This is a genomic window from Streptomyces sp. NPDC086989 (assembly GCF_044745505.1).
In the GTDB taxonomy this organism is placed as follows: domain Bacteria; phylum Actinomycetota; class Actinomycetes; order Streptomycetales; family Streptomycetaceae; genus Streptomyces.
Genome location: NZ_JBIVAL010000007.1, coordinates 1 through 113,009, shown reverse-complemented (window position 1 = coordinate 113,009; position 113,009 = coordinate 1). Strand labels below are relative to the sequence as shown.

Genomic DNA, 113,009 nt, shown 5'->3' with positions numbered 1-113,009 from the left:
ACCGCCCGCCAGCCGCACCTGCACCGTGGCCATCGCTTCGCCGGTGGTGACGGCCGTGACCGTGCCGGGGATCTGGTTGCGGATGCTCAGGCTCATGGAAAACGCCTCACAGGAAAATCGTCCGGAACCGCAGACCCTGTTGTGGCCTGGGCTTTTCCGACACTACGACACACTCTTCGTCCCCTTGTGCAGGCGCATCGCATGCGCCAACCGAGTGGGCGGTATCGGGTCGTGGATCCGAACCGCACGCCCTTTGGACGATCCACTGCCTGGGGGCACGTCTCACAGTCAGGATTCCGTGTCCGGATCCAGTCGTCGCCCGGGACGGCTGTTGATCGACTGCACAGACACCGGACGCCAGCCCAGTGGAGCGGCTCCCCCTGCGACGCAGGCGGCCGGTACGGGAGCCACTGCGCGTCGCTCGCGGTGTTCGAAGATTCCCTTTCGGGATCGACCTCACCCCGGCGATGCTCACGGCTGCCGGCCGCCACGGCCGTACCCGCTACGGCAATCTGCTCGCCGCAGGCCCCTCGGGCACGCCCCAGCGGCGATGTCCGAACAAGCCGGCGCGGTCCGGGGGCTCTACGCCCCGGACCGCGCCGACGTTCACCGCAGCCTGCCCGTCTGGATCAACGGCACTGGCCGAAGCGGGGACCCTGCACGGTGACGCCCGGCAGCTGGGGGGCGGGCGTGTTGCCCTCGCACCGCAAGGGTCCGGTGATGGTGGTGCCGGACACGGTGGTGCCGCCCGCGTTGGATTCGAGGGTGACCGCGCCGGTGACCGTACTGCCGTCGCACACGCTGACCGGACCGACCGTCTCCCGCACGGTCAGGGGACCGTCGACGTGCACACCGCAGAGCGACACGGCGAGGGCACGGTCGGCGGAGAACCGCCCGGTGAACGACGCGCCGGAAGCCGCCAGGGCACCATCGGGCTCGATCCGTACCGGACCGACCTGCTGGGCTCCGGCGCCGAGGCAGACCGACTCCCCCGCCGCCACCGTCAAGGGACCCTCGTGCAGCGCCGTCACACAGGGACGGCTGAAACCGACGGTGACCGACAGCGGTTCAGGACTGCTGCTCGGCCGGTGCAGAGAGTCGCCCTCGTACCGCGCTGTGAACCCGTGGGTGCCCGGGCGCATCACGGGGGTGTGGAAGACCACCCGCCCATCCGTCAGCGGCACGGTGCCGAGCGGCTCGTCACCGTCGAAGAGGGCGACGCTGCCGGCCGGGGCGCCTGCGGCGGGAGAGGTGACCTCCGCGGTGAGGGCCGTCGAGTGCCCGTACAGCAGGTCGGTGCTCTCTGCCGTGAGGGTGAGGGTGGTGTCGTACCGCCAGGAGATGACGGCGCGGCCGTTGCCCCGGTTGACGCCTGGGGTCAGGCTGACCTCGGTGGCGAGGGGAGCGGCGTGGCTGCTGCCGCCGCCTCCGCCGGCGCCGGGGAGGTTGTCGGGGTTGCCGCCGCCGGAGCCTCCGCCGCCGCCGAACCAGCCGCCGCCACCGCCTCCGCCGCCGTTTCCGCCGCGCCCGCCGTTGCCTCCGGGGCCGCCGCTGCCCTGGTTGGGCAGGCCGGTGTTGGGGTCCGTGTCACCGCCGGGGATGCCGGGGCCGCCCAGCGCGGAGTTGGGGCTGCCGGTGCCGTGGGCGGTCTGGGTCGCGCCCCCGCCGGCGATACCGGAGCCCTGGGGCCCGTCGGCCTGTCCGCCGGGCTCGCCGGTCAGGCCGCCGCCGTCACCGCCGTGCAGCTGGGGGCCGCCGTTTCCGGCGCCGCCGCCTGCGCCAGCGACCAGGATCCGCTCGGCCGGGCCGAACGCTCCGGTCCGCAGATCCGAGGCCCCGCCGCCGGAGCCGCCGCCGCCGTGCGCACCGCCGCCGCCCGCTCCGTGGCCGTATCCGCCGGGCCGGGCGTACTCCCCGTGTCGGGAACTGCCGGGTATGCCGGCGGCGCCGACGGTGAGCTGGAGGGGCTGGCCCGGGGTGACGGCCAGGGTGGCGCGGGCGTGGCCGCCGAGACCGCCGGGGGCCCCGGCGTTGGGCGGGTTGGGGGCGACGTACCCGGCAGCGCTGCCGCCCTCGGCCCCGTACAGGTCCACGGTCAGGGAGCTGACTCCGGCCGGGACGGTGAAGGTGTCGGTGCCGGGCGCGGTCCAGGCGCAGCTGGCTTCGGTGCCGGTGGCGGGGACGCCCGTCGTCCCGCAGACGGTCGGGGTGTCGGCCGCTGCGACGGCGGGCGGGGAGAGCGCAGCGGCGAGCAGCAGGGCGGTGCCGGCCAGGGCCAGCGCAGGGGTCCGCACGGGGCGGGATGTGTTCATGTGTCAGTTCTTCTGCCGTCTCGGGGGGAAGGGTGGCCGTGCCGGCTCAGATGCCGTCGTCGGCGCACAGCGCCCAGGCGTCGGTGTAGGTGTTCGGGGAGCTGCCGCCGCCGGTGTGCGCGTCGGCGGTCCAGTACGCCGCCGTGGTGGTGCCGTCGCCGAAGGGGCTGCCGCCGGAGGTGCTGGGGAAGCTGCCGTTGAGGTGGTCACCAACAGAGCCGGGGCCGGTGAAGTTGGTGGTGGTGAGGCTGCCGCCGCTGACTGCGGCGCCGCCGCTGACCAGCTTGCCGTCGCCACCGCCGCAGCCGACGGTGGCCGTCTGGCCGGTGGTGGCGGCGGTCGGGCCGCTCACCGAGGTGTGCCGAACCGTAACCGTGACACCGCTGACGTTGATGTTGTTGCCGCTGCAGATGGCGTACGCGTAGGTGGTGTTGCCGCTGTTGCCGCCGCCCCCGTTCCAGCCGACCGCGGACCAGGAGTCCGGGTTGGTCTCACCATTGGCCGCGGCCTTCTGCCCGAAGCCGTGAGCAGAGTCGTTGAAGGTGGGGAAGCTCGCGATCGGCTTGAGGCTGCCGACGCTCGCGGGCGTGATGCGCGCGCCGCCACCCAGCAGGCGGGTGTTGGCGGGGCAGGTGGCCGTGACGAGGCCGAAGGTACCGCTGGTCGTGGGCCCGGCGAGCTTGTTCATCACGACCTGGGTGTGGTTGACGAGGCTGCTGCTGAAGCACATGGCGTACGGGGTGCTGGAGAAGGAGGCGTTGACGGCGCCACCGCTGCCGCCGATGCCGAGCCAGTGGGTGACGTCGGTGCCGACCACCCCGGTGGAGCCGAGGTACTCGGTGCTGCCGTCGGGGCTGGGCACCGTGCCGTTGATCTTGTTGCCGTTGGAGGAGGCGCCGGTGCCGATGGCCTGGCTGATGCCGCCGCCCGAGATCAGGCCGCTGGCACAGGCGGCGTCCGTGGTGATCTCGGCAAAGGTGCCGGCCGGCCCGGCGGTGGCGCCGGGGGTGCGGACGGTGACGCCGACGGAATTGGCGTAGGCGGTGAGCGGGACGGTCACGGCAAGGGCTGCGCCGGCCACGAGGGCGAGGGCCCGGCCCGTCGAACGAGAGCGGTGGTGGAAGGTGAGGTTCATGGGATCCATCTCCTTGGATCTCCGCAGGGATGCGCCCGGTGCGGCGGGCAGCAGCTGCGTACCGTAGCAGCAGAATTCTTCGGCATCTACAGGGTGTTTGACCGGTGAGACCTGGCACATGCAAGGTTGAACAGAGCTCTTCTTTCCGCGGCCGCACGAGGCATCGACTGGCCGAGAGTCCCGACGACCCGGCGGGTCACCCTTGCGGCCGGGGGTGCAGAGCGAAAATCAGGCGCGGCGCCTAGACCCAGGCGCAGGAGGGCAAGTGAGGCCACTCAACAACGACTTGCCAGTTGCTCCGCGCGCGACGCCACTCGTCCGCCTGGGCACAGCTGCCGCGCTGCCTGGAGGCGAAGAAACTACGCCTGCGGATCCCGCCCCGAAGACCAGGCCGAGCCGCGACTGGGTCGCCATCTCACCGCGCGTCGCCACCGCCCTCCGGCACCACGCACGCACAACACCCCGCAGGCGGGGCGATCCTGACGATCCGTTCGCAGGCCTCGTTTTCTGCCGACCCGACGGGCGACCGCTCGGCCCGCACCATGTCCTCGGCCGACTGCATCAGCTGTCCGAGGAAGTCGGCGTCCCGCGGATCACGGTCCACGACCTGCGCCACCTCGCCGCCACCATCACCATCCCCGCCGGCGTGCCGCTCACCGTGGTGTCCAAGACGCTGCCGCACTCCACCCTGTCGACCACCGCCAACATCTACGGCCACCTCACCCGCCAGGCCGCCCGCGAAGCCGTCGACACCATCGACCGCACCCTCACCGGCGCCCAGAACACCAGCTCCGCACCGCACCGGTCGGCGTGGCTGCGACCACCACGCGACCACGTCCGCCAACTCCGCGAGGCCCTCGGCGCACTCCGCTCCCCCGCGCCGCCGGCCTTCTGCGCGGCAGCGGACCGGCCACAGGCTGGACGTGCGGTCACATGGCGACCACCGTGGCCCCGGACGCACGAAAGGCCGTCCTCTCGTGGATGAGAGAACGGCCTCCGACCTGCCAAAAGCATGGTCGGGACGACAGGATTTGAACCTGCGACCCCTTGACCCCCAGTCAAGTGCGCTACCAAGCTGCGCCACGTCCCGTTGTGCCGTTGATCTGGGGTTTCCCCCGGCCCGGCGGCACATGCAGAACATTACCCCACGTAGAGGGGTGCGCATGCACCGGTTTCCGGTGGCGGGGAGGATGGCGGGGTGAACGCACGGGATCGGGACGGTGAGGGGCGGGCGCGCAGTGCGCGGCCGCGGGACGGGCTGGGGCGACCGCTGGCCTACGGGGAGCCGGGGGTGGAGCGGCAGCCCGAGGGGGTCGTGCGGACGCCCGCGCAGACGGTGGCCGAGGCGCAGCGGCTGCTGGACGCCGGGATGCCGTTCCACGCGCACGAGGTGTTCGAGGACGCATGGAAGTCCGGGCCGCCGGCCGAGGCCCCGCTGTGGCGGGCCCTTGCGCAGCTGGCCGTCGGGCTCACGCACGCCGCACGCGGGAACGCCGTCGGCGGGGCCCGCCTGCTGCGCCGGGGGGCCGATGCCCTGGCCTTGGCCGGGCCGGAGGGGGCTCATGGGATCGACCTGGCGGGTCTGGTCCGCTGGGCCCGGGAGTTGGCCTTGCGGGTGGAAGCCGGGGCGGCGGTCGACGCGGCGGCCGAGGCGCCGCGGCTCGTCTCCCCGCCGGACCGGCCGGCCCCCGCCTGATCGTGGACGGCCCCGGCCCCGGCCCCGGTCGGGGCCGGGCCGCCCGCAGCCGTCGCGGCCCCGACGGGACACCCGCACCAGCGCCTCCGCGGCCCGCGCGGGCGGCGAGCCCGTCGAGCGGGTCCGGGCCGGCCCGTCGCGCGGGTCCAGGCGGGGCCGTCGAGCGGGTCCCCGGGCAAGGGGCTACGCGGGTTCCAGGAGGTCCCAGCGGTTGCCGTAGAGGTCCTCGAAGACCGCCACCGAGCCGTACGCCTCGTGGCGCGGTTCCTCCAGGAAGCGGACGCCCTCGGCGGTCATCCGGGTGTGGTCGCGGGCGAAGTCGTCGGTGTACAGGAAGAAGCCGACCCGGCCGCCCGTCTGGTCCCCGACCCGGGAGCGCTGGGCGTCGTCCTTGGCACGGGCGAGCAGCAGCGCGGCCTCGGTGGCGCCGTCCGGGCGGACCACGACCCAGCGGGAGCCGTCCGGGCGCGGGGTGTCCTCGACGAGGGTGAAGCCGAGGGCTCGGGTGTAGAAGTCGATGGCCTCGTCGTAGTCGCGGACGACGAGGGCGGTGAGGGCGATGTAGGCGGGCATGGCACTCATTGTGCTGGTCCGCTCATCAGGATCACCTCCAGGGTGCGCGGACCGTGCACGCCCTCCACCCGGTCGAGCTCGATGTCGCTGGTGGCGGAGGGGCCGGAGATCCAGGTCAGCGGCCGCGTCGGGGTCAGCAGGGGCAGGGCCTGCGGGACCGAGTCCACCACCTGGTCCGGTACCCGGACCACGCAGACGTGGTGGTCGGGGATCAGGGTGATGCGGCGCCGGCCCTGGCCGGGGCCGCCGTCGAGGACGATCGTGCCGGTCTCGGCGATCGCCAGGGCGCAGCCGGTCACCACGCTGTCCACCGCGTCGAGTTCGTACGGGGTGGAGTCCGCCCGGTCCGGCACCGCCTGCGCCCGCGACCCGCGGAGCCAGTGCGGGGGCAGGCCGGCCGGGACGAGGACCGTCTGCGCGCCCCGCTCGGCGAGGAGCCGGGCCAGGAGCGGCGCGAGGCCGCCCTCGTCGGTGCGGTGGACCTTCGCCCGGTACTCCGCGAGGTTCGCGGCGAGGAGGTCGGCCGTCCCGGCCGGGGTGCGGGCGCCGTGGACGCGGAGGTAGTCCCGTGGGACGGCGGCGTCCAAAGCGAGGTCGGCGGCGAGGTCGGCGGCCAAGTCTGCGGCCGGGCCGGCAGCCGCGTCCGCCGTCGCGCGACGGATCCGGCCCAGGATGCGGTCCCTGCTGCTCATGCCCGTTCTCCCCGCTCCCGCGCCCACCAATGGCGAAACGACTCGGCCGGGAGTTCCGGCAGCTCCCGGCTGTCCGTCCAGGCCCGCCCGGCCCCCGGCAGCCGGCGCGGCCGCAGCCGCCGGGCCCGGGCCAGCAGCCGCTCCCCCGCGCGCAGCGCACCCGGGTGGTCCAGGAGCAGCCGCGCCGCCCGCATCGCGGCCCGTTCGGCGGCGTGCCCCCTCGCCGGGCGGATGCGGACGCGGATGCCCTCGCGGGTCACCGGTCCGCCCTGGGCCACGCGTTCACGCAGGTGGAGCAGGATCTCCGGGATGTCGATGGCGACCGGGCAGACTTCATAGCAGGCCCCGCACAGGGTCGAGGCGTACGGCAGCGAGGCGTCGATCGCGCTGCCGGTTCCCCGTAGTTGGGGGCTCAGGACGGCGCCGATCGGGCCGGGGTAGACGGAGCCGTACGCGTGGCCGCCGGCGCGTTCGTACACCGGGCAGACGTTGAGGCAGGCGGAGCAGCGGATGCAGCGCAGGGCCTGGCGGCCGACGGGGTCGGCGAGGGTGTCGGTGCGGCCGTTGTCGAGCAGGACGAGGTGGAAGGCGGAGGGGCCGTCGCCGTCGGCCCCTCTCGAGGGCCCCAGTCCGGTCCACATCGTCGTGTACGGGTTCATCCGCTCGGCAGTGGAGGAGCGGGGCAGGGTCTGGAGGAAGATCTCCAGGTCCCGGAAGGTGGGGACGACCTTCTCGATGCCCACCACCGAGATCAGGGTCTCGGGCAGCGTCAGGCACATGCGGCCGTTGCCCTCGGACTCGAAGACGACCATCGTGCCCGTCTCGGCGACCATGAAGTTGGCCCCGGACACGCCGACCCTGGCGCGCAGGAACTTCTCGCGCAGGTGGAGGCGGGCGGCCTCGGCGAGCTCGCGCGGGTCGTCGCCGAGCCCCTCGGGGGCGGGGCGGCCCCAGTGGCCCATCTCCGCCACGAAGAGGTCCCGGATCTCGGCCCGGTTGCGGTGGATCGCCGGGACCAGGATGTGGGAGGGCCGGTCGTGTCCGAGCTGGACGATGAGCTCGGCGAGGTCCGTCTCGTAGGCGGCGATCCCGGCGGCTTCGAGGGCCTCGTTGAGGCCGATCTCCTGGGTGGCCATGGACTTGACCTTGACCACTTCCCGCTCGCCCGTGGCCAGGACCAGCGCGGTGACGATCCGGTTGGCCTCGTCCGCGTCGGCGGCCCAGTGGACGGTGCCGCCGGCGGCCGTCACCGCCTCCTCCAGCTGGAGCAGGTAGCGGTCGAGGTGGCGCAGGGTGTGGTCCTTGACCGCCTTGCCCGCCGCGCGCAGCCGGTCCCAGTCGGCCATCTCGGCCACGGCCCGGGCCCGTTTGTCGCGGATGGTGTGGGTGGCGTGCCGGAGGTTGGCGCGCAGCACCCGGTCGCCGACGGCCTCGCGCGCCGCGTCGGGGAACGCCGGCATCCCCATGAACGTGCCCGTCATCCGGAGCTCCTGCCCGTCATCTCAGCGGCTCCTCCTCCGTCGAGGTCCCCGTCGAGGCCTCCGTCGACGCCCCACCGAAGGCCGAGGCTTCCGTCGAGGCCAGGATCTCGGCGATGTGCAGGGCGCGCATCGCCCCTCCCCGGCGGCGCAGGATCCCGCCGAGGTGGGCCAGGCAGGAGTTGTCGGCCCCGCAGAGCACCTCCGCCCCGGTCCCGGCGGCGCTGTCCACCTTGTCGGTGCCCATGGCCGCGGACACGTCCGGGTTCTTCACCGCGAAGGTGCCGCCGAAACCGCAGCACTCCTCGGCGCCGGGCAGTTCGACGAGGTCCAGGCCCTTGACGGCGGCGAGCAGCCGTCGCGGGCGGTCCCCCAGGCCGAGCCCGCGCAGACCATGACAGGAGGGGTGATAGGTGACGGTGTGCGGGAAGTACGCGCCCACGTCGGTCACCCCGAGGACGTCGACCACGAACTCGGTCAGCTCGTACACGCGCGGTACGAGGTCATCAACCTGCGCCACCAGCCCGGGGCTCCGCCTCTCCCGCTCCGCCAGGCGGGCGATGCGCGGGTAGTGGCTGCGGACCATCGCGGCGCAGGAACCCGACGGGGTGACCACGTACGGGTGGCCCGCGAAGGCCTCGGCGGTGCGCCGCAGCAGGGGTTCGCTCTCGCGCCGGTAGCCGGTGTTGTACTGCGGCTGGCCGCAGCAGGTCTGGGCCGCGGGGAAGTCCACGCCGACGCCGAGCCGCTCCAGCAGGCGTACGACGGCGATCCCGGTCCGGGGGTACAGCGCGTCGTTGACGCAGGTGACGAACAGGGCGGCACGCATGATGGGCACAATAGCCCGGTGAAGAAGTTCTCAGTGATCGGCATAGGCGCGGGCGACCCGGACCATCTGACCCTCCAGGCGGTCAGGGCGATCGGCGCGGCGGACGCATTCCTCATCCTGGAGAAGGGCGAGGAGAAGGCGGATCTGACCGGGCTGCGGCGCGCGATGCTCGATGCGCACGCCCGCCCCGGCCACCGGCTCGTGGAGGGCCGGGATCCGGACCGGGACCGGACCCCGGCCGACTACGCCCCGACCGTCGACGGCTGGCGCAGTGCACGCGCCGCGATCTTCGAGCGGTTCATCGCCGAGGACCTGGCGGAGGGCGAGACCGGCGCGTTCCTGGTGTGGGGCGACCCCTCCCTGTACGACTCCACCCTCGCCATCCTCGACGAGGTGCTGGAACGCGGCCGGGTGGCGTTCGAGCACGAGGTCGTGCCGGGCATCAGCAGCATCTCCGCGCTGCTGGCCCGGCACCGGACCAACCTGAACCGGGTGGGCCGGCCGGTCCAGATCACCACCGGGCGGCGCCTCGCCGAGGGCTGGCCGCAGGACGTGGACGACGTGGTGGTGATGCTGGACGCCCGGCACGCCTTCACCGCCCACCTCGACCAGGACCTGTTCATCTACTGGGGGGCCTACGTCGGCACCCCGGACGAGATCCTGGTCTCGGGGAAGCTGGCGGAGGTCGCCGGCCGGATCGAGGAGCTCCGGACCGAGGCCCGCGCCCGCAAGGGCTGGATCATGGACACGTACCTGCTGCGGCGCGGCTGAGCCGCGTCGGCGCGGGAGGTCAGCTCAGGTAGGCCGGCAGCCCGGCGGCGAGGCGTTCGTACTCCTCGGGCCGGTTGTAGATCTGCCCGCAGACCCGGATGCCGCCGCCGCCCGGCCACGGCCAGATCAGCACCCGGATGCCCAGCTCCGCCGCGATCCGCTCGCGCAGGACGCGGGCGTCCTCCTGGGTCTCGGCGGTGCCCGGCGGCAGCCGCAGGGCGCGCATCGCGAGCCCTGCGGTGTACGGCAGCGGGGTGACCCCGGGGATCTCCGCGAGCAGGGCCGCGCCGTGGGCGGCGAGGGCGCTGTTGTGGGCCCGCACCTTCGCGGCGTCCAGCCGGTCGAGGAGGTCCAGGCCTTCGGGGGCGGCGAGCCAGCCGGTGTAGTCGGCGGTTGCGCGGTTCTCGACGGACCGGGGGAAACCGTGCTCGTCCTCCCAGGAGGGCACGAGGGCGCGGACCCGGGCGCGGTGTGCGGGGGCGACGGCGAGGACGGCGCTGCCGGAGGGCGCGTACCCCCATTTGTGCAGGTTGCCGAACCAGAAGTCGGCGCCGCCGGCGAGCGGGTCCGCGATCATGCCCGGGGCGTGGGCCGCGTCGACGAGCGTGGTGATGCCGCGGGCGGCCAGGTCGGCGAGCAGCCCGGGCGAGGCGATGAGCCGGGCGGTGGGCGAGCTGATGTGGTCGAGCACGGCCACCTTGGTACGGGGTGTCAGCCCGGCCAGCACGGTCTCCCGAACGGCGTCCTCGTCGGGCAGGTCCGGGGCGAGGGCGACGGTGGTGATCCGGGCGCGGCGGGCGGCGGCCGCGACGACGGTGCCGTAGCCGTGGTCGGTGACCAGGATCTCGTCGCCGTCGGCGAGCGGGACGGCGTCGAGGGCCAGGTTGGCGCCCTCGGTGGCGTTGGCGATGAAGGCCGTGCCGTCGGGGTCGGCGCCGAGCCGGCGGGCGACGCGGGTCCGGGCGGCGGCGATCCGGTCGGCCGCGCCGATGAAGAAGGCGTCGGGGTCGGCGTGCGCCTCCTCGCGCAGGGCGGCCTGGGCGTCCTGCACGGGGATCGGCACGGCGCCGAACGATCCGTGGTTCAGGTGGGAGACGGCGGGATCTAGGCGGAACAGGGCCCGCCCGCCGGGGAATTCGGCGGGCGGGGTCGGCATCTGCCGGGTCATCGGACCTCCGGGGTTGCGGCGCGGGTGTCGCCCGCATCATCGCTCCCGCCGCGGCCCCGGCACAGGGCGGGTCCCTAAGGGCTCATTTCGAACGTGGGGGGCTTGAGACCCTTGAGGCAGGCGGTGTTCGGCTTCGTCGGGGTGTCGAAGAAGGAGACGGCGATCTGCTGGGCGCACTTCGAGGTGGCGAACACCACGTGCGGCTCGTAGGGGACCGTGACGACGGTCGCGTGGGGCAGCGTGCGGGCGACGTAGGGGCCGTTGTCCGCCCCGGTCTGGGAGTCGAACCCGCCCGACAGGGCGAGGGTGGGGATGTCGCTGCGCGTGACGTCACGGATCGAGGGCGCCGCCGCGGGGACGTTCCAGACCTTGCAGTCGGGACGCAGGAACGCCAGCTGCGGGGCCTGGGCCTGGACCGAGCGCGGGAACGTCGGGAAGGCGTCCTGCCCGCCCTTGAGCGCCTGGGCCTGGGTTTCGTACGGGGTCCACTCGCTGCAGAAGATGCCGTAGACGAGTCCGTGCGCGACCCTGCCGATGGCCTGGGGGCTGAGCTTGCCGCCGGCCCACTGCCGAGCGATCCGCTGCGGTTTGCCGTGTGCCAGCTCGTCGAGGGCGAGGGGGACCTGGGGCGCCACGTGGGTGGCGGAGGTCATCCAGTTCACCAGGGCTCCGCCGTCCAGGACGACCTTCACCGGCTTCGGGTGGCCGGGGAGGGTGACGGTGGTGGTGACCGGCTTGGCTTCGAGCTGCCGGACGAGCCGGTCGAAGGTGGCCGGCAGGTTCGGATAGCGGCGGTTGCAGGCCGGCTGGTCCGCGCAGGCCTTGAACAGGCCGTCGAAGCCCTGCCTGGCGGCGCTCCAGGTCAGGGCGGACCCGGCCGTGGACGGCGGCAGGATGCCGTCGATGCCGACCGACCGGAGGCCCTGCGGGTGCTGGCGCATGTAGACCAGCGCGAGGTGGGTGCCGTAGGAGATGCCGTACAGGTTCCACTGCCCCAGCCCCAGTGCGGCGCGCAGGTCCTCGTAGTCGGCGGCGCTCTCGGTGTCGTTGTACGCGCCGAGATCGGCCCCGGTCGCCGCCAGTCTCTCGCGGCAGGCCCGCGTCGCCTCGACGTGCAGCCGCCCGGTGGACGGCGCGTCGTAGACGAGGCCGAGCGAGCGGGCGTTGAACTCGTCGATGTTGGGGCAGGTGAACACCGGGTCGGCCGAGTACGTGCCGCGCTGGGACATGAAGATGACGTCGCGGTCGCGGTTCAGGCCGCCGTCGATCGCCATCTTCGCCTCCCCGACCGCGTCGTCACCGGGTCCGCCGGCCAGCCACACGATCGGGTCGGGCTTCGGTTCGGCGGACGCCGCCCTCACGATCGCGACACCGAGCTTGATCTTCCGGCCGTCCGGCTTGCCGCGGTCCTCGGGGACGGTGAGCGTGCCGCAGCGGGCTCCCTCCAGTGCGGCGACCGGCTCGGGGGTCTTCGGGCAGGGTCCGGGCTCGAAGCGGGCGTCGCCCACCGTCCGGGCCACCGTTCCGACCGGCGCTCCGGGGCTGGGACTCGTCCCCGTACCGTGCCCTGCGTGGACGGGTGTGGCGAGCAGGCCCGTGATGAGGATCCCGGTGGCCACCGCGGCCGACCTGGCGTGCAGCCGTCGCACGGCGGGGCGACGACGGGGCGCGTGGGTGAGAGCCATCTGCCCTCCCAGTCACTTCGGGACGATGGTGAACGGTTTCGGCTTCACGTCGGCCGCGCAACCGGTGTCGGGCGCGGTCGGACGGGCGAGGAACGAGGCCAGCACCTGCTGCGCGCAGGGCGACTGCGGGACGACCCAGTGGCCGATCCCGGGGATCACCACGGACGTCGAGCGGGACAGGGTCCGGGCGGCGTCCTTCGCCATGCTCGCCCCGGTCTTCGTGTCGAACGTGCCGGAGACGATGAGCGTCGGCACCGCGCTCCGGGTGGCGACCCGCTGGACGGCGGCGCGGTCCGGAACGTTCCAGGTGCGGCACACCGCGTACTGGAAGGGGAGCTGCGGGGCTTGGGCGAGGACCGTGTCGGGCCATCCGGGGAAGGCCTTGCGCCCCGCGTTCAGCAGGTCGGACTCCGAGGAGCCCGGCACCCATTCGCCGCACGCCACCGACTCCGTCAGACCGTGGCCCCAGACACCGACGCTCCCCGCCGAGTCGGCCGCGCGGGCCTGCGCGAAGCGCTGCGGGCGGCCGCGGCTCAGTTCGTCGAGCGCCGCCGGGACATCGACGGGCTTGACGCCGCCCGCGACGAGCACGTTCAGCAGGGCACCGCCGTCGAGGTCGACCTTGACGGGGTCTCCCCCGCCCGGCGGCCGGGCGTTCGTCACCAGCGGGTGCGCCTCCAGCTTGCGCACCTGCTCGGTCAGCGTGCGGTCGAGGTCGGGGTAGCGGCTCTTGCAACGGGGCTCGGCGGCGCACGCGTCGAGGACGGCGTCGATGCCCTGCCGGGCGCTGCTCCAGGTCACGGGCAGGACGGTGAGCGCCGGAGGGGAGAGGGAGTCGATCGCGACGGCGCGGATGCCCTGGGGGTGCTCGCGCAGATAGGTGAGGGCCAGGTCGGTGCCGTAGGAATAGCCGTAGACGTTCCACTGCTTGATGCCGAGCGCGGTGCGCAGGTCGGCGAAGTCGGCTGCGTTCTCAGTGGTGTTGTAGGCGCTCAGGTCGATACCGTCGGCCGCCAGGCGGTCGCGGCACTTGCCCACGGCGTCCAGCAGGGCCCGCTTCGATGCCGCCGAGTCGTAACGCAGGCCCACGGCCTGCCTGTTGTACCGGTCGATCTCCGGGCAGGCGAGGTGTGGCCGGGTGTACAGGTCTCCGCGCTGGGCCATGATGATCAGGTCGCGGTCGCGGTTGAGACCGGAGTCGACGAGGAAGGGAATGTCGTCGAACGTGTCGGCTCCCGGGCCGCCGGACATGAACACGACGGGTTCCGCGGCGGGTTTCGCCGCCTTGGCCGGGATGACCGCCACCGGCAGCTCGATGGTCCGCCCGCCGGGCCGGGCGCGGTTCTCGGGGACCTTCAGGAGGCCGCAGCGCGCGCCGGCGAGCGCTGCGATCGGCTCGGGCGGCTTGGGGCAGGGGCCGGGCACGAACCGCGGCGCAGGGGCTGTCGGGCCGGGCCCGGCGGCGGGCGCGGGGGCGAGTGACGGGGCGGCGCCGGCGGATGCCGTGCCGAACGTCGCCAGACAGACCACGGCGGCCGCGGCCGCCGCGTTGATCCCGTGCTTGGCCATGTGTTCCCGTTCCTGTGCCGTCATCCGCGGCCGCCCGGCCGGGCCGTGCCGCCGCGGGATGGTGGAACGCACCTCTTCGACGGTACCGGCCGGCACGGAACCGCGCATACGGTGGCACATCAGCGCGGACTGTGACCCCTCCGGTGGAGCCGGGCGAGCCGCGGCGGGGCGGGGCGGGGCCGTAGTGGACCGGGACAGCCCTCAGTCGCGCCCGCTGGTGACGGCGTAGTACTGCAAGTCCTGGACCTGCACCGTGCGGTCCGCCGCGTAGGGCAGTTTCGCCTCCGCGCCGGGCCTGCCGTCGCGGACCACCACGGCGGAACTGGTGCCGGGCCGCAGCGGGAGCAGCTCGGAGTGGACGCCGGCCGGGGCCTCGTGTGCGTTCCGGGCCGTGCCCACGGCCGTACGGATGCTCGCCGGGGCCGTCAGGAAGCTGAGGACCTCCACGGTGTCGCGGGGCGCCGCGCTGCCCTTGCGCGGGGACATCAGCAGTGACTGGGTGCCGGCCGGGTCCGCGGCGGCGAACTGGGTGCGGGCGCAGACGTACAGCGTGTCCCGGACGATCCTCGGCCAGCTGCCCGTCTTGAACTTGGTCAGGTAGTAGGAGGTCAGGTCGAGGTAGGCGTACCCGTTGTGCAGGGAGGGCGCGAACTGGCTCCCCTCGGAGTAGTCGTTCCAGGTGGTGAGCTGCACCCAGTCGGCGCCGTCGTCGATGGCGTGGGTCCAGGTGGAGCGCAGGGTGGCGGTGTTGCCGGCCTCGTCGTAGATGCCCTGGTTGGGGCGGGCGTCCTGGACCGACACGGGCTGCATCCAGATCTTGCCCGCGCCGTGGGCCCGCTGCACGTCGCGGGTGGCGCTCTCCTGGCCGACGTAACTGCGGCTGCCCCACTCGGAGAAGCCGTGGCTGATGGGCGCGAACCGGGCGCTGTTGCCGTCGAAGTCGAGGAACGTCGGGACGAATGCGGTGCGGATCCCGTGCCGGGTCTTCAGGAGGTCGAGGACCTGCGTCCACCAGGCGACGCTCTTGGCCTCCGCCTTGAAGGGGGACACGACGAGCCGGCCGTCGCCGAGGCGGTGTGCGGCGGGGGTCTTGCCGAGGGCCGCGACGGCGTCGGCGAGCAGGCCGGGGTCGTCGGTGTCCAGTGAGGTCATGTCCGGCATCAGCATGATCTTGAACCCGGGGTCGACGGCATGGGCGGCCCGCATCAGCAGGCCGGCGCGGTCCCGGTTGGGTCCGGAGAGGGAGAGCAGGTCGAGGGTGAACCCGTCGAGGCCCGCGGCGCGGGCGGTGCGCACCTCCTGTTCGAGGTTGGCGAGTTCCCAGTCGCCGGCCTTGGGTGCGACGGGCAGCGGCCTGTCGCGCAGCAGGCCGCCGTACCGCTCGTGTTTGCCGTTCTCCCCGGCCGGGTTCAGGTAGTTGCGGGTGTAGTAGTCGGCGTCGGCGCTCGCGTTGTCCAGCGAGAGCGGGTACGGGGTGAAGTAGTGCGCGAACACGAGCTTCCCGCCCGCGCTGCCGGTCCGCAGGGCGGCCACTGGGGGAAGGTCGAACGGCAGTGCCCCGGCGGGCCGCCCGGCAGCGGTGTCCCCCGCTCCGTCGTCGCCGCCCTGCCCGGTGCCGTCCGGGCTCGGGCCGGACGCGGTCGGGCCGGGGGCGGGGACGCTCGCCCCGGACGCGGGGTCCTCGCCGGTTGCGCCGGGGCCGCCCGGCCAGGGGGTGGCGGTCACGGGTGCGGAGACCTCCCGGCGCGCATCACCGGTGAACGGGTCCCAGGCGATGCCGGTGGCGGCGAAGACGCCGAACAGCAGGAAGACGGCGGCCGACAGGGTCAGCAGCGACCGGCCCCGGAAGCCCGGACGGCGGCGGTGCGAACTCATCGTGGGTGCCCTCCCCTGCACGAGCCCCGAGTACGGGACTGCACAGCAGTAGAGCCGATCCGCGGCCGCCGGACAACCGTGGGGAGCGGGCGGCCGCCGCAGACCGCTGGGGCCGTGCGATCCGGTGTGCAGGGCCCGTTCGTCCTCGGCGGGGCACGCGCGGGCCGTTCCCGCTCGCCGCCCTGCCCCCCACCTGGCTGAATGGACAAAAGCACGTCCCGTGTACAAGTTATCCGGAATCCGGCATTCCCCTGGCCTTCCGGCAGAACTGGCGCATAATCGTCGCTACGCGGCCCGAAAGTACCCTTGGCCGCGCATGGGACACGCATGCAATGGGGGGCATCGTGCCGATGAGGGATCCAGTCCGGACCGGCACGCTGCCGGCGACGTCCGACGAGCTGTCCCGGCTGCTGACGGCCGTGCGACGCGGACGGGTGCTGACGGTCACCGGGCGGTTCCGGGAGCCGCGGAGCCTGCTGGTGCGGGAGATCGCCGAGCGGCTCTCGTCCAACTTCTGCGACGGCGTGGCCGTCATCACGGTGGAGCGGCCCTTCGGCCCGCGCGAGCTGACGGCCGCGCTGGGCCGTGTCGCGGGCGTGCCCTCCCTGCCGTGCGCAGCACCCGACGCCGTCTCGTGGCTCGCGGAGCGGGACATGCTCCTCGTCCTGGACGGCACCGACCACCTCGCGCCCGAGACGCTCACCTGGCTGCGGAACCTGCTCACGGCGGCCCCCGGCCTGCGCATCCTGGGCGCGGGCCGGTGCCCGCTGGCCTTCGACGGGGAACGCGTCCACCGCCTCTGACTGCGGCCGGTCCCCGACGTGCGACGGACCGGCCACGGCCCCGTCAGCCGCGGTGCGAGCGCAGGATCCGCTGCAGCAACGGGGGGACCGGTGCCCGCGGCACGGGCGCGGACCCGGGACCCGCGGGCAGCCGGTCGCGCAGCTGGGTCCAGACCGCGTCCGGGCACGGGCCCTGGGGCCGGGACTTCAGGAACCTGCGGTACGGCACGATCCGCGGCTCGCGGCCGATCTCCACCCAGTGGGGACGGCCCGAGACCTCGTCCCAGCCGTGGTTGGGGATCCGGATGTGGTCGCGCCGGCCGTCCTTGTCCTTGCTGGTGATCTGGGCGACCTGCGCGCGGCCGGACCCGGTCGTCAGGACCACGCAGTAGTGCCGCAGCTGCCGCTCCGGATCCTCCCGCAGCGGGACCATGGCCAGCCAGACCTCGCCCGGCCGCGGGCGGGCACCGATCGCCTTGTCCCACCGGCGCACGCCCAGGAAGACGAGGAGCGCCGCACACCCGGCGGCACACGCCGCAACACCCGCCCGGACGTTCCAGGGCGCTCCGGCCAGCCCGTCCTCGGTGGAGGCGGCCGCCGCGGCGCCGGCGGCGAGCAGCACCGTCACGCGGACGAGGAACATCCACCACGCGACGCGCCCGCCCCGGCCCGCCACCGCGACGAGGACGCAGGCCACCACGACCGGGATCCCGTGGACGACGGCCCACGGGCCGGCGCCCTCCACCGCGACCGGCGGGGTCTGCCGGGCCAGCAGGTCGGGCAGCAGCACGGGCGACGCGAGCAGGACCCCGACGAGCCCCACGCCGGCGAGCAGCAGGTAACCCGCGCAGCCGATGCCCGCACGGGAGGTGTTCTCGCGACGCGCCACCCGTTCTCCCCCCAGAGCCCCGGCGGCACGCTAACGCACCCGCAACGGGCTCGCCAGGGGCCCCCGGCGGTCACGGGCGCACTTCGGCCGCCCGTCGCCACCGCGCCCGGGAAACGGGTCCGCCCCGGACGGCTGCTGCCGTCCGGGGCGGAACCCACGGGATCCTGCGGGTCTTACGCGAGGCTCGCGATCGCCTGGTTGAAGGTCGCGGACGGCCGCATGACCGCCGAGGCCTTGGCGGCGTCGGGCTGGTAGTACCCGCCGATGTCGGCCGGGGAGCCCTGGACGGCGATCAGCTCGCCGACGATGGTCTCCTCCTGCTCGCCCAGCGTCTTGGCGAGCGGCTCGAACGCACCGGCGAGCGCGGCGTCGTCGGTCTGCTTGGCCAGCTCCTGCGCCCAGTACAGGGCGAGGTAGAAGTGGCTGCCGCGGTTGTCGATGCCGCCCAGCTTGCGGCTCGGCGACTTGTCCTCGTTGAGGAAGGTACCGGTCGCGCGGTCCAGGGTGTCGGCCAGCACCTGGGCGCGGGCGTTGCCGGTGGTGGTCGCGAGGTGCTCGAAGGAGACGGCCAGCGCGAGGAACTCACCGAGGGAGTCCCAGCGCAGGTAGTTCTCCTTGACCAGCTGCTGGACGTGCTTCGGGGCGGAGCCGCCGGCGCCGGTCTCGAAGAGGCCGCCGCCGTTCATCAGCGGGACGACCGACAGCATCTTGGCGCTGGTGCCCAGCTCCAGGATCGGGAAGAGGTCGGTCAGGTAGTCGCGCAGCACGTTGCCGGTCACCGAGATGGTGTCCTCGCCGCGGCGGATGCGCTCCAGGGAGTACGCGGTGGCCTTGACCGGCGACAGGATCTCGATGGTCAGACCGTCGGTGTCGTGGTCGGCGAGGTACGTCTTGACCTTGGCGATCAGCTGCGCGTCGTGCGCGCGGTCCTCGTCCAGCCAGAAGACGGCCGGGACGCCGGTGGCGCGGGCGCGGGTGACGGCCAGCTTGACCCAGTCCTGGATGGGCGCGTCCTTGGTCTGGCAGGCGCGGAAGATGTCGCCCTGCGCGACCTGCTGCTCCAGGACGGTGTTGCCCGCGGCGTCGACGACGCGGACGGTGCCCGCGGCCGCGATCTCGAAGGTCTTGTCGTGGCTGCCGTACTCCTCGGCCTTCTGGGCCATGAGGCCGACGTTCGGCACCGAGCCCATGGTGGACGGGTCGAAGGCGCCGTGCGCGCGGCAGTCGTCGATGACGACCTGGTAGACGCCCGCGTAGCTGCTGTCCGGGAGGACCGCGAGGGTGTCGGCCTCGTTGCCGTCCGGGCCCCACATGTGGCCGGAGGTGCGGATCATGGCCGGCATGGAGGCGTCGACGATGACGTCGGACGGGACGTGCAGGTTGGTGATGCCCTTGTCCGAGTCGACCATCGCGAGGGCCGGGCCCTCGGCGATCTCGGCGTCGAAGGAGGCCTTGATCGCGTCGGCGTCGGGCAGCGCGCCCAGGCCGTTCAGGATGGTGCCGAGGCCGTCGTTCGGGGAGAGACCGGCGGCGGCCAGGGTCTCGCCGTAGCGGGCGAAGGTCTTCGGGAAGAAGGCGCGGACCACGTGGCCGAAGATGATCGGGTCGGAGACCTTCATCATCGTGGCCTTGAGGTGCACGGAGAACAGGACGCCCTCGGCCTTGGCACGCTCGATCTGGTCGTTCAGGAAGGTGCGCAGCGCGTCGACGTGCAGGACGGAGGCGTCCACGACCTCACCGGCGAGGACCGGTACGGACTCGCGCAGGACGGTGGTGGCGCCGTCGGCGGCGACGTGCTCGATGCGGAGCGTGCCGGCCTCGGCGATCACGGCGGACTTCTCGGTCGAGCGGAAGTCGTTCTCGCCCATGGTCGCGACGTTCGTCTTCGACTCGGAGGTCCAGGCGCCCATGCGGTGCGGGTGGGCCTTGGCGTAGTTCTTGACCGAGGCGGGGGCGCGGCGGTCGGAGTTGCCCTCACGCAGGACCGGGTTGACGGCGCTGCCCTTGACCTTGTCGTAGCGGGCGCGGATCTCGCGCTCCTCGTCGGTCTTCGGGTCGTCCGGGTAGTCCGGGAGCGCGTAGCCCTGGCCCTGGAGCTCGGCGACCGCGGCCTTCAGCTGCGGGATCGAGGCCGAGATGTTGGGCAGCTTGATGATGTTCGCTTCCGGCGTCTTCGCCAGCTCGCCGAGCTCGGCGAGGGCGTCGGCGATCCGCTGCCCCTCCTCGAGGTACTCGGGGAAGCTGGCGATGATCCGACCGGCCAGGGAGATGTCACGGGTCTCGACATTCACACCGGCCGTCGACGCGTAGGCCTGGATCACAGGCAGGAAGGAATACGTCGCGAGGGCCGGGGCCTCGTCAGTGTGCGTGTAGATGATGGTCGAGTCAGTCACCGGATGCTCCGCTCCACAGTCTGCGTCTCTCGTCTGCAACATTGCTCGACATCAAGATATCTCGTGATCGGGCCGCTCAGGACAGCCCCCTGCCCGAGTCCCGGGGAGACGCGCGTCACCCCCGGGCCCGCAGGGACCCGCGTGGGCCCGCACGGACCCGCTAAACGGCGAGAACGCCGCCACCGGCTGTTTCCCAGCCGGGGACGGCGTTCAGGCGTTCAGGCGTACGGGCCTGCTCAGGCCTGGACGGCCTTCGGGTTCGGGCCGTACTCGTTCGGCTGCGGCTGGCCCTCGGTCGCCATGAGGACGAGGAGCCAGATGCCGCCGATCAGCGGGACGAGGGCGATCAGCAGCCACCAGCCGGACTTGCCGGTGTCGTGCAGGCGGCGGACGCCGACGGCCAGGCCCGGGAGGAAGACGGCGAGCGCGTAGATCGCGTAGAGGAGCGGGTAGGTGCCGATCGCGTTGTCGAGGACGGCAACGATGATCAGGGCGATCAGGTTGAAGAGGGTGAACATCCAGTACTCCTGCCGGCGGGCGCGGCCGGAGAAGACGGTGTACTTCTTCAGAACGTCGGTGTAGTAGTGCATGGTCCCCCCAGAGGACGGTTCTTCGGCCCGTCCTGCTGGAGCAAGCCGAGGCAGAACTTATGCCCCGCTTATGTGGCGGTCAAGCCACTTCACAAGATGCCAAAAGAGCCGCTTTTGCAGGGTTCGGGGGGCAAAATCACCGGCCACGCAGGCCACTTGGAACCCACCGGCCGCACCACGTCACAGGGGGTGACGAAAACGGGGCGGTAGAAGCCGATTCGTGATGCCGGAGGGCCTCGCGAGTCGCTCCGCGTAGGTGCGCGCACCGCCCGTTCCCCGGCGGAACACGCCCCTCCGCGTCCACATCGTTACGGCTCCGCGACATCCGCCACCGCTCGCACGGCCGTCCCGCACCTGACACCGGAGGCCGGAGGCCGGAGGCCGGAGCGGGACGCCGTGAACGTGCGGGCCGGTTCAGCCGATGTGGAAGGAGTCCCCGTAGACCTTCCAGTCGAGGGGGGTGTTGAGGTTCAGGTTCCCCTTCTTGAGGAAGACCCGCTGTGCGGTGTCGACACGGCTGGTGTCGCTGTGCGCCTCCTCCTGCTTCATCGCCCAGACCCGGGCGTCGAGGAAGGCGTTCAGCCAGGTGGTCTCGTTGCCGCCCTGGGCCGGGGGCTTGGCCTTGGACAGGGCCCGCTTGCGGATGTTGCGGAAGCTCGTGGAGTCGCCGCCGTCTCCGTGCATGACGATGGCGTCGTAGTAGATGAACTGGCCGAGCGTGCCGACGCCGTCCGACTTGCCCTGGCCGACCGCGGGGTTGAAGTAGACCCGGTCGCGCTCGTGGTCCTGGGCCTTCCTGAACTCGCCGTCCTGGGCCGCCTTCGCCCAGTCCTTGGTGAAGTTCGGGTCGAGGCCGGCGTGCGAGTCGCTGCCGTCGACCTTGCGCAGGGCGGGCAGGTACTTGGCGAGCACGTTGCCGGGCTTGACCTGTGTGTAGTACTCGACGAGGTCGAGCATGTCGCCGGTGCCGGAACAGAAGCCGATGATGCCGGCCGTGTAGCCGCGGCCGTCGTCTATGTCCTCTATGTACTTGTACTGCGCCTTCCAGTTCAGCGAGGAGTTCTCCGCGCTGGAGACGATCTGCATGGCGATGTCCTTCTTCGCCGGATCGTCGAGCCCGGTGGCCGCGGCCGCCGCCACGGAGGCGGGAACGGACGCGGATGCGGGTGCGGGTGCGGATGCGGGTGCCGCGGTCGTCGCATGGGCGGCGACCGGTACGGCGAGCAGCGCGCTGCCGAGCAGGGCGCCGAGGGCCATCCTCTTGCGGTGGGGGGTGAACACAAGACCTCCATGGGGGAGTTGAGGCTTACCCGACTTCGTTAGGAAACTTTACTACCAGACTTCGGGACAGCTCAATACCCGTGCGGTCGGCGGGAGTTCACCCGGGGGTCAGATCCAGCCGTTGCGGCGGAAGCCCCGGTGGATGACGAAGCAGGCGAGGGCCATGACCCCGACGACGATCGGGTAGCCGTACGTCCAGTGCAGCTCGGGCATGTTGTCGAAGTTCATGCCGTAGACGCCGCAGACCATGGTCGGCACGGCGACGATGGCCGCCCAGGCCGTGATCTTGCGCATGTCCTCGTTCTGCGCGACGGTCACCTGCGCGAGGTGCGCCTGGAGGATGGAGTCGAGCAGCGCGTCGTACGCGCCGATCTGGTCGGTCGCCCGGGTCAGGTGGTCGGCGACGTCCCGGAAGTACGCGCGGGCCTCCGCCGGGATCACCGGTATCGGCTGTGTGGCCAGGTGGTGCAGCGGCCGGCCCAGCGGGGCCACCGCCCGGCGCAGCTCCAGCAGTTCGCGCTTGAGCTGGTAGATGCGGCCCGCGTCGCCGCGACCGCCGTACTCGCTGAACACCGCGGTCTCGACTGCGTCGATGTCGTTCTGCACCGCGTCGGTGACGGCCACGTAGTCGTCGACGACGTGGTCGGCGATCGCGTGCAGGACCGAGGCGGGCCCCTTGGCCAGTTGCTCCGGCGCGGCCTCCAGGCTCTCGCGGACCGGGCCGAGCGTGCCGCGGCCACCGTGCCGGATGGTGATGACGAAGTCGTCGCCGGTGAACGCCATCAGCTCGCCGGTCTCCACCACCTCGCTGGTGGCGGTGAGTTCCTCGTGTTCCACGTAGCGCACGGTCTTGAAGACGGAGAACAGTATGTCGTCGTACCGCTCGACCTTGGGGCGCTGGTGGGCGTTGACGGCGTCGTCGACGGCGAGGGGGTGCAGGCCGAACAGCTCGGCGAGCCCGGCGAGCTCCTCCCTCGACGGCTCGTGCAGGCCGATCCAGACGAACCCGTCGCCCGTCTTGCGGACCCGCCGCAGCGCCTCCTCCACCTCGGCGCAGCCGTCCTGCCGCGTGCCGTCCACGTAGACCACGCAGTTGACCACCGCGCTGCCGAGCGGGGAGCGGGCCGGGTGGCTGAGGTCGACGGCCCGCCGGTATCCACGGCGTACGGCCCGGCGCAGGTTGCTGAACATGGACAACGGGGTACTTCCCTTCGGCGGATCAGCGGCCAGTCTGCCACCGGCGCCGAACCGGCCGCGCACCGCGCGCGGCTCAGACCCGGTCGATGAACACGCTCGTCGACTTGACGCGGGCCACGGCCCGGGCGCCCACCTCCAGGCCGAGCTCCTCCACCGCCTCCCGGGTCAGCAGCGACACGATGCGGTGCGGCCCGGCCTGGATCTCGACCTGGGCGTCGACGGTGCCGAGCTTCACGGCGGTGACGATGCCCGGGAAGGCGTTGCGCGCCGAGGTGTACGGGGCGTCCTCGCCATCGGCGGCGTCCTGGGCGGCCTCCACGCAGAACGCGGCCAGGTCCGGCCCGTCCACCATGCGCCGCGTGCCCTCCCGGCGGGTGGGGAACCGATCGGCGTCCGCCCAGCGCCGCGCCGTGTCGACGCTCACGCCGAGCAGCCGGGCGGCCTGGCCGATCGTGTAGGACTCCATGGCCGCAGCTTACGGGTGCCGGACGGGGCCCTGGCGCAAGGCCCCGGCCGCCGCGGCCGCGATGACCTCGGCGACCGTCGACAGCGCCGGGGAGTCGAGTTTCCACTGCTGCCAGTACAGCGGCACGTCCAACGGCCGCCCCGGCACCAGCAGGACCAGTCCGCCGTCCCGCAGCAGGGGCTCGGCCTGCGGCTCGGGCACCAGTCCCCAGCCGAGACCGGCCGCCACCGCGCCGCAGAACCCCTCCGAGGTCGGCACCTGGTGGCGCAGCGGGCCCGCCCCGGCCTCCTGATCACCGGTCAGCGACCGTACGAACCCGTCCTGGAGGACGTCCCGCCGGTCGAACACGATCACCGGTGCCTCCCGCAGCCCCTGTTCGAGGCTCCCGGCCAGGTGCCGCGCGGCGAACGCGGGGCTCGCCACCGGCAGGTACCGCGCCTGCCCGAGCCCGCGCACCGTGCACCCCGCCACCGGGTCCGGCGAGGAGGTGACCGCGGCCATCACCTGGCCCTCCCGCAGCAGCGCCGTCGTATGGGACTCGTCCTCCCGGTGCAGTTCGAAGAAGACGGGCGGGTCCTGCGGGACGCGCGTGAGCGCCGGCAGGAACCAGGTCGCGAGCGAGTCCGCGTTGACGGCGATCGGCAGCCGCACCGGTCCCCCCGACTCCTGCGCCATCCCGAGCTCGGCGCGCGCGTCGCGCTCCAGACGGGCCAGCTGCCGGGCGAAGCGGACCACCACCTGTCCGGACTCGGTCGCCCGCACCGGTTTCGTCCGCATCAGCAGCACCCGGCCGGTCCGCTGCTCCAGCGCCTTGACCCGCTGGCTCACGGCGGAGGGGGTCACGTGCAGGGCTGCGGCCGCCGCGTCGAAGGTGCCCTCGTCCACCACGGCGAGGAGGGTCCGTACCTGGTCCAGGGGAAGCTCGTCCATCACAACTGCTAAGGGTACGTAAAAATCTTTAGCTGTACTGAAACCGCACCGCTGCCTACGGTCGACGGCATGACACACGGCATCATCGCGGCGGCACTCGCCGGCTTCGGCACAGGACTCTCCCTCATCGTCGCCATCGGCGCGCAGAACGCCTTCGTCCTGCGGCAGGGGGTCCGTCGGCACGCCGTCCTCGCCGTGGTCGCGATCTGCGCCGTCTCCGACGCGGTCCTCATCACCCTCGGCGTCGCCGGTGTGGGGGCCTTCGTCACCGCCTGGCCGGCCGCACTGACCGCCGTCGCCATCGCCGGCGGCACCTTCCTGATCTGCTACGGGTTCCTCGCGGCCCGCCGGGTGCTGCGGCCCACCCCCGGCGCCGCCCTGGACACCGCGGGGGACTCCGCCGGGTCCCGCCGCCGGGCCGTGCTGGCCTGCCTGGCCATGACCTGGCTCAACCCGCACGTCTACCTGGACACCGTCCTGCTGGTCGGCTCCCTCGCCGCCGACCGCGGTGACCTGCGCTGGGCCTTCGGCATCGGGGCCGCAGCGGCCAGCCTCGTCTGGTTCGCCACCCTGGGCTACGGGGCCCGGCTGCTCAGCGGCGTCCTCGCGCGCCCCTCGGCCTGGCGCGTGCTGGACGGGCTCGTCGCGGCGACCATGGTCACGATGGGCGGGATGCTCCTGGCCCGGGCCTGACCGCCGAGCGCGGCCGGCCCGCGCGGGGTGCGGAACCGCCGCGCAGCGCCGCCCGACCCCAGGAGTCCGCAGTGCCCGACCGACCGGCAGACCGCCCAGCCGACGGCCCGTCCCCCGGCGGGGGCCCCGGACCGGCAGACCGCCCGGCCGACGCCCCGTCGTCCCCCGGCGGGGGCCCCGACCCGCACACCGACCGGGCCGGCCGGCCCGGCGCACGCCCCTCCCCCGGCGACGCCCGGTCCGCCGCCCGGACGGCTCCGCTCGTCGCCGCCACCGGGATCGTGCTGGACTCCGGCGGGCGGGTCCTCGTCGTGACCCCCTCGTACGGGGCGGACCCGGCACTGCCGGGCGCCGCGGTCGAGGGCACCGAGACCCCGGAGGAGGCGCTGGCCCGCGAGCTGCGGGAGGAACTGGGCCTGGCCGTTGCCGTCGGGCGGCTCCTCGCCGTGGACTCCCGTCGGCCCGGCTCCCTCGGCCGCTCCGTCATCGCCCACGTCCACCTCGTCGGGCCGCTCCCGCCGGGGCAGACCGCCGCGCTCTCCTTCCCGGACGGCGAGGCCGCCGCGGCCCGGTGGCTCGCGCCGGAGGAGGCCTGCGCGGTGCTGCCCGACCGGGTCGCGCCCCGCCTGCGCGCCGGCCTGGCCGCCCTGTACGCCGGCTCCCTCGCGCACCTCGTCGACGGCGTGCCCCAGCCGGGCTCCCCTGCCGGTCTGGACCCGCGGCGGCGCACGGCCCTCGAACACGCCGGTTCCTTCGACGCCGCCAGCCACCGGGCGGCCCGGCCGAAGGCCATCACCGCGGCGAGCGTGCTGTTCACCGACGCCGCCGGCCGGATCCTGCTGGTGGAGCCCGCGTACGGCAGGCCAGGCCGCTGGAACCTGCCGGGTGGCGGGATCGACAGCGACCTGGGCGAGACCCCGCGCGCCGCCGCCCGCCGCGAGGTCCGCGAGGAGATCGGACTCGACCTCGAACCGGGCCGGCTGCTCGGCGTCAACTGGGCCCACAAGCCCGGCTACCCCGCCCGCATCCGCTTCCTCTACGACGGCGGCGTCCTGGACGCCGCCGCCCTCGAGCGGATCCGGCTGGCCCCCTTCGAGCTGATCCGCTGGCGGGCGGTGCCCGCCGCGGAGCTGCGCGCCCTGGTCAAGCCGTCCCTGCGCCGGCAGATCGAGGCCTGTCTGCGGGCGCGCACCGAGGGCACGGGCCCCCTGGAGCTCCACGCGGGCCGCCCCGCCGCCGGCGCGCGGAGGCGGAAGAAGAGGGAAAAGGGGGACGGCAACCGGGAACGGTAGGAGAAACGATCGGTGCACTGGTCCATCCGGACGGCGTCGTGGCGTGGCGCGCGGGCGACGGGGCCGGCTCACGCATCTTCGAACCAGACAGTCACACGCGCACGCCTCTCGCCAGCGAGAACGAGCGGAAACCATGGAGTACCACCATGTCCGCAGAGCCGACCCGCCCCGGAACCAGCACCACTCCAGCCCTCCCCGGCGCCGCAGCGCCGCCTGATCCGCGCCGGTGGTGGATCCTCGCCGTCATCGGCCTGGCCCAGCTCATGGTCGTCCTCGACGCCACCATCGTGAACATCGCCCTGCCCTCCGCCCAGGCCGACCTCGGGTTCTCCGACGACCAGCGGCAGTGGGTGGTGACCGCGTACGCGATCACCTTCGGCAGTCTGCTCCTGCTCGGCGGCCGGCTGGCCGACCTGTTCGGGCGGCGGCGGGCCTTCCTCATCGGTCAGATCGGCTTCGCGGCGGCCTCCGCGCTCGGCGGCGCCGCGGCCGGCTTCGGGGTCCTCGTCACGGCCCGGGCCCTGCAGGGCGTGTTCGCTGCGCTGCTGGCCCCGGCGGCGCTCTCGCTGTTGACCACCACGTTCTCCGCCCCCGCGGAACGCGCCAAGGCCTTCGGCGTGTTCGGGGCGCTCGCCGCGTCCGGGGGCGCCGTGGGGCTGCTGCTGGGCGGATTCCTCACCGAGCACCTGAGCTGGCGCTCGACCATGTACGTGAACCTGCTCTTCGCCACCGTCGCCGTCATCGGCGGTGTGCTGCTGCTCCGCCGGCCCGCGCAGGCCACCCCGCCCCGGCTGGACCTGCCGGGTACGGTGCTGGCTTCGTCCGGGCTGTTCTGCCTGGTCTACGGCCTCGCCAAGTCCGGCCCCGACGGCTGGCCGCCCCTGCGGGTCCTGGGCTGCCTGGTCGCCGGCGCCGTCCTGCTCGCCGCGTTCGTGTGGTGGCAGCGCCTCAGCGCCCACCCGCTGCTGCCGCTGCGGATCGTGCTCGACCGGGTCCGGGGCACGGCACTGACGTCCGTGTTCATCACGGGGGTCGGCATGTTCGGGGTGTTCCTGTTCCTCACGTACTACTTCCAGCACGCCCGCGGATACAGCCCGGCCCAGACCGGGCTGGCCTTCATGCCGATGTCCGGCTGCACCATGATCGGCGCGATCGGCAGCAACACGGGGCTGCTGGGCAGGATCGGCGGGCGCCCGCGGATCGTCACCGGCATGGTGCTGTCGGCGTGCGGCATGGTCTGGCTGGCGAACGTGACGGCGACCGGCCCGTACGTCCTCGACGTGCTGCCGGGCCAGGTGGCCACGGGCCTGGGCATGGGCCTGATCACGGCGGCCGCCATGAACCTCGGCACGGCGGGCATCGACCCCCGGGACGCGGGAGTCGGCTCAGCGACGGTCAACGCCATGCGGCAGACCGGCGGCTCCGTCGGCACGGCGCTCATGAGCGCCCTGGGCGCCGGAGCCGTCGCCCGCTCCCTGGCGGGCCGGCAGCCCACGCCGGAACTGCTGGCGCGGGCTGCCCTGGAGGGTTACCACACGGTCTTCACGGCATCGGCGGTGCTCTTCGCCGCCGGCGCGGTGCTGACCCTGTTCCTGCTTCCCGGCGGCCTGTCCGTGGAGCGCACGCACGGCGCTCCGGGCGGCCGCCGGCCGTCAGCGCGGTGAGTGGGCGGAGGAGGTGGGCGCCGCCGGCTTGGCCGGGGTGGCGGACGTGGCCGGCTTGGCGGGGGCCGCCGGGGTGGCCGGTCCCGCCTCGGTGTTCGCGCAGTTCGCCAGCGAGCTGCGGACCCGGTCGCCGGTCGAGAAGTGCCTCACCCGGCAGGAGTTGGTGCCGATCCCGCCGTCGACCTGGCCGTAGCCCGGTCCGATCGTCAGGACGGTGTCGTTCAGGCCGCGGACCGTGTCGTTGCCGGGACCGCCCTGGACGATGCCGGCGGACTCCGCACCCACCGACTTGGGCTCGATGATGTCGTTCTCGCTGCCGCCGAGGACCCGGCCGCCGAGGTCGACGTTGCCCGTGCGGATCAGGTCGCTGCCGTCGTTGCCGAAGACCTGGCCGCCACCGCGCTCGTACTCGCCGGGCTGGCCCATGACGCTGCCCGTGGTGATCTTGTCGTCGCCGTGGTCGCCGTAGACGCTGGCGCCGTGGTCGGCGGTGCCCACGACGAGCGCGGTGATGATGGTGTCGTTGCCGAGGCCGCCGCGCACCGACGAGTTGCCGCTCTTCGGGTAGAGGTTGTTGACCTGGAGCGTGTCGGCGCCCTCGCCGCCGAGTACCTGGGCGTCGATGAGCATGCCCTTGACGCGGATGTTGTCGTCGCCGTTCCCGCCGTCGATGATGACGTTCTCGACGTCGTTCTCGCACAGGATCGTGTCGGGGCCCGCCGTGCCCCGCACCACCTTCTGGCCGGACGGGACCTCGACACCGTTGAGGTAGCACCAGTAGGACGGCAGGGGTTCGGCGGCTCTGGCCGGGCCCGCCGCCAGCGCGGCGGCGGCGACCGTGCCGGCGAGGGCGTACGTGGCGGTGCGGAGTTTGCGGCGGCGCAGCATCAATTCTCCCGAGCGTGGTGTGTGAGGGGTGTTGCGGTGCTGGTCAGGACAGCTCGTGGCGCAACGGCGTGAGCTGTTCGATGTCGTAGCGCATCCGGAGCTCGCGGATCGCGGCGGGATCCGGGGTGGCGCTCGTGTCGAGCAGTTCGAGGAGTTCCTCGAAGTACCGCTCGTGATCGGGCGGCGGAGAGGCCTGGAAGAACATCCGGGCCGGTTCGCCGGTGGGGTTGGCGAAGGCGTGCGGACAGCCGGGTGGAACCACGATGACGGTTCCGGGCGTGGCACGGACGACCTGGCGGCCGTCGAGCGCTTCCCAGTGTCGCCAATCGTCGCCGGAACGGACGCGCGGCTCGAAGGCCATGACGTCGAGTTCACCCTCCAGGACGTAGAAGAGCTCCTCGCTGCGGGTGTGCAGGTGGGCCCCGACGTCGAAGCCGGGCGGGACGACGACCTCGAAGCTGGAGGCCACCGAGGAGTGCTCCCCGGTGACCTTGAACGTGACCTGTTGGGCTTCGGTGTGCAGCTTGCGGCCGTGACCCGGTGGCACGAGCAGCCCGTCGCGGGCGACGTGCGCGGTCATGACCAGGTCACGGGCAGACCTTCGGGCCCGCGGATGAGGGCCCCGGGCCGCCAGCGCAGTTCGCTCGGCGGGACGCTGAAGCGCAGGTCCGCGAAGCGGTCCAGCAGGGCGTCCACGAGCAGTTCGGATTCGAGGCGGGCCAGCATGTTCCCGGGACAGAAGTGGGGTCCGTACCCGAAGGAGACGTGCGGGTTGGGGCTGCGGTCCAGGTGCAGCTCGTCGGGGTCGGGGAAGACGTCCGGGTCGCGGTTGGCCGCGAGGTACGAGACGTAGATCGCCTCGCCCGCCCGGATGAGCTGGCCGGCCACGGTGACGTCCTCGAGGGCGATCCGGGAGAGCCCGACCGCGTTGCGGTGCGGGATGTAGCGCAGCAGCTCGTTGATCGCCGAGGGCCGCAGGCCCGGGTCCCTGCGCATCCGGTCCATCAGGTCCGGACGGGTGAGCAGGATGTAGACCATGTTGCCCACGTTGTTGGTGACGGCCTCGCCCCCGATCTGGATCAGGAGGGCGAGGCCGGTGGCCTCTTCGGCCGTGACCTCGCCGGCCTCGACGGCCTTGACGAGGAGCCCGATGACGCTGTCACCGCCCGCCACCTCGCCGTCGCGCATGCGTCCGCCGAGGTAGGCGCACATGTCGTTCTTCGCCTGCTCGCTGCGCTCGGCGCCCTGGGCCGAGGACAGGATCAGGGTGGTCCATTCGTGGACCATGGGCCGGTCGTCCTCCGGCACGCCCATCAGCTCGCACACGACGGCGAGCGGGAAGGGTGCGAGCAGGCGCTCGGTCAGGTCCACGGGCGGGCCGTCGCGCAGGATGTCGTCGACGAGGGCGTCGAGCATCTCCTTGGCGCGCGTGCGCAGTGCCTCCACCCCGCTGGTCGTGAAGGCCGCGGCGACGGTGCGCCGCAGCCTGGTGTGGTCGGGCGGGTCCTCGAAGCCGACCGCACCGGGCGCGGGGATGAAGTGGGGGGCCAGCCGGGTGACGTCGTGTTCGGCGACCAGCTTGCGGCTGAACCGGGGATCGTTGGCCACCATGCGCACGTCTTCGTAGCGGCAGACGAGCCAGGCCCACCCGCTTCCGTTGGGCATGCGGATCCGGGTGATCGGACCCGCCCGCATCAGCTCGGCGAGGACGGGGTCGAAGTCGACCCCGTCCAGGGCCGGGGTGGGCCAGTGCGTGATGGGTGGCCTTGAGGTAGCGGGGCCGTCCTTCAGCATTCTTCGGATTCCTCCCTACACCCGGACCCTCATTGCGAGGTCCAGCTGCCCAGCGAGATCTCTGCGGTGATGCCCGGGCCGAAACCGGCCAGCAGGCCACGGGCGGCGTCGGCCGTGCCGTTCTCGTCGAAGAGTCGGCGCAGTGCGTCCAGGACGACGGCGCTGGCGATGTTGCCGTACTCGGTCAGTGTGGCCCGACTGAAGCGGAATGCTTCGGGTGCCACACCGAGGTACTTGCTGAGGTCGTCCAGGATGCGGGGTCCGCCGGCGTGGATGATGTAGAAATCCAGCGCCGCGGCGTCCCACCCATGGGCCTTGGCCAGCTCCTTGAGGGACGGCGCGAGCGGCTCCATGGTCCCGGGCACCCGCCGGTCGAGCTTGAAGTGGAACCCGGTGGACTTGACGTCGTACATGATCCAGTCCTCCGTCTGGGGGATGATGTACGAGCTGTTGCGGTGGAGCTGCATGCCGGTTCCACCGCGGCCGCGGACGACGGCGGCACCGACGCCGTCGCCGAACAGGCCGTTGGAGAGCAGGTTGCCGACCTCCAGGTCGCTGGGCTGGTAGCAGAGCGAGCAGAGTTCGCAGGACACGATCAGCGCGTTCGCCTCGGGGTAGGCGGTGCAGAAGTCGTGGGCCCGGTTGACGGCCGCACCGCCCGCCGCGCAGCCCAGCTGGGCGATGGGCAGCTGCCGGCAGTCCGTCCGGAAGCCCAGTGCGTTGATCATCCAGGCGGTCAGCGAGGGCATCATGAAGCCCGTGCACGACACGTAGATGATCATGTCGATGTCCTTGGGCCGGAGCTGGGCGTCCTCCAGCGCCTGCCGCACCACCGCCGGGACGCGCGCCTTGGCCTCGGCCTCGTACACGGCGTTGCGCGATTCGAAGCCGGGGTGCTTGAGCGTCTCCTCGATCGGTTGCACGATGTGCCGCTTCGCGACGCCGGTGTTGCGGATCAGGCGCAGCGCCAGGTCGAGCTGCGGATGGTCCGCGTGCACGGACCGGCACAGATCCAGGGTCTGCTCCATCGTGATCACGTGCTCGGGCACGCACACCGTTGGCCTGCACAGAGTCGCCATGGGTGGCTCTCCTTTCGTGTCTGACACAGCCTCATCGACCTGCGGCGGATGCGCGCGCGGGACTACGGCGTTGGTGACATGAGCCAATCCGGTGACGCTGCGCCGGGAAGGCAGCGGAGCGCGTGACGGGCGGGAAGGGATGGCTGTGCCGATTTCCCCGCGGAATCGCGCCTTGGGGGGTGACATCCACGCAGGGAGATGAACCATGACCTCAGACCCGCAAACGGCCCTCAGGCCGGAGACGCCGGACCCGGACATGCCGGAGACGGACCCGGCCACGGGCGAGCCGGTGCACTGCTGGAACCTGGACGACTTCGAGGCGCTGGACTTCGACCCGTTCCTGCACGACCGCCTGCGGGACAAACGGGCCACCCGGATCCGGCTGCCGTTCGGCCAGGGCACCGCCTGGCTGATGGCGCGCTACGCCGATGTGAAGGCGGCCACCACCGACCCGCGTTTCAGCAGGCGGGAACTGGTCGGCCGGACCATCACGGCCTCCTCCCCGCACGCGATCGCCTCGCAGCAGGCGTCGATGAACTACGCCGACCCGCCACGCCTCAACGACATGCGCCGGGTGGTCGCCCGGGCCTTCACCGGCAAGAGCATGCAGAAGCTGCGGCCGACCGTTCAGCAGACCGCCGACAGCCTGCTGGACGCCATGGAGCGGCACGGCTCGCCGGCGGACCTGGTCGAGCACCTGCACGGCCCGTTCCCGCTCGCGGCGGTCGCCGACCTGCTGGGGATGCCGCAGGACATGCGCAAGGACATGACCTCCTGGGCGAACGTGATCATGACGCCCGGTCCGGCCCCCGACAAGAGCACGGACGCGCTGAAGACGGTGCGCGAGTGCGTGGTGGCCCTGCTCGCCCTGCGCCGGCAGAAGCAGAGCGACGACCTGGCCGGAGTCCTCGCCGGGGCCGCGGACGCCGGTGAGATCACCGAGCCGGAGGCCGTCTCCATCGCCACCGCGATCCTCGTGAGCGGTGCGCACGCCGTCCGCAACAACAGCGCGAACATGATCTACGCCCTGCTCACCCATCCGGAGCACCTCGAACGGCTGCGCCGGGAGCCGGAGATGATCCCCCAGGCCGTCGACGAGCTGTTGCGCTTCATCCCGCACCGCAGTGGCGTGGGTCTGCCGCGGATCGCCACGCGGGACGTGGACATCGCCGGCGTCACGATCAAGGCCGGGGAGACGGTGTACTCCTCGTACCTCGCGGCCAACCGCGACCCCGAGGTCTTCCCCGACCCCGACAAGCTGGACTTCGACCGCGGTCCGATCGCCCACATGGCCTTCGGGAACGGGCCCCACCACTGCGTCGGCTCGATGCTGGCCCGGATGGAGTCCGAGATCATCGTCACCACGCTGCTCGACCGCTATCCGCGCCTCGCCCTGGCCGTACCGCCCGAGCAGATCGAATGGCAGGCGGGGGCGCTGATCCGCGGACCCAAGACCCTGCCGGTGACCTGGTGATACGCCGGCCCCGGATCCGGGTGGTCAGGGGCACCCCGGACCACATAGAACTGGCGGCCCTCACGGCCGCCCTGCTCATGCTGGCGCGGGCGGCCGACGCGCCGCGCGCGCCCCGCCGCGCCCGGCACCGGCGGGCGCACTGGGACCGCAACCTGCGCTCGGTGGTGCACCATCCCGCGCAGTCCTGGCGCGCCCGCCCGCACTCCCCCTTCCTCTAGGACCGGCCGAGCCGGCCCCGTCGGCGTCTGCGTCAGGCGGGGCCCGGCTTCGGCGTGGCCGTGGCGGCCGGGGCCGCCGAGGCGGTCTGGGGCGCGGTGGCGGCCGGGGACGGCGAGGCCTGCGGGTCGCAGGTGACCTCGTCGCGCGGGGTGTAGTGCGTACGGTAGGACTCGCGCTTGACCTCCTTGCCGCCCTGGATGAAGACCCGGCCGACGTTGACGTCGAAGCCCTCCAGCGGGGTCTGCACCTCGCAGGTGGGGCCGGAGCCCGTGCGCTTGCCCGGCGGGGTGATGTTCTCCCGCGGGCCCTGGGTCGCGCGTATCTCGTCGTACTTCTTGGTGCCGAGCAGGCTGATGGTCACCGAGGTGTCGGAGGAGTCGGCCTTGACGTAGATCGCATGGCCGGAGTCGTTCTTCCAGCGCAGGTCGAGGGTGCCCCAGGCGACGGTGGCCTCGCGGCCCTCGGGGTAGCGCTCGATGTAGAAGGAGTGGGCGCCGTGCTCCAGCGGGTGGACGCCCGCGAAGAACATCGCGTTGTACATGGTCGTCGCGACCGCCGACACGCCGCCGCCGGGGGACTTCACGAACTGGCCGTCGTTGATCATGATGCCGTCGACGAAGCCGTTCTCCTTGGTCCGCTCGCCGACCGTCTTGTTGAAGCTCCACGTCTCGCCGGGCATGACGACGGAGCCGTTGATCAGCTCCACGGCCCGCCCGATGTTGGTGGTGCGGTACGGCGCGGCCGGGAACTTGACGGTGAAGGAGGACACCTGCTCCTTGATGCCGAGGCGCTCCGCGTTCGCGGCGGTCAGGCGCGGGTGGACCGTCTGCACGGCGACCACCCCGGTACGGGCGGCGCCGGTGCGCGTCAGCAGGGGCACGACCGCGTCGGCGAACGCCTTCTCGGTGACCTGCACCCCCGAGCGCCCGTCCTGGGCGACGACCGCCCGGCCGGCGGAGTCGACGCGGAAGGTCGCGCCCCGGGAGGGGCTGGTGGCCGCGGCCACCTGCCGGGCGACCGCGGGGTCGGCGAGCAGTCCCTTGGAGTCCAGCTTCGGGGCCAGCCGGCCGTGGGCGTCGGGTTCGGCCGTCAGGTACTTGCCGAGCACCGCGGGGGTGAGGGTGACGGGCTTTCCGGCGACGGTGAGGGTGATCGGGCCGGACATCGCGGGTTCGGCGAACTCCTTCAGGGCCCGGGCGGTCTCCGCCTGTCCGACGGCGGGTGCCTTCCGGTCCACCGGGAGCGCGACCGGACCGCCCTGGGGGCGCAGGTAGACGGCGCGTACGGTGTCGGCCGCCTGGCCGGCGCGCACGGCGACGCCGGTGACGGGCGCGGTGGCCCGGGCCGTGCCGGCCTCGAAGGTGATGGCGCCGTCGCGGGCCTCGCGCCCGGCGGCGGTGATCCGGTCGATCTCGGCCTTGTCCGTGGGACCGTCCGTCCGGATCACCGGCTCGACCTCCCGCCTCTCGGCCGGGGTGAGCAGGCGCCCGATCACGGTGAACGGGTCCGATCCGGTCTGCGCGGCGCGGTCGACGGTGGCGGCGGTGTCCAGGGACAGGCCGAAGGCGGCGGGGGTCGCGTGCTCGGTGCGGTCGCCGACCCGCAGCGCGATCGGGGTGGCGGCGGCGGGGCCGAGCGCGTGGTCGAGGGCGGACGCGGCCTCCGGACGGCTCATGCCGCCGAGGTCGACACCGCGTACGTGGGTGCCGTCGGCGATGGCGTCACCCGCCACGGCCAGACCGGTGAGGTAGAGGCCTCCGAAGCCCAGGACGGCGGCTCCGCCGACCAGGGGCAGGGCCGTCCGCCGGTTGATCGTCGGGCGGTGTACGCGTCGCATGTCTCTCGTCTCTCCCGGTGCCGTTGGCGCAGGTACGTCGGTCTGGGTCGCAACCCAGCATTCACCAATTCGGACCAAACGTGACGAAAATGTGCCTGTTCTCACGAAGGGGCGAGGCTCCGCGACACACCGGAAAGCGGTCCGCAGAAATAAGGCCACTTAGCTCGGATTGGCCCTGTTGGACCATCCGGGGGATGCCAGACCGTGGGATCGCTCGGCTTTTGGCTCCCCGGAAGGATCCACCGGTGTCCCTCACCCCCGCCCGCCCCGCGCGGCGTCTTCCCCGTCGGCTGCTCCAGCTCTACGCCGGCCTCGCGCTGTACGGCGCGAGCTCGGCGTTCCTGGTCCGCGCGGGCCTGGGGCTGGACCCGTGGGACGTGTTCCACCAGGGGATCGCCGAACGCACGGGGTGGAGCATCGGCACGGTGTCGGTGGCGGTCGGGGCGCTGGTCCTGCTGCTGTGGGTGCCGCTGCGGCAGCGGCCCGGGCTGGGCACGCTCTCCAACGTCCTCGCCGTCGGCCTGACCATGGACGCCACCCTCGCGGTGGTGCCGGACGTGCACGGCGCGCTCGCGCAGGCCGCCCTGCTGGCCGCGGGCATCGTCCTCAACGGTGTGGCGACCGGTCTCTACATCGCCGCGTGCTTCGGCGCGGGGCCGCGCGACGGCCTCATGACCGGGCTGCACCGTCGGACCGGGCGGTCGTTGCGGCTGGTGCGCACCGGCATCGAGCTGACGGTCCTGCTGGCCGGTGTCCTGCTGGGCGGCACGGCCGGCGTCGGCACCGTGGCGTACGCCCTGGCCATCGGGCCGCTCTCGCAGCTCTTCCTCCGCGTGTTCGCCCTCCCGGCGCAGCCCGCCGCCCCGGCGCACCCCCCGGCCCCGGCCCTCCCCCCGGCCCCGGCCCCGGCCCCCGGGCCCGTCCCGGCCTGCTCCCCTTAGGTTCCGACCTGGCGGCGGACCAGTTCGCGGAACGGGCCCGCCGTATCGGCGAGCAGCTCGGCGGGCGTCCCCTGCTGGGCGATCCGTCCGTCCGCCATCACGATCACCCGGTCGGCGCCCAGGACCGTGGACAGCCGGTGGGCGATCACGATGCGGGTGGCGCGCAGGGCGCGGGTGGACTCGATGACCACGCGCTGGGCTTCGTTGTCCAGCGCACTGGTGGCCTCGTCGAGGAACAGGATGCGCGGCTTGCCGATGAGGGCCTGGGCGATCATCAGCCGTTGGCGCTGGCCGCCCGAGACGGTCCCGCCCCCGTCGGACAGCACGGTGTGCATGCCCATCGGCATGGCCTTGATGTCCTCGGCGAGGCCCGCCAGCGCGGCCGCCTCCCCCGCCTCTTCGAGGGAGTACGTGCCGGACCCGCGGATGCAGTCGTAGATCGACCCGGAGAACGGCTGCGCGTTCTGGAGGACGACCCCGCACTGGCGGCGCACGGCCGCCTGGTCGAGGGCCGCCAGGTCCTGGCCGTCGTACAGGACGCTGCCGGAGGTGGGGCGGTCGAAGCCGATGAGCATGCGCAGCAGGGTCGACTTGCCGCAGCCACTGGACCCGACGACCGCGACGAACTCGCCCGGCCGTACTCGCAGCGACACGTCGTCCAGGACGAGCGGGCCGTCGTCGGTGTACCGGTACGAGAGGTCCTTCACCTCGATGGCCCCGCTGAGCCGCCCCGGCCGGATGCCGCCGGCGCGCACCTCGGGGGTCGCCTCCAGGAGCGGTTCGACCTGCTCGAACATGGGCTGCACGGCGGCAGCCGAGAGGAGGGCGCCGGTCAGCTGGGTCGCCGAGGACAGCATCATCGTCACGGCGGTGCTGAACGTGAGGAACCCGGCGGCGGACATGCTGCCCCGTGCCGGCCCGGCCAGCAGCATGAACATCACGAGCGTGCACAGCGGCAGGTAGACCGCGTTGAGCACGGTGACCACGTTCTTGATCCGCCCGATGCGCTGCTGCAGCCCGCGGGTACGGGCGAACTCCCGCGCCCAGGCGGCGTACGCGAAGCTCTCGGCCGCGGCCACCCGCAGTTTGGGCAGTCCGCGCAGGGTCTGGAACGCCTGGTTGTCGAGCTTGTTGCCGATCCGGATCAGCTGCCGCTGGTAGCGCAGCTGCCACAGCCCCAGGCCCAGGAACACGACGGCGACGACGAGCAGCAGGGCGAGCGCCGCCAGCGCCAGCGGCACGCTGTAGACGAGCAGCACCACGAGGTTGACCGTGCCGACGGTGCCCGCCTGGAGGGACACGGGGACGATGCCGGACAGCGCACGGCGGATGGAGCTGATGCCCATGGCCGCGCCGGCCAGTTCGCCGGTGGAGCGGCCGGCGAAGAAGGTCACCGGCAGCCGCAGCAGCCGGTCCCACACGGCGGGCTGGAGGGTGGCCTCGATGCGGCCCTCCATGCGCAGGACCGAGGTGTTCTGGAGCAGCATGAACGCGGCCGAGACCACGCTGGTCGCGATCAGCGCCAGGGCGGTCTGCACGATCAGGCTGTCCTCGGCGTGCGGTACGTACGTGCCGAGCACCCGGCCGGTGGCCACGGGGACGAACGCGCCCAGGCCGACCGCGCCCAGCCCGCCCACGACGAGGCTGCGCAGGTCCCGGCCGCTGCCGCGCACGCTGAAGCGGACCAGGTGCAGCAGGCTCGGCTTCCGGTCGGGCAGCGGGCGGTAGAACATGACGGCGTGCGGGGCGAAGCCGGCCGCGTTGCCCTGGTGGACGCGCCGGCTGCGCCGGCCCCGCTCCCGTGCGCCGGGGACGGGGCCGGGGTCGACGGCCTCGTACCGGCCGCGCCGCCACAGCAGCGCGACCGGTGCGCCGTCGTCCGCGCGCCGGCCCACCAGGGGGCCGCTGTCCTGCCGCCACCAGTGCCCGCCGAGCCGGACGGGGCGGGTGCGGATCCGGGAGGCGAGCGCGATGCGTTCGATGGGGTCCGTCCGCCCGGAGGCCTCACCGGTGCCCGTCGGCTCGGTCAGGGTGATGCCCGCTTCGGCGGCGACCAGGCGGCAGACGGCGAAGGTCGCGTCGTCACCCGCGGCGCGGCCGGATCCGCCGCGCGAGCGGCCGATCGAGGCGAGCAGGGTCCGGTCCGCCTGGGTGCGGGCCGCCTCTCCGGCCTCGATGCCGGCCGCCGTACGGTCCTCGTGGGCGCGCTCGTCCTGCTCGATCCAGCGGTCGAGTGCGGACAGCAGCCGGTACTGCTGGTCCACCATCGCCTGCCACACGGCTTCGTCGACCAGGAGCGTGCCGGCGGCGGCGACCGGGCCGGCCGCGGCCTCGTACGGCTCGTACACGGCTCCGTACTGCACGCTGCCCGGCGGGATCTGCATCCACACGATGTCCTCGTCGGCCCCGTCGGCGCCCGCGGTGGCCCGGCTCCCCTGCGGCGCCTGGTACAGCACGCGCAGGCCGCGGCCGATGCCGCGGGCGAAGGCGTCCTCCAGCGGGCTGGGCGCCCCGTCGGGGAATCCGTGCTGCCACGGCTCGGCGTGCCACCCCCAGGATCCGTCGGCGGGGGCGCCCGGGGCTCCGTAGCCGGGGCGGTACAGCTCGTGCAGGTCGATGCGGCGCAGGACGCAGCCCTGGAGCGGGCGCCCGGTCAGCGTGTGGGCGGGGCCGTCGGCCGGGCCCAGGAGCAGGGTGCCGGGCTCCAGCCTGCCGAGGAAGTGCCAGTGGCCCGCCTGTGCGGCATCGACGGCGAACAGGTCCAGTTCGCCCTGGACGACGAGCCACAGGACGAGCGGACCCTCCAGGGACAGGCTGCGCAGGCCCGTGCAGTCGACCGCCGTGCCGAGGGTGCCCAGGGCCGCGACGACCGGATCGGGCGCGAACCGGCCTGGGTGGTTCCCTTGGTGAGGGTGGGTCTGGTGGCCGGTCTGCTGGCCCGTCCGGTGGTCGGTCTGGTGGTGTGTCTGGTGGGGGGTTGCCACCTCAGTGCTCCTTGACGAGTTCGGCGTACGCGCCGCGCGCGGCGATGAGCTGCTCGTGCCGTCCGCGCTCCACGACCGTGCCGCGGTCGAGTACGACGATCTCGTCGCTGTCCCGTACGGTGCTGAGCCGGTGGGCGATCACCACGCAGGCGCAGCCGCGGCGCCGCAGGTTGTCGATGACGATCTGCTCGGTCGCCGCGTCCAGGGCGCTGGTGACCTCGTCCAGGATCATGACGCTGGGCCGGCGGACCAGGGCGCGGGCGATCTCCAGGCGCTGGCGCTGGCCGCCCGAGAAGTTGCGGCCGTCCTGCTCGACGCGGCTGTGGATGCCGCCCGCGCGGCGCGCGACCACGTCGTACACGGCGGCGTCCTGGAGGGCGGTGACGACGGCCTCGTCCGGGATGGAGGGGTCCCACAGCGCGACGTTGTCGCGGACGGTGCCCTCGAAGAGGAAGACGTCCTGGTCCACGAAGGAGACGGAGGCGGCCAGCGCACCGCGCGGGATGTCCTCCAGCCGCATCCCGTCGATGCGGATCGTCCCCTCCCAGGGGGTGTAGAGGCCGGATATCAGCCGGGAGACGGTGGATTTGCCGCTGCCGGAGCCGCCGACGAGCGCGACCTGCCGGCCGGGGCCGACCGCGAGCGAGACGTTCTTGAGCAGCGGTGCGTCGAGCGGGCTGTAGCCGAAGGTGATGCCGTCGAGCTCCACGTGGCCCTTGAGGCGGCGGGTGGCGGCGGGGGCCCCGCCGCGCATGTGCCGGGAGTCCCGCAGGTAGACCGGGTCGACGGGGAAGTTCTCGACGTCCTTGAGCCGGGCGACGTCGGCGGCGAAGTCCTGGATCCGCCCGGCCACCCCGCCCAGGCGGGTGATCGGCGCGGTGAAGCTGGTCACGAGGGCCTGGAAGGCGACGAGCAGGCCGACGGAGAGGTGCCCCTCCACCGCCCGCAGGCCGCCGATCATCAGGATCAGCGCACTGTTGAGCGCGGCGAGGGTCGGCGCGACGACGGCCAGCCAGCTGCTGGGGACGCCGAGGCGCTGCTGTACGTCGAGGGTGACGGCGTGCTGGCCGGCCCAGCGGCGGAAGAAGGCGTTCTCCCCTCCGGTGGCCTTCATCGTCTCGATCAGCTGGAGGCCGCTGTACGAGGTGTTGGTGAGCCTGGCGTTCTCGGCGCGCAGCTTCTGGGTGCCGGTGGCCCGCACCCGCATCACGATCCGCACGGCCGCGACGTTGAGCAGGGCGATGAGCACCCCGACGGCGGTGAGCTGCGGGTCGTACGTCCACAGCAGGACCGCGTAGAGCACGACCACCGCGGCGTCCACGCCCGCGGCGGCCAGGTCACGGGCGAGGGTTTCGGCGACGGCGTCGTTGGACCGCAGGCGTTGGACCAGGTCGGCCGGATTGCGCTGGGCGAAGAAGGAGACGGGGAGCCGGAGCAGGTGCCGCAGGAATCGGGCGCTGCCGAGCGTCGAGGAGATGATCCGGCCGCGCAGCAGGTTGGCCTGCTGGAGCGAGGTGAGGACCGCGGTGAGCAGCAGGGCCGCGGCCATCGACGGGAAGAGCACGCCCAGCAGGGACGTCTGCCCGCCGATGAGGAACGTGTCGATGTACGTACGGCTCAGCGCGGGCACGGTCGCGCCGACGGCCACCAGCAGGAGGCTGGCCAGCACGGCGGCGAGCATCGTGCCCGAAGTGCCGCGCAGCCGGGCCGGCATGGCGCCCAGCACTCCCTGCCTGCGACCGCTGCGGCGGAATCCGGGGCCGGGCTCGAACACGAGCGCGATGCCGGTGTAGGCGGTGTCGAACTCCTCCATGGGGACGAACCGCCGCCCCTTGGCGGGGTCGTTGACGTACACGCCCCGACGGCCGAAGCGGCGTCCCATGCCGTCGTAGACGACGTAGTGGTTGAACTCCCAGAAGAGGACCGCCGGGGGGCTCACGCCGGCGAGCGCGGCCAGGTCCATCTGCATGCCCTTGGCGGTCAGCCCGTAGCCGCGGGCGGCCTTGAGGAGGTTGCCGGCGCGCGATCCGTCGCGGGAGACCCCGCAGGCGATGCGCAGCTCTTCCAGCGGTACGAAGCGGCCGTACCGTCCGAGGACCATGGCCAGCGCGGCGGCCCCGCATTCCACCGCCTCCATCTGGAGCACCGTGGGCGTGCGGACGGGGCGGGGCGTGCGCCCCCGGGGAACCGGCGGGCGCCGGCGCCGGCGGCCGCCGGAGGGGACGCGGGTCGTCTGCGGCGCGGCGGTCACGGGAGGAGCCAATCGACGGGGTGCTGTGCGGGGAGGCGGACGGCTCCGGTGACATGGGTCGTGGAGTCGAGGGCGTACGGGGGCCCGTCCGCGGAGGACCACCGGTAGCCGGACCGGGTCGTCGGGGAACGGTCGAGCTGGACGAGCACCGCGACCGGGTCGCCCTGCCGCGCGAACTGTGCGGCCAGGCGGGTGTCGCCGAGGAAGCCGGAGAGCTGCGCCTGGGTCTGCGGGGCGCGGCCGACTTCCTTGACGTGGCCGCGCAGCACGCCGAACCGCTGCCGGGGAGCGGACTGGACGTCCAGGTCGACGGGGGTGCCGGCGCGGATCCCGGCGCCGCTCGCTGCGGGCACGTAGAGCACGGCCACCAGCGGCTCGTCCGCACTCTTCGCGCGTTCGACGGTCGCGACGTCGGCGCCGGTCGTGAGGACCGCGCCCGTCTTGGCGACCAGGGTGGTCACCCGCCCGCCGGCCACCACGCGTACGGTCCGCTCACCCTGCTCCGTGGCGACCTGGAGCAGCGGCGCGCCCGGGGCGAGCAGCCGGCCGTCTTCGGCGAGTACGGCCGTGACCTGTCCGGAGTACGGGCTCTGGAGCAGGTAACTGCCTCCGGCGCGCGTGAGGATGCCGGGCGCGCTCAGTTTGGAGGAAACGGATCCGGTGAATGCCCAGAATCCCGCGACGGCCATGACGAGAACCGTGACGGCGAGAACGAATCGGCCTTGCGGGCGCGCGAAACGTACGGGCAGATCGAGTTCTTCGGGCGATTGCAGCTTGGAGAGCGCCTTTTGACGGAACTGCACGACCTGTCCTTCGACTGCATTTCATGGAACGGGCACCCGTGAACCCCGGAACGATGACGTCCCGGGGTTCACGCGCACTGATATCCGGTTCGGCTCAGAGGCCGGCGACACCGGCGCGGACGCCGACGATGCCCTCGACCTGGCCGGGGAGGGACAGCGCGCCGTGGACCGTCTGGAGCGAGGTGACCTCGTTCACCACGTGGAAGACGTCGCCGGTCACGCCGCCGAGCAGGCCACCGGAAATGCTGACACCGCCGGAAACCGCGTCCAGTTCGTCGTCGGCGATCTCACGGGTCTCGATGTCGTTACGCATGATGTGCGCACCCTTCAGTCGTCTGATTGTTTCTCAAATGCCGTGGACGGCCCGCGACAAGGCGGTCCGACCGCGTCCGAGCATTGCTGCGGTGGCCAGATGTAAGCACGCGAACGGGCGACCGGGCGAACCGTGTTGACGTCCCCGGTCACGCTTGATGACGGTTCCCACGGAGGTCTCCCCATTGATGCGGGGGATCGCCACCGGTTCTCCACAAGATCGAGTAACAAAGTCCGGAGCCCGATCGGCCCCTGGCGCCAAACCCACCCAAACCGCCACCGATGTCAGGGGGGAATGTAACGGGAGGCATCCCCTCCACTTTCACCTCGTGAAGATTTCCGGCAGCGACACGGGGCGACGCGCCGATCACGCTCCGCACGGATCGGACGCGGCGTGGGTACGGTCGGCCCATGGAGCGGGTTCACAGCCGGGTGGTCGTCCACGGCGTGGTGCAGGGTGTCTTCTTCCGCGACACCTGCCGTCGGACCGCACTCGGCCACGACGTGGCCGGCTGGGTGCGGAACCTGCCCGACGGGACGGTCGAGGCGGCGTTCGAGGGGGCCGAGGACGCGGTCGCGGCGATGGTCGACTGGGCCCACCACGGCCCGGACGGGGCGAGCGTGACGCGCGTCGAGCTCCGACGGGAGCCGCCCGAGGGACTCGAAGGCTTCGAGATCCGCACCTGAACGGCACGAACCGACGCCAGCCACACTCCACCACGACACCCCGATGCCCCCGGCGGCACCCGGGGCACCCGGGGCGGACGCGGTGGCACGGCGGAGCCCCCGGCACCCGGCGGCCCCGCGGCACCGGTGACCCCCGGTGGACCCGCGGCGCCCGGTGGGCCAGGCGCCACCTGGTGGACCCCGCGGCACCCCGGCCGCCTCCCCGCGGGCCCAGCGGCCCCCGGTAGCTCCACCGGTGGCACCGGCGGAGCTACCGGCACCCGGTGGCCCCCCGTGGAGGCGGCCGGCGGACCCGGTGGGCCCCGGCGGCTCTCCGTGGACCCGGCGGCACTGGATCCGGTGACACCCGGTGGCGCCGGTGGAACCCCCGGCACCCGGTGGACCCCGCGGCGCCAGGCGGCATCCCCGCGCATGCGGCGGCACCCGGCGGGCGTGGAGCGTGGCTCCCCGTGGACCTGGTGGCACCCGGTGGAGCCCGCACCCGCGCACCCGGGACCAGGTGCCGCCTGGCGGGCCCGTGGCACCTGGTGGACCGCGGCGGCACCCCGCAGGGGCGGCGGCACCGTGGACCCGGTGGCGCCCGGCGGCACCGGTGGAGACCGTGGCACCCGGTGGCACCGGTGGAGGCCGCAGCCCCCCGGTGAACCCTGGGGCAGCCGGTCGGCCAGGTGCCACTTGGTGGCCCCGTGGCACTTGGTGGACCCCGTGGACCCCGTGGCACCTCGAGTGGCACCCCGCAGGACCGGCGGGGTGGCACCGGTGGCACCGGTGGCACCGGTAGAGACCGTGGGACCGATGAAGACCGTGGCACCCGGTGGCACCGGTGGAGGCCGCAGCCCCCGGTGGACCCCGCGGCAACCCGGTCCGCCAGGTGCCACCTGGTGGCCCCGTGGCACTTGGTGGACCCCGTGGCACCCCGGCGGCACCCCGCGGGCCCGGCGGCAGCCCGCGGGCCCGGTGGCGCCCGGTGGCAGCCCGTGGGGCCCAGTGGCGCCCGGTGGTGCCATTGCGCTGCATCATGGCGTCAAAAGGGACTTGCCATGGCGCCACTGTGGCGCCACTATGGCTCGCATGGACCTGACCCCCTACGTCGATCACCTCCGCCACGAGCTCGCCGTAGCCGCGAACGCCGGCGGGGACGAGGCCCGCGCCCTGGCCGAGCGGCTGACCGCGCCCCTGGAGTCCGCCGCCCGGCTGACCCTGCTGAACGCCCTTTCCGCCGCCTCGGACGAGATCACCCGCGAGCTCGCCCCCGGTTCGGTGGACGTACGGCTGCGGGGGCTCGACCCCGAGTTCGTGGTGACGGCGCCGCCCGCCCCGGAGACCTCCGCGGAATCCGGCCCGGTGGCGCCACCCGTGGCGCCACCGGCGCCGCTCGCGGTGGAAGGTGACGAAGGAGCCACCGCCCGCATCAACTTCCGGCTCCCGGCACCCCTCAAGTCCCGCGTGGAGGACGCGGCGGGCCAGGAGGGCCTGTCCGTCAACGCCTGGCTCGTGCGGGCCGTGTCCACCGCCCTGGAACCGGGCGGCGGCGCGGGCCGCCCCACCGCTCGCGCCCCGCGCCACGGCCAGGGGTACCAGGGCTGGGTCCGCTAGCCCCGGTCCCACTCCCCCGCACCGCACCCGCACCACCGCCCACCTGCGTCAACACACTTCAGAGTCAAGAGGACGGGACAGCCATGCCTTCTTACGAAACCGCCGGACCCATCACCGCGATCCTCGAGTTCGAGATCGGCGACGTCCGGATCGTCGCGGGCAAGCGCCGGGACGCCGTCGTCGAGGTGCTGCCGAGCAACGGCGCCGTCGACATCGACGTACGGGCGGCGCAGGAGACCAAGGTCGGTTACGCCAACGGCACCCTGACGGTCAAGGGCCCCAAGAAGCGCTCCCTGTTCGGCAAGCTCGGCTCGATCGACGTGACCGTCGAACTGCCCGCCGGCTCGCAGGTCCGCGGCACCTCCCCCATGGGGGACTACGTCTGCGAGGGACCGCTCGGCGAGTGCCGCATCAAGACCTCGCTCGGCGACATCCGGCTGGACGAGGCGGCCGTGGTGAACCTCCGGACCGACCACGGCGACATCCACGTCGACCGGGCGGTCGGCGACGCCGAGATCCACGGGTCCGGCCGCGTGGACGTCGGCGAGATCACGGGAGCGGCGACCGTCAAGAACGGGAACGGCGAGACGGCGATCGGCGAGGTCACCGGCCCGCTCAAGGCCAACGCCGCCAACGGCCGCATCACGGTCGGCGTCGCCCACGCCTCCGTGGAGGCCAAGTCCGCCAACGGTGCCATCAGCGTCCACCAGGTGGCGCGCGGCACGGTCAACCTCCAGACCGCCGTCGGTGACGTGGAGGTCGGCATCCGCGAGTCCACCGCGGCCTGGCTGGACGTCCACTCCAAGTTCGGAACGGTCCGCAACGCCCTCGGCGCGGCCGAAGGCCCCGGCGCCTCCGACGAGACCGTCGAGATCCACGCCCGCACCAACGTCGGCGACATCGTGATCCGTCGCGCCTGACGCCGCCCCCGCCCGACACGACGAAAGGAAGAGCCGGACCCATGACCGCGATACCCACCGCCCGGACCACGGCCACCGCCGAAGCCACCGCCGCGCCCGCCATCTCCGCCGTCGGCCTGCACAAGTCGTACGGCGACAAGGTGGTCCTGGGCGGCATCGACCTCAGCATCCCGGAGGGCACGGTCTTCGCCCTCCTCGGCCCCAACGGAGCCGGCAAGACCACCACCGTCGAGATCCTGTCGACACTCATCACCGCCGACGCCGGGCAGGCCCACGTGGCGGGGCACGACGTGGCCGCCCGGCCCGACGGCGTCCGGGCCGCCATCGGCGTCACCGGCCAGTTCGCCGCCGTCGACAGCCTCCTCACCGCGGAGGAGAACCTGCACCTGATGGCGGACCTGCGGCACCTGCCCCGCCGTGAGGGCCGCCGCCGCTCGGCCGAACTGCTGGAGCGCTTCGAACTCACCGAGGCCGCCCGCAAGCCGGTCTCCACCCTCTCCGGCGGTATGCGCCGCAAGCTCGACCTGGCGATGACCCTGGTCGGCGATCCGCGGATCATCTTCCTCGACGAACCGACCACGGGCCTCGACCCCCGCAGCCGCCGCACCATGTGGGAGATCATCCGCAGGCTCGTCGCCGACGACGGCGTCACCATCTTCCTGACCACGCAGTACCTGGAGGAGGCCGACCAGCTCGCGGACCGCATCGCCGTCCTGGACCGGGGCCGGCTGGTCGCCGAGGGCACCGCGGACGAGCTCAAGCGCCTCATCCCCGGCGGGCACGTCCGGCTGCGCTTCCCCGATGCCGCCGAACTCGACGCCGCGGCGCGGCACTTCGGTGCCGGCACCGCCGATCCCGAGGAACTCACCCTCCGGATCCCCGGCGACGGCGGCATCCCGACCCTGCGGGCCGTGCTCGACGTCCTGGACGGCGCGTCGCTGCGGGCCGAATCGCTGACCGTGCACACACCCGACCTCGACGACGTCTTCCTGACCCTCACCGGTCACGGCGCGTCCGACACCACCACGGAGACGGCCCGATGAGCACTCTCGCGTACGCCGCCGGCGATTCCCTGACGATGCTGCGGCGCAACCTCAAGCACGCGCTGCGCTACCCCGCGATGACGGTGTCCGTCGTCATCATGCCGGTGATGATGCTGCTGTTGTTCAACTACGCCTTCGGCGGTGCGCTCGGCGCCGGGATCTCCGCCGCCCCCACCGGCGGCGGCGAGTACATCGACTACGTCGCGCCCGGCATCATCCTGATGGCCGCGACCGCCGGGGCCGTCATGACGGCCGTCGGTGTCTGCGTCGACATGACCGAGGGCATCGTCAACCGCTTCCGCACGATGTCCATCTCTCGGGCCGCGTTCCTGACCGGGCACGTCGTCGGCAGTGTCATCCAGACGCTGATCGCCGTCGCGCTGGTCGTCGGCGTCGCGCTGGCCATCGGTTTCCGCCCCAACGCCACCCCGGGGGAGTGGATCGCCGCGATCGGCCTGCTCACCCTGCTGATCCTGGCGCTGACGTGGCTGTCGGCCGGCCTGGGCCTGGTGGCCAAGACGCCGGAGTCGGCGAGCAACGCACCGCTGCCGCTGACGTTCCTGCCCTTCCTGGGCAGCGCCATCGTGCCGACCGACTCGATGCCGACCGGGCTGCGCTGGTTCGCCGAGTACCAGCCGTTCACCCCGGTCATCGAGACCCTGCGCGGCCTGCTGATGGGCACCGGGATCGGCACCAGCGGATATGTGGCGGTCGCCTGGTGCACCGGCCTCACCCTCGTCGGCTACCTCTGGGCCCGCGCGGCGTTCGCCCGCCCCGCCAAGCGCTGAACACCCCGCCCGCCGCGGGGCGCGACCTTCCTGGTCGCGCCCCGCGGCGAGACCAGGGGCGGGGTGCCGGCCGGCACCCCGCCCCGCCGGTTTACGACCCACCCGCCGAGCATGTCCGGATCTGACAGAACATGGTCATTGCGGCCCTGACGGCGGGGCGACATGATCGAGCCATGCTCCCCCCGCACCGGGTCGTCGTCGCCGCTTTCCCCGGCGTCGAACTGCTCAACGTCACAGGTCCGGCCGAGGTGTTCTCGGTCGCCACCCGGGTCGCCGGCACCGGCCGCCCCGGGTACACCGTCCGCATCGCGACCGCCGGCGCGGAGCCGGTGGCCACGGCCGGCGGGATCCGGCTGATGGCCGACCTGGCGCTGGACGAGGTGCACGGCGACGTGGACACCCTCCTCGTGTCGGGTGCGGTCCGGGTGGACGACCACGGGGTGGAGCCGGTGCTCGACGGCGGGATCATCGACTGGCTGCGGGCGGCAGCCGCCAGCACCCACCGCGTGGCCTCCGTCTGCTCGGGCGCTCATCTGCTCGCGGCGGCGGGCCTGCTGGACGGGCTCTGCGCCACGACCCACTGGCGCACGTCCGCGCGGCTGGCCGCCGACCACCCGCGCGTCACCGTCGATCCGGACCCGATCTTCATCCGGCAAGGCCGCCTGTGGACCTGCGCCGGCATCGCCTCCGGGATGGACATGGCGCTCGCCATGGTCACCGAGGACCACGGCCCCGACCTCGCCCTGGCCACCGCCCGCACGATGGTCATGTACGTGAAACGAGCCGGTGGCCAGAGCCAGTTCAGCGTCCCGCTGGCGCTCCCGGCCGACCCCGGCGACCGGATCGACGACCTGCGCGTGTGGATCGGCGAACACCTCACCGAGGACCTGTCCGCCGACGCCCTGGCCGCGCGGCTGCACCTGAGCGTGCGCCACTTCGCCCGGCTGTTCCAGCGGCGCACCGGCATCACCCCCGCCGCGTACGTGGAGTCCGTCCGGCTGGAGGCCGCCCGTCGGCTGCTCCAGGACACCGGCCACGGCCTGCCCGAGATCGCCGCCCTGAGCGGCCTCGGCTCCGTGGAGAGCCTGCACCGGGCCTTCCGACGGCGCCTCGGCACCACCCCCGCCGAATACCGGCGCCGCTTCCGCTGAGCCCGACACCCCCGCCCCCCGACCGCCCGCGAACCACCGCGCGGCGGAAGACAGCCATGCCCCAGGAGGCAACCGTGTCCCGAACCAAGGTCGTCCCGATCCCCGTCATGGGCCGGCACAACATCAACGCGTACCTGCTGCTCGGCCGCCGACCCGTCATCGTCGACGCGGGAACGCCCGGCAGCGGCCGGCGGATCCACGACCAGGTCGCCGCCCACGGCGTGGACCCCGCCGACGTGTCGCTGATCATCGTCACGCACGGCCACATCGACCACTTCGGCTCCGCCGCCGAACTCCACCGCCTCACCGGCGCACCGGTGGCGGGCCACATCGCCGACCTCGGCCCGTTCCGCACCGGCCGGGTCCGCGAACCGTACCTGCCGACCGGTCCCATGGGCCGCCTCATGGCCAGGAACAAGAACCTGCACATGCGGGTCGAACCGTTCGAACCCGACGTGATCCTGACCGGCGAGACCGACCTGGAGGACTTCGGGATCACGGCACGCATCATGCCCACCCCCGGACACACCGCGGGATCGGTCTCCGTCCTCACCGGGCAGGGCGACCTCGTCGCGGGCGACCTGGTCGCCAACTCCTTCTTCGGCCTCGTCCGCGGTCGGCCGGCCAACCCGCCCTTCCACGACGACCCGCTGCGCAACCTCGACAGCCTGCGGACGATGCTCGACCTGAACCCCACCAGGCTTCACGTCGGCCACGGCACGCCGCTCGAGCCCGACCGCGTCCGACGCTGGGCCGCCCGCGAACACCGGCGACTGTCCCGACTCGAAGCAGCCGGCCGACTGCGCGCCCGTACGGCAGACGAAACGGCCTGACCGGCCTCCACCACCTCGCCCACGCGAACCTCGCGCCCACGCGAGCCTCGCGGCCATGCGCGATGCGCCGCCCGCGAGCGGGCCGGCCCGCGAAGCCGTCGCAGGCCGGTGGCGAAACGTGCCGCCCGGCGTGGCTGCGACCACCACGCGACCGGGCACCTGCACGTCGGATGCTGTCACGCGTTCTTCATGCTCCGTGCATGGTCCTGGTGCGGCTCCCCCGCGCACGATCAACAGACGCCGGGCCCGACCCAGCCCGGTGGTACCCACACCCGCACGCGCACCCGAGGAGCAGTCCGCCATGCCCAGCCGCCGTACCTTCCTGGCCGCTTCGACCGCTACGCTCGGTCTGACCGCCGTCACCGCCACCGCCGCCGGGTCGGCGCAGGCGGTGTCCGCGGTGACGGTCCCGGACACGGCGGACGGCTCCGGCGCCCGGCTGCCGAACATCGTCCTCGTCCTCGCCGACGACCTCGGCTACGGCGAACTCGGCGCCTACGGCCAGAAGCTGATCACCACCCCCCGCCTGGACCGGCTCGCCACCGAGGGGCTCCGCTTCACCGACGCCTACTCCACCGCGGCCGTCTGCGCACCCTCCCGCTGCTCCCTGCTGACCGGACTGCACACCGGCCACGCCACGGTCCGCGCCAACCCTTCCTCCGGCGGCCAGGGCTCGCTCACCGCCACCGACACCACCTTCGCGCAGGTGCTGCGGGCGCACGGCTACCGGACCGCCGTGATCGGCAAGTGGGGCTTCGGACCGGAGGCAGCCGGCCAGGACAGCCATCCGGCCGCCCGCGGCTTCGAGGAGTTCTACGGCTACATCGACCACACCCACGCCCACGAGTACTACCCCGAGTACCTCTGGCACAACGCGGTCAAAGAGCCCATCCCCGCCAACGTCGGCGGCGCCAAAGCCGTATACGCCCCCGACCTCCTCGAACAGCACGCCCTGGAGTTCATCGACGCCCACGCCGCCGAGCCGTTCCTCCTCCTGCTCACCCCGAACGTCCCGCACGCGCCCAGCGACGTCCCCGACACCAGCGCGTACGCCGACCGGAGCTGGACGGCCGCGAACAAGGGGCACGCGGCCCAGGTGTCCTACTTCGACTCACTGGTCGGCAAGGTGGTCGACCGGCTGCGCTCCCTCGGCCTGGAGCAGGACACCGTCGTCCTCGTCACCAGCGACAACGGCCCCCACGAGGAGGGCGGGGTCAACCCCGACCTGTTCGACGCCAACGGTCCGCTGCGCGGCTACAAGCGCAACCTCTACGAAGGCGGCGTACGCGTCCCCCTCATCGCCTGGGGCCCCGGCCGGGTCCGGCAGGGCACCAGCGACCGCCCGACCCCCCTGACCGATGTCCTGCCCACCCTCGCCGAGCTCGGCGGTGCCCCCGCCCCCACCGACGTGGACGGGCTCTCCGCCGCTCCCCTGCTCACCGGCAGCCCCGACTCCGCGCGCCACGGACACCTGTACTGGTTCCGCGACGAGCTGGGGGTCACCAGCCGGGCCAATGCCCAGGACGACAAGCGCGCCACCTGGCTCGCCGAGGCGGTGCGCAGGGAGAACTGGAAGGCCGTGCGCTTCGCCCCCGAGCGCGACCACAACCTCCCCGACGACAAGTGGCAGGTGGAGCTGTACGACCTGGCGGCCGACCTCGGCGAGACCCGCAACGTCCTCGACAAGAACCCCTCCAAGGCCGCGGAACTGGTGGCGCTGATGCGCTCCTCCTGGAAGGACACCTATCCGCGCACCCCCTTCGGGACCCGCCTGACGCTGCCCCGCCTGGCCGTCCCCGGCCAGGCGTTCACCGTGACCGCCACCCTGGACAACGGTTCCGCACGGCCCTGGACCACCGCGGCGCTCGGCCTGCGCGCCCCTGCCGGATGGACCGTGATCGCCGCCTCCCCGACCACGGCGGAAGAGCTCGCCGCCGGCGCCCGGCTCACCGCCTCCTGGCAGGTCACCCCGCCCGCGGGCGCCGCCCCCGCTACCCCGTGGGAGCTCACCGCGGAGGGCACCGCCCTCACTGCGGCCGGCCCGGTCCGCTACCCGGCGACGGGCACCGTCCCGACCCCGCCCCCCGCCCCCACGCGCGACTCCTACCTTTCCGACCTCACCTGGATCAGCGCCACCAACGGCTGGGGACCGGTGGAACTCGACACCTCCAACGGCAAGAACGCCGCAGGTGACGGCCCGCTGATCTCCTTCGGCGGTACGGCGTACCCCAAGGGTCTGGGCGTCCACGCGCCCAGCGACATCGCCTACCACCTCGGCGGCGGCGCCGTCCGCTTCACCTCCCTGGTCGGCATCGACGACTTCTCCGCCAAGCAGAGCACCCTCGGCGCCACCCGCGCCAAGGTCTACGGCGACGACCGCCTGATCCTCACCACCCCCACCCTCACGGCGGCCACCGGCCCGGTCGCGGTCGACGTGGACGTACGGGGCGTCCGCGTCCTGCGTCTGGTGGTCGAGGACGCCAACAACCGCACGTCCTTCGACCACACCTCCTGGGCCCTGGCCCGGGTCACCGTGTCCTGACCTCCGGCGCCCGCAATGCCAGAGGCCGTTGAGGCCGTTTCGGAGCACTCGAAACGGCCTCTTCGGCGGTTGACGGCGGGTATGCGGACGACGGGCCGTATTACGCGAGGTCGGCGGCCACACGGAACCCGATGTTGCCGGTCGAGCTGTCGGGCGTGTTCGAGCTGCGGGCCGCGACGCGGTAGCGGTTGCAGTAGGAGTCGTGGCAGAGGTAGGAGCCTCCGCGCATGGCGCGGGACGTCTCCGCTCCGGGGGTGAACCAGTCCGCGCACCACTCCCAGACGTTGCCGACCGCGTTGTAGAGGCCGAAGCCGTTGGGCCGGAAGGAGTTCACGGGGGCGGTGGAGACGTAGCCGTCGGCACCGGTGTTGAGTACGGGGAACTCGCCCTGCCAGATATTGCACATGTGACGGCCCTCGGGCGTGAGCTCGTCGCCCCATGGGTATCGGCGCTGCTCCAGGCCGCCGCGGGCCGCGTACTCCCACTCGGCCTCGGTGGGCAGGCGGGTGCCGGACCAGGCGCAGTACGCCTGGGCGTCGTTCCATGACACATGGACGACGGGGTGGTCCTGCCGGTCGGTGACCTGCGAACCGGGCCCTTCGGGGTGGCGCCAGGAGGCGCCCTCCACCGCCCGCCACCACGGGACGGCCGCCACGGGCGCGGAGACCGCGGCGACCTCGTCGGTGAGGAAGGCACCGAAGGTGAACGAGAAGCCGAAGCGTTCGGCCTCCGTCGTATAGCCGGTGGCCTTGGCGAAGGTGGCGAACTGGGCATTGGTCACGGCCGTGGCCGCGATCCGGAAGGGCTCCACGGCCACCTCGCGGACCGGCCCCTCGGCGTCCGCCGGGAAGCCCTCCGGGTCGTCGGTGCCCATGAGGAAGCTGCCACCGGGCAGGGTGAGCAGCTGCCGGGCCAATCGGGAGGCCGGGGGCGCGGTGGGCGGTGGCGCGAGGGTGAGCGTCGGGGCATGGGCGCGGCCGGGGGTGCAGCAGTCAGACATGGCGGCTCCGTCGGGACGGTGGGCGGCCGGGCCCCGTACCTCGCGGTGGGGGCGCCCGGCCGGCGGTTCGGTGGTGCGGATCAGGCCACGCGGTCGGCGGCGAGCCGAGTGGCCAGGGCGGGGATGCCGAGAGCCTGCTCGTCGGCCGGAGTCGCCTGGTGGAGCGTGTTGGTCAGCTGGTGCGGGTCGTTCACCAGGTCGTGCCATACGCCCTTGGTCGACGTGGCGGCCCGCAGTGAGGATTCCTGCTGCCATGGCGACGAGAGTAGGTGAAGCGGAACCGCCGTTGCGTGTACGGCAGATGAAAATGGGGGCGCCCTGATGTCCCACTGCGGCCGCGGCCTCACCTACCGCCGGTGTGGCTGCAGGGACAACCAAGATCGCCCGCTCACCGCACCACCCTCTGCGCCGCACGCGCCGGCACGGGACGCACCTTGACTGGGTCAAGGCGCACAAAACGATCAAAGGCCGTTTCGGATTGCTCCAAAACGGCCTCTGACCTGCGACTCTTTCGAGTCGGGACGACAGGATTTGAACCTGCGACCCCTTGACCCCCAGTCAAGTGCGCTACCAAGCTGCGCCACGTCCCGATGCCCGCTGACCTGGGGTTTCCCCTGGTTGAACGCGCACGAGAACAATACCGCACTTCGCGGGGTGGTCGCGCGCGCCTTTCCGGGGCCGGGTTCCGCCCGGGGGACGCTTGACCTCAAGTCCACTTGAGGTAGCACGATCGGTGCATGACACAGACAACCGCGGACACCGGGTTCCGCCACGAGGACCTGGGCCGGTTCATGGCGCTCATGACCGGCGCCGAGAAGCACGGCCCCGCATCCACCTCCACGCTCGACGTGCTGTGGGTGCTCTACGACCGGGTCCTGCGGGTGACACCGGCCACCGCCGAAGAGCCGGGGCGGGACCGGTTCCTGCTCTCCAAGGGGCACGGGCCGATGGCGTACTACGCCGTACTCGCCGCGAAGGGATTCTTCCCCGTCGACTGGCTGAGCGGGTTCGGCTCCTACGCGTCACCCCTCGGACACCACCCGGACCGGACCCTGATCCCCGGGGTGGAGATCGGCAGCGGCTCGCTGGGCCACGGGCTGCCGCTCGCCGTCGGCAGTGCGCTCGGACTGCGGGCGCAGGGGCTGGACGACCCGGCGGTGTGGGTGCTGATCGGGGACGCGGAGCTCGACGAGGGCAGCAACCACGAGGCCCTCGCGTACGCCGGTGCGGCCGGCCTGGAGCGGCTGCACACGGTGGTGATCGACAACGACTCCGCGACCCACGGCTGGCACGGCGGGATCGCCTCCCGCTTCGAGGCCGCCGGCTGGTCCGCGGTGACCGTGGACGGCCGGGACCACGCGGCCCTGCACGCCGCGTTCACCGCACCGCATCCGGGCCGGCCGCACGCCGTCGTCGCCCGCGTCGAGAAGAAGCAGTAGTCGAGAAGCAGTAGTAGAGAAGAAGCAGTAGGAGAGGTCGGGAAGAACCGTGGACACCATGCGGGAACGCTTCATCTCGGTCACGTCGAGGGAACTGGACGATGACCCGCGGCTGGCCCTGGTGCTCGCCGAGATCACCATGGACGGGTTCCGGCCCGCGCAGCAGCGGCATCCGGACCGGGTGATCAACGTCGGGATCAGGGAACAGCTGCTCGTCGGGGTCGGCGGAGGGCTCGCCCTCACCGGGCTCCGGCCGATCGTGCACACCTTCGCCAGCTTCCTCGTGGAGCGGCCGTTCGAGCAGGTCAAGCTGGACTTCGGGCACCAGGGCACGGGCGGGGTCCTGGTCAGCGCGAGCGCCAGCTACGACTGGCCGGCCGGCGGGTTCACGCACATGGCGCCGGGCGACGTCGCGCTGATGGACACCCTCGACGGCTGGACGGTCCATGTGCCCGGGCACCCGGACGAGGCCGAGGCGCTGCTGCGCCACGCGTACGCCGCCGGGGACGAGAAGGTGTACGTGCGTCTGTCGCAGCAGTCGAACGCCGCCCCGCGCCCGGTGGACGGCCTGCGCATGGAGACCGTACGGGGGTCGGTCTCCGGCGCCGGTGTCGTCGTCGCCGTCGGCCCGCTGCTCGACAACGTCCTTGCCGCGACGGAGGGGCTGGACGTGAGCGTGCTGTACGCCACGACGGTGCGGCCCTTCGACGGGGCCGCCCTGCGCAGGGCCGTCGGCGGTGGCACGGCCGACGTCGTCCTCGTCGAGCCGTACCTGGCGGGCACCTCCACGGCGGCAGCCGCCGAGGCCCTCGCGGACGTGCCCCACCGCGTCCTCGGCCTCGGCGTCGGCCGCGCCGAGCTCCGCCGCTACGGCACCATGGAAGAGCACACCGCGGCGCACGGCCTGGACCCGCGCTCCCTCCGCGAGCGGATCAGCGGCTTCCTCCGCTGAGGTGGCCCTTCACCGCCCCGCCGGTTCCGGACGGGCCGCGGCCAGGCGCCCCGGGGCCGCCTGGAGCCAGGAGTCGATCAGGATCGCGCGCAGCTCGGCGACGCCGTCGAGCGCCGCCGGGCGGACCCGGAACCGCGCGTGGTCGCGGGTCCCGATGCCCTCGACCACAGCGCCCGGCACCGACGGCCGCCCCCGGGCGGCCGTCAGCCGGCGCGCGGCGCGTCCTCCCGGGCGTGGATGGTCTCCAGCAGCTCCGCCGCCAGGGACTTGGCCCTCGCCAGCCCCTGCATCCCCCACCTGCGCGGCTCCAGGTCCACCGCGCACACGGTGCCCAGGACGATCCCGGTCCGGTCGGTCAGCGGTGCGCCCACGTACGACCGGACCCCGCTCTCGTCGACCACCGCGTTGCCGGCGAAGCGCGCGAAGTCCCGTACGTCCTCGAGCACCAGCCCCCGGCGCCGCACCACCACGTGCGGGCAGTAGCCGTGGTCCCGGGGCAGCACCCGCGCCGGGTACCCGCTCGCGGGGGCGTCCGGCGCGTGGTGCAGTCCGGCGAAGAACTGCCGTTCCTCGCCGATGAAGTTGACCCCGGCGTACGGGGCCGCCAGCGCGTCCGCGACCTGCCGGGCGAAGGCGTCGAGTTCCGTGTCCGACCTCTCCCCCAGGCCCAGTTCGCGCAGCCGGACGGCGCGCGCGGGCGCCTCCCGGTCCACCGGTGTGAGCAGCAGGTGTCCGGTCGACTCGTAGTACGTCATCGCGGTGTCCCCCCATCCCCGTTCCAAGGCCCCGCCGCGTTGGCCGGGCCGGCCGATCCGTCCGTCGGTCTCTCTGTCGGTCTGTCTGTCGCCGCCGTGAAGAGCAGGTGCTGGACCAGCGCGGCGAGGGTCCCGGTCCCGGAGCTGGTCAGCCGCGCGTCGCACCGTACGACGGGTACGTCGGGCCCGAGTCCCACCGCCTCCCGGACCTCGTCGGCCGTGTAGCGGTGGCCGCCGTCGAACTCGTTGACGGCGACGATGAAGCCGATGCCGCGCCGCTCGAAGAAGTCCACGGCCGGGAAGCAGTCGGCGAGCCGGCGGGTGTCGGCGAGCACCACCGCACCGAGCGCGCCCGCGCACAGCTCCTCCCACAGGAACCAGAAGCGCTGCTGCCCGGGCGTGCCGAAGAGGTACAGGACGTGCCGCTCGTCCAGGGTGAGGCGGCCGAAGTCGAGCGCCACGGTCGTGCACGTCTTCGTCTCGACGCCGTCCAGCGGATCGGGGCCCTCGCCGAGCCCGCTGAGCAGTTCCTCCGTGCACAGCGGCTCGATCTCGCTCACCGCGCCGACGAAGGTCGTCTTGCCCGCCCCGAACCCGCCCGCGACCAGGATCTTCAAGGTCGCGGGCAGGACGGCGGCGGGGCGGGTGTCACAGCCGTCTGCGTAAGCCATCGAGCACCGCCCGGAGCAGGGTCTGGTCGTCGGCGGCGACGTACCCGCCGCCCGGGAACCGCGGCGCCTGCGCCGTGACGGCCCCGTGTTCCATCAGGTCGGACAGCAGCACCTTCACCACCACCGCCGGGAGCCGCAGCTGCCCGGCCACCTCGGCGACGGTGACGGCCGCCGAGCCCGCGCACAGGCGCAGCGCCAGGGCGTGCTCCGCGCCGAGGGCGCCGCGCGGACGCGTTCCCGTCGCGGTCACCAGGGAGAGCAGGTCGAGCGCGACGGCGCAGCGGGTCCGGCCGCCGCTGGCCGTGTACGGGCGCATCACCCGGCCCGCCGAGTCGTCGAGCCAGGGCGTGTCGCGCGGGGCCCCCATGCCGCACGCGGCGCGGGCGCGCATCACTCCGGGTCGCCGGCGGGCCGTCGCGGCGGGGCCGCCAGGTACGGTCGGACGCTCTTGACCAGCATCGCCATCTCGTAGCCGAGTACGCCCGCGTCGGCCTCCCGGTCGGCGAGGACCGCCAGGCAGGTGCCCACGCCGGCGGCCGACACGAAGACGAGGGCGGTGTCGAGCTCGACCACCACCTGGCGGACCTCCGCCCCGTCCCCGAACCGGGATCCGGCGCTCCGGCCGAGCGAGTACAGCCCGGACGCCAGCGCCGCGAGGTGGTCGGCGCTGTCGCTGTCGAGGCCGTGGACGCACGTGACGAGGCCGTCGGCCGTGAGGAGGACTGCACTGCGCGTGTAGGGGACCCGCTGGACCAGGCCGCTGAGCAGCCAGTCGAGGTCCGAGAGCCGGCTGGTCTTCGTCGCCGCTTCGCCGCCCATGGGGGTGCGCTCCTTGCCGAGATGTGAGGTCGGGGTCATGGCTGGTTCTCCGACTGGGCGAGGCCGAAGCCCCGTTGGAAGGCGGCCATCAGGCCCGGGTCGTGCACGGGTTGTTCGGGTGCGTCGGCCCGCCGCGGGGCGGGGGCGTCCCGCAGCTGCGGGGCGAGGTGGTGCTGGGCCCGGCGGCGGGGCAGCGATGGCCGGTCCGGATCGGTCCGGGCGGCCGGTACGGACACCGCCGGGTGAGCGGGCGCGGTCGCACGGACCGGGGCGGGCGCCGGGGGTGCGGGCTCGCGCCCGGCGTGCCCCGGGGGCGGGGGCGACGGCGTGAACGGGCCCGGACCCGCACCCGGCCCCGTAGTCGCACCCGGCCCCGTACCCGGAACCGGCCCGGGACCCGGCCCGGGGTCCAGGCCGAGGTCCAGGGTGGTCTCCACGAGCGGCGCCTCCCCCGGCTCCCAGGGCTCGGGCGCCTGCCGCAGCGCCCCCGGCCGCGTACGCGCGTCCGGGTGGGGCGGGGGAGGCGAGGGGGGCGCTGCCCAGGTCGCGCGGGCCGGCGCCCCGGCCACCGGCTCCGGCTCCCGTTCCGGTCGCTCCGGCTGGGGCTGCGGTTCCGGCCGGGGGTACAACTCCCGCTTGGGTACGGCCACCCGTACGGGCTCCAGCGGGGGCATGGCCGCGCCGGCCTCCCCGGTCCCCCACGAGGTGGCCCGGGAGCCCCCGAGCGCGTCGGCGGCGCTCGGCGCCTCCGCCCCCAGGAGTTCCTTCGGCAGGACGAGGACCGCGAGCACGCCGCCGTAGATGTTGGACTTGAGCTCGACGGCGATCCCGTGCCGGCGGGCCAGCGCCGAGACCACGAACAGGCCGATGCGGCCGTCCGCCAGCAGGTGCCGGACGCTGATCTGGTCGGGGTCGACGAGCAGGGCGTTCATCCGGTGCTGCTCGGCGGCCGGCATGCCCAGCCCGCGGTCCTCCACCTCGATGGCGATGCCCGCCGTGACCCGCTCGGCGCGCAGCACCACGTCGGTGTCGGGCGCCGAGAACACCGTGGCGTTCTCGACCAGTTCGGCCAGCAGGTGCACTACGTCGGCGACGGCGTGGCCGCGTACGGTGCCGCCCGCCGGGGGCACCACCTTGACCCGCGTGTACTGCTCGACCTCCGCGACGGAGGAGCGCAGCACCTCGCTCAGGTCGATGGGCCGGGTCCACTGGCGCCGGGAGGCGGCGCCGCCGAGGACGGCCAGGTTCTCGGCGTGGCGGCGGATCCGGGTGGCGAGGTGGTCGACGTGGAAGAGCTCCTTGAGGAGGTCGGGGTCCTCGACCGTGTCCTCCAGCTCGTCGAGCAGGGAGATCTCCCGGTGCACGAGGGACTGGAGCCGGCGCGCGAGGTTGACGAAGACCTCGACCTTGCGGTCGCTGTCGGACGGCGCGGCCGGTCCGGCCAGCCGTACGAGGGTGGCGTGCGCGTGTTCGCGGGCGCCGCGCAACTCCTGGGAGAGCAGCCAGAACTCGTCCACGCACGCCGGGTCGCCGCCGGGCGGGGGCGCCGCCGGGCCGCCGCGGACGGCGCGGGCCGGCGGCTCGCCGCGTTCCAGCCGCTCCGCGGCGGCCCGCAGTTCCTGGCGTCCGCGCACGCTGGAGCGGCGCAGGGCCTCGCAGCGGTCCCGGACGGCCTTGGCGGAGCGCTGGGCACCGAGCAGGGCGGCGGCCAGCGCGCCGACGACGAGCAGCGCGCAGCCGGCCAGGACGGGCCACAGCCGGGCGTCCCGCTGCCCCGCGCCCCCGCCGAGCTGGAGCGTGAAGATCACCGCGGCGGCTCCGCTGAGCGCCGCGGCGAGCGTGGGCAGCAGGGCGGCGCGCACCAGCTGGGGCCGTATCTGCCGGCCGGGACCGGTGACGGCGTGTCTCGACGGGGCGTGGCGGGCGGCGCGGAGTCCGGACATCGGCGTCCTCTACGTGGGGCCCGGGCCCCCAGCGGTTCCGGGGCCCGGTGTTGATCACCGGATACCCACGCTAGACCGCACGATCCCGCCCCTGACAGCCAGTTGGGGAAGTTCGCGGGGGTGCTTCCCGCTCCCGGCGGAGCGCTCGCACGACAGCCCGAATCCGCCGGGGGCGCACGTTCGCAGCGGCCGTGTGCGACGTGCGACCCCCGGTCGGCGGATGCCCCGGGCCGGCGCCTACGAGCCGACGGCCTCCGGTTCCTCGTGCGCCACGGCCGGCGGACGCGTGGCCGTGACCGGGCGGGACTTCGGCGCGGCTGCGGGCGGGGCCGACGCCACGAACGGGCGCCACCACGGCTCCCTCGGGGCGTCCGCGGCGCCCGGCTCGAACGGCTGGCCGGGGATCGGCAGCGCGATCGCCGAGCCGGTGGTCTCGGCGGCGGCCACGGTGCCCTCGCCGGGCTCGTCCCACGGGTGCGGGGCCAGGTTGAAGGTGCCCCAGTGGATCGGCAGCATCGTGCCGTGCGGGACGCCGCCCTGCAGGTCGAGGTGGGCGCGCATGCCCTCCTCGGGGGTCATGTGGATGTCGGGCCAGTACTCCGAGTACGCACCGATCTGGATCATCGTGGCGTCGAAGGGGCCGTGCTCGGCGCCGATCTCCCCGAAGCCGGGGAAGTAACCGGTGTCGCCGCTGTGGAAGATCCGGTGTTCGTCGCCCGCGACGACCCACGAGGCCCACAGGGTGTTCTGGGTGTTGCGCAGGCCGCGCCCGCAGAAGTGGCGCGCCGGGGTGGCCGTCAGCGAGAGCCCCGCGATCTTGGTGCCCTCGTTCCAGTCGAGCTCGCGCAGCCGGTCCGGGGCGACGCCCCACCGCTCCAGGTGGGCGCCGACGCCGAGCGGGACGGCGAAGACGGTGTCCGTGCCGGCCAGCTGCTTGATGGTCGGCAGGTCGAGGTGGTCGTAGTGGTCGTGCGAGATCACCACGGCGTCGACCGGGCCCAGCGAGGCCAGCGGTACGGGGACGGGGTGCAGCCGCTTGGGTCCGGCGAACGGGAAGGGCGAGCACCGCTCGCCCCATACGGGATCGAACAGCACGCGCCGCCCGTCCATCTCCGCGAGTACGCCGGAGTGCCCCATCCAGGTCAGGCGCAGCCCACTGGCCGGCGGTTTCGCCAGCTCCGCGAGCGTGGTCGGGTACACCGGGATCGGCGCGCCCGGGTTGCGCCGGATCCGCTGCTCCTTGTGGAAGTAGATCTTGGCGAACTCCAGCATGGAGCCGGAGGGCCGGGTCCTGGCCCCGACGGGGTTCTGGAAGACGCCGTCGGCGAAGTTCGGCGAGCGCAGGATCCGCTCCAGGCGCGCGCCGGAGGGGTCCGCGCCGAAGGCTTCGGGCCGCAGGGCGCGCAGCCGTGGACGCAGGGGACGGGAGCCGGTCAAGGCGCCTCCTGGGAGGGTGGGGCGGATGGTCGTGATGCCGTACGGAACACCGGTTCTATCACCATGCCAACGCGCACCGGCCCCGAAGGATTCCGCCGCGCGCCACGGGCCTCGCGCCCCGCCTCGGCTCCCGTCCTCTCCCCTCCTACGCCCCTCCCCGGCTCTTCTCCCTCCCCCGGCTCCTCCCGAGCCCCTCCCGCACCCGTCTGCGCCGGTCTACAGCGGCAGCAGGTCCGGACGCTTCGCCTCCACGTGGTCCCCGGAGGACTCGCCGCGCAGCCGGCGCCCGATCCACGGCACCAGGTGCTCCCGCGCCCACTGGATGTTGTCCCGGGTCACGTCCACCGAGCCGCGCGGCTGTTGCGGCGGCCACGGCTGGTCGGGGTCGGCCGGCACCTCCAGCCCCAGCACCTGGGCGGCGCGCAGCGCGACCCGGGTGTGCCCCTCGGGCGAGAGGTGCAGCCGGTCGAAGTCCCAGGCACGGCGGTCCTGTACGGACTTCAGCGACCAGAGGTCGAGCACCGGGCAGTCGTAGCGGTCGGCGATGGCGCGCACGTGCGCGCTGTACGTCGCCACCTTGCCCCGGAGGTGCTTGAGGACCGGTACGCCACGGGTGTCGAAGCCCGTGGTGATCATGACCTGTCCGACGGCCCCGGTCAGGTCGGCGACGGCGGCCTCGAACCGCTCCGCCACGTCGTCCGGGTCGCTGCCGGGCCGGATGATGTCGTTGCCGCCCGCACAGAAGCTCACCAGGTCGGGTGCGAGCTCCTTGGCCCGGGGGACCTGTTCGGCCACGATCTGGTCGAGGAGGCGTCCCCGCACGGCCAGGTTCGCGTACCGGAAGTCGTGTTCCTCGCGCTGATCGGCCAGGAGCACGGCCAGCCGGTCCGCCCAGCCGAGAAAGGTCTCGCCGGGCCCCGGGTCCCCCACACCCTCGGTGAAGCTGTCCCCGATCGCCGCGTACGAGCCGATGTTCTTGAGTGTCGTCTTCGTCGCTGCCACGAGACCACATCCTTCACCCCGGCACGTGACCTACGCCACCGTAGGAAGGGGTTGACGGGCCGTGATCTATACCACCCGTCCAGTGCGGAATAACAGCGCGTGAGGCCGGGACCCCCCTCGGGTCCCGGCCTCACGCGTCCGGCTGCCCCTCCGACGGCGGGAGCCGTCAGATGCTCACGCCCTTGGAGCGGAGGTAGGCCAGCGGGTCGATGTCCGAGCCGTAGGACGGCCCGGTGCGGATCTCGAAGTGCAGGTGCGGGCCGGTCGAGTTGCCGGTGGAACCGGACAGGCCGATCGTCTGGCCGGCGGTGACGCTCTGGCCGGCCGAGACGGAGAGCTGGGACAGGTGGCCGTACTGGGAGTACTTGCCGTCCGCGTGCCGGATGACGACCTCGTTGCCGTACGCGCCGCCCCAGCCGGCGGAGACCACGGTGCCGGCTCCGACGGCGCGGACGGTGGTGCCGGAGCTCGCGACGAAGTCGACACCGGTGTGGTAGCCGCTGGACCACATGGCACCGGGGGTCTTGTACTGGGTGGAGATCCCCGTGCTGCCGACGGGGGCGACGAAGCCGGCGGCGCCGACCGTGCCGGCTGCGGACTTGACGGTGGCGCTCTTCCGGGCGGCCGCGGCCGCAGCGGCGGCGGGAGCCGGGGCCGCGGGAGCCGGGGCCGAGTCCGCGGACCGCTTCTCGGAGGACCGTTCCGCCGGAGCCTGGGCGGGCTTCTCGGCGGGGACCCCCGTGCCCTGCGCACCGAGGGTCAGCTTGAGCCCGGGGTGGATCAGCGAGGGGTCCGCGCCGACGGCCTCGCGGTTGTCTGCGTACAGCTGCTGCCAGCCGCCGGAGAGGTGGCGGTCCTGGGCGATCTTGGAGAGGTAGTCGCCGGGTACGACGGTGTAGACGGCCGGCGCGGCCTGCACGGCGGTGGCCGGGGCGGCAGCCCGGAGCGCCGCGGGGGCCTGTGCCGCCTGCACGGGGGCCGCGGCGGGTGCGGCGGCCGGGGCGCCGGCGGCGTGGGCGCCGGCGGCACCCAGCAGCGGCAGCGCGAGGGCCGCACCGCCGGTGCCCGCGACGGCGAAGCCGCGCGCCACGGAACGGGACTTGGGACGGCGGTGCTTACCCTTTGCAGGCATGGCGAATTCCTCTCCGTCGCCTGCGAGGTGAGCTGTCGGGTTCGGACTGGAGATGTCCGGCCGCACATGAGGGGACCATGTACGACTTCACCCCGAGCTGCGCCGATACGGAGATCGGAAACAGCGGCTTACCTGGTTCCCCCGCTCCTGCCGCGCGCGTCAATAGTCGGGTGCGGTATCCGGACGGCGGCAGGATTCGGCGGTCCATCCGGATCGATCGCGAAGGTAATCGAGTTCGGCCGCACGGAACAAGCCACGAATTTCCTGACGCATTCGCGGGAGGGGGAATCCGACGGAATTCCGGTCACCCTGCGTCCATTCCCCGCCGCCAACGGCCGCCCCGGCCGGGCCATTCGACTTCGACGATCAGGCACGCACGGTCACCGTATGATCTGGCTCACGGGGCTGCGCCCGATCTCGCCTCCAGTAATGGCAAGTTGGCCGCAACCAGTGTAATTCGGACACACACGACGACGCGGAGGAGTTCCCGTGACCCAGCAGATACCCCGGCCCCCGCGGACGGAGCCCGTACCGGAGCCGGAGCTGGCAGGAGTGCGCAACTTCCGTGACGTGGGCGGCCTGCCGACCGCCGACGGACGGAGGGTCAAGCCGGGAAAACTATTCCGTAGCGGACATCTGGCACATGCCACCGAAACCGACGCAGAATTTCTCGCGTCGCTCGGCCTGCACACCGTCTTCGACTTCCGCAACGGCGCGGACCACGCCCTGGAGGGGCCCGACGTCGAGCTCCCCGGCGTGCGGAACGTGAACATCCCGCTGTCGGATCCTGCCGACGGCAGGGAGTTCTGGAAGGTGGTCCGCGAGGGCGGCGTCGAGCAGCTCCGCGCACTCCTCGGCGACGGGAAGGCCGCCGAGCGGATGGCCGCCTCGTACCGCTCGATGGTCGAGCACCGCACCGCCGAGCACAGCCGGGTCGTGCACGCCCTCGCCGAGGACAGCATTCCGGCACTCATGCACTGCGCGGCCGGAAAGGACCGGGCCGGCCTGTCGATCGCCGTCACCCTGCTCGCGCTGGGCGTGGAGCGCGAGGCGATCGTGGCGGACTACCTGGAGTCCAACGCCCCGCACCGCCGCTACCGGGTGCGCCGCGGAAGCGATGCCCCCGAGGCCCGTTCCGCCGAGGTGATGGAGCTGCTCGCGCCGCTCTTCGACGCCCGCGCCGAGTACCTCACCGCGGCCTTCGAGACGATCGACGGGCACTGGGGCGGGGTCGACCGGTACCTCTCCGAGGGCCTCGGACTCGCGCCCGAGACCCTCGAACGACTGCGGGACCGGCTCCTCGACCGCTAGGTCGTTCCTTCCGGATCAGGCCGGGCGGGAGCCGGGCGGGCCGTCAGCCGCCGCCGACGGCCTGCTTCACCAGCGTCCTGCCGAAGTCCCACATCAGCGAGCCCCCGCCGTGGGCCTCGTCCATCACCTCGCGGAAGGCCGTGACGAACCGGTCGACGTCCGCCTCGTCGACGATCAGCGGCGGGATGAGCTTGATGACCTCCAGACGGTCTCCCGACACCTGGGTCAGGATCCGGTGCCTCTGCAGCAGCGGCACCACGACCATCTGCGCGAAGAGCCCCTTGCGGGCCGCCTGGAGCATCGTCCACCGGCTGCGCAGCCCCAGCGAGGACGGCCGGCCGAACTCGATGCCGATCATCAGGCCCCGCCCCCGTACCTCGTGGAGCAGCTCATACTCGTCCACGAGCGCCGCGAGCCGGCCGCGCAGCAGGTCGCCCGTGACACGCGCCTTCGCGACCACCGACTCGTCCTCCATGACCGAGAGCACCGCCAGCCCGGCCGCCATCGCCTGCGCGTTGGATCCGAAGCTGGCGGAGTGCACCAGCACCCGGTCCATGGACGAGTAGACCTTCTTGAAGATCCAGTCCTTGCCGAGGGTCGCACCGACCGGCACGTAGCCGCCCGACAGGGCCTTGGCCACGCAGACCAGGTCCGGTTCCACGCCCGGCTCGTGCTGGTACGCGTAGAAGTCGCCGGTCCGGCCGAGGCCGGTCTGCACCTCGTCCGCGATCAGCAGCGCCTTGTGCCGGTGCAGCAGCTCCTGCGCCGCGCGAAGGAATCCGGGCGGGGCCTCCAGCACGCCCTTGCCCTGGATCGGCTCGACGACGAAGGCGGCGACGTCGCCCCGCGCCAGTTCCCGTTCCAGGGCGCCCAGGTCACCGAGGGGGATCTTCGTATCGGGCAGCAGCGGCGCGAAGCCGTCCCGGAAGCCGCCCTCCCCGTTGACGGAGAGGGAGCCCGTGGTCAGCCCGTGGAAGGCGTGGTCGCAGTAGAGGACCCTGGGCCGCCCGGTGGCGTACCGGGCGAACTTCAGGGCGGTCTCCACGGCCTCGGTGCCGCTGTTGCCGAAGAAGACACGGTCCAGGTGCGGACTGTGCGCGAGCAGCCGCTCCGCGAGCAGCCCGGGCAGGGGCTGGCAGTCGAAGCGGGTCAGATCGGCGAGCTGTGCGTCCAGGACGTCGTGCAGGGCCTTGCGGACCACGGGGTGGTGCCGGCCCAGGCCCATCACGCCGAACCCGGCCAGCATGTCCAGGTAGTCGTTGCCCTCCGCGTCCCAGAAGTGCGCGCCCTCGGCCCGTACGTAGACCTTGTCGAACCCGATCGTGTGCAGCATCCGCGGCAGCTGGTGGTTGAGGTGCCGCGCGTGCAGCTCGTACCGTTCCCCGCCCCGCTCGTCCAGCAGGGCGCGGAGGTCGAAGCCGGTCACTGCTTCTCCCGGTTCCCCGAGACCGTCTCGCGGGCGGCGCGCAGCGACTCCTTGAGGGAGCCCATGGTGGCGAGGACGGCGGTGGGCTCGTAGCCGCAGTGCGCCATGCAGTTGGCGCAGCGCGGGTCCCTTCCGCGGCCGTACTTGCTCCAGTCGGTGTCCTCGATCAGTTCCCGGTACGTCGGAACGTACCCGTCGCTCATCAGATAGCAGGGGCGCTGCCAGCCGAAGAGGGAGTAATTCGGAATCGCCCAGGCGGTGCAGGGGAAATCCACCTTTCCTTCCAGGAAGTCGAGGAAGAGCGGCGAGTGGTTGAGCCGCCAGCGCCGCCGGTTTCCGCCCGCGAAGGCCTTCTTGAAGAGTTCCCTGGTCTGCTCGACGCCGAGGAAGTGCTCCTGGTCGGGGGCCTTTTCGTAGGCGTATGCGGGCGAGATCATCATTTCGTCGACCTTGAGGTCGTCGTTGAGGTAGTTGAGCACCTCGATGATCGTCTGCGGGGTGTCGGTGTTGAAGAAGGTCGAGTTGGTGGTGACCCGGAATCCGCGCCTCTTCGCCTCCTTGATGGCGGCGACCGCCTCGTCGAAGACGCCTTCCTTGGCCACCGACTCGTCGTGCCGTTCGCGCAGCCCGTCGATGTGCACGGCGAAGGCGAAGTAGGGGGACGGGGTGAACTTCTCGATCTTCTTGCGCAGCAGCATCGCGTTGGTGCAGAGGAAGACGTACTTCCGCCGGGCCACCAACTGCCGCACGATCTCGTCGATCTGCGGGTGCATCAGCGGCTCGCCGCCCGCGATGGACACCATCGGCGCGCCGGATTCCAGGACGGCGCCGACGGCCTGGGCGACCGGCATGCGCTGCTTGAGCACTCCGGCCGGGTGCTGGATCTTCCCGCACCCCTCACAGGCCAGATTGCAGGCGTAGAGCGGCTCCAGCTCGACGATCAGCGGGAACTTCTCACGCTTGCGGAGCTTCTGTTCGAGAAGATACGTCCCGACCCTGATGGACTGTCGCAGTGGCATGGCCATCTGGCTCACCTCCTGGGGAGCAGCAAAGAACGGTGCCAGTCATAAAACGCGGGCAGTACGGCACGCAATACGCGGAAGGCCGATATTCCACCGCGGACCGTGCCGATGCGGACGAGCTCGTGCTCCGGAGCGTCCACGATCACCCGGACGGCCGCAACCGGGCGACGCCGGCCGCCCCGGGCGGCCCCGGTGGCCGTCCACAGAGTGGCCGCGGACTCCATGTCGACGGCGATGGCGCCGGTGGCGCGCAGCCGGGCGCGCTCCTGGCCGCGGACGACGTGGTCTGATCCGGTCAGTGCGCCGGTGTGCACGGTCCGGCCGGGAGCGGCCCGGGCCAGTGCCTCGGCGAGCAGGGCGGTGCCCTCGCACATCACCGTGCCCCGCGGATCGCGGGTCTCCTCGGCGACGACGAGGTCTCCGGGGCTCATGCCGGGGACCAGCCCGGCGCAGAACCCGGTGGCGAGGACGGGGGCCCCGCGCAGTTCCGGTTCGGCGAGCGCCCGGCCGACGGCCCGTTCGGCGGCGCGCGGGCCCATGCCGGTGCGCAGCACGGTGCAGCCGGGTCCGGGGCGCGCGGATCCCCGGCCGCCGCCGCTGCGCAGGGCCGCCTGTTCGATGCGCAGGGCGCAGGCGACGAGCAGCGGAGCGGGTGGTTCGGGCCCGGCGGCGGCCCGGTCACGGGTCATCGGGCCCCCCCGGGTGCGAAGGGCTCCCCGTACAGGTAGCGGCCGAGGGCGGTGAGCGGGAACACCTGCCGGTACAGGTGGTAGTTGATGGAGAAGTCCCAGGGGAAGCCGGTGCCGGTGAAGTACGGCTCGTCCCAGGAGCCGTCCTCCTGCTGGGCGGCGACCAGGTATGCGATGCCGCGCTCGACGGCCTTGCCGTCCCGTTCCCCTGCGGAGAGCAGGGCCATCAGCGCCCACGCGGTCTGGGAGGGGGTCGAGGCCCCCTTCCCGGCCCAGGCCGGGTCCTTGTACGAGCGCTGGTCCTCGCCCCACCCGCCGTCCTCGTTCTGTACGGATTCCAGCCAGCGCACGGCGCGCCGGATCGCGGGATGCGCCGTGTCGAAGCCCGCGGCGGTCAGGGCCGGGACCACCGACCCCGTCCCGTACACGTAGTTGGTGCCCCAGCGGCCGAACCAGGCGCCGGTGGGCTCCTGTTCGGCGAGCAGCCAGGCGATGCCGCGCCGGGTGCGCGGGTCAGCCGCCTTGCCCTCGACCGCGAGCATCTCCACCACGTGGGCGGTGACGTCGGCGGACGGCGGGTCGATGACCTCGCCGAAGTCGCAGAACGGCAACCGGTTCGGGAACGGACTGGTGTTGTCGGCGTCGAAGGCGCCCCAGGCGCCGTTCCCGGACTGCATGCCGAGGTTCCAGGAGACCCCGCGGGCGATGGCCGCCTCGACCCTGGCCGGGTCGGGGTGGCGGATGCGGCGCAGGGCGAGCACCACCTCGGCGGTGTCGTCGATGTCGGGGTAGGTGTCGTTGTGGAACTCGAACGCCCACCCTCCGGGGGCGAGTCCGGGCCGCCGCACCGCCCAGTCACCGGTGCGGACGATCTCCTCGCCGAGCATCCAGTCGGCGGCCCTCACCAGCGCCGGATGGTCGGGGGGCAGCCCCGCGTCGGCCAGGGCGATGGCGGCGAGGCAGGTGTCCCAGACCGGGGACTGGCAGGCCTCGATCATCCGGACGGGGCCGTCCGGCCGGCCGTCGGGGCCGGGGGGGCCGTCCTCGCGCCACACCGCGAACCGGTCCAGGGACTCCAGGCCGGCCCGCATCACCGGGTGCCCGAGGTCGTACCCGAGCAGGTGCAGGGCGATGACGGAGTACACGGCGGGGGGCTGGATCCCGCCCCAGCAGCCGTCGTTCTCCTGGCGTTCGATGATCCAGCGGGCCGCCGTGTTCATCGCGGCCTTCCGCAGCCGGCGCGGTGCGAACCGGCGGTAGACGTGCAGGGCCTTGTCCATCCGCTGGAAGACTCCGTCCCAGCTGGCCAGCGGGGCGGGACGGACGGCGGGGTAAGGGTTTCGCGCGTCGGTGTGCAGCTCGTCGAGGGCGAACGGGGCGGGACGGACGGGCCGCTTCGCGGAGACCACGGTCAGCGGGACGATGGTCTGGCGGGCCCAGCAGCCGAAGTCGTAGATGTTCAGCGGCACCCACGGCGGCAGGAACACCAGCTCGGGCGGGAGTTCGGGCAGCTGGTCCCAGCTCCACCAGCCGAAGAGGGCCAGCCAGATCCGGGTGAAGACGCGGGCGGCGGCGATCCCCCCGTGGGCCCGGATCCAGGCCGAGGCGCGGGCCATGTGCGGGGCGTCGGGCGCATCCCCGGCGAGCCGCAGGGCGACGTACGCCTCGACGGTGGCGGAGAGTTCGGGCGGGCCGCCGTGGAAGGTGGCCCAGGTGCCGTCCGCGGCCTGCTCGCCCCGGATGAAGCGGGCGGCGGCCTGCGTGGTGGCCTCGTCCCGGATCCCGAGGAACTGCCGCAGCAGCAGGTCCTCGGCGTCCATGGTGACGTTGGTCTCCAGGTCGCCCTTCCACCATCCGGCCGCGTCCTGGCGGGCCAGCAGGTGCCGGGTCGCCCGCGCGACGGCCTCCTGTGCGCCCGGCACGCCCCGTACGGCGGCCGGCGGCCCGTCGGCCTCCGCGGCCGCCGGCCGCGGCGGCGCCGCACCCGCGGGCTCGGCCGGGTGGATCCGGACGGCACCCCACACTCCGGGGCCGCCGGGCCCCGGGGCGGGCGTGTGGTCATCCGGTTCGGCTCCGGGGGTACCGGCGCCGTCGGTCGTCGCTGTCATGGCTTCCCCTTACGTGGCAGTCGTCCTCTGCTGTGCTGGGGTATGCCGTCGGCCGGGCGCTCCTGTCAGACCGCGCCGGCCGGCGACTCGCGAGTCATATCCGAGCTCGGGTGGCGATCACCTCTTGCGCACGACGACGAAGTCGGCCAGGGCGACGAGCTGTTCGCGCACCGTCTGCGGCATGTCCACGTCGTCCAGCGCGCGGACGGCGACGGCGTGCTGGCGGCGGGCCTCCTCGGCGGTCCACTCGCGGCCGCCCGCGGCCTCGATCAGCGCGGCGCGGTGCGCGAACTCCTCCTCCGAGAAGTTCTCGAAGTCGTTGCTCTTGGCGTCGGCGGCGAGCAGCTGCGCGAGTTCCTCGCAGGCGGGTCCGCCCGCGGCGAGGGCGGCGACGACCGGCAGGGACTTCTTGCGCTGGCGCAGGTCGCTCCAGGTCTGCTTGCCGGTGGACTCCGGGTCGCCCCAGATGCCGAGGAGGTCGTCGACGGCCTGGAAGGCGAGGCCCAGGTGGTACCCGTACTCCTCCAGCTTGTCGGCCGTACGGTCGTCCGCGCCGCCGAGGACGGCGCCGATGGAGACCGCGCAGGCGAGCAGGGCGCCGGTCTTGTTGCCCTCCATCTCCAGGCACTCCTCGACGCTGACGCGCTCGCGGTGCTCGTAGGAGATGTCCTGGGCCTGGCCGTCGATGAGCTTGCGGCTGGCGGTGGTGAGCCGGCGTGCGGCGCGGCCCGCCTCGACGGTGCCGAGTTCCAGCAGGACCTCGTTGGCGAGGGCGAACAGCGCGTCCCCGACCAGGATCGCGAGGGCCGGGCCGTGCACCTTCCACACGGTGTCGCGGTGGCGGCGCTGCTCGTCGCCGTCCATCAGGTCGTCGTGCAGCAGCGAGAAGTTGTGGACGAGCTCGACGGCGACCGCACCGGGGACGCCGACCTCGGCCGCGGCTCCCGCGGCCTCGGCCGACAGCAGAGCCAGCGCCGGGCGCACGGCCTTGCCGCCGTCACCGTCCGCCGCGTTGCCCTGGGCGTCGATCCAGCCGAAGTGGTAGGCGGCGACGGTGTCCATGGGCGCCGCGAGGCGGTCGACGGCGGCGCGGAGCGCGGGGGTCGACAGCGTGCGGCCACGCTCCAGCAGGGCTACCGTGTCCGCCTTCTCCACGCCCCCTCCGGCTGCGCCGTTGCCGGCGTCCGTGTTCTCGACAGCCGGATTCCCCGGGTTCACTGGCACTCCTCTGTGTCCTGTACGTGCTGTTCCGGTCGTGCTGGTGGTCGTCATGCCGCCTCCTGCAGGGGGTGCTCGCGATGGCGGCCGAGGGCGGCGAGCGCGGCGTGCGCCGCGCTCAGTCCGCTGCGCACGGCACCCTCCATGGTCGCGGGCCAACCGGTGGCGGTCCACGCACCGGCGAGGTAGAGGCCCGGCGTGTCGGTCCGCGCCCCGGGGCGCAGCCGGCCGACGCCGGGGGTGGGGGCGAACGTGGCCGTGCGCTCCCGGGTGACGAAGAAGTCCCGTACCTTGGCGCCCCGCGCGGCCGGCAGCAGCCGTTCCAGTTCGGGCAGGTACTTCGCGCGCAGAACCGAGACGGGCTCGTCGATGTCCTCCTGCGCGGCCGACTGGGACAGCGCCAGGTACTGGCCGCCGTCGGGCAGCCCCGAGGCGTCCGTACGGTCGAACACCCACTGGACCGGGGAGCCGAGGGCGGCGAAGAAGGGCTGCTTGAGCACCTTGCGGTCGTAGACCACGTGCACGTTGAGGATGGGCGCGGTGCCGATGTCGAGGAGCTTGTCGGGGTCGGCCAGGGCTCCGGGCGGCAGCAGTCCGTGCGCCTCGCGCTGCGGGACGGCGAGGACGACCGTGCCCGCGCCGAAGGACTCGCCCTCGGTGTCGACCTGCCAGTTCCCGTCCTGCGTGCGGGAGACGGAGGTGACGCGGGTGCGCAGTTCGGTGCGCACCCCGGCGGCGTCCAGCTGCCTGCGGGCGAGGGTGTCGTGCAGGTCGCCGAGCGGGACGGAGGCCCAGCCGATGTCGGCGGCGCCGTTCTCGGAGAGCAGGCCGGTCTTGAAGACCATGGCGGCCAGGCCCAGTGAGGACTGGGCGGCCGTGGCGTTGAGGGTGGCGATGCCGACGAGGTCCCACAGGGCCTCGACGGTGCGCGGGCTCTGGCCGTACCGGGCGAGCCAGGTCGCGAAGTCCAGGCCGTCCAGCGCCGGATCGGCGGGGTCGAGCCGGCGCAGCGCGAGGGCGGCGCGGCCGACGCTCACGCGTTCGGCGGGCGAGAGGTGCGGGTAGCGGGCCAGGGAGCCCGCCAGGTGCAGGGGGACGGGCAGCGCGCTGCGGCGCAGCCGGCCCAGGCGCGGCCCGCCGGGGTGGGCGACGTCGAGCACGGGTACGTCGAGCCGGTCCTGGAGCGGGGCGAGGGCGGTGCCGTCGACGCGGTCGAGGAACCACCGGTAGGCGGTGCAGCAGCGCAGGTAGACGTGCTGGCCGTTGTCCACGGTGAGGTCGCCGCGCTTGAAGGAGAAGGCGAGTCCGCCGAGCCTCGGGCGGCCTTCGAGCAGGGTGACTCGCAGTCCCGCGTCGGCGAGTTCGAGGGCGGCCGTCACGCCGGCGAGGCCGCCGCCGATGACGACGGCTCGGTTGTCGCTGCCGCTCATGCAGTCTCCCCCGTCGTACGGCTGCCGCCCGCCGGGGCGGCCGTACGGGCGGAGCCCGCACGGTGAGACGCGGCGGCCCGCGCCGTGGTTGCCTGCGGGCCGGCGGGAGTACGCGCCGGCCGGGGCGTGGGGATCGTCACGGACGCCTCCGCGTGCTCTGGCGCGAGATGGTGCGCGCGTCGAGGCCGGACAGGCCGCGCACGGCGACGTACGCCTTCTCGTGCGGGGGGAGCGAGACGCGGCCGCGGAGCACGGCCTCGGGCTCGCGCTCGATGCGGTCGAGGAGGCGGCGGTAGATGCCGGCCATGGCGGCGACGCAGGCGCCGCTGCGCCGGTCGAGCATGGGCAGGAGCCGGTAGCCCTCGACGAACAGGGCGCGGGCGCGCCGAACTTCGTGGTGGACGAGCCCGGCGAAGTCGGCGCCGGCGGGCATCCGGTCGCTCGTGAAGCCGTCGCCGCAGCCGAATTTGGCGAGGTCCTCGGCGGGCAGGTAGGTGCGTCCGTTGGCGGCGTCCTCGCGGACGTCGCGCAGGATGTTGGTGAGCTGGAGGGCGAGGCCGAGGGTGTCGGCGTACTCGCCGGCGCGCTCGGCCTCAAAGGCGCCGAGGCCGCCGGTGTTCACCGTGCCGAACACGCCGAGGGAGAGCCGCCCGATGGCTCCGGCGACGCAGCGGCAGTAGGCCTTGAGGTCGTCCCAGGTCTCGTAGGTCTCGCCGCGGACGTCCATCAGGACGCCGTCGATGAGTTCGTCGAGGCCGCCGAGCGGGATCGGGAAGCGGCGGGCGGCGTGGGCGAGGGCGACGGCGACCGGGTCGGTGTCGTCCTCGTCGATCTCCTCGGCCCGGATCCGGCCGAGGAGGGCGCGGGTGTCCTCGAGCCGGGCCAGCTTGGCGTCGGGGGCCAGCGTGCCGTCGCCGATGTCGTCGACCCGCCGGGAGAACGCGTACAGCGCGGACATCGCCTGCCGCTTGTCCGAGGGCAGCAGCCGGATGCCGTACGCGAAGTTGCGCGCCTGCGAGCCGGTGACGGCCTCGCAGTAGCTGTAGGCCGCCAGGACCGCTGCGGACGGCGCGGACGCCGGGGACGTGTGTGCGGAACCCTCCACGGTCGGGCTCACCCCTTTCTCGGCGCTGTGCGCAGGACGGCGGCCACCTCGCGGAGCAGGCCGCTCTTGGTGGGCTTGGGCGGGCCGGGGAGTACGTCGAAGCCGGCGGCGGTGACGGCTCGCAGGGCGGCGCGCCCTCCTCCCACGAAGCCCGCGAGCAGCAGCCGGAGCCTGCCGTGCACGCTACCCACGAGCGGGGTGCCTTCATTCAGCAGGTCACGGGCGCGTTCGGCCTCGAACGCAACCAGGGAGCGCACGGAGGCGCCGGCGTGGCGGGCCTTGAGGTCGGCCTCGCCCACGCGGAAACGGTGCATGTCCTCTGCCGGGAGGTAGATGCGGTCGCGGACGAGGTCCTCCGCGACGTCCTGTACGTGTTCGACGATCTGCAGGGCGGTGCAGACGGCGTCGGACCGGCGGATCCGCTCGGGGGTGCTGGTGCCGGTGAGGGACAGCACGAGGCGGCCGACGGGGTTGGCGGAGAGCTCGCAGTACGCGAGGAGGTCGCCGTACGTCGCGTAGCGGGTGACGCGCTGGTCCAGGCGGTTGGCCTCGATGAGCCCGAGGAAGGGCTCGGGGGTGAGGTCGTGGGCGCGGACCACCGGCCGGAGCGCCTGCAGGAGGGGGTGGCGGGGCGGGCCGCCGGGGCCCCCGAAGACGCGGTGCAGGTCGGCCTCGAGGGCGTCGAGCATCGTGAGCGGGTCGTCGGCCGCGGCGGGGTCCAGGCCGAGGAGGACGGCGTCGTGCCCGCCGGGGGCGAGGTCGCCGTCGCCGATGTCGTCGACCAGGCGGGCGTACCCGTACACCGCCATCAGGCCGTCGCGCCAGGCGCGCGGGAGGAAGGACGGGGCGACGGGGAAGTTCTCCGTCCGCGCCTTGCCGAGGGTGGCGTGCGCGTGGGCGTCGGGGTCTGTGGGGGCCGCGTCGCGCCGGGGCCGGATACCGTGCCCGGGGGTCACCGCCCGCCGCCCGCGCGGGGGACGGCCGTAATGCCTGGGGGCCGGAGAAATCCCGTAGCCATTGCCGTCACGTCTCCCGTTCTACACTGCCGACCCAATACATCCTATTTCGGACACGCCGCCGGACTTTCCCCGGGGTACCCCAGGCCGTTCACCTGCGGGGAATCGTCCCCTCTGGCGTGATTCAGGACTGCTCCAGCTTACGCTGTACAACGCCGCGGCAGCCTCTGGGGTATTCGCTCCGCTACTGAATGTCGGCGCCGGATGCGCCGGACATGCCGAGGCCCCCGCCGCGCTCGGGCGACGGGGGCCGGCGAGGACCGCGGTCAGGCGCTGGTGGCCTTCTCGTAGGCCGAGACGACTTCCTCGGTGGGCCCGTCCATCAGCAGCTCACCCTTCTCCAGCCACAGCACGCGGCTGCAGGTGTCGCGGATGGACTTGTTGTTGTGGCTCACCAGGAAAACGGTTCCGGCGTGCTTGCGCAGTTCCCGGATGCGGTCCTCGGAACGCACCTGGAACTTCCGGTCACCGGTGGCCAGGGCCTCGTCGATCATCAGAACGTCGTGGTCCTTGGCCGCGGCAATGGAAAAGCGCAGGCGCGCGGCCATACCGGAGGAGTACGTACGCATCGGCAGGGAGATGAAATCGCCCTTCTCGTTGATGCCCGAGAAGTCGACGATGTCGTCGTAGCGCTCCCTGATCTGCTCGCGGCTCATTCCCATGGCGAGCCCGCCGAGGACGACGTTGCGCTCACCGGTGAGGTCGTTCATCAGTGCGGCGTTGACACCCAGCAGCGAGGGCTGGCCGTCGGTGTAGACCTTGCCGGACTCGCAGGGCAGCAGGCCGGCGATGGCGCGCAGCAGGGTGGACTTGCCGGAGCCGTTGGATCCGATGACGCCGATGGCCTCGCCGCGGTACGCCGTGAAGGAGACGCCGCGCACGGCGTGGACCCGGCGGACTCCCGGCGCATCGCCCTTGCCCCGGCGCATTATCTTGCTCAGCGCGGCGGTGGCGCTGCCCTTGCCGGAGCTGCCGGTGTTGACGCGGTAGACGATGTGCACGTCGTCGGCGATGACGGTGGGGACGTTGCCCCGGTTGTTCTCAGCCACGGCCGTAACGCTCCTCAGCCTTCCAGAAGTACACGAAACCGCCCAGGCCGATCACGACGGCCCAGCCGACGGCGAAGGCCCAGACGTGCGGCGGCAGGTTGTGCCGGCCGTATTCGTCGATCAGTGCGTAGCGGACCAGGTCCATGTAGATCGCGGCCGGGTTCCACTGGAGCACGTCCGTGACCCACGAGGGCACGTGCCGGTCCTTGAGCGCCCCGCTGATCGAGAACATGACGCCCGAGGCGTACATCCACGTGCGGGTGATGAACGGCATCAGCTGCGCGAGGTCGGGGGTCTTGGAGCCCATCCGCCCGAAGATCAGCGCGAGGCCGGTGTTGAAGACGAACTGGAGCGCCAGCGTCGGGATGACCAGCAGCCAGGACGGCCGGGGGTAGTTGCCGAAGGAGACCGTGACGATCACCACGACGATCATCGAGTACAGGAGCTGCTGGAGCTGCTGCATCGAGAAGGAGATCGGCAGGGAGGCGCGCGGGAAGTGCAGGGCGCGGACCAGGCCGAGGTTGCCGGGAATGGCCCGGACTCCCGCCATGAGCGAGCTCTGGGTGAAGGTGAAGACGAAGATGCCCGTCACCAGGAAGGGGATGTAGACCCCCTTCTCCATGCCCCGGCCCGCGTTCATGATCAGACCGAAGATCAGGTAGTAGACCAGCGCGTTGAGCAGCGGGGTGGCCACCTGCCAGATCTGACCCAGCTTCGCCTCGCTGTACTGGGCGACCAGCTTGGCCCGGGAGAACGCCATGATGAAGTGGCGCCGGTCCCAGAGCTGGCGCACGTATTCGGCCAGGGTCGGCCGGGCGCCGCTGACGGACAGGCCGTACTTCGCGGCGAGCTCCGCCGGGGACAGTCCCGCGTCTTCGGACGGCGCCTTGCTCGTGGCGAGGGCGCCATCCTGGGTTGTGTCACTCACAAGATGAAACTTTCCGTCTTCAAGATGCGGCAGAAGGTGGCATCGGGCCTGGGGCGCTCGGCCCGTGATCGCGTCATGTTCTCAGACGCGGGCGTGTCAGATGACAGGCGGTCGGCCCAGCCGGGTCAGCCGCCAGACCGTGCGCCACTTCATGGGGCGCCGGGGACCGCAGGGAGTGGTCCATCCCTCCTTGAACCCACCGAACCAGGCCTTGAGCGCCGGTACCGACGGTCTGCGCAGGAGCGTCAGCAGGAGCCAGACGCCCAGGTAGACCGGGACCAGCGGGGCGGGCAGGTTCCGGCGGGCGAGCCACACCCGGTTACGGGCCACCATACGGTGGTAGACCGCGTGCCGGGAGGGGGCGGTCGTCGGATGCAGGAGCACCATGTCCGCCCGGTAGTCGATCAGCCACCCCGCGTCGAGCGCGCGCCAGGCCAGGTCGGTCTCCTCGTGCGCGTAGAAGAACTCTGCGGGCAGCGCTCCGACCTGCTCGAACACCCTCGTGCGGACGGCATTGGCGCCGCCCAGGAAGGTCGTGACGCGGGAGGAGCGCATCGGGTCCGAGGCGCGCAGCCGGGGCACGTGCCGGCGCTGGGTCTCGCCGGTCTCCGGATCGGCGATCCGGAAGCTGACGATCCCGAGCTCCGGGTCCTCGGTGAAGGCCTGCCGGCACAGTTCGGCGGTGTCGGTGCGCTCCAGGAGCCCGTCGTCGTCGAGGAAGAGCAGGGCGTCGACCTCGCTGCCGCCGGGGCCGAAGGCCTCGATGCCGACGTTGCGGCCGCCGGGGATGCCCAGGTTCTCGGGCAGGTCCACGGTGCGCACCCCCGCGGGGAGGCCGGTGACCTTGACGCCCTGGCCCACGACGACGACCTCGACCGGGTCGCCCTCCTGGCGGGCCACCGAGTCCAGCAGCGCCTTCAGCTCGTCGGGCCGGTTGCCCATGGTGATGATCACGGCGCCCAGCCGCATCGGCGTCGTCACTTGAGCCTGCTGGAGGCCAGGATCGACACCAGGTGCAGCACCGTCTGCAGCATGGCGATGCCCGCGAGCACGGCCACTCCGAGCCGGGAGAAGTACAGGTCGCCGCGCATCTGGTCCAGGACGGCCAGCAGCAGGATGAGCAGCGAGGCCTCGATGCCGAGGACGAGCCGGTGGAACTTGAGCGCGGACGCGGCCCGGCGGGCGAGCGCCATGCCGGAGGAGCGGGGCTCCGCGGCGGCCTCCGCGACGGGCTCCTTGCCGGTCTGGTGCCGGGCGACGCCGACCAGGTCCGTCTCGGCCTTGATCAGGATCGCGCCGAGGGCGGCGAGGGTGCCGAGGAAGGCCCACAGCCAGTCGATGCGGCCGGTGCCCCACAGGTCGCTGGCGCGCAGGCCGAAGCCGACGAGGACCGCCGCGTCGCACAGGTAGGCGCCCACGCGGTCCAGGTACACGCCTGACAGCGAGTACTGCTTCTTCCAGCGGGCGACCTCGCCGTCGACGCAGTCGAGCAGCAGGTACATCTGGACCGCCACCACGCCGAGGACGGCGCCCCAGACGCCCGGTACGAGCAGCGCGGGGCACGCCAGGACACCGGCGAGGGTCATCAGGTAGGTCAGCTGGTTGGGCGTGACCTTGGTGTTGACCAGGACGCGGGTGGTGCGCAGGGAGATCTCGCGCATGTACAGGCGACCGCCCCAGTGCTCGCCACTGCGCCGGTCCTTGACGCCCGGCGGGTGGACGACGGGCCGGAGTTCAGCTACGGATGGTCTTGGCATAGTCGGCGTAAGCGTCCCTGATCTCGGCTGCGGACAGATTGAGGTGCTCCAGGATCGTGAAGCGTCCCGGGCGGGTCTGGGGGGCGTACCCGACGGCCGCGACGAACTCGTCCACGCTGAACCCGATCTCGGCGGGCAGCACGGGCAGCCCGTGGCCGCGCATCGATTCGACGAAGAGCCCGGACTGCTCCTTGGCACCGCGCAGGTACATCGCGAAGGCGGCGCCGATGCCGACCTGCTCGCCGTGGAGCGCGGAGCGTCCCGGGTAGAGCAGGTCGAAGGCGTGACTGATCTCATGGCAGGCGCCGGACGCCGGCCGGGTGTCGCCGCTGATCGACATGGCGATGCCGGTGAGCACCAGGGACTCGGCGAGCACCGTGAGGAAGTCGTCGTCGCCGCAGCCGCCGGGGTGGCGCAGGACGGCTTCGCCGGCCGTACGGGCCATCGCGGCGGCCAGGCCGTCCACGGGCTCCCCGGTGATCTTGTGCGAGAGCTCCCAGTCGGCGATGGCCGAGATGTTGGAGAGCGCGTCGCCGATGCCGGAGCGGACGAAGCGCACCGGGGCGTCGCGGATCACGTCCAGGTCGATGACCATGGCGATCGGCGTGGGCACGCCGTAGGAGCCGCGGCCGTTGTCGTTGTCCAGCGTGGCCACCGGCGAGCAGATGCCGTCGTGGGCCAGGTTGGTGGCGACGGCCACCATGGGCAGCCCGACCCGCGCCGCGGCGTACTTCGCCACGTCGATGATCTTGCCGCCGCCGAGGCCGACGACGGCGTCGTAGCGACGGCCCTTTATGTCGTCGGCCAGCTTGACGGCGGAGTCGATGGTGCCGTCGACCACCGGGTACCAGTCGGCGTGCGGCAGCACGGGCTCCAGCTTGGCGCGGAGCACCTGGCCGGACCCGCCGCTGATCGCGATCGCCAGCTTCCCGGACGCCGAGATCCGCTGGTCGGCCAGGAGGCCGGCCAGGTCGTCCATGGCGCCGCGGGTGATGTCGACGACGACCGGGGAGGGGATGAGCCTCGTCAGTACTGGCATGCGATCGTCCGGCCCTTGGCGAGGTCGTCGTGGTTGTCGATCTCGACCCACCTGACGTCGCCGATGGGGGCCACGTCGATCACGAAGCCGTCGTTGACGAGCTGCTGGTAGCCGTCCTCGTAGTACAGGTCGGGGTCGCGCTCGAAGGTGGTCTTCAGGGCCTCGGCCAAGGCCTCGGCGGCCTCCGGCTCGATGAGCGTGACGCCGATGTACTCGCCGGTCGCGTCGGACGGCTCCATCAGCTTGGTGATCTTCTGAACGCCCTTGGCGCCGTCGACGACGACCTTCATCTCCTCGTCGGCCAGGCTCTTGACCGTGTCGAGGGCGAGGATGATCTTCTGGCCGTCGCCGCGGGCGTCGAGCAGGGTCCGCTCGACGGAGACCGGGTGGACGGTGTCGCCGTTGGCGAGGATCACGCCCTGCTTCAGGACGTCACGGGCGCACCACAGAGAGTAGGCGTTGTTCCACTCCTCGGCCTTGTCGTTGTCGATCAGCGTGATCTTGACGCCGTACTTGGCCTCCAGGGCCTCCCGGCGCGCGTAGACGGCTTCCTTGCGGTAGCCGACGACGATCGCGACCTCGGTCAGGCCGACCTCGGCGAAGTTGCCGAGGGTGAGGTCCAGGACCGTGAGGCTCTCCTCGTCGCCTTCGGGGCCGACGGGCACGAGGGCCTTGGGCAGGGTGTCGGTGTAGGGACGCAGGCGGCGTCCGGCACCGGCAGCGAGTACAAGGCCGATCATGCTGGTTCTCCTTCGTCATGTACGGCGGGTGCCCCGGAGGAGACCCAGAAGCGGATGCTCTCCACGAGCACCACGAGTGCCACGAACACGGCCAGGGCCGTGAGCGCGACGGGGAACGCGTCCCGGGGCAGGACGGCGGCCAGGACCACGGCCAGCAGCACCCGGCCGTCCTGCCCGCCGATCGTCCACACCAGCCACCTGGGCGGCGCGCCCGAGCCGCCGCGGATGCGGTAGACCGTGTCGTAGTGATGGTAGGCGACCGCCGCGACCAGTCCGAATGCGGCCGGAAGGGCCCCGGGGACGTCGGCGCGCACGGCGAGCGCCAGCACGGTCACGTACTCGGCGCAGCGGAACACCGGCGGGACGAGCCAGTCCAGCGCGCCCTTGAGCGGGCGGGAGACGGCCGCCCCGGCGGCTATGACGTAGAACACCGCGGAGCCGATCAGGGCGACGGTGCCGTACGCGGTCACCGCGGCCCCGCCGATGACGAGGACGGAGCCCGTCAGGGCCATCGCCAGCGGGGCGACGGGCCGTCCCTTGGCCAGGCCCGTGCCGATCGACGCCAGCGGGCCGCAGTCGGCGAGGTCGGCCAGTGCCCGGGCGGCCCGGTCGGTTCTCCGTGCCTTGCGGGTCAGCGAGCGCAGCACCCGGCCAGCGGTGGTGTAGAGGGCGCCGAAGGCGCAGCCGACGAGCAGGGCGTAGAAGACGATCCGGGGGGTGGTGAACGCGGTCAGCACCGCGATCATGGCCCAGCGCTCGCCGATCGGCAGGATGATCATCCGCCGGACCCAGACCGTCCAGCCGACGCTGTCGAGCTTGCCGGACAGGGCGGCGGTCGGGCTCGTGTTGGCGGTCGCGTCGTGGTTGGCCTCGTTGAAGGCGAAGTCGACCACGTGGCGGCAGGTCATCAGGATCATGGCGCCGAGGGCCAGCGCCCACACGTCGTCGCCGTTCCTGGCCGCACCGAGCGCGAGCCCCGCGTAGAAGGAGTACTCCTTCGCGCGGTCGAAGGTGGCGTCGAGCCAGGCGCCCATCGTCGAGTACTGGAGCGAGTAGCGGGCGAGCTGCCCGTCCGTGCAGTCCAGGACGAAGGAGACGAGCAGCAGCACGCCGGCGGCGACGTAGCCCCAGCGCTCGCCGGTGGCGGCGCAGCCGGCCGCGATCAGCGCGGTGAACAGCGAGGCGGTGGTGACCTGGTTCGGGGTCAGGCCGCGGCGCGCGCACCAGCGGGCGATGTAGCGCGAGTACGGGCTGATGAAGAAGGTGGTGAAGAACCCGTCGCGGGACTTCACGGCGGTGCGCAGGCGTACGGCCTCGTCGTCGACGGCGGCGACGGCGGCGTCCGCCGCGGCGCGCTCCGCCTCGTCCGCGGGCACGGCGGCGACCAGCGTGCCGAGCTCGGGACGCTGGACGGTGGTCCCGGCCGCCTCCACGGCGGCGGCGAGCCGGTCCGCGTACGGGCCCTCGCCGTCGGGGGCGAGGGCGACGGCCTCGTCCAGCGCCGGGCGGGCGCCCGGCTGGACGGCGAAGGCGCCGGTCACGGCGCAGGCGTCGAAGCGCGGGTCGGTCAGCGCGAGCCGCAGCGCGTGGACGTGGCCGACGAAGGCGCTGTCGACCACGGCGACCCGCTGGTCGGCGGGTACCCCGGCCAGCACCGCTGCGGCGTCCTGCGGCCCGTCGGCGGGGCGGACGTCGAAGCCGAGGGAGCGCAGCTCGTCGGTGAGCGGTGATCCGGGGACCGGCAGGCCGGTGAGGATGACGGTCGACAGACGAACTCACTCCTTGAAGCGAACAATGGACGGGCGCCTCATGGGGGCGGCGGCACGTCGGCAGAGGCTATCGGATGAATGGAAGAGGGGGTTCACCACCCGTTTACTCCCCGATAAGCCGAATATTCCGGGGCTGCGGGCCCCGGCGCGATCATCATTGACGATCACGCGGACCTACCACAAACCGCGGGCCGGGGTCCGATTACTCCCCGCCCCCTCTACGCCTTCCAAGGGTTCACATGACCGGCATCACGGGTGACGCTCATGACACCGGACACCGCCGCACCGGCGGCCGGCCCGCCCGGCCCGGGACCCCCTTCGGGATCTGACCGCCCGTGTGATCCGCCCTCGCCACTTACCACGCGACGGGGGCAGACATGCGCGGATCACCGAAGTGGGGACAAGCCTCTTTTGTACGGCAGACTGAAGGCCGAAGTCCGAAGCGAAGGATGGGTATGCCGACCACACCAGCCACCGCCGCGAACACCGCGTCCCCCGGCACCGGCACTCAGGAACCGATCATGCTCGAACTGGTCGATGAGTCCGGCAACACCATCGGCACGGCGGAGAAGCTCTCCGCCCATCAGGCGCCCGGTCTGCTGCACCGGGCCTTCTCCGTGTTCCTCTTCGACGAGCAGGGCCGTCTGCTGCTCCAGCAGCGCGCCCTCGGGAAGTACCACTCCCCCGGCGTCTGGTCGAACACGTGCTGCGGCCACCCCTACCCCGGGGAGTCGCCGTTCGCCGCGGCCGCCCGGCGCACCCACGAGGAGCTGGGCCTGTCGCCGTCGCTGCTCGCCGAGGCGGGGACCGTGCGCTACAACCACCCGGACCCGGCGTCCGGTCTCGTGGAGCAGGAGTACAACCACCTGTTCGTGGGACTCGCGCAGTCGCGGCCGGACCCCGATCCGGAGGAAGTCGGCGACACCGCCTTCGTGACCGCCGAGGAGCTGGCCAAGCGGCACGCCGAGACACCGTTCTCGGCCTGGTTCATGACCGTGCTGGACGCGGCCCGGCCCGCGATCCGTGAACTGACCGGTGATTCCGCGGGCTGGTAGCCCGTACCCCGTTCAGACCGCGGGGATCGGCGCGGCGGCCGGTCCGGCGAGCGGCAGGGCCGCCCAGATGACCTTGCCGCCCGTCGAGGTGTGCTCGACGTCGCAGACCCCACCGGACTCCCGGGTGACCTCGCGCACCAGGAGCAGGCCCCGGCCGCCGGTCTGGCCGAAATCCGCCTCCAGCGCCTTGGGGCGGTACGGGTGGTTGTCCTCGACGGCCACCCGTACCCATGCGCGGCCGATGGCGACCTCGACCGCGACCTGGGGCGAGAGCAGGGCCGCGTGCCGGACCGAGTTCGTCACCAGCTCGGAGACGATCAGCAGCAGCGAGTACACGAGGTCCCGGTCGGCCGGGACGCCCTGGCGGCCGAGCAGGTCGCGGACGGCCCGGCGGGCCTGCGGAACGGATTCTTCTACAGCGGGCACGGTGAACCGCCACACGCCCTCGTACGCGAGGGGGTCGGCCGGCGCTTCCGGCTCCCCCTCCTTGGCTGGCGGGACGTTCCCGCTGACATCCATCTTCCGGCCCCCGTCTTCACGCTCGATCGTCTCCACGCGTCAAGAGTGGGGAGCGGCCCGGTCCGGACCGGACCGCTGACCAGAAGTCAGCGCCAATCGGGCGCTTTCTGATCGTTGGCGTATGACAGCGTCAGTTGTGCGACCGTTCCTGGTCTTCTGCGGGCCCCTTCCCGGCCGCGCCGCCCGTCCCGCCGGCCGCCGTGGCGTCCACCGGCGCCCCGTCTTCCCTGACCAAGCCCGGGACGCACCCCGTGCCCATGCCCCGGACCATCCGGCCCGGCCCGCCGGGATAGCATCCGGCGCATGGACGCAGCGCTCTTGCACACCGTCGCCGACGGGGTCGCCACGGTCGTCATCCGGCATCCCGCCAAGCGCAACGCCATGACCGCGGCGATGTGGCGGGCGCTCCCGGAGGTACTGGACGGGCTCGCGGCCGACCCGGCCGTGCGGGTACTCGTCCTCACCGGCGCCGGCCCGACCTTCTGCGCGGGGGCCGACATCTCCTCACTGGCCGGGGACGAGGACCCCCAGGCGCTGGCCGTGGCGGCCGAGGACGCCCTCGCCGCGTTCCCCAAGCCCACCCTCGCGGCGATCCGCGGATTCTGCGTGGGCGGGGGCAGCCAGCTCGCCGCGGCCTGCGACCTGCGCTTCGCGGAGGAGGGGGCGTCGTTCGGGGTGACCCCGGCGAAGCTGGGCATCGTCTACCCCGCCTCCTCGACCCGCCGGCTGGCCGCGCTGGTCGGTCCGGCGGTCGCCAAGTACCTCCTCTTCTCGGCGGAGCTGATCGACGCGGAACACGCGCTGCGGACCGGCTTCCTGAACGAGCTGCTGCCGGCCGGGCAACTGGACGACCGCGTCGCCGACTTCGCCCGTGTCCTCGCCACCCGCTCGCAGCTGACGCAGGCGGCGGCCAAGGAGTTCGCGGACGGGCGGACGGACCGGGACGCGTACTGGGCGCAGCAGGCGGCCGCAAGCGACGACACCGCGGAGGGCGTCGCCGCGTTCCTGGAACGCCGTGCCCCCTCGTTCAGCTGGACGGCCGGGGGCCCGGCGCGGGGGTGAGCCCGCGCAGCCGCGCCACGATCTCGGCCGGGGCCTTGTCCGGCGAGCCGGCGTCGTAGGGCGGCTGGGGGTCGTACTCGGTCATCAGCTGGACGGTCTGGGCGTACGCGTCCCCGGCGATCCTGCCGAGCAGGCCGAGGCCCATGTCGATGCCGGAGGAGACTCCGGCCGCGGTGACGTACTTGCCGTCGTAGACGACGCGCTCGCCCGTGGGCTCGGCTCCGAAGGCGGGCAGCCGGTCCAGGTACAGCCAGTGACCGGCGGCCTTGCGGCCCTTGAGCAGCCCGGCGGCGGCCAGCAGGAGCGAGCCCGTGCAGACGGACGTGGTCCAGGTCGTGGTCGCGTCGACGGCGCGCAGCCAGTCGACGACCACGGGGTTCTCCATCTCCAGCTCGGGGTGCGGGCCGCCGGGCACGATGACGATGTCGGGCCGCGTCACCTCGTCGAGCCCCTTGTCGGCGACGAGGGCCAGCGACCCGTTGTCGGTCCGCACCGGTCCGGGGCGCTCGGAGACGAACACGACCTCTGCGTCGGGAAGGCGGCCGAGCGTGTCGAAGGGCCCGATGGCGTCGAGCGCGGTGAACCGGTCGTAGAGCAGGACGGCGATCTGCATGATTCCTCCGGAGTGATGGATGAGGGGCGGGCCCGGCTCGCGGGCGTCGTCAGGGAAGGTGGTGGCCGAAGCGGCGGCGGTACTCGGCCGGGGGCTGGCCCAGGGTCTTCACGAAGGCGCGCCGGAGAGCCTCCGGGGTGCGGTAGCCGCAGGCCCGGGAGATCTGGGCCACCCCGTCCCCCGTGTCCTCCAGCAGTCGCCGCGCGTGCTCCACCCGTACGCGCTCCACGTACCGCCCCGGTGTGACCCCCGTCTCCGCCTGGAAGGCACGGGCGAAGTGGCGGGGTGAGAGCCGGGCGCGGGCCGCCAGGGACTCGACGCTCAGGTCCGAGCCGGGATGCTCCGTGATCCACTGCTGCACCTCACGCAAAGGATCCCGCTGCGCGGTCTGCGCCGCCAGCTGCGCGCTGAACTGCGCCTGGTTCCCGGGCCTGCGCAGGAACACCACCAGGTGCCGTGCGATGGCCAGCGCGAGCTCCCTGCCGTGGTCCTCCTCCACCAGGGCCAGCGCGAGGTCGATCCCCGCCGTGACCCCGGCCGAGGTGGCCACCCGGCCGTCCCGGACGTAGATCGGATCCGGTTCGACGGTCACCTTCGGGTAGTCCCGGGCCATCCGCTCGCACGCGTACCAGTGCGTGGTGGCCCGCAGCCCGTCCAGCAGCCCGGCCTCGGCCAGCAGCAGCCCGCCCGTGCAGACGGACACCAGCCGCTCCGCGCCATCCCCGTGCGCGCGGAGCCAGGCGGTGAGCCGCGGCTCGAAGTCCCCGCGGTACTGCCCTCCGGGCACGAGCACGGTGGTGCCCGGCCCCGGTACCGCGTCGTCCAGGTCCCCGTCCGGCACCAGCGTGAGCCCGCTGCTCGTCCGTACGGGCGCCCCGCCGGGGGACGCCGTGCGGATCGCGTACCCGGTGCCCGCCCGCCCCGGAAAGCGGTCGACGGCGGCGAACACCTCCACGGGGCCGGTCACGTCCAGGCTCTGCACGCCGTCGTAGAGGACGACGAGCACGTTTCGCAACGACATGACCCCATGGTGTGACCCCATAACTGATGTCCGCAATGACGTCCGTCCCACCTTTACGGCCACGGCCGGGGCCGTGTACCGGCGCGGATAGGATCGACGGACCATGACTGCAACCCTCGTCGCCAAGAACCTCACCGCCGCGCACGGTGAGCGCACGCTCTTCGCCGGTCTCGACCTCGTCGTCGCGCCCGGCGACGTCATCGGCCTCGTCGGCGTCAACGGCGCCGGGAAGTCCACCCTGCTGCGCCTGCTCGCCGGCCTGGACACCCCCGAGACCGGTGAGCTGCGGCTTTCCCCTCCCACCGCCGCCGTCGGCCACCTGCCCCAGGAGCCGGAGCGGCGCCCCGAAGAGTCCGTGCGGGAGTTCCTGGCCCGGCGCACGGGTGTGTCCGCCGCCCAGGCGGCGCTGGACGCGGCGACGCAGGGCCTGGTGGACGGGACGCCGGGCGCGGACGACGCGTACGCGACGACGCTGGACCAGTGGCTGAACCTCGGCGGCGCCGACCTCGACGAGCGGGCCCAGGAGGTCGCCGACGAGCTCGGGCTGACCGTCGGCCTGGACCTGCCGATGACCGCCCTGTCCGGCGGCCAGGCGGCCCGCGCCGGCCTCGCCTCGCTGCTGCTCTCGCGCTACGACGTCTTCCTCCTCGACGAGCCGACCAACGACCTCGACCTGGAGGGTCTGGAGCGGTTGGAGCAGTTCGTGAAGGGCCTGCGGGCGGGCACGGTCGTGATCAGCCACGACCGGGAGTTCCTGACCCGGACCGTCACCAAGGTCCTCGAACTCGACCTGGCGCAGCAGCAGATCAACCTCTACGGCGGCGGCTACGACGCCTACCTGGAGGAGCGCGAGCGGGCCCGTACGCACGCCCGCGAGGAGTACGACGAGTACGCCGACAAGCGCTCGGCGCTCGAAGGCCGGGCGCAGATGCAGCGCAACTGGATGGACAAGGGCGTCCGCAACGCCCGCCGCAAGGCCACCGACAACGACAAGATCGGCAAGAAGCTGCGCGGCGAGTCGAGCGAGAAGCAGGCCGCCAAGGCCCGCCAGACGCAGCGCGCCATCGAGCGGCTCGAAGTCGTCGACGAGCCCCGCAAGGAGTGGGAGCTGCGCATGGAGATCGCGGCGGCGCCGCGCTCCGGCTCGGTCGTCGCCACCCTGCGCGAAGCGGTCGTGCGGCGCGGGGACTTCACCTTCGGCCCGGCCACCCTGCAGATCGACTGGGCCGACCGGGTGGCGATCACCGGCGCCAACGGCGCGGGCAAGTCCACGCTGCTCGCCGTGCTCCTGGGCCGGCTGGCACCCGACTCCGGTGCGGCCACGCTCGGTTCGGGCGTGCTGGTCGGCGAGGTGGACCAGGCGCGCGGCCTCTTCCTCGGGGACGAGCCGCTGCTGGAGGCGTTCTGCGCCGCGGTCCCGGACACCGAGCCGGCGGAAGTGCGGACGCTGCTGGCGAAGTTCGGCCTGAAGGCGGCCCACGTGCTGCGCCCGGCGGCCACGCTCTCCCCCGGCGAGCGCACTCGGGCGGCCCTGGCGCTGCTCCAGGGCCGCGGGGTGAACCTGCTGGTGCTGGACGAGCCGACGAACCACCTGGACCTGCCGGCGATCGAACAGCTGGAGTCGGCCCTGGACGCGTACGAGGGCACCCTGCTGCTCGTCACCCACGACCGGCGGATGCTGGACGCGGTGCACGTGACCCGCCGCCTGGAGGTCGCGGACGGCAAGGTCACCGAGCTCTAGGCCGTGTCTGCGCCGCCTCCCGCTGCGGTGTGCGGCCGCTCCTGTGGTGCGCGCCGCTTGCGGGCCATCCGTTCGGCCACGAAACCGCGCGGCAGGTGGCGTACGGCGAGCGCGTACGCCTGGTAGCGCCGGCCGGTGATGCTCACCGGCCGGCGCAGGGCCAGGTCCCGCAGGGCCTTGGCCACCACGGCCTCCGGTTCCAGCCACACCGCCTCGCGCAGGGCGCTGACGTCCATCCCGGCGCGGGCCTGGAACTCGGTGCGGGTGAACCCCGGGACCACCGCCAGCACGCGGACCCCGTACGGCGCCATGTCCACCCGCAGGGACTCGCTGAACGCGATGATCCAGGCCTTGGCGGCCCCGTACGTCCCGGTCGGCAGCAGCCCGGCCACCGAGGCGACGTTCAGCACCGCGCCCCGGCCCCGTCGGCGCAGCCCCGGCAGCACGGCGTGGGTGAGCCGCATCGGGACCCTGACCAGCAGGTCGAGCAGTCGTTCCTCGTCCTCGACCGGACTGTGGGGGAACGGCGCGGGGAGCCCGAAGCCCGCGTTGTTGACCAGGATGTCCACGGGCCGGGCCGGGTCGGCGAGCCGTTCGGCGACGGCCGTGCAGCCCGCGTCGTCGAGCAGGTCGGCGGGCAGCACCTCGCTGGCCGTGCCGAACTCGCGGCCGAGTTCACGGGCCACGGCTTCGAGGCGGTCCTTGTCGCGGGCGACCAGGACGAGTGCGCAGCCCTTGGCCGCGAAGCCGCGGGCGAAGGCGGCGCCGAGACCGGCGCTGGCCCCGGTGATCAGAACGGTGGTCAAGAGGAGGTCACTTCCTGCAGTCGTTCCGGTTCAGGTCCTGCGGGGTGCTGGTGCGGGGCGGCGTGAAGTCCGCGGTCGACGCGGACCCGTAGGCCTGGGCCACGTCGACCAGGAACCGGGCCTCGTCGTCCAGGTCGCCGCCCTCGGCGGACGTCTGCATCGCGGCGGGCGGCTCCCACGCCGCGTCCTGCCCGGGCTGCCCGGCCCGTCCGGCGAGCTTCGCCTCCCGCGCCTCCTTCAGTACGCAGGCCAGCGCGGCCGCGGTGCGCCGCTGCTCGGGGATCCCGTGCCCGGTGACATGGGTGCGGGCGAGCTCCGGGACGCCCGGGGCGACGTACTCGCCGAGGATCAGGATCGCGTCACGGGTCTCGATGACCTTGCGGTACACGAGCAGGTTGCGCGGGACGGGCGGCCACAGCAGCTCCACGACCCGGCCGGCCCGCGGTTTGGTGAGGGCGACGTGCGGGACGGCCTGGACGAGGTCGTGCCAGAGCGGCCACAGCCGCCAGGCGGTGGCGATGTCGGTGCTCGTGCGGCGCAGCGTGAACAGGGTCGGCACGAGGATCGCGGCGGCGCGCAGCAGCCCGTGCAGGTTCATCATCAGCGGCAGGGCGGGCGTCGCCCAGGTGTTGCCGGACAGGGCCTTGAGCAGGTACACGAACCAGAACAGCCCGGCGAGCGCGGTGCCGAGGCCGAACAGCCGCAGCCCGGCGGCGAGTCCGCGGCTCTCTGTGCGGCGGCTGTAGCGCCAGCAGAGGGAGACGCAGGTGGTGTTGGCGAGGAGGTGCGCGGAGATCAGGAACAGCCAGTACGCGAGGGAGGGCACGGGATCGCCGTGCGGCGGAATGGTGTGCGCGGTGTGCGCGGGGGCGGCCGTGTCCAGTGTCACGAGGGTGGCCAGCCAGGCCGCCGTGCCGATCCAGGCGCTGAGCTGGAGGGCCCGGCCGCGCGTGGCGGCGGCGACGAAGTACAGCACGGTGCCCGCGGACAGCACGCCGATCAGGTTGCGGACGAGGCCGACGGTGTGCGCGTAGTCCGGGTCGCGCATCGCGTACGTGACGACGTCGGGGAGGTTGAGCGTCATCGCCGCGGCGGCGGTGGCGACGGCGAGCCACAGGCCGCGTTGCTGCGGGGAGCGCAGGGCCGCGGGCGCGCGGAGCAGGACGGCGATCCACAGGCAGACGACGCTGGGCACGGCCAGCGAATCGCCGAGGGCGACGAGGTCAGCGGCGTCCATGACCGCCCCGCCCGTAGCCCATGGCGGATTCCAGCCAGGCGAGCGTGCCGCGGGCCGCGGTGGCCGACTGCTGGCAGGCGCCCGTCGTGCGGATGCGGATCATGCTGGCCAGCATCTCCGCCTCCTGCTCCTGGCTGGTGGTGTAGTTGGTGCGCCCGAGGACGACCGGGGCCTGCCCGTCGGTGTCCTCGGCTTCCAGGGAGTTGTGGCCGAACAGGATGTGCCCGAGCTCGTGGAGCACGATGTGCTCGCGGTGCAGGGCGGTGGTCTGGGCCTCGTAGAACACGTAGTCGACGCTGGCGGTGCCCACCCACAGCCCGCAGACCCCGGATTCCGCCGCCTCCTTGGGCAGCGGGTGCAGGTGGATGGGGCGCCCGCGCTGCTCGGCTATCCGGTTGCACAGCCCTTCGAGGGAGAAGGGGTGGGTCAGATCCAGATGGCCGAGAATCTTCTCGCACCGTTTACGGAGGCTGGGTTGCGAGTGGGGCATGTGATCCCTCTTCGGACCCTTTCGCGGGCAGCGTCGGTAGGCGGGCGTGGGCGTGGGCATGGCGTCCTGTGCCTTCAAGGCGGCCTCGTGGAGTGGGGTCCTGAGGAAGGAAACGGAAGCCCGTTCACCGGTCGGCGAACGGGCGTTCCACCATGCCTACAGATCTTGTACGGGAGTTCGCAAGGCACGTCCCCGTGTGAGGTGCCTATTCGGCCATCCCGGAGGGGCCGCTCTGCGGGGTACGGGGCCGGGTGCGGAACACCAGCAGGCCGTAGCCCCCGGCCAGCAGGGCCGCCGGCACCAGCAGGACCAGCGGCAGCAGGCTCCACGGCCCGAGCCCCATGGCGAACAGGGCGACGGCGATGACGCCGAACGCGCACGACGCGGTGACGGTGACGCCGAGGGGTTCGACAGGTTCCGGGACACGATTCCCGTTCCGTGGCGCGGAGTTGACGAGCGCGGGAAGAGGGGCCCGCGGCTCCCCCGGGCCGTTGCCGGGGGGAGCCACGGGCGGCAGCGCGCTAGCGCTTGCGGCGCTCCTCCGTGCCGCCCGTGAGGCCGGCGCGGCGCAGGGCGTCCGCCATGGCGCTGTTGGCCGGGGCCGGGGCGCCGCTGCCGCCCTGACGCTGGCCGGCGCCCTGCCGCTGGCCGCCACCCTGACCGCGGCCCTGGGCGCCGCCCTGGCTCCGGCCCTGACCGCCCTGACCGCTCTGGCCGCCGCCGCGCTGCTGCGGGGGACGGCCGCCGCCGCGCCGTTCCTCGCGCTGGCGGGGAGCTCCGGCCGAGCGGTCGGCCTCGTCCTCCAGCCGCAGCGTCAGCGAGATCCGCTTGCGCGGGATGTCCACGTCCAGCACCTTCACGCGGACGATGTCGCCCGGCTTGACGACGTCCCGCGGGTCCTTGACGAAGTTCTTGGACAGCGCCGAGACGTGGGCGAGCCCGTCCTGGTGGACGCCGATGTCGATGAAGGCGCCGAACGCGGCCACGTTCGTGACGACGCCCTCCAGGATCATCCCCGGCGCCAGGTCGCCGATCTTCTCGACGCCTTCCTTGAAGGTGGCCGTCTTGAAGGCGGGCCGCGGGTCGCGGCCCGGCTTCTCCAGCTCGCGCAGGATGTCCGTGACGGTCGGCAGGCCGAAGGCCTCCGTGACGAACTGCTCCGGCCGCAGCGAGCGCAGCACGGCGGTGTTGCCGATCAGCGCCGCCACGTCGCTCCCGGCCGTCTTGGCCATGCCCCGGACCAGCGGGTACGACTCGGGGTGCACGCTGGAGAAGTCCAGCGGGTCGTCCCCGCCGCGGATCCGCAGGAAGCCCGCGCACTGCTCGTAGGCCTTCGGGCCGAGCCGGGCCACGTCCTTGAGCGCCTTGCGGCTGCGGAAGGGGCCGTTGTTGTCGCGGTGGGCCACGATGTTCTCGGCGAGCCCGCCGCTGATGCCCGAGACCCGCGAGAGCAGCGGGGCGGAGGCGGTGTTGACGTCGACACCGACACCGTTCACACAGTCCTCGACCACCGCGTCGAGCGAGCGCGAGAGCTTCACCTCGGAGAGGTCGTGCTGGTACTGGCCGACGCCGATGGACTTGGGGTCGATCTTGACGAGCTCGGCGAGCGGGTCCTGCAGACGGCGGGCGATGGAGACGGCGCCGCGCAGCGACACGTCCATGTCCGGGAGTTCCTGCGAGGCGAACGCGGAGGCCGAGTACACGGAGGCACCGGCCTCGGACACCATCACCTTGGTGAGCTTCAGTTCGGGGTGGCGGGAGATGAGGTCCCCGGCGAGCTTGTCGGTCTCGCGCGAGGCCGTGCCGTTGCCGATGGCGATCAGCTCGACCGCGTGCTCCCCGGCGAGGCGGGCCAGCTTGGCGAGGGACTCGTCCCACTTGTTGGCGGGCACGTGCGGGTAGATCACGTCAGTCGCCACGACCTTGCCGGTGGCGTCGACGACGGCCACCTTCACACCGGTGCGGAAGCCCGGGTCGAGGCCGAGGGTGGCGCGGGTGCCGGCGGGCGCCGCGAGCAGCAGGTCGCGCAGGTTGGACGCGAAGACCCGGACGGCCTCGTCCTCGGCCGCCTGGCGCAGCCGCATCCGCAGGTCGATGCCGAGGTGCACCTGGATCTTCGTACGCCAGGCCCAGCGGACGGTGTCGGCCAGCCACTTGTCGCCGGGGCGGCCGCGGTCGTTCACCCCGAAGCGGCGGGCGATCATGCCCTCGTACGTGGAGGGGCCGGGCTCCTCGCGGGGCTCCTCGGGCTCCAGGGTGAGGTCGAGGACGTCCTCCTTCTCTCCGCGCAGCATGGCGAGGACGCGGTGCGAGGGCAGCGCGGTGAACGGCTCGGCGAAGTCGAAGTAGTCGGCGAACTTGGCGCCCGCCTCCTCCTTGCCCTCGCGGACCTTCGCGGCGAGCCGTCCGCGGCCCCACATGCGCTCGCGCAGCTCGCCGATCAGGTCGGCGTCCTCGCCGAACCGCTCGGTGAGGATGGCGCGGGCGCCCTCCAGGGCCGCTGCCGGGTCGGCGACGCCCTTGCCGGCGTCGACGAACGCGGCCGCGGCGACGGCCGGTTCCACCGAAGGATCGGCGAGCAGGCCGTCGGCGAGCGGCTCCAGGCCGGCCTCGCGGGCGATCTGCGCCTTGGTGCGCCGCTTGGGCTTGAACGGGAGGTAGATGTCCTCCAGCCGGGCCTTGGTGTCGGCCGCGTTGATCCGGGCCTCCAGCTCGGCGTCGAGCTTGCCCTGCTCCCGTACGGAGTCCAGGATCGCCGCGCGCCGGTCCTCCAGCTCGCGCAGATACCGCAGCCGCTCCTCGAGGGTGCGCAGCTGGGCGTCGTCGAGCATCTCGGTCGCTTCCTTGCGGTAGCGCGCGATGAACGGCACGGTGGAGCCGCCGTCGAGCAGCTCGACGGCGGCCTTGACCTGCCGCTCCCGTACGCCGAGCTCCTCGGCGATCCTGCCTTCGATGGACATCGTCACGATCGGGTCCCGCCTGCCTTCGTTTGCACTGGAAGGCTGCCAATTGTGGCAGGTGGCGGTGACGGCGGACGGGAGCCCCGCGCCCGGGACGGCGCCCGGGCTCCCGCCCGGGGCCGCGCCCGGCTCGCTCAGGCCTTGCCGAAGGCGTCGGCGGGGAAGGCGCCGGCGGCGATGGCCTTCATGACGAATCCGCCGCCGAGCTCGGCGAGGCGGGCCAGGCCGTCGGTTCCGAGGTGCTCGTACGGGGCCGCGTCCAGGCGGTCGGTGTCGGCTTCGAGGCGCTCGCGTACGGCCGCGCCCTCCTCGGTGAGCTCGCCCTCGGCGGTGAGGATCCCGCGCTCGCGCAGCCGGCCGGCGGCGGCGTCGAGGTCGGACTGCTCCCAGCCGCGGATCGCCTTGATCCACTTGGGGGTCATGCCGCGGCCGGTGGCGGTGTGGCTGACCAGGGCCTCCAGCGGGTCCAGCCCGGCGAGCAGCAGGGCGGCGAGGTGGCCGTCGCCGCGGTGTTCGCGGAGCAGGGTGGTGGCATGCCACAGGCGCAGGTGCGGCTCCTCGGGTACGGGGAGGTCGGCGTGGGCCGCGTACAGGGTCCGGGCGTGCCGGGTGCAGCCCTCCGTGGCGCGCAGGGCGAGGTCGGCGGCCTCGGCGAGCTCGGGGGACTCGATGGTCTCCGCGCCGAGCAGCCGGCGCAGGGTGCTGTCGGCGGCGCGCAGCCGGGCGTCCAGGGCCTGCTGGGGGGTGATGGTGGCCCATACGGCGGGCAGGTGACGGGCGACGAAGTCGTGGCGGTAGTTGTAGAAGGTGGCGGTGACCGTACCGGCACCGACGGCGCCCATGGCGGCCGACCGCGAGGCGAGGTTCACGGCGGGCCGCTCGGTGACCCCGAGGGCGGCGAACTCCTTGCCGAGGTCGGGCGAGAAGTAGATGGTCGCGTGCAGCGGGTTGATCGCTGCATGCCAACAGTTACGGGCGGCGCGCGAAGGGTTCGTCATGCCGGCCAGATTACCGACCGCTCAGTATGCCGGGTAGTCCGGGGTGGGCACGGGGAGGGGCGCATGGGACGGGGAACCGCGGACGGGGGACCGGGGGTCGCGCGCGGAGCCGTGAAGGTAGCGTGAGGGCGGCGACGGCCGCCTGGGCGGTGCGCGGTCGCCCCGCATATGATCAAGCAATGCCAACGGGGAGGCGTGAATATGTCATCTGATATCGGCATGCGGTTGAACCACGTACCGACGGAGCCGAGCGGACCGACCGGTCCCACCGCACCGATGGGGCCGTACGCCCCGGGCAAGGGGCCCGCGGACTTCGCCTCGACGCCGGCCGAGAAGAAGGCCGCGGCGGGCACGATCGAGACCGAGCTCGAACCGAACACGAAGAAGGCCACGGAGCACGCGGACACCGAGACCAGCGCCGCCCAGAAGGGCTTCGACGGCTGGGAGACGGCCGCCGGCCTGAAGAAGGTGGCGGACACCTGGGACCAGCAGGTCAAGACCCTGATGGGCCGCCTGTCGTCGGAGAAGACCGCCCTGCGCGGCGCGACCGGCCTCTTCACGGGCAACGACACCGGCATCCGCAGCCAGTTCGTGAACCAGTCGAAGCTGAACGGCCTCTGAGCCACACCCGCACGGACGGGGGCGGGGCTCGGTTCTGGCCGTTCTTCCGGGGGACACGGGGCGGGAAACGGCGGTGCGCGGGGGCGGATGCGGCACTTCGGGGCGGCCGCCGGCCCGCGCGACCGCCGGGCTGTGACGGCCGAATGGCGATCGTGTGACAGCAGGGGCCATGGACATGACGTGGGAGACCGGGCGTGAATACGGTCGGACCAAGCCGTTGAACAGAGCTGTCTCCCCTACCCCTTGGAGCTCTTCGTGCACCGCAAAGTCATCGCCCCGAGCGTGCTCGCCGCTTCCCTCCTGCTGGTGATCCCGGCGTCGGCGGCGAGTTCGGTCCAAGGCGCCCCGGGTATCGGTGATCCCTATTACCCCACCAGCGGCAACACCGGATACGACGTCTCCCACTACGACCTGCGCCTGCAGTACCAGCCGGCGACGGACCTCCTGGAGGGCACCGCCACCCTCCTCGCCACCGCGAAGCAGGACCTCTCCCGCTTCAACCTGGACTTCGGCCTGAAGGTCAGCGAGATCCGGGTCAACGGCGCCAAGGCGAAGTTCGCCACCTCCGGGGCCCACGAGCTGGAGGTGACCCCCGCCCAGGTGCTCCAGAAGGACAAGCCGGCGACCGTCGTCGTCAAGTACGCCGGAAAGCCTTCGGAGTTCAAGATCGACGGGTGGTCGGCCTGGCAGCGGACCCCGGACGGCGGTGTCGCAGCGCAGGAGCCCGACTCGGCCGTCTGGTGGTTCCCGAGCAACGACCACCCGCTCGACAAGGCCACCTTCGACATCTCGGTCAACGTCCCCGACGGCACGCAGGCCATCAGCAACGGCGTGCTCCAGTCGCAGAGTTCCCGGCTCGGCTGGACCCGGTACAACTGGCGCTCCAACAAGCCGCAGGCCACGTACCTGGCCACCCTCGCCATCGGCAAGTTCGACGTGACCACCGACAAGACGGCGAGCGGGCTGCCGATCCTCAACGCGTACAGCAGGGACCTCGGCGACAACGCGGGCGCGGCCCGGGCGAGCGTGGAGCGGACCGGCGAGGTCGCCGAGTGGCTGGAGGGGGTCTTCGGGCCGTACCCCTTCAACGCCCTCGGCGGATACGTGCCCAACGTGCCCTCCGGCTTCGCGCTGGAGACCCAGACCCGGCCCTTCTACAGCCCGAGGCAGTTCGCGAACGGCGCGAACGTCCAGGTGGTCGTGCACGAGCTGGCCCACCAGTGGTACGGCGACAGCGTGTCCGTCGACGGCTGGAAAGACATCTGGATCAACGAGGGCTTCGCCCGCTACAGCCAGTGGCTGTGGTCGGAGAAGGAGGGCGAGGGCACCGCCCAGGAGCTCGCCGCCTGGGCGTACGGGCTGCGACCGGCGGACGACCCGTTCTGGCAGGTGAAGCCGGGCGACCCGGGTCCGGACAACCAGTTCCACGGGGCCGTCTACGACCGTGGCGCGATCGCCCTGCAGGCACTGCGCAACGAGATAGGCGACGAGAAGTTCTTCAAGATCCTCAAGGGCTGGCCGGCCGAGCGGGCCTACGGCAACGCCAAGGTCGGGGACTTCGTCCGGTACGCGGAGAAGGTGTCGGACAAGCCGCTGGCCCAGCTGTTCGAGACCTGGCTGTACACGCCGGGCAAGCCGGCGTTCGCACCGCCGGCCGCCGCCGCGTCCCCGGCCGCCCGGTCCCTCACGGCCCCTGCCGCGAAGCCCGTGGAGCCGAAGTCCTGGAAGAAGATCGCGGCGACGGACTCGGTCCACGAGCACTGAGCCGACGGGCACCGCGCACGGTGCCCTGCGCGCCGGCGCCCCTCAGCGGGCGCCGGCGCGCCACCGGGCCCGTGCCGCCCGCGCGATGGGCAGGTACCGCACCCGCTCCGGCAGCAGCGGTACAAGGAGCCGCACGGCCGTGCTGAGCCGCCGGAGCCGGCGTTCCTGGGCCGGGCTCCACTCCAGCCCGATGGCGGCGCGGGCGTCGGGCGGCATGTACCCGACGGTGACGAAGGCCCGGAAGCGCAGGAACGCCGCGCGGAGCAGCGGCCAGGTGAGCCGCAGGAGCAGCCGTACCGGCAGGGAGCCGCCCTCGGGCCGGGGCAGCGGCACGTCGGTGGCGACCAGTTCGCGGGCGACCTTGGTGGGTTCGATCTCCTCGGCCAGCATCCGGCGGTAGTAGACCCAGTACTCCTCGATGCTCTGCGGCATGTCCCGGTCGTGGAGGCCGAGGATCCGGCCCACCTGGAGCCACTCCCGGTACAGCTGCCGCTCCTGGGCGGGGGTGAAGCGGCGCAGCAGGTACCGCCCGGCGTACAGGTAGACCGGGAAGCCGGTGGCGTGCACCCAGGAGTAGCAGGCGGGGTCGAGGGAGTGGTAGCGCCGTCCCCGGGTGTCGACGCCCTGGATCTCCTTGTGCAGGCGGCGCACCCGACGGCCCTCCTCGGCGGCTTCCTCTCCGCCGTACACCCACAGCTGGACGGAGCGCAGCGAGCGTTCGCCGCGCCCCCAGGGGTCGGTGCGGAAGACGGAGTGCTCGTCGACGCCGGCGCCGATCGCGGGATGGGCGACCTGCATCGTGAAGGCGGCGGGCAGCATCAGCAGGGCCCGGATGTCACCGGAGATGGTCCAGAGCACCCCGCCGGGCGCCGGCGGCTCCGGATCGGGACGGCGCGCGGCCGTCGGTCCGGGTGCGGGAAGCCCTGTTTCGCTCATGGTTCCAGTATGCGAGTGCTGAAGGTTCGGGTCGCGGCCGCCAGACGTCCGCTCCCGGACAGAAAGTCTTGTCACGGGTGTTACCCAGAGGTAACCGCGGCTGCTTGGATGACGGAGTCGATCTCCCCCCGCGCAATGATGGAGACCTCATGCTGCCCACCAAGCTCACCCCCGGCCGCCGCGCCGCCGCCACGGCCGTTGCGGCGATCGCCGTCGGCGCACTGGCCGCCACCGGTGCGCCGGCCGCCTCGGCCGCCTCGGCCGCGGAGAGCACCACGGCCCCGCGGCTCAGCGTCCTCACGTACAACACGTTCCTGATGAGCAAGAACCTCTACCCCAACTGGGGTCAGGACCACCGGGCTTCGGAGATTCCCAAGGCGTCCTTCTTCCAGGGCCACGACGTGGTCGTGCTCCAGGAGGCCTTCGACAACGGCGCCTCGGACGCGCTGAAGTCGGGCGCCTCGGCGCAGTACCCGTACCAGACCCCGGTCGTCGGCCGCAGCAAGAGCGGCTGGGACGCCACGGGCGGCGCCTACTCCTCCACCACTCCGGAGGACGGTGGCGTCACGGTCCTGAGCAAGTGGCCGATCATCCGCAAGGAGCAGGTCGTCTACAAGGACGCCTGCGGCGCCGACTGGTGGTCCAACAAGGGCTTCGCCTATGTCGTGCTGAACGTGAACGGCACCCGGGTCCACGTGGTCGGCACGCACGCCCAGTCCACCGACCCGGGCTGCGGCGCCGGCGAGGCGGCCGACATGCGCGCCCGCCAGTTCAAGGCGATAGACGCCTTCCTGGACGGCAAGAACATCCCGGCGGACGAGCAGGTCATCGTCGCCGGCGACATGAACGTCGACTCCCGCTCCCCCGAGTTCGCGTCCATGCTCGCCAACGCCGACCTGGCGAACTCCGACTCGCGCACGGGTCACCCGTACTCCTTCGACACCGCCCTGAACTCCATCGCGAACTACCGCTACCCGACGGACCCGCGCGAGGACCTGGACTACGTGCTCTACCGCAAGGGCAACGCCCGCCCGGCGGGCTGGGAGAACAACGTGGTCAAGGAGCAGTCGGCGCCCTGGACGGTCTCCAGCTGGGGCACCTCGTACACGTACACCAACCTCAGCGACCACTACCCGCTGATCGGCCGCTAGAAGTCCGCCGCTGGTCGCCGGCCCGCCCCGCCCCACGACGGGCACCCGGGCCCCGTCGACACAACGCCCCCTCTCGGGTTTGCCGAGCGCAGGGACTCGGGTGTCGTTCCTGGCCCCGCCCGGTGGGCGCGCTCGCGCCCACCGGGCGGGGTCGGCCGGGCTAAGGGACCTCGGCCGGGTGTGGGTCCTCGTGCGGGTCCTCGTAGAGGGCGTCGATCAGGGGGGCGTACTTCTCCCGGATCACCCGGCGGCGCAGCTTCAGCGAGGGCGTGAGTTCCCCGGATTCGGGGCCCCACTCCTCGGTCAGCAGCCGGTACCGCTTGATCTGCTCGGTCCGGTTGAGCCGGGCGTTGGCCGCCTCGACGGCGTGGGCGACCTCCTCGCGGACGGCCGGGTGCGCCGCGAGTGCGGCAAAGGAGCCGGCCTCGATCCCGCGGGCCGCCGCCCACGCCGGGGCCAGTTCCGCGTCCAGCACCAGCAGGGCGACCAGGTAGGAGCGGCCGTCGCCGTGCACCAGGGCCTGGCCGATCAGCGGGTGTTCCTTGACGGTGTTCTCCACCAGGGCCGGCGAGACGTTCTTGCCGTTCGAGGTGATGATGAGTTCCTTCTTGCGGTCGGTCAGCCAGAGGAACCCGTCCTCGTCGAGCCGGCCGATGTCCCCGGTGGCGAACCAGCCCTCGGCGTCGTGTGCGCCCTCCACCGACCCGTCGGCCCGCAGGTAGCCGCCGAAGACGGTCGCACCGCGGGTGAGGATCTCCCCGTCCTCGGCGAGCCGCAGCTCCAGGCCCTCGATCGGGCGGCCGACCGAGCCCAGCCGGAAGTCGTCCGGGCTGTTGACCGTGCACACGCCCGAGGTCTCGGTCAGCCCCCAGGCGTCCATGATCGTGATCCCCCAGCCCGCCCAGAACCGGACCACGTCGATCGGCATCGGCGCGGTCGCGCTGGCCGTCCACACCAGCCGGTCGAGTCCGGCCAGGCCCAGCAGCGGGTCCAGCACCTGCTCCTTGGCCCGCGCGTACGAGGCCTCCAGCGCGGCCGGGATCCGTTCACCGCGCTCCCGGTGTCCGGCGCGGGCCCGCGCGAGGTCGTTCGCGGCCTCGATGGACTCCCGTTGTGCGTCCGGAAGCTGCGCGAGCACGGCCCGTACGGACGCGGCGAGCTTCTCCCAGACCCGGGGCACGCCGAAAAACTGCACCGGGTGCAGTTCACGGACGGCGGGTGCCACGGCCGTCGGGTCCGCGACCAGCCGGACGTGCGCCGCCCGCAGCAGCGGCAGGTACATGCCGAGGATCCGCTCGGCGATGTGCGCGAACGGGAGGTAGCAGATGTGCTCGGCGTGCTCGGGCAGCTCCGTGCGACGGTCGAGGCGGACGGCTTGGAGCACGATGTTGCGGTGGGTCAGCCGCACTCCCTTGGGGTCTCCGGTGGTGCCGGAGGTGTAGACGACGGTCAGCGGGTCCTCTGGGCGGGCCTCCTGCCAGGCCTTCTCGAAGGCGTCGGGGCGGTGCGTGCGGGCGCCGCTCGCGTACAGGGAGCCGTACGTGCGGTGCGTTCCCGCCTCGGCGGCCTCGGCCACGACCAGCCGCTGCAGCGGCACCTGCGCGTCAGCGAGCAGCGGTTCCCACCGCCCCAGCTCGCGGGCCCCTTCGAGGAGCGCGAACCGGGCCCGGCTGTGGCGGGCGATGTGGGCGATCTGCTCGGGCGCGGAGGTCCCGTACACGGTGACGGGGACGGCTCCGAGGTGGACGAGCGCGAGATCGCTCAGCCAGTGCTCGGGGCGGTTGCCCATCATGATCAGGACGTGTTCGCCGCGCTCGACGCCGAGGGCGGCGTATCCGGAGGCGAGGACGGCGACCCTGCGGCGGACCTCGCTCCAGGTGAGGGTGGTCCAGCCGGCGCCCTCGCGCCACGAGAGGGCGGGGAGATCGCCGTAGTCGGCGGCGTTGCGTGCCAGCAGGGTGGGCAGGGTGAGCTCTTCGGGTCGTCCGGGCAGTCGCAGTTTCATGGTCATGGGCAGCTCCTGGCCGTTTCACATCGTTGGTGCGACAGCAATACTGTTGAACCCAAGCTGTGGAGCAGAGAGCGAGGCGCGGACGATGGCCGACCAGGCACCAGAGCCGATGCTCACCGTCGACGAGCTGGCGGCCAGGGCTGGCGTCACCGTGCGCACCGTACGGTTCTACAGCACGCGCGGCCTTTTGCCCCCTCCCGTGATCGGCCCCCGTCGGGTGGGCCACTACGGGCCGGAGCACCTGTCGCGGCTCGCGCTGATCGAGGAGTTGCAGCACCAGGGCATGACGCTGTCGGCCATCGAGCGCTACCTCGACACCCTGCCCGACGATCTGAACGCGCACGATCTGGCCATCCACCGTGCCCTGGTGTCCAGTTGGGCGCCCGATTCGGCGCGGGAGGTCTCCCGGGCCGAGCTGGAAAAGCGGGCGGGGCGGCCCCTGTCGGACACGGACGTGCAGCGGCTGACGGCGATGAACGTGCTGGCCGCGGCCGGTGAGGGCTCGGAGGGCTTCCGGGTGGACGTGGGGCTGCTGCGGCTGGGGGTCGCGCTCCTCGACGTGCCGATCGCACAGGAGACGATCCTCGCCGCGCGCTCGGTGCTGAGGGAGCACACCAGATCCGCGGCGCACGAGCTGACGGCGCTCTTCCGGGACGAGGTGTGGGGTCCGTTCACCGAGGGTGAGAGCGATCCGGAGCGGGTGGAGTCGATGAAGGCGCTGTCCGCGCACATGCAGCCGATGGTGGTGCAGGCGCTGGTCACCGCCTTCCAGCGGTCCCTCAGGGAGGAACTGCGGGCAGCGTTCACCTCGGAGTCCCCGGAGTCCGCCGACTCCGTCGACGCCGCCGGCTCGGCCGGCTCGGACTCAGCCGCCCCAGCCGGCTCCGGGTGAACACCGCCCGCGCCGTGCTCAGTCGGCGTACGTCTCGCCGCGTTCGGCCTTCTCGACGAGCGAGGCCGGCGGGGTGAAGCGCTCGCCGTACTTCTCGGCCAGCTCGCGGGAGCGGGCGACGAAGCCGGGCAGACCGCCCTCGTAGCCGTTGATGTACTGGATCACGCCGCCGGTCCAGGCCGGGAATCCGATCCCCATGATGGAGCCGATGTTGGCGTCGGCGATCGAGGTCAGCACGCCCTCGTCGAGGCAGCGGACGGTGTCCAGGGCCTCGGAGAACAGCATCCGCTCCTTCATGTCCTCGAAGGGGATCTGCGCGTCCGGCTTGGCGAAGTGCTCGCGCAGGCCCGGCCAGATGCCGGCGCGCTTGCCGGCCTCGTCGTACGCGTAGAACCCGGCCCCGCCGCTGCGGCCGGGGCGGCCGAACTCGTCGACCATCCGGTCGATGACGGTGTCCGCGGGGTGCGCCGTCCACGTGCGGCCCTCGGCCTCGAAGGCCTTGCGGGTCTCGTTGCGGATCTTGCGCGGGAGGGTGAGGGTGAGCTCGTCCATCAGGGAGAGCACCTTGGCCGGGTAGCCGGCCTGGGCGGCGGCCTGCTCGATGGACGCGGGCTCGATGCCCTCGCCGACCATCGCCACGCCCTCGTTGATGAACTGGCCGATGACGCGCGAGGTGAAGAACCCGCGCGAGTCGTTGACCACGATCGGGGTCTTGTTGATCTGCCGTACGAGGTCGAAGGCGCGGGCGATGGCCTCGTCGCCGGTGCGCTCGCCCTTGATGATCTCCACGAGCGGCATCTTGTCGACGGGCGAGAAGAAGTGCAGCCCGATGAAGTCCCCGGGGCGCGAAACGCCTTCCGCGAGGCCGGTGATGGGCAGCGTGGAGGTGTTGGAGCACAGCAGCGCGTCGGGGGCGATGACGTCCTGGATCTCCTGGAAGACCTTGTGCTTGAGGGAGGTGTCCTCGAAGACGGCCTCGATGACGGCGTCGCAGCCGGCCAGGTCGGCGGTCTCGGCGGTCGGCGTGATCCGGGCGAGGAGTTCGGCGCGCTGGGCCTCGGTCGTACGGCCGCGGGCGAAGGCCTTGTCGAGCAGTCCCTCGGAGTACGCCTTGCCCTTGGCCGCGGCCTCGGGGGTGACGTCCTTGAGCACCACCTCGATGCCCGCGCGGGCGCAGGAGTACGCGATGCCGGCGCCCATCATGCCGGCGCCGAGGACGGCGACCTTGCGGACCGTGCGGGGCTCGATCCCCTGCGGGCGGCTGCGGCCGGCGTTGACGGCCTGGAGGTCGAAGAAGAACGCCTGGATCATGTTCTTGGCGGTCTGCCCGGTGACCAGCTCGGTGAAGTAGCGGGCCTCGATGGTCAGCGCGGTCTCGAAGTCCACCTGGGCGCCCTCGACGGCGCAGGCCAGGATGTTGCGCGGCGCCGGGTACGGGGCGCCGTTGAGCTGCTTCTTCAGGTTGGCGGGGAACGCCGGGAGGTTGGCGGCGAAGCGCGGGTTGGACGGCGTACCGCCCGGGATCTTGTAGCCGGGAACGTCCCAGGGCTGCTTGGACTCGGGGTTCGCGTCGATGAAGGCGCGGGCCTTGGCGAGCATCTCCTCGGGGGTGGCGGCCAGTTCGTGCACGAGGCCGTTGTCCAGGGCGCGCTGCGGGTTGTACTGCGTGCCCTGGAGCAGCACCTTCAGGAGCGCGTCGGCGATGCCCATCAGGCGCACGGTACGGGTGACGCCGCCGCCGGCCGGGAGCAGGCCGAGGGTGACCTCGGGCAGGCCGATCTTGGAGCCGGGGGCGTCGAGGGCGACGCGGTGGTGGGAGGCGAGGCAGATCTCGTACCCGCCACCGAGGGCCGCGCCGTTGATGGCGGCGACGACGGGCTTGCCGAGGGTCTCGATGCGGCGCAGCGACCGCTTGATCTCGGTGCCGGTGTCGAAGGCGACCTGTGCGTGCTCGGGGCGCAGCCCGATCATGTCCTTGAGGTCGCCTCCCGCGAAGAAGGTCTTCTTGGCGGAGGTGTAGATGACGCCGCGGATGGAGTCCTTCTCGGCCTCGGCGCGGTCGGCGATCGCCGCGATGGAGTCCTTGAAGGCCTGGTTCATCGTGTTGGCGGACTGGTTGGGGTCGTCGAGGACCAGGGTGACGACGCCGGTCTCGTCCTGTTCCCAGCGGATCGTGGTGGACTCGCTCATGTTCGCTACTTCCGTGTCAGGGGTGGGATCAGGGATCAGGACGGATCAGACGCGCTCGACGATGGTGGCGACGCCCATGCCGCCGCCGACGCAGAGGGTGACGAGGCCGTAGCGCTTGTCCTGGCGCTCCAGTTCGTCGATGACGGTGCCGAGCAGCATCGCGCCGGTGGCGCCGAGCGGGTGGCCGAGCGCGATCGCGCCGCCGTTGACGTTGACCTTGTCGAGGGAGACGCCCATGTCCTTGACGAAGCGCAGGACGACGCCGGCGAAGGCCTCGTTCATCTCGATCAGGTCGATGTCGTCGATGGTCAGGCCGGCCTTGGCGAGGGCCTTGCGGGTGGCCGGGGCGGGGCCGGTGAGCATGATGGTGGGTTCGGAGCCGGAGACGGCGGCCGACACGATGCGGGCCCGGGGAGCCAGGCCGTTGCGCTCTCCGGCCTCACGGGTGCCGATCGCGACGAGCGAGGCGCCGTCGACGATGCCGGAGGAGTTGCCGGCGTGGTGGACGTGGTCGATCTTCTCGATCCAGTGGTACTTCTGCAGGGCGACGGCGTCGAAGCCGCCGAGGTCGCCGATGTCCGCGAAGGACGGCTTGAGCCCCGCGAGGGTGTCGGCGGTGGTACCGGGGCGGACGAACTCCTCCTGGTCCAGGACGACCAGGCCGTTGCGGTCGGTGACCGGGACGACGGACTTCGCGAAGCGGCCGTCCTTGATGGCGGCGGCGGCACGCTCCTGGGAGAGGGCGGCGTACTCGTCCACGTCGCGGCGGGAGAAGCCCTCGATGGTCGCAATCAGGTCGGCGCCGATGCCCTGGGGGACGAAGCCGGTGTCCCAGTTGGTCATCGGGTCGTTGAACCAGGCGCCGCCGTCGGAGGCCATCGGGACGCGGGACATGGACTCCACGCCGCCCGCGAGGACCAGGTCCTCCCAGCCGGAGCGGACCTTGGCGGCGGCCAGGTTCACGGCCTCCAGACCCGAGGCACAGAAGCGGTTCTCCTGCACGCCGGCCACCGTGTCCGGGAGCCCGGCGGCGATGGCCGCGATGCGGGCGATGTCGGAGCCCTGGTCGCCGACCGGGCCGACGACGCCGAGGACGATGTCGTCGATGGTGGCGGGGTCCAGGCCGGGGTTGCGCTCGCGCAGCGCGTTGATGAGGCCGACGACCAGGTCGATCGGCTTGGTGCCGTGCAGGGCGCCATTGGCCTTGCCGCGGCCGCGCGGCGTGCGGATCGCGTCGTATACGTAAGCTTCGGTGCTCACTGGTCAAGCCTTTCGAGGGGGAGTTATCCGAGCAGGGAACGGCCGATGATCTCTTTCATGATCTCGGTCGTGCCGCCGTAGATGGTCTGGATGCGGCCGTCGGTGAAGGCCCGGGCGACCGGATATTCGCTCATGTAGCCGTACCCGCCGTGCAGTTGCAGGCAGCGGTCGGCGACCCGCTTCTGGAGTTCGGTCGCCCACCACTTGGCCATCGAGGCGTGGACGTGGTCCAGCTCGCCGTTGGAGTGGTCGACGATGCAGCGGTCCAGGAACGTGCGGGTGACGGCGCACTCGGTGGCCATCTCCGCTATCTCGAAGCGGACGTGCTGGAGCTTGGAGAGCGGCCGCCCGAAGGCCTCGCGCTCCTTCACGTACCGGGTGGTGATCTCCAGCAGGTGCTCGGCGGCGGCGATGCCGGCCATCGCGATGCCCATCCGCTCCTGCGCGAGGTTGGTCATCAGGTGCACGAAGGCGCCGTTCAGCTCGCCCAGCAGGTTCTCCTTGGGGACGCGCACGTCGTGGAAGAACAGCTCGGCGGTGTCCTGCGCCTTCTGGCCGATCTTGTCCAGGTTGCGGCCGCGTTCGAAGCCCTCCGTGCCCCGCTCGACCACCAGCAACGACAGGCCGTGCGCCCCGCCCTCCGGGGTGGTCTTCGCGACCACGATGACCAGGTCGGCGAGGATGCCGTTGGAGATGAAGGTCTTGGAGCCGTTGAGCACCCAGTGGTCGCCCCGGTCCTCCGCGCTGGTCCGGATCCCCTGGAGGTCGGAGCCCGCGCCCGGTTCGGTCATCGCGATCGCCGTGATGGTCTCGCCGGAGCAGAAGCCGGGCAGCCAGCGCCGCTTCTGCTCCTCGGTGGCGAGCGAGGTCAGGTACGGGCCGATGATGTCGTTGTGCAGGCCGATCGCGAGGCCCGCCGCACCGGCCCGGGTGAACTCCTCCGCGATCACGGCGGCGTACCGGAAGTCGGTGTTGCCGCCGCCCCCGTACTCCTCGGGGACGGCCAGGCCCAGCAGGCCCTGCCGTCCTGCGGCCCGCCAGGCCTCGCGGCTGACGATGCCGTCCTTCTCCCACTGCTCGTAGTACGGCAGCACCTCCTTGCTGAGGAAGGTGCGGACCGTTTCGCGGAACGCCTCGTGGTCGGCGTCGAAGATGCGGCGTTGCATCGGGGCCCCCTAGGCCGTTTCTTTGGGATTGCCGGGCTCGCGACCTAGAGCCAGCTCTTGACGGTTTCGATCAGCCGGGCCGGCTCGGCACCGACGGGTGTGACGTTGAGCATGGTGACGCCGGCCTCCCGGAAGGCCTCGACCCGCTCGCGCACGTAGCTCTCGGGCCCGCACAGCGTCATGAGCTCGCAGAACTCGTCCGGGACGGCCGCCGCGGCGTCGCGCTTGCGGCCGGAGAGGTAGAGCTCCTGGATCTTCCGGGCCTCCTCCTCGTACCCGTAGGCGACGGCGAGGTCGTTGTAGAAGTTCTTGCCGACGGCGCCCATGCCGCCGACGTACAGCGCGATCTGCGGGCGCGCCAGGTCCCGTACGGCGGCCGCGTCCTCGCCGATCGCGAGGAGTCCGCCCGCCACGGTCTGCAGCGGGCCGAGCTCCGGGGCGCGCAGGGCGGCGCCCTCGGCGAGGGCGCTCCCCCACACCGCGCGGGCCTTCTCCGGGATGAACAGGGTGGGCAGCCAGCCGTCGGCGATCTCGGCGGTCATCCGCACGTTGGCGGGACCGAGTGAGGCGATGTAGACGGGGACCTGGTCCCGGACCGGCCGGGTGAGGATCCTCAGTGGCTTGCCGTGCCGGCCGCCCCTCTCGGGCGGCAGCGGCATGTCGGTGATGCCGTGGTGGTCGATCGTCTCGCGGCGCCAGATCCGGCGGCACAGCTCGACGGTCTCGCGGGTCCGGCCGATCGGCTTGTCGTACGGCTTCCCGTGCCAGCCCTCGACGACCTGCGGGCCGGAGGCTCCGAGGCCCAGGAGCGCCCTGCCGCCGGAGACCGCGTCGAGTCCGGCCGCCGTCTGGGCGATGAGGGCGGGGGTGCGGGAGTAGACGTTGAGGATGGCCGAGCCGATCTTCATCCGCTCGGTGCGGGCCGCCAGATAGCCCATGATCGTCGGTGAGTCGAAGCCCCACGCCTCGGCGACCCACACGGCGTCGAGCCCGGCCGCCTCCAGCGCCGCCGCCTCGTCGGCGGCCCGGCGCGGGTCCCCCGCGTAGTCCAGCATCATGGACAGTTCCATCAGGCGTCCTTCGTGAGCAGGGCCGGTACGTCCCAGTCGGCCGCCACGGACTCGGTGTGCGCGCCCGGCCGGGCGGGCCCGGCGGTCACGCGGGCCGGGGTCGCGGAGAACCGCGGGGCGGGGGCCGGCTGGGTGATCCCGCCGAACTCGGTGAAGGTCCCGCGGGCGGCCAGGTGCGGGTGCAGCGGCGCCTCGCCGAGGGACAGTACGGGCGCCACGCAGGCGTCGGAGCCCTCGAAGACCGCCGTCCACTCCTGGCGCGTACGGGTCTTGAAGCGGGCGGCGACCGCCTCGCGGAGCTCGCCCCAGCGGGCCACGTCCTTGCGGGCCGGGGCCTGTTCCCCGATGCCGAGCAGCTCGACGAAGGTGTCGTAGAACTGCTGCTCCAGGGCGCCGACCGCCATGTACCCGCCGTCGGAGGTCTCGTACGTGCCGTAGAAGGGGCAGCCGCCGTCGAGGAGGTTGGCCCCGCGCCGGTCCTGCCAGCCGCCGGCCGCCATCATCCCGTGGATCATGGCGGTGAGGTGGGCGGTGCCGTCGACGATGGCCGCGTCCACGACCTGGCCCGCGCCGCCGGGGGTACGGGCGTGCCGGAGGGCCGCGAGGACGCCGATGACCAGGTACAGCGAGCCGCCCGCGTAGTCCCCGACCAGGTTCGCGGGGACGGCCGGCGGCTCGCCCGGGTTCCCGATCATGCCGAGGGCGCCGGTGACGGCGATGTAGGCGATGTCGTGCCCGGCGGTGTGCGCGAGCGGGCCGTCCTGGCCCCACCCGGTCATCCGGCCGTAGACCAGCCCGGGGTTCCGGGCGTGGCAGTCGGCGGGGCCCACGCCGAGCCGCTCGGCGACCCCGGGTCGCAGCCCCTCGATCAGCACGTCGGCCCGTTCGACCAGATCCAGCACACGGGCGGGGCCGCCGGGGGCCTTCAGGTCGACCAGGACGGACCGCTTGCCGCGGTTGGTGATGTCGTAGGCGGGGTCGACGGCGAGGGCGCCACCGCCGGGGCGGTCCACTCGTACGACGTCCGCGCCCAGGTCGGCGAGGAGCATGGCGGCGAACGGGCCCGGGCCGATGCCCGCCAGTTCGACGACGCGCACGCCCGCGAGCGGGCCGCCGCCGGGCACGTTCCCTGTCACTGCCATCGAACCCCCGGCATCCCCGGCGCCACCGCCGCCACTGTGTGACACAACCGATGTAACACCAGTGATGCTAGGAACGCGTTCCACTCAGCACAAGAGCAACCGCTTAGCCGGTTGACTCGTTTCGCGCGTCCAGCTCCTTCAGATGCCGTTTGAGGGCGACCGTGCGGTAGCTCTCCTCCACCCACTCGCACAGCACGTCGAGGGAGGGCGCCGCCTTCTCCCCCAGGGGTACGGAGACCCAGCCGGCCTTCCCCAGCCCGTACCCGGTCGGCTCCGCGCCGGGCGCGGTCATGGCGTGGCCGTGCAGCGCCTCGTCCTTGAGCTTGACGGAGATTCCCGGCGGCCCGGGGCCGTCGGCGTTGCCCAGGAACACGAAGATCTTCTTGTTCACCTTCACGACGCAGTCCTCGGGACCCCACGGGAACTCCTCCGCGGCCTCCGGCAGCCCTCGGGCAAACTCCCGCACCGCCTCCCACTTGCGCACCCCAGACCCCATGGACGCCTCCGCTCGACACAGGTCACACCCGCTCGCACCCGCTCGCACTCACTCGCACTCGCAGTCGGTCCTCACGCTAGCGCCGACCTCCGGCCGCAGCAGCCGGGCCGGGCCGGACCGGAGGCACTGTTCGTACGGCACACGCCGCGCGCTAGCCTCAGCCACCGACAGCAGCGGGGAGGAGCCGTGATGAACGAAGAGGTTCGGCAGGCCGACGGAGCCGCGGGACACGGACAGGAACGGGAACGGGAACCGGAACGGGAACGGGAACGGGAACCGGAACGGGTCGCGGGCCGGGACCCGGACGGTGCTGCGGCGGGCCGGCCCCATGACGTGGTGCTCTTCGGGGCGACCGGGTTCGTCGGCGCCCTCACCGCCGAGTACCTCGCCGCGCACGCCCCCGCCGACTGCCGGTGGGCCCTCGCCGGACGCGACTTCGCAAAGCTGGAGCGGCTGCGCGAACGGCTGGCCGGACTCCACCCCGGCTGCGCATCGCTGCCGCTGCTGCGCGTCGACGCCGGGGACGCGGCCGCCGTACGGGAACTGGCCGCCTCCACCCGGGTCCTGGCCACCACCGTCGGGCCGTACGTCCTGTACGGGGCGGAGCTCGTCGCCGCCTGCGCGGCGGCCGGCACGGACTACGTGGACCTCACCGGCGAGCCCGAGTTCGTGGACCGGACGTACGTCCGCCACGACGCCCGGGCCCGGGAGAGCGGCGCGCGGCTGGTGCACGCCTGCGGCTTCGACTCGATCCCGGCCGACCTCGGCGCGTACTTCACCGTGGGACAGCTGCCGGACGGCGTCCCGCTCCGGGTGGACGGGTTCATGCGGTCCAACGCCGCCTTCTCCGGCGGAACCCTCGCCTCGGCCCTGACGGCCATGGGCCGCGGAACGCAGACCCTGGCCGCCGCACACGAGCGCCGCCTCCACGAGCCCCGGCTGCCGCAGCGGCGCGTGCGCGGCCCCCTCGGCGCACCGCGGTACAGCCGGGAGACCCGCACGTGGGCCCTCCCGCTGCCGACCCTCGACCCCCGCATCGTCACCCGCTCGGCGGCGGCGCTGGAGCGGTACGGCCCGGACTTCCGCTACCGGCAGTACGCCTCGGTCAAGCACCTCCCGGTCGCCGTCGGCGGCGTGGCCGCGATCGGCGCGACGGTGGCCCTGGCCCAGCTCCCGGCGGCGCGGCGGTGGCTGATGAGCCGCTGGGAGCCGGGCAGCGGCCCGGACGCGGAGCGCCGGGCGCGCAGCTGGTTCACGGTCCGCTTCGTGGGCGAGGGCGGCGGCCGCCGCGTGTTCACCGAGGTCTCGGGCGGCGACCCGGGCTACGGCGAGACGGCCAAGATGCTGGCCGAATCGGCGCTGTGCCTCGCCTACGACGCCCTGCCGGAGCGTGCCGGGCAGCTCACCACCGCGGTGGCGATGGGCGACGCCCTGCTGGACCGGCTCCAGATGGCCGGCATCCGCTTCCGGGTCGCGGCGGTGCGGTAGGGGCGGGGGACCGTGGCCGCGCGGCCCGCGCCGGGGGCGGCGCGCGTCGAAGGGGGCGCGCGTCGGGGGGCGGCGCGCACCGGGGGCGCGCGTCGAAGGTGGCGTGCGTCGGGTGGTGGCGTGCGTCCGGTGTCAGGAGGCCTCGCGCAGGGCCCGCCTGCACAGCGAATCGGCGTGGCGCGTGGACTCGGGGATCCGGAATCGGGGGCTCAGCGCGAGGGCGTGGGCACAGGCGTTGTCGAGTGAGACCCGGTGGCCCACGGAGACGTACACCGGCTTGATCCCGTCCTGCGTGCGCAGCGCCCGGCCGACGACGGCGCCGTCGGCCGCGACCAGCGGCGCGGCGTCGCCACGCCGGGTCCCGGGCTCCTCGTACGTGAACGTGAACGGGTTCTTGGCCACCCCGATGCTGGGCAGCCCGGTGACCACGCCGAGGTGGCAGGCCAGACCGAAGCCGCGGGGGTGGGCAAGCCCGTAGCCGTCGCAGACGACCAGGTCGGGGACGGCGCTGAGCGCGTCCAACGCGGCCAGCACAGTGGGCAGTTCGCGGAAGGCGAGGAGCCCGGGCACGTAGGGGAAGCTGACGTGCCCGACGGAGGTCGCCTCCTCGACGACCTCCAGCGTGGCGGCGTCGAGGACGACGGCCGCGGCGGCGACCAGGTCACGCTCGTCGTCGTAGGCGACGTCCACGCCTGCGACCAGCCCGCGCCCGGGCGGCGGACCGGGCTCGTCCAGTACGACCTGTTGGCGGAGTTCGTCTTGTATCGCCCGGGCCTCGGCCTCGTCGGCGGGGGTCTTTGCGCTCGTCATGATGGTGCGAGAGTAGCCTGGCGATCATGTTCGTCATGGAGCTCACCTACACCGCGCCCATCGAAGCAGTCGAAGACGAGTTGGACGCCCACATCGCCTGGCTGGACGGCTACTACGCCTCCGGCGTCTTCCTCGCCTCGGGCCGCAAGGTCCCGCGCGAGGGCGGCATCATCCTGGCCGGGGGCGTCTCGCGCGCGGAGATCGAGAAGATCGCGTCGGAAGACCCGTTCATCCTGGCGGGCGTCTGCTCGTACCGCATCACGGAGTTCATCGCGACGAAGACCTCCTCGGACCTGGCGGCGGTACGGGAGAACCCGGCGGTTTAGGGGGCGTGGGCCGGCCGGGGTCTGGTGGGGCGGGTCGGGAGGCTGGGCGGCGGGGCTGCGCGCTCGGGGGGCGGAGAGCACGTCGGGATTCGGGGGGCGGGGTCCGGGCGGGGCGGTGTCGGGGTGGGTCCGGGGGCGTCCCGTCAGTCCACTGTCCTTCCGTGCCGTGCCGGCCCGTCAAGGGCGCTCCTCCTTCGTCGTCGCGTCGCTTCGCGATGTCGCTGCGCTCCACCCTTGACCGCCCGTCCCGTCCCGGAAAGACAACAGACTGCCGGGAAGCCCCCGAAGGATGGCCGGGGGGGCACGTGTCCAGGGGCGACCCCATCACAGATCCTGGACAGGGGTCCGCGTCCATCCGCAGCCGGCCCACCAGGACCGGCCAGCCAGCCAGTAGTGGCGCGCAGCCCGCACCAGGCAGCGTCCAGAAGCCCATCAGGGTCGGAGTGGGCCCACGAACGCCCCAGATCGCTACGCGCTTCTCCCGGCATAGCGTCCGCCGGCCGTCTGGGGTTGGACACAAGCCGCCCACGGCCGGTGAATGCGCGACGTGCTCAGGCGGGCTGCCAGAGTTCGATGCGATTGCCCTCGGGATCGGTGACCCAGCCGAATCGGCCGACGCCTTCCATGTCCTGGGTCTCTTCGCCCACGTCCGCGCCCTTGGCGCGCAATTGCGCGAGCATCGCGTCCAAGTCGCGGACACGGAAGTTGAGCATGGTCTGTTGGGTGCGGGACCCGAAGTAATCGGTCTCGGACTCGAACGTCGCGAACACCGTGGCCCCGGCCTCCTGGCGCCACAGACCGTGCTGGTCGGCGTCCAGCCCCAGGCAATCGCGATACCAAGCGTTCAAAGCTCCGGGGTCGGCCGCCCGCAGGAAGTACCCGCCGATTCCAAGCACACGTTCCATGGCGCCATCTAACCAGGACGGCGATGGGGCCCCTGTCCAACAGGGCAAAGCAGTCGTGTCCAGCCCACGACAGCCGTCTGACGCTGAGAAAGGAGGAGCGCGTAGCGATCTGACGCGTCCACGGGCCGGCATGGACTGGGACGGGCTTCTGGTCGCTGCCTGGTGCAGGTTGGTCCGGCCGAGGTCCGGAATGGGCTTCCGTGGGCCCGAATGGGAGCCGTACCCCTCCCTGCGCACCATCGTCGTCCGGCTGGCCGGTCCTGGTGGGCCGGCTGCGGAGGGACGGGGACTCCCGGCCCGGATCTGTGATGGGGCCGCCCCTGGGCATGAACCCCCCGGCCATCCTTCGGGGGCTTCCCGGCAGTCTGTTGTCTTTCCGGGACGGGACGGGCGGTCAAGGGTGGAGCGCAGCGACATCGC

The 113,009-nt window shown here is 72.7% G+C and carries 101 protein-coding genes, 2 tRNA genes and 1 riboswitch (1 of these 104 running past the window's edge); of the genes, 30 read left to right on the top strand and 73 right to left on the bottom strand.

Translation table 11 applies throughout. The annotated features are described in order from the left end of the window. From ACIPK4_RS18600 to ACIPK4_RS18590, 3 genes are all read right to left on the bottom strand, one after another. Window positions 1-96, bottom strand: the 5' portion of a protein-coding gene (locus tag ACIPK4_RS18600; protein WP_402313852.1) for a molybdopterin-binding protein. The gene continues 324 nt to the left of window position 1, outside the view; the window shows 96 of its 420 coding nt (coding positions 1-96); it begins with the start codon at window positions 94-96; its stop codon lies off the left edge, out of view. A 533-nt stretch (window positions 97-629) separates the two neighbouring features. Continuing rightward, window positions 630-2,312 carry an Ig-like domain-containing protein gene (locus ACIPK4_RS18595; protein WP_402313850.1) on the bottom strand — a complete coding sequence of 561 codons (1,683 nt, stop codon included), beginning with the start codon at window positions 2,310-2,312 and terminating at the stop codon, window positions 630-632. A 46-nt stretch (window positions 2,313-2,358) separates the two neighbouring features. Further along, a complete protein-coding gene (locus tag ACIPK4_RS18590) occupies window positions 2,359-3,447 on the bottom strand; it encodes a hypothetical protein (protein WP_402313848.1) in 1,089 nt (362 codons plus the stop codon). A 214-nt stretch (window positions 3,448-3,661) separates the two neighbouring features. On the opposite strand from ACIPK4_RS18590, the gene ACIPK4_RS18585 reads away from it, so the two are divergent. Continuing rightward, window positions 3,662-4,432 (top strand): tyrosine-type recombinase/integrase, encoded by a 771-nt coding sequence (locus ACIPK4_RS18585; protein ID WP_402313846.1) that lies wholly within the window; start codon window positions 3,662-3,664, stop codon window positions 4,430-4,432. 28 nt (window positions 4,433-4,460) lie between these two features. Here the strand turns inward: ACIPK4_RS18585 and ACIPK4_RS18580 are convergent. Continuing rightward, window positions 4,461-4,537 (bottom strand) — tRNA-Pro (locus ACIPK4_RS18580). Between the two features lie 108 nt (window positions 4,538-4,645). Here ACIPK4_RS18580 and ACIPK4_RS18575 point away from each other — a divergent pair. Further along, window positions 4,646-5,143, top strand: a complete 498-nt coding sequence (locus tag ACIPK4_RS18575) for a DUF309 domain-containing protein (protein WP_402313844.1) — start codon at window positions 4,646-4,648, stop codon at window positions 5,141-5,143. A gap of 183 nt (window positions 5,144-5,326) precedes the next feature. On the opposite strand, the gene ACIPK4_RS18570 is transcribed toward ACIPK4_RS18575, so the two are convergent. The 4 genes from ACIPK4_RS18570 to ACIPK4_RS18555 are packed head-to-tail and all read right to left on the bottom strand — an operon-like array spanning window position 5,327 to window position 8,715. Then, window positions 5,327-5,716, bottom strand: a complete 390-nt coding sequence (locus tag ACIPK4_RS18570; protein ID WP_402313842.1) for a VOC family protein — start codon at window positions 5,714-5,716, stop codon at window positions 5,327-5,329. 5 nt (window positions 5,717-5,721) lie between these two features. Beyond that, on the bottom strand, window positions 5,722-6,408 hold the full coding sequence (locus ACIPK4_RS18565; protein WP_402313840.1) for a lactate utilization protein C: 687 nt from the start codon (window positions 6,406-6,408) through the stop codon (window positions 5,722-5,724). Beyond that, on the bottom strand, window positions 6,405-7,889 hold the full coding sequence (locus ACIPK4_RS18560; RefSeq protein WP_402313838.1) for a lactate utilization protein B: 1,485 nt from the start codon (window positions 7,887-7,889) through the stop codon (window positions 6,405-6,407). Before ACIPK4_RS18560 ends, ACIPK4_RS18565 begins: the two co-directional genes overlap by 4 nt. A gap of 16 nt (window positions 7,890-7,905) precedes the next feature. Beyond that, the gene (locus ACIPK4_RS18555) at window positions 7,906-8,715 is read right to left on the bottom strand and encodes a (Fe-S)-binding protein (RefSeq protein WP_402313836.1); all 810 of its coding nucleotides are present in this window, start codon (window positions 8,713-8,715) and stop codon (window positions 7,906-7,908) included. A gap of 18 nt (window positions 8,716-8,733) precedes the next feature. Between ACIPK4_RS18555 and cobF the strand changes: the two genes are divergently transcribed. Beyond that, window positions 8,734-9,486 (top strand): precorrin-6A synthase (deacetylating), encoded by a 753-nt coding sequence (gene cobF / locus ACIPK4_RS18550; protein ID WP_402313834.1) that lies wholly within the window; start codon window positions 8,734-8,736, stop codon window positions 9,484-9,486. Between the two features lie 19 nt (window positions 9,487-9,505). Here cobF and ACIPK4_RS18545 read toward each other — a convergent pair whose 3' ends face one another. The 4 genes from ACIPK4_RS18545 to ACIPK4_RS18530 form a co-directional block, all read right to left on the bottom strand. Further along, window positions 9,506-10,654: an aminotransferase class V-fold PLP-dependent enzyme gene (locus ACIPK4_RS18545; RefSeq protein ID WP_402313832.1), complete on the bottom strand. Its 1,149-nt coding sequence runs from the start codon at window positions 10,652-10,654 to the stop codon at window positions 9,506-9,508. A gap of 74 nt (window positions 10,655-10,728) precedes the next feature. Next, window positions 10,729-12,339: an alpha/beta fold hydrolase gene (locus ACIPK4_RS18540; protein ID WP_402313830.1), complete on the bottom strand. Its 1,611-nt coding sequence runs from the start codon at window positions 12,337-12,339 to the stop codon at window positions 10,729-10,731. A 12-nt stretch (window positions 12,340-12,351) separates the two neighbouring features. Then, on the bottom strand, window positions 12,352-13,980 hold the full coding sequence (locus ACIPK4_RS18535) for an alpha/beta fold hydrolase (RefSeq protein WP_402313828.1): 1,629 nt from the start codon (window positions 13,978-13,980) through the stop codon (window positions 12,352-12,354). 129 nt (window positions 13,981-14,109) lie between these two features. Further along, the gene (locus ACIPK4_RS18530) at window positions 14,110-15,783 is read right to left on the bottom strand and encodes a glycoside hydrolase family 71 protein (RefSeq protein ID WP_402313826.1); all 1,674 of its coding nucleotides are present in this window, start codon (window positions 15,781-15,783) and stop codon (window positions 14,110-14,112) included. A 350-nt stretch (window positions 15,784-16,133) separates the two neighbouring features. Between ACIPK4_RS18530 and ACIPK4_RS18525 the strand changes: the two genes are divergently transcribed. Next, a complete protein-coding gene (locus ACIPK4_RS18525) occupies window positions 16,134-16,586 on the top strand; it encodes a hypothetical protein (RefSeq protein ID WP_402313824.1) in 453 nt (150 codons plus the stop codon). A gap of 43 nt (window positions 16,587-16,629) precedes the next feature. On the opposite strand, the gene ACIPK4_RS18520 is transcribed toward ACIPK4_RS18525, so the two are convergent. From ACIPK4_RS18520 to ACIPK4_RS18490, 7 genes are all read right to left on the bottom strand, one after another. After that, entirely contained in the window at window positions 16,630-17,454 is an 825-nt protein-coding gene (locus ACIPK4_RS18520) for a hypothetical protein (protein WP_402313822.1), read from the bottom strand. 173 nt (window positions 17,455-17,627) lie between these two features. Beyond that, window positions 17,628-19,847 carry an NADP-dependent isocitrate dehydrogenase gene (locus ACIPK4_RS18515; protein WP_376195791.1) on the bottom strand — a complete coding sequence of 740 codons (2,220 nt, stop codon included), beginning with the start codon at window positions 19,845-19,847 and terminating at the stop codon, window positions 17,628-17,630. 236 nt (window positions 19,848-20,083) lie between these two features. Then, the gene (locus tag ACIPK4_RS18510; protein WP_376195790.1) at window positions 20,084-20,437 is read right to left on the bottom strand and encodes a DUF805 domain-containing protein; all 354 of its coding nucleotides are present in this window, start codon (window positions 20,435-20,437) and stop codon (window positions 20,084-20,086) included. A 414-nt stretch (window positions 20,438-20,851) separates the two neighbouring features. Next, on the bottom strand, window positions 20,852-21,694 hold the full coding sequence (locus ACIPK4_RS18505) for a chitosanase (RefSeq protein WP_402314384.1): 843 nt from the start codon (window positions 21,692-21,694) through the stop codon (window positions 20,852-20,854). A gap of 132 nt (window positions 21,695-21,826) precedes the next feature. Continuing rightward, window positions 21,827-22,909, bottom strand: a complete 1,083-nt coding sequence (gene corA, locus ACIPK4_RS18500) for a magnesium/cobalt transporter CorA (RefSeq protein WP_402313819.1) — start codon at window positions 22,907-22,909, stop codon at window positions 21,827-21,829. A 79-nt stretch (window positions 22,910-22,988) separates the two neighbouring features. Continuing rightward, window positions 22,989-23,381 carry a molybdopterin-binding protein gene (locus ACIPK4_RS18495; protein ID WP_402313817.1) on the bottom strand — a complete coding sequence of 131 codons (393 nt, stop codon included), beginning with the start codon at window positions 23,379-23,381 and terminating at the stop codon, window positions 22,989-22,991. A 9-nt stretch (window positions 23,382-23,390) separates the two neighbouring features. Next, window positions 23,391-24,311 (bottom strand): LysR family transcriptional regulator ArgP, encoded by a 921-nt coding sequence (locus tag ACIPK4_RS18490; RefSeq protein WP_376195787.1) that lies wholly within the window; start codon window positions 24,309-24,311, stop codon window positions 23,391-23,393. A 69-nt stretch (window positions 24,312-24,380) separates the two neighbouring features. Here ACIPK4_RS18490 and ACIPK4_RS18485 point away from each other — a divergent pair, with 69 nt between their 5' ends. The 3 genes from ACIPK4_RS18485 to ACIPK4_RS18475 all read left to right on the top strand — a co-directional run bounded on the left by ACIPK4_RS18485 (window position 24,381) and on the right by ACIPK4_RS18475 (window position 27,960). Then, a complete protein-coding gene (locus tag ACIPK4_RS18485; RefSeq protein WP_402313815.1) occupies window positions 24,381-25,004 on the top strand; it encodes a LysE/ArgO family amino acid transporter in 624 nt (207 codons plus the stop codon). A 71-nt stretch (window positions 25,005-25,075) separates the two neighbouring features. Then, entirely contained in the window at window positions 25,076-26,296 is a 1,221-nt protein-coding gene (locus ACIPK4_RS18480) for an NUDIX domain-containing protein (RefSeq protein WP_402313814.1), read from the top strand. Between the two features lie 146 nt (window positions 26,297-26,442). Then, window positions 26,443-27,960, top strand: a complete 1,518-nt coding sequence (locus ACIPK4_RS18475) for an MFS transporter (RefSeq protein ID WP_402313812.1) — start codon at window positions 26,443-26,445, stop codon at window positions 27,958-27,960. Here the strand turns inward: ACIPK4_RS18475 and ACIPK4_RS18470 are convergent. Genes ACIPK4_RS18470 through ACIPK4_RS18455 form a run of 4 tightly spaced genes read right to left on the bottom strand, consistent with a single transcriptional unit; the run spans window position 27,949 to window position 31,721 of the window. After that, window positions 27,949-28,848 carry a hypothetical protein gene (locus ACIPK4_RS18470; protein ID WP_402313810.1) on the bottom strand — a complete coding sequence of 300 codons (900 nt, stop codon included), beginning with the start codon at window positions 28,846-28,848 and terminating at the stop codon, window positions 27,949-27,951. The genes ACIPK4_RS18475 and ACIPK4_RS18470 overlap by 12 nt on opposite strands. Window positions 28,849-28,891: 43 nt before the next feature. After that, window positions 28,892-29,428 (bottom strand): cupin domain-containing protein, encoded by a 537-nt coding sequence (locus tag ACIPK4_RS18465; RefSeq protein WP_054223687.1) that lies wholly within the window; start codon window positions 29,426-29,428, stop codon window positions 28,892-28,894. Further along, window positions 29,425-30,642 carry a cytochrome P450 gene (locus ACIPK4_RS18460; protein ID WP_402313808.1) on the bottom strand — a complete coding sequence of 406 codons (1,218 nt, stop codon included), beginning with the start codon at window positions 30,640-30,642 and terminating at the stop codon, window positions 29,425-29,427. The genes ACIPK4_RS18465 and ACIPK4_RS18460 overlap by 4 nt, the downstream gene beginning before the upstream one ends. A 29-nt stretch (window positions 30,643-30,671) precedes the next feature. Beyond that, complete coding sequence (locus tag ACIPK4_RS18455; protein WP_402313806.1) at window positions 30,672-31,721, bottom strand: type III polyketide synthase; 1,050 nt, start codon at window positions 31,719-31,721, stop codon at window positions 30,672-30,674. Between the two features lie 205 nt (window positions 31,722-31,926). Between ACIPK4_RS18455 and ACIPK4_RS18450 the strand changes: the two genes are divergently transcribed. Both ACIPK4_RS18450 and ACIPK4_RS18445 read left to right on the top strand, forming a co-directional pair. Further along, window positions 31,927-33,195 (top strand): cytochrome P450, encoded by a 1,269-nt coding sequence (locus tag ACIPK4_RS18450; protein WP_402313804.1) that lies wholly within the window; start codon window positions 31,927-31,929, stop codon window positions 33,193-33,195. Beyond that, window positions 33,192-33,413, top strand: coding sequence for an acyl-CoA carboxylase epsilon subunit (locus ACIPK4_RS18445; RefSeq protein WP_402313802.1), 222 nt, complete (start codon window positions 33,192-33,194; stop codon window positions 33,411-33,413). Before ACIPK4_RS18450 ends, ACIPK4_RS18445 begins: the two co-directional genes overlap by 4 nt. A gap of 32 nt (window positions 33,414-33,445) precedes the next feature. On the opposite strand, the gene ACIPK4_RS18440 is transcribed toward ACIPK4_RS18445, so the two are convergent. Then, window positions 33,446-35,251 (bottom strand): VanW family protein, encoded by a 1,806-nt coding sequence (locus ACIPK4_RS18440; RefSeq protein ID WP_402313800.1) that lies wholly within the window; start codon window positions 35,249-35,251, stop codon window positions 33,446-33,448. 245 nt (window positions 35,252-35,496) lie between these two features. On the opposite strand from ACIPK4_RS18440, the gene ACIPK4_RS18435 reads away from it, so the two are divergent. Beyond that, window positions 35,497-36,192 (top strand): YitT family protein, encoded by a 696-nt coding sequence (locus ACIPK4_RS18435; protein WP_402313798.1) that lies wholly within the window; start codon window positions 35,497-35,499, stop codon window positions 36,190-36,192. Here the strand turns inward: ACIPK4_RS18435 and ACIPK4_RS18430 are convergent. The 4 genes from ACIPK4_RS18430 to ACIPK4_RS18415 form a co-directional block, all read right to left on the bottom strand. Further along, window positions 36,189-39,050: an NHLP bacteriocin export ABC transporter permease/ATPase subunit gene (locus ACIPK4_RS18430; RefSeq protein ID WP_402314382.1), complete on the bottom strand. Its 2,862-nt coding sequence runs from the start codon at window positions 39,048-39,050 to the stop codon at window positions 36,189-36,191. The genes ACIPK4_RS18435 and ACIPK4_RS18430 overlap by 4 nt on opposite strands. A 127-nt stretch (window positions 39,051-39,177) precedes the next feature. Next, window positions 39,178-41,427: an NHLP family bacteriocin export ABC transporter peptidase/permease/ATPase subunit gene (locus tag ACIPK4_RS18425; protein WP_402313796.1), complete on the bottom strand. Its 2,250-nt coding sequence runs from the start codon at window positions 41,425-41,427 to the stop codon at window positions 39,178-39,180. Then, complete coding sequence (locus ACIPK4_RS18420) at window positions 41,424-42,230, bottom strand: HlyD family efflux transporter periplasmic adaptor subunit (protein WP_402313794.1); 807 nt, start codon at window positions 42,228-42,230, stop codon at window positions 41,424-41,426. Before ACIPK4_RS18420 ends, ACIPK4_RS18425 begins: the two co-directional genes overlap by 4 nt. Before the next feature lie 94 nt (window positions 42,231-42,324). Continuing rightward, window positions 42,325-42,543, bottom strand: coding sequence for a hypothetical protein (locus ACIPK4_RS18415; protein WP_054223694.1), 219 nt, complete (start codon window positions 42,541-42,543; stop codon window positions 42,325-42,327). Between the two features lie 410 nt (window positions 42,544-42,953). On the opposite strand from ACIPK4_RS18415, the gene ACIPK4_RS18410 reads away from it, so the two are divergent. From ACIPK4_RS18410 to ACIPK4_RS18375, 8 genes are all read left to right on the top strand, one after another. After that, the gene (locus ACIPK4_RS18410) at window positions 42,954-43,229 is read left to right on the top strand and encodes an acylphosphatase (RefSeq protein WP_402313792.1); all 276 of its coding nucleotides are present in this window, start codon (window positions 42,954-42,956) and stop codon (window positions 43,227-43,229) included. A 1,071-nt stretch (window positions 43,230-44,300) separates the two neighbouring features. Then, the gene (locus tag ACIPK4_RS18405) at window positions 44,301-44,825 is read left to right on the top strand and encodes a hypothetical protein (protein ID WP_402313791.1); all 525 of its coding nucleotides are present in this window, start codon (window positions 44,301-44,303) and stop codon (window positions 44,823-44,825) included. Between the two features lie 83 nt (window positions 44,826-44,908). Beyond that, window positions 44,909-45,745 carry a DUF4097 family beta strand repeat-containing protein gene (locus ACIPK4_RS18400; RefSeq protein ID WP_402313789.1) on the top strand — a complete coding sequence of 279 codons (837 nt, stop codon included), beginning with the start codon at window positions 44,909-44,911 and terminating at the stop codon, window positions 45,743-45,745. 41 nt (window positions 45,746-45,786) lie between these two features. Beyond that, the gene (locus ACIPK4_RS18395) at window positions 45,787-46,788 is read left to right on the top strand and encodes an ATP-binding cassette domain-containing protein (protein ID WP_402313787.1); all 1,002 of its coding nucleotides are present in this window, start codon (window positions 45,787-45,789) and stop codon (window positions 46,786-46,788) included. Next, the gene (locus tag ACIPK4_RS18390; protein WP_402313785.1) at window positions 46,785-47,576 is read left to right on the top strand and encodes an ABC transporter permease; all 792 of its coding nucleotides are present in this window, start codon (window positions 46,785-46,787) and stop codon (window positions 47,574-47,576) included. The genes ACIPK4_RS18395 and ACIPK4_RS18390 overlap by 4 nt, the downstream gene beginning before the upstream one ends. Window positions 47,577-47,749: 173 nt before the next feature. Then, on the top strand, window positions 47,750-48,727 hold the full coding sequence (locus ACIPK4_RS18385; RefSeq protein ID WP_402313783.1) for a GlxA family transcriptional regulator: 978 nt from the start codon (window positions 47,750-47,752) through the stop codon (window positions 48,725-48,727). 74 nt (window positions 48,728-48,801) lie between these two features. Next, complete coding sequence (locus ACIPK4_RS18380; RefSeq protein WP_402313781.1) at window positions 48,802-49,560, top strand: MBL fold metallo-hydrolase; 759 nt, start codon at window positions 48,802-48,804, stop codon at window positions 49,558-49,560. Between the two features lie 301 nt (window positions 49,561-49,861). Further along, on the top strand, window positions 49,862-52,102 hold the full coding sequence (locus ACIPK4_RS18375) for a sulfatase-like hydrolase/transferase (protein WP_402313779.1): 2,241 nt from the start codon (window positions 49,862-49,864) through the stop codon (window positions 52,100-52,102). 100 nt (window positions 52,103-52,202) lie between these two features. Here ACIPK4_RS18375 and ACIPK4_RS18370 read toward each other — a convergent pair whose 3' ends face one another. Together ACIPK4_RS18370 and ACIPK4_RS18365 are read right to left on the bottom strand one after the other, a co-directional pair. Continuing rightward, window positions 52,203-53,102 carry a formylglycine-generating enzyme family protein gene (locus ACIPK4_RS18370; protein WP_402313777.1) on the bottom strand — a complete coding sequence of 300 codons (900 nt, stop codon included), beginning with the start codon at window positions 53,100-53,102 and terminating at the stop codon, window positions 52,203-52,205. Window positions 53,103-53,618: 516 nt separating this feature from the next. Then, a tRNA-Pro gene (locus ACIPK4_RS18365) sits at window positions 53,619-53,692 on the bottom strand. Between the two features lie 147 nt (window positions 53,693-53,839). On the opposite strand from ACIPK4_RS18365, the gene ACIPK4_RS18360 reads away from it, so the two are divergent. Then, entirely contained in the window at window positions 53,840-54,541 is a 702-nt protein-coding gene (locus ACIPK4_RS18360) for a transketolase (RefSeq protein ID WP_402313775.1), read from the top strand. Window positions 54,542-54,590: 49 nt separating this feature from the next. Next, complete coding sequence (locus ACIPK4_RS18355; protein ID WP_402313773.1) at window positions 54,591-55,493, top strand: transketolase family protein; 903 nt, start codon at window positions 54,591-54,593, stop codon at window positions 55,491-55,493. A 9-nt stretch (window positions 55,494-55,502) separates the two neighbouring features. On the opposite strand, the gene ACIPK4_RS18350 is transcribed toward ACIPK4_RS18355, so the two are convergent. The 9 genes from ACIPK4_RS18350 to ACIPK4_RS18310 all read right to left on the bottom strand — a co-directional run bounded on the left by ACIPK4_RS18350 (window position 55,503) and on the right by ACIPK4_RS18310 (window position 63,252). After that, complete coding sequence (locus ACIPK4_RS18350) at window positions 55,503-55,673, bottom strand: hypothetical protein (protein WP_402313771.1); 171 nt, start codon at window positions 55,671-55,673, stop codon at window positions 55,503-55,505. Window positions 55,674-55,696: 23 nt separating this feature from the next. Beyond that, window positions 55,697-56,248 carry a GAF domain-containing protein gene (locus ACIPK4_RS18345; RefSeq protein WP_402313769.1) on the bottom strand — a complete coding sequence of 184 codons (552 nt, stop codon included), beginning with the start codon at window positions 56,246-56,248 and terminating at the stop codon, window positions 55,697-55,699. Continuing rightward, complete coding sequence (locus ACIPK4_RS18340) at window positions 56,245-56,919, bottom strand: GTP-binding protein (RefSeq protein ID WP_402313767.1); 675 nt, start codon at window positions 56,917-56,919, stop codon at window positions 56,245-56,247. The genes ACIPK4_RS18345 and ACIPK4_RS18340 overlap by 4 nt, the downstream gene beginning before the upstream one ends. Next, window positions 56,897-57,286 (bottom strand): DUF742 domain-containing protein, encoded by a 390-nt coding sequence (locus ACIPK4_RS18335; protein ID WP_054221823.1) that lies wholly within the window; start codon window positions 57,284-57,286, stop codon window positions 56,897-56,899. Before ACIPK4_RS18335 ends, ACIPK4_RS18340 begins: the two co-directional genes overlap by 23 nt. Before the next feature lie 23 nt (window positions 57,287-57,309). Continuing rightward, a complete protein-coding gene (locus ACIPK4_RS18330; RefSeq protein ID WP_402314380.1) occupies window positions 57,310-57,738 on the bottom strand; it encodes a roadblock/LC7 domain-containing protein in 429 nt (142 codons plus the stop codon). 35 nt (window positions 57,739-57,773) lie between these two features. Continuing rightward, window positions 57,774-59,681 (bottom strand): sensor histidine kinase, encoded by a 1,908-nt coding sequence (locus tag ACIPK4_RS18325; protein WP_402313765.1) that lies wholly within the window; start codon window positions 59,679-59,681, stop codon window positions 57,774-57,776. Window positions 59,682-59,918: 237 nt separating this feature from the next. After that, window positions 59,919-61,118, bottom strand: coding sequence for an MBL fold metallo-hydrolase (locus ACIPK4_RS18320; protein ID WP_402313763.1), 1,200 nt, complete (start codon window positions 61,116-61,118; stop codon window positions 59,919-59,921). Between the two features lie 216 nt (window positions 61,119-61,334). After that, a complete protein-coding gene (locus ACIPK4_RS18315; RefSeq protein ID WP_054221821.1) occupies window positions 61,335-62,120 on the bottom strand; it encodes an SGNH/GDSL hydrolase family protein in 786 nt (261 codons plus the stop codon). A 166-nt stretch (window positions 62,121-62,286) separates the two neighbouring features. After that, window positions 62,287-63,252 (bottom strand): LysM peptidoglycan-binding domain-containing M23 family metallopeptidase, encoded by a 966-nt coding sequence (locus ACIPK4_RS18310; protein ID WP_402313761.1) that lies wholly within the window; start codon window positions 63,250-63,252, stop codon window positions 62,287-62,289. A 4-nt stretch (window positions 63,253-63,256) separates the two neighbouring features. Then, window positions 63,257-63,464: riboswitch (cyclic di-AMP (ydaO/yuaA leader) on the bottom strand. A gap of 277 nt (window positions 63,465-63,741) precedes the next feature. Here ACIPK4_RS18310 and ACIPK4_RS18305 point away from each other — a divergent pair. Beyond that, a complete protein-coding gene (locus ACIPK4_RS18305; RefSeq protein WP_402313759.1) occupies window positions 63,742-64,563 on the top strand; it encodes a tyrosine-protein phosphatase in 822 nt (273 codons plus the stop codon). A 43-nt stretch (window positions 64,564-64,606) separates the two neighbouring features. Here the strand turns inward: ACIPK4_RS18305 and ACIPK4_RS18300 are convergent, their stop codons facing one another. The 15 genes from ACIPK4_RS18300 to ACIPK4_RS18230 all read right to left on the bottom strand — a co-directional run bounded on the left by ACIPK4_RS18300 (window position 64,607) and on the right by ACIPK4_RS18230 (window position 81,859). Continuing rightward, the gene (locus tag ACIPK4_RS18300; RefSeq protein WP_402313757.1) at window positions 64,607-65,989 is read right to left on the bottom strand and encodes an aspartate aminotransferase family protein; all 1,383 of its coding nucleotides are present in this window, start codon (window positions 65,987-65,989) and stop codon (window positions 64,607-64,609) included. Then, window positions 65,986-67,014 carry an adenosyl-hopene transferase HpnH gene (gene hpnH, locus ACIPK4_RS18295; protein ID WP_054225341.1) on the bottom strand — a complete coding sequence of 343 codons (1,029 nt, stop codon included), beginning with the start codon at window positions 67,012-67,014 and terminating at the stop codon, window positions 65,986-65,988. The genes ACIPK4_RS18300 and hpnH overlap by 4 nt, the downstream gene beginning before the upstream one ends. Window positions 67,015-67,019: 5 nt before the next feature. Continuing rightward, entirely contained in the window at window positions 67,020-67,700 is a 681-nt protein-coding gene (locus tag ACIPK4_RS18290; RefSeq protein ID WP_402313754.1) for a 1-hydroxy-2-methyl-2-butenyl 4-diphosphate reductase, read from the bottom strand. Next, window positions 67,697-69,808 (bottom strand): squalene--hopene cyclase, encoded by a 2,112-nt coding sequence (gene shc / locus ACIPK4_RS18285; protein ID WP_402313752.1) that lies wholly within the window; start codon window positions 69,806-69,808, stop codon window positions 67,697-67,699. Before shc ends, ACIPK4_RS18290 begins: the two co-directional genes overlap by 4 nt. 117 nt (window positions 69,809-69,925) lie before the next feature. Continuing rightward, on the bottom strand, window positions 69,926-71,026 hold the full coding sequence (locus ACIPK4_RS18280; protein WP_376198246.1) for a polyprenyl synthetase family protein: 1,101 nt from the start codon (window positions 71,024-71,026) through the stop codon (window positions 69,926-69,928). Window positions 71,027-71,076: 50 nt separating this feature from the next. Further along, window positions 71,077-72,456: a hydroxysqualene dehydroxylase HpnE gene (gene hpnE, locus ACIPK4_RS18275; RefSeq protein ID WP_402313750.1), complete on the bottom strand. Its 1,380-nt coding sequence runs from the start codon at window positions 72,454-72,456 to the stop codon at window positions 71,077-71,079. 136 nt (window positions 72,457-72,592) lie between these two features. Next, window positions 72,593-73,573, bottom strand: a complete 981-nt coding sequence (hpnD, locus tag ACIPK4_RS18270) for a presqualene diphosphate synthase HpnD (RefSeq protein ID WP_402313748.1) — start codon at window positions 73,571-73,573, stop codon at window positions 72,593-72,595. Beyond that, complete coding sequence (gene hpnC / locus ACIPK4_RS18265; RefSeq protein ID WP_402314379.1) at window positions 73,570-74,499, bottom strand: squalene synthase HpnC; 930 nt, start codon at window positions 74,497-74,499, stop codon at window positions 73,570-73,572. The genes hpnD and hpnC overlap by 4 nt, the downstream gene beginning before the upstream one ends. A 344-nt stretch (window positions 74,500-74,843) precedes the next feature. Next, on the bottom strand, window positions 74,844-75,626 hold the full coding sequence (locus ACIPK4_RS18260) for an ABC transporter ATP-binding protein (RefSeq protein WP_054225346.1): 783 nt from the start codon (window positions 75,624-75,626) through the stop codon (window positions 74,844-74,846). Next, complete coding sequence (locus ACIPK4_RS18255; RefSeq protein ID WP_402313746.1) at window positions 75,619-76,554, bottom strand: ABC transporter permease; 936 nt, start codon at window positions 76,552-76,554, stop codon at window positions 75,619-75,621. Before ACIPK4_RS18255 ends, ACIPK4_RS18260 begins: the two co-directional genes overlap by 8 nt. A gap of 96 nt (window positions 76,555-76,650) precedes the next feature. Then, window positions 76,651-77,523, bottom strand: coding sequence for a glycosyltransferase family 2 protein (locus ACIPK4_RS18250; RefSeq protein WP_063789445.1), 873 nt, complete (start codon window positions 77,521-77,523; stop codon window positions 76,651-76,653). Between the two features lie 8 nt (window positions 77,524-77,531). Next, window positions 77,532-78,311 carry a CDP-alcohol phosphatidyltransferase family protein gene (locus tag ACIPK4_RS18245; RefSeq protein ID WP_402313744.1) on the bottom strand — a complete coding sequence of 260 codons (780 nt, stop codon included), beginning with the start codon at window positions 78,309-78,311 and terminating at the stop codon, window positions 77,532-77,534. After that, window positions 78,289-79,350, bottom strand: a complete 1,062-nt coding sequence (locus ACIPK4_RS18240; protein WP_402313742.1) for an iron-containing alcohol dehydrogenase family protein — start codon at window positions 79,348-79,350, stop codon at window positions 78,289-78,291. Before ACIPK4_RS18240 ends, ACIPK4_RS18245 begins: the two co-directional genes overlap by 23 nt. After that, entirely contained in the window at window positions 79,338-80,090 is a 753-nt protein-coding gene (locus ACIPK4_RS18235) for a sugar phosphate nucleotidyltransferase (protein WP_402313740.1), read from the bottom strand. The genes ACIPK4_RS18240 and ACIPK4_RS18235 overlap by 13 nt, the downstream gene beginning before the upstream one ends. Further along, complete coding sequence (locus ACIPK4_RS18230) at window positions 80,087-81,859, bottom strand: DUF5941 domain-containing protein (RefSeq protein WP_402314375.1); 1,773 nt, start codon at window positions 81,857-81,859, stop codon at window positions 80,087-80,089. The genes ACIPK4_RS18235 and ACIPK4_RS18230 overlap by 4 nt, the downstream gene beginning before the upstream one ends. Window positions 81,860-82,314: 455 nt before the next feature. On the opposite strand from ACIPK4_RS18230, the gene idi reads away from it, so the two are divergent. Continuing rightward, window positions 82,315-82,914, top strand: coding sequence for an isopentenyl-diphosphate Delta-isomerase (gene idi, locus ACIPK4_RS18225; RefSeq protein WP_402313738.1), 600 nt, complete (start codon window positions 82,315-82,317; stop codon window positions 82,912-82,914). A gap of 12 nt (window positions 82,915-82,926) precedes the next feature. On the opposite strand, the gene ACIPK4_RS18220 is transcribed toward idi, so the two are convergent. Continuing rightward, window positions 82,927-83,433, bottom strand: a complete 507-nt coding sequence (locus tag ACIPK4_RS18220; RefSeq protein ID WP_402314373.1) for an ATP-binding protein — start codon at window positions 83,431-83,433, stop codon at window positions 82,927-82,929. Window positions 83,434-83,736: 303 nt separating this feature from the next. Between ACIPK4_RS18220 and ACIPK4_RS18215 the strand changes: the two genes are divergently transcribed. After that, window positions 83,737-84,495 (top strand): enoyl-CoA hydratase/isomerase family protein, encoded by a 759-nt coding sequence (locus ACIPK4_RS18215; protein ID WP_402313736.1) that lies wholly within the window; start codon window positions 83,737-83,739, stop codon window positions 84,493-84,495. Here the strand turns inward: ACIPK4_RS18215 and ACIPK4_RS18210 are convergent. Both ACIPK4_RS18210 and ACIPK4_RS18205 read right to left on the bottom strand, forming a co-directional pair. Then, the gene (locus tag ACIPK4_RS18210; protein WP_402313734.1) at window positions 84,461-85,108 is read right to left on the bottom strand and encodes a DJ-1/PfpI family protein; all 648 of its coding nucleotides are present in this window, start codon (window positions 85,106-85,108) and stop codon (window positions 84,461-84,463) included. The two genes, ACIPK4_RS18215 and ACIPK4_RS18210, sit on opposite strands and share 35 nt — an antisense overlap. A 49-nt stretch (window positions 85,109-85,157) precedes the next feature. After that, window positions 85,158-86,129 carry a GlxA family transcriptional regulator gene (locus ACIPK4_RS18205; protein ID WP_402313732.1) on the bottom strand — a complete coding sequence of 324 codons (972 nt, stop codon included), beginning with the start codon at window positions 86,127-86,129 and terminating at the stop codon, window positions 85,158-85,160. A 103-nt stretch (window positions 86,130-86,232) separates the two neighbouring features. Between ACIPK4_RS18205 and ACIPK4_RS18200 the strand changes: the two genes are divergently transcribed. Further along, entirely contained in the window at window positions 86,233-87,870 is a 1,638-nt protein-coding gene (locus ACIPK4_RS18200) for an ABC-F family ATP-binding cassette domain-containing protein (protein ID WP_402313730.1), read from the top strand. On the opposite strand, the gene ACIPK4_RS18195 is transcribed toward ACIPK4_RS18200, so the two are convergent. The 6 genes from ACIPK4_RS18195 to ACIPK4_RS18170 all read right to left on the bottom strand — a co-directional run bounded on the left by ACIPK4_RS18195 (window position 87,867) and on the right by ACIPK4_RS18170 (window position 94,361). Next, window positions 87,867-88,676: an SDR family NAD(P)-dependent oxidoreductase gene (locus tag ACIPK4_RS18195; RefSeq protein ID WP_376198222.1), complete on the bottom strand. Its 810-nt coding sequence runs from the start codon at window positions 88,674-88,676 to the stop codon at window positions 87,867-87,869. The genes ACIPK4_RS18200 and ACIPK4_RS18195 overlap by 4 nt on opposite strands. A gap of 7 nt (window positions 88,677-88,683) precedes the next feature. Next, window positions 88,684-89,913, bottom strand: a complete 1,230-nt coding sequence (locus tag ACIPK4_RS18190) for an MAB_1171c family putative transporter (protein ID WP_402313728.1) — start codon at window positions 89,911-89,913, stop codon at window positions 88,684-88,686. Continuing rightward, on the bottom strand, window positions 89,900-90,403 hold the full coding sequence (locus tag ACIPK4_RS18185; protein ID WP_376198218.1) for a hypothetical protein: 504 nt from the start codon (window positions 90,401-90,403) through the stop codon (window positions 89,900-89,902). Before ACIPK4_RS18185 ends, ACIPK4_RS18190 begins: the two co-directional genes overlap by 14 nt. A 205-nt stretch (window positions 90,404-90,608) precedes the next feature. Further along, the gene (locus ACIPK4_RS18180; RefSeq protein WP_402313726.1) at window positions 90,609-90,911 is read right to left on the bottom strand and encodes a hypothetical protein; all 303 of its coding nucleotides are present in this window, start codon (window positions 90,909-90,911) and stop codon (window positions 90,609-90,611) included. Between the two features lie 13 nt (window positions 90,912-90,924). Further along, entirely contained in the window at window positions 90,925-93,369 is a 2,445-nt protein-coding gene (locus tag ACIPK4_RS18175) for a Tex family protein (RefSeq protein WP_402313724.1), read from the bottom strand. 128 nt (window positions 93,370-93,497) lie between these two features. Next, the gene (locus tag ACIPK4_RS18170; protein ID WP_402313722.1) at window positions 93,498-94,361 is read right to left on the bottom strand and encodes a hypothetical protein; all 864 of its coding nucleotides are present in this window, start codon (window positions 94,359-94,361) and stop codon (window positions 93,498-93,500) included. 219 nt (window positions 94,362-94,580) lie between these two features. On the opposite strand from ACIPK4_RS18170, the gene ACIPK4_RS18165 reads away from it, so the two are divergent. Further along, the gene (locus ACIPK4_RS18165) at window positions 94,581-94,982 is read left to right on the top strand and encodes a hypothetical protein (protein ID WP_402313720.1); all 402 of its coding nucleotides are present in this window, start codon (window positions 94,581-94,583) and stop codon (window positions 94,980-94,982) included. Between the two features lie 255 nt (window positions 94,983-95,237). Then, window positions 95,238-96,746: a M1 family metallopeptidase gene (locus ACIPK4_RS18160; RefSeq protein ID WP_402313718.1), complete on the top strand. Its 1,509-nt coding sequence runs from the start codon at window positions 95,238-95,240 to the stop codon at window positions 96,744-96,746. A gap of 42 nt (window positions 96,747-96,788) precedes the next feature. On the opposite strand, the gene ACIPK4_RS18155 is transcribed toward ACIPK4_RS18160, so the two are convergent. After that, entirely contained in the window at window positions 96,789-97,682 is an 894-nt protein-coding gene (locus ACIPK4_RS18155; protein ID WP_402313716.1) for an oxygenase MpaB family protein, read from the bottom strand. 149 nt (window positions 97,683-97,831) lie between these two features. On the opposite strand from ACIPK4_RS18155, the gene sph reads away from it, so the two are divergent. Beyond that, window positions 97,832-98,833, top strand: coding sequence for a sphingomyelin phosphodiesterase (gene sph, locus ACIPK4_RS18150; protein ID WP_402313714.1), 1,002 nt, complete (start codon window positions 97,832-97,834; stop codon window positions 98,831-98,833). Between the two features lie 160 nt (window positions 98,834-98,993). Here the strand turns inward: sph and ACIPK4_RS18145 are convergent, their stop codons facing one another. Further along, on the bottom strand, window positions 98,994-100,844 hold the full coding sequence (locus tag ACIPK4_RS18145; RefSeq protein ID WP_402313712.1) for an AMP-dependent synthetase/ligase: 1,851 nt from the start codon (window positions 100,842-100,844) through the stop codon (window positions 98,994-98,996). Between the two features lie 85 nt (window positions 100,845-100,929). On the opposite strand from ACIPK4_RS18145, the gene ACIPK4_RS18140 reads away from it, so the two are divergent. Next, complete coding sequence (locus ACIPK4_RS18140) at window positions 100,930-101,736, top strand: MerR family transcriptional regulator (RefSeq protein WP_402313710.1); 807 nt, start codon at window positions 100,930-100,932, stop codon at window positions 101,734-101,736. A gap of 18 nt (window positions 101,737-101,754) precedes the next feature. Here the strand turns inward: ACIPK4_RS18140 and ACIPK4_RS18135 are convergent, their stop codons facing one another. The 6 genes from ACIPK4_RS18135 to ACIPK4_RS18110 all read right to left on the bottom strand — a co-directional run bounded on the left by ACIPK4_RS18135 (window position 101,755) and on the right by ACIPK4_RS18110 (window position 109,060). Beyond that, window positions 101,755-103,926: a 3-hydroxyacyl-CoA dehydrogenase NAD-binding domain-containing protein gene (locus ACIPK4_RS18135; RefSeq protein ID WP_402313708.1), complete on the bottom strand. Its 2,172-nt coding sequence runs from the start codon at window positions 103,924-103,926 to the stop codon at window positions 101,755-101,757. A 45-nt stretch (window positions 103,927-103,971) separates the two neighbouring features. Further along, on the bottom strand, window positions 103,972-105,186 hold the full coding sequence (locus ACIPK4_RS18130) for an acetyl-CoA C-acetyltransferase (RefSeq protein WP_402313706.1): 1,215 nt from the start codon (window positions 105,184-105,186) through the stop codon (window positions 103,972-103,974). 23 nt (window positions 105,187-105,209) lie between these two features. Further along, complete coding sequence (locus ACIPK4_RS18125) at window positions 105,210-106,352, bottom strand: acyl-CoA dehydrogenase family protein (protein ID WP_402313704.1); 1,143 nt, start codon at window positions 106,350-106,352, stop codon at window positions 105,210-105,212. A 44-nt stretch (window positions 106,353-106,396) separates the two neighbouring features. Further along, window positions 106,397-107,422 (bottom strand): LLM class F420-dependent oxidoreductase, encoded by a 1,026-nt coding sequence (locus ACIPK4_RS18120; protein ID WP_402313702.1) that lies wholly within the window; start codon window positions 107,420-107,422, stop codon window positions 106,397-106,399. Continuing rightward, window positions 107,422-108,564, bottom strand: a complete 1,143-nt coding sequence (locus ACIPK4_RS18115) for a CaiB/BaiF CoA transferase family protein (RefSeq protein WP_402313700.1) — start codon at window positions 108,562-108,564, stop codon at window positions 107,422-107,424. The genes ACIPK4_RS18120 and ACIPK4_RS18115 overlap by 1 nt, the downstream gene beginning before the upstream one ends. Before the next feature lie 103 nt (window positions 108,565-108,667). Beyond that, window positions 108,668-109,060, bottom strand: a complete 393-nt coding sequence (locus ACIPK4_RS18110; RefSeq protein WP_402313698.1) for an MmcQ/YjbR family DNA-binding protein — start codon at window positions 109,058-109,060, stop codon at window positions 108,668-108,670. Between the two features lie 189 nt (window positions 109,061-109,249). On the opposite strand from ACIPK4_RS18110, the gene ACIPK4_RS18105 reads away from it, so the two are divergent. Then, window positions 109,250-110,548: a saccharopine dehydrogenase family protein gene (locus tag ACIPK4_RS18105; protein ID WP_402313697.1), complete on the top strand. Its 1,299-nt coding sequence runs from the start codon at window positions 109,250-109,252 to the stop codon at window positions 110,546-110,548. Window positions 110,549-110,680: 132 nt separating this feature from the next. Here ACIPK4_RS18105 and ACIPK4_RS18100 read toward each other — a convergent pair whose 3' ends face one another. Next, complete coding sequence (locus ACIPK4_RS18100) at window positions 110,681-111,358, bottom strand: endonuclease V (RefSeq protein WP_402313695.1); 678 nt, start codon at window positions 111,356-111,358, stop codon at window positions 110,681-110,683. Window positions 111,359-111,384: 26 nt separating this feature from the next. Between ACIPK4_RS18100 and ACIPK4_RS18095 the strand changes: the two genes are divergently transcribed. Further along, window positions 111,385-111,684, top strand: coding sequence for a YciI family protein (locus ACIPK4_RS18095; RefSeq protein WP_376202738.1), 300 nt, complete (start codon window positions 111,385-111,387; stop codon window positions 111,682-111,684). A 551-nt stretch (window positions 111,685-112,235) separates the two neighbouring features. Here ACIPK4_RS18095 and ACIPK4_RS18090 read toward each other — a convergent pair. Continuing rightward, window positions 112,236-112,589: a VOC family protein gene (locus ACIPK4_RS18090; RefSeq protein WP_402313693.1), complete on the bottom strand. Its 354-nt coding sequence runs from the start codon at window positions 112,587-112,589 to the stop codon at window positions 112,236-112,238. Window positions 112,590-113,009: the final 420 nt, after the last annotated feature.

Coding starts and splice junctions, on each gene's coding strand:
- ACIPK4_RS18115 (WP_402313700.1), bottom strand. CDS start 108,564: ATGGCAGTGACAGGGAACGTGCCCGGCGGCGGCCCGCTCGCGGGCGTG.
- ACIPK4_RS18405 (WP_402313791.1), top strand. CDS start 44,301: ATGGACCTGACCCCCTACGTCGATCACCTCCGCCACGAGCTCGCCGTA.
- ACIPK4_RS18140 (WP_402313710.1), top strand. CDS start 100,930: ATGGCCGACCAGGCACCAGAGCCGATGCTCACCGTCGACGAGCTGGCG.
- ACIPK4_RS18490 (WP_376195787.1), bottom strand. CDS start 24,311: ATGGACGAGCTTCCCCTGGACCAGGTACGGACCCTCCTCGCCGTGGTG.
- ACIPK4_RS18290 (WP_402313754.1), bottom strand. CDS start 67,700: ATGACCCGTGACCGGGCCGCCGCCGGGCCCGAACCACCCGCTCCGCTG.
- sph (WP_402313714.1), top strand. CDS start 97,832: ATGCTGCCCACCAAGCTCACCCCCGGCCGCCGCGCCGCCGCCACGGCC.
- ACIPK4_RS18325 (WP_402313765.1), bottom strand. CDS start 59,681: ATGTCCGGACTCCGCGCCGCCCGCCACGCCCCGTCGAGACACGCCGTC.
- ACIPK4_RS18375 (WP_402313779.1), top strand. CDS start 49,862: ATGCCCAGCCGCCGTACCTTCCTGGCCGCTTCGACCGCTACGCTCGGT.
- ACIPK4_RS18335 (WP_054221823.1), bottom strand. CDS start 57,286: ATGGGGGCCCCGCGCGACACGCCCTGGCTCGACGACTCGGCGGGCCGG.
- ACIPK4_RS18390 (WP_402313785.1), top strand. CDS start 46,785: ATGAGCACTCTCGCGTACGCCGCCGGCGATTCCCTGACGATGCTGCGG.
- corA (WP_402313819.1), bottom strand. CDS start 22,909: ATGTTCAGCAACCTGCGCCGGGCCGTACGCCGTGGATACCGGCGGGCC.
- ACIPK4_RS18330 (WP_402314380.1), bottom strand. CDS start 57,738: ATGGGCGGCGAAGCGGCGACGAAGACCAGCCGGCTCTCGGACCTCGAC.
- ACIPK4_RS18395 (WP_402313787.1), top strand. CDS start 45,787: ATGACCGCGATACCCACCGCCCGGACCACGGCCACCGCCGAAGCCACC.
- ACIPK4_RS18095 (WP_376202738.1), top strand. CDS start 111,385: ATGTTCGTCATGGAGCTCACCTACACCGCGCCCATCGAAGCAGTCGAA.
- ACIPK4_RS18155 (WP_402313716.1), bottom strand. CDS start 97,682: ATGAGCGAAACAGGGCTTCCCGCACCCGGACCGACGGCCGCGCGCCGT.
- ACIPK4_RS18170 (WP_402313722.1), bottom strand. CDS start 94,361: ATGACGAACCCTTCGCGCGCCGCCCGTAACTGTTGGCATGCAGCGATC.
- ACIPK4_RS18105 (WP_402313697.1), top strand. CDS start 109,250: ATGAACGAAGAGGTTCGGCAGGCCGACGGAGCCGCGGGACACGGACAG.
- ACIPK4_RS18135 (WP_402313708.1), bottom strand. CDS start 103,926: ATGAGCGAGTCCACCACGATCCGCTGGGAACAGGACGAGACCGGCGTC.
- ACIPK4_RS18125 (WP_402313704.1), bottom strand. CDS start 106,352: ATGCAACGCCGCATCTTCGACGCCGACCACGAGGCGTTCCGCGAAACG.
- ACIPK4_RS18210 (WP_402313734.1), bottom strand. CDS start 85,108: ATGCAGATCGCCGTCCTGCTCTACGACCGGTTCACCGCGCTCGACGCC.
- ACIPK4_RS18470 (WP_402313810.1), bottom strand. CDS start 28,848: ATGCTGCGCCGCCGCAAACTCCGCACCGCCACGTACGCCCTCGCCGGC.
- ACIPK4_RS18240 (WP_402313742.1), bottom strand. CDS start 79,350: ATGCCAGTACTGACGAGGCTCATCCCCTCCCCGGTCGTCGTCGACATC.
- ACIPK4_RS18510 (WP_376195790.1), bottom strand. CDS start 20,437: ATGCACTACTACACCGACGTTCTGAAGAAGTACACCGTCTTCTCCGGC.
- ACIPK4_RS18360 (WP_402313775.1), top strand. CDS start 53,840: ATGACACAGACAACCGCGGACACCGGGTTCCGCCACGAGGACCTGGGC.
- ACIPK4_RS18235 (WP_402313740.1), bottom strand. CDS start 80,090: ATGATCGGCCTTGTACTCGCTGCCGGTGCCGGACGCCGCCTGCGTCCC.
- ACIPK4_RS18120 (WP_402313702.1), bottom strand. CDS start 107,422: ATGGAACTGTCCATGATGCTGGACTACGCGGGGGACCCGCGCCGGGCC.
- ACIPK4_RS18370 (WP_402313777.1), bottom strand. CDS start 53,102: ATGTCTGACTGCTGCACCCCCGGCCGCGCCCATGCCCCGACGCTCACC.
- ACIPK4_RS18215 (WP_402313736.1), top strand. CDS start 83,737: ATGGACGCAGCGCTCTTGCACACCGTCGCCGACGGGGTCGCCACGGTC.
- ACIPK4_RS18310 (WP_402313761.1), bottom strand. CDS start 63,252: ATGCCTGCAAAGGGTAAGCACCGCCGTCCCAAGTCCCGTTCCGTGGCG.
- ACIPK4_RS18090 (WP_402313693.1), bottom strand. CDS start 112,589: ATGGAACGTGTGCTTGGAATCGGCGGGTACTTCCTGCGGGCGGCCGAC.
- ACIPK4_RS18545 (WP_402313832.1), bottom strand. CDS start 10,654: ATGACCCGGCAGATGCCGACCCCGCCCGCCGAATTCCCCGGCGGGCGG.
- ACIPK4_RS18475 (WP_402313812.1), top strand. CDS start 26,443: ATGTCCGCAGAGCCGACCCGCCCCGGAACCAGCACCACTCCAGCCCTC.
- ACIPK4_RS18385 (WP_402313783.1), top strand. CDS start 47,750: ATGCTCCCCCCGCACCGGGTCGTCGTCGCCGCTTTCCCCGGCGTCGAA.
- ACIPK4_RS18440 (WP_402313800.1), bottom strand. CDS start 35,251: ATGCGACGCGTACACCGCCCGACGATCAACCGGCGGACGGCCCTGCCC.
- idi (WP_402313738.1), top strand. CDS start 82,315: ATGCCGACCACACCAGCCACCGCCGCGAACACCGCGTCCCCCGGCACC.
- ACIPK4_RS18340 (WP_402313767.1), bottom strand. CDS start 56,919: ATGGCTTACGCAGACGGCTGTGACACCCGCCCCGCCGCCGTCCTGCCC.
- ACIPK4_RS18410 (WP_402313792.1), top strand. CDS start 42,954: ATGGAGCGGGTTCACAGCCGGGTGGTCGTCCACGGCGTGGTGCAGGGT.
- ACIPK4_RS18100 (WP_402313695.1), bottom strand. CDS start 111,358: ATGACGAGCGCAAAGACCCCCGCCGACGAGGCCGAGGCCCGGGCGATA.
- ACIPK4_RS18250 (WP_063789445.1), bottom strand. CDS start 77,523: ATGCGGCTGGGCGCCGTGATCATCACCATGGGCAACCGGCCCGACGAG.
- shc (WP_402313752.1), bottom strand. CDS start 69,808: ATGACAGCGACGACCGACGGCGCCGGTACCCCCGGAGCCGAACCGGAT.
- ACIPK4_RS18465 (WP_054223687.1), bottom strand. CDS start 29,428: ATGACCGCGCACGTCGCCCGCGACGGGCTGCTCGTGCCACCGGGTCAC.
- ACIPK4_RS18190 (WP_402313728.1), bottom strand. CDS start 89,913: ATGGACGCCGCTGACCTCGTCGCCCTCGGCGATTCGCTGGCCGTGCCC.
- ACIPK4_RS18570 (WP_402313842.1), bottom strand. CDS start 5,716: ATGCCCGCCTACATCGCCCTCACCGCCCTCGTCGTCCGCGACTACGAC.
- ACIPK4_RS18530 (WP_402313826.1), bottom strand. CDS start 15,783: ATGAGTTCGCACCGCCGCCGTCCGGGCTTCCGGGGCCGGTCGCTGCTG.
- hpnH (WP_054225341.1), bottom strand. CDS start 67,014: ATGGCCATGCCACTGCGACAGTCCATCAGGGTCGGGACGTATCTTCTC.
- ACIPK4_RS18345 (WP_402313769.1), bottom strand. CDS start 56,248: ATGACGTACTACGAGTCGACCGGACACCTGCTGCTCACACCGGTGGAC.
- ACIPK4_RS18590 (WP_402313848.1), bottom strand. CDS start 3,447: ATGAACCTCACCTTCCACCACCGCTCTCGTTCGACGGGCCGGGCCCTC.
- ACIPK4_RS18455 (WP_402313806.1), bottom strand. CDS start 31,721: ATGGCGACTCTGTGCAGGCCAACGGTGTGCGTGCCCGAGCACGTGATC.
- ACIPK4_RS18205 (WP_402313732.1), bottom strand. CDS start 86,129: ATGTCGTTGCGAAACGTGCTCGTCGTCCTCTACGACGGCGTGCAGAGC.
- ACIPK4_RS18450 (WP_402313804.1), top strand. CDS start 31,927: ATGACCTCAGACCCGCAAACGGCCCTCAGGCCGGAGACGCCGGACCCG.
- ACIPK4_RS18460 (WP_402313808.1), bottom strand. CDS start 30,642: ATGCTGAAGGACGGCCCCGCTACCTCAAGGCCACCCATCACGCACTGG.
- ACIPK4_RS18220 (WP_402314373.1), bottom strand. CDS start 83,433: ATGGATGTCAGCGGGAACGTCCCGCCAGCCAAGGAGGGGGAGCCGGAA.
- ACIPK4_RS18540 (WP_402313830.1), bottom strand. CDS start 12,339: ATGGCTCTCACCCACGCGCCCCGTCGTCGCCCCGCCGTGCGACGGCTG.
- ACIPK4_RS18560 (WP_402313838.1), bottom strand. CDS start 7,889: ATGACGGGCACGTTCATGGGGATGCCGGCGTTCCCCGACGCGGCGCGC.
- ACIPK4_RS18485 (WP_402313815.1), top strand. CDS start 24,381: ATGACACACGGCATCATCGCGGCGGCACTCGCCGGCTTCGGCACAGGA.
- ACIPK4_RS18595 (WP_402313850.1), bottom strand. CDS start 2,312: ATGAACACATCCCGCCCCGTGCGGACCCCTGCGCTGGCCCTGGCCGGC.
- ACIPK4_RS18415 (WP_054223694.1), bottom strand. CDS start 42,543: ATGCGTAACGACATCGAGACCCGTGAGATCGCCGACGACGAACTGGAC.
- ACIPK4_RS18525 (WP_402313824.1), top strand. CDS start 16,134: ATGAGGGATCCAGTCCGGACCGGCACGCTGCCGGCGACGTCCGACGAG.
- ACIPK4_RS18145 (WP_402313712.1), bottom strand. CDS start 100,844: ATGACCATGAAACTGCGACTGCCCGGACGACCCGAAGAGCTCACCCTG.
- ACIPK4_RS18185 (WP_376198218.1), bottom strand. CDS start 90,403: ATGCCCCACTCGCAACCCAGCCTCCGTAAACGGTGCGAGAAGATTCTC.
- ACIPK4_RS18565 (WP_402313840.1), bottom strand. CDS start 6,408: ATGAGCAGCAGGGACCGCATCCTGGGCCGGATCCGTCGCGCGACGGCG.
- ACIPK4_RS18505 (WP_402314384.1), bottom strand. CDS start 21,694: ATGGCCCTCGGCGCCCTGCTCGGCAGCGCGCTGCTCGCCGTACCGGTC.
- ACIPK4_RS18200 (WP_402313730.1), top strand. CDS start 86,233: ATGACTGCAACCCTCGTCGCCAAGAACCTCACCGCCGCGCACGGTGAG.
- ACIPK4_RS18555 (WP_402313836.1), bottom strand. CDS start 8,715: ATGCGTGCCGCCCTGTTCGTCACCTGCGTCAACGACGCGCTGTACCCC.
- ACIPK4_RS18165 (WP_402313720.1), top strand. CDS start 94,581: ATGCGGTTGAACCACGTACCGACGGAGCCGAGCGGACCGACCGGTCCC.
- ACIPK4_RS18400 (WP_402313789.1), top strand. CDS start 44,909: ATGCCTTCTTACGAAACCGCCGGACCCATCACCGCGATCCTCGAGTTC.
- ACIPK4_RS18495 (WP_402313817.1), bottom strand. CDS start 23,381: ATGGAGTCCTACACGATCGGCCAGGCCGCCCGGCTGCTCGGCGTGAGC.
- hpnE (WP_402313750.1), bottom strand. CDS start 72,456: ATGAGCGGCAGCGACAACCGAGCCGTCGTCATCGGCGGCGGCCTCGCC.
- ACIPK4_RS18245 (WP_402313744.1), bottom strand. CDS start 78,311: ATGCCAAGACCATCCGTAGCTGAACTCCGGCCCGTCGTCCACCCGCCG.
- ACIPK4_RS18110 (WP_402313698.1), bottom strand. CDS start 109,060: ATGGGGTCTGGGGTGCGCAAGTGGGAGGCGGTGCGGGAGTTTGCCCGA.